107 protein-coding genes and 6 tRNA genes (1 of these 113 running past the window's edge) are annotated in these 115,343 nt (G+C 44.8%); 51 read left to right on the top strand and 62 right to left on the bottom strand.

Going from position 1 to position 115,343, the window contains the following annotated elements; genetic code table 11:
- Both LIX84_RS18220 and znuA read right to left on the bottom strand, forming a co-directional pair.
- Positions 1 to 2,310: the 5' portion of an AraC family transcriptional regulator gene (locus tag LIX84_RS18220; RefSeq protein ID WP_226421904.1), read on the bottom strand. Its footprint begins 1,068 nt before the window's first position; only the first 2,310 of its 3,378 coding nucleotides appear in the window; the start codon lies at positions 2,308 to 2,310; its stop codon lies beyond the left edge, outside the window.
- A 201-nt stretch (positions 2,311 to 2,511) separates the two neighbouring features.
- Positions 2,512 to 3,399 carry a zinc ABC transporter substrate-binding protein ZnuA gene (znuA, locus tag LIX84_RS18215; RefSeq protein WP_006742703.1) on the bottom strand — a complete coding sequence of 296 codons (888 nt, stop codon included), beginning with the start codon at positions 3,397 to 3,399 and terminating at the stop codon, positions 2,512 to 2,514.
- 78 nt (positions 3,400 to 3,477) lie between these two features.
- On the opposite strand from znuA, the gene znuC reads away from it, so the two are divergent.
- Positions 3,478 to 4,266 carry a zinc ABC transporter ATP-binding protein ZnuC gene (znuC, locus tag LIX84_RS18210; protein ID WP_006742704.1) on the top strand — a complete coding sequence of 263 codons (789 nt, stop codon included), beginning with the start codon at positions 3,478 to 3,480 and terminating at the stop codon, positions 4,264 to 4,266.
- A complete protein-coding gene (gene znuB, locus LIX84_RS18205; protein WP_104971396.1) occupies positions 4,259 to 5,044 on the top strand; it encodes a zinc ABC transporter permease subunit ZnuB in 786 nt (261 codons plus the stop codon). Before znuC ends, znuB begins: the two co-directional genes overlap by 8 nt.
- A gap of 71 nt (positions 5,045 to 5,115) precedes the next feature.
- On the opposite strand, the gene sucD is transcribed toward znuB, so the two are convergent.
- The 8 genes from sucD to sdhC form a co-directional block, all read right to left on the bottom strand.
- Positions 5,116 to 5,988 carry a succinate--CoA ligase subunit alpha gene (gene sucD / locus LIX84_RS18200; protein WP_005382181.1) on the bottom strand — a complete coding sequence of 291 codons (873 nt, stop codon included), beginning with the start codon at positions 5,986 to 5,988 and terminating at the stop codon, positions 5,116 to 5,118.
- Positions 5,988 to 7,154 carry an ADP-forming succinate--CoA ligase subunit beta gene (sucC, locus tag LIX84_RS18195; RefSeq protein ID WP_005393009.1) on the bottom strand — a complete coding sequence of 389 codons (1,167 nt, stop codon included), beginning with the start codon at positions 7,152 to 7,154 and terminating at the stop codon, positions 5,988 to 5,990. The genes sucD and sucC overlap by 1 nt, the downstream gene beginning before the upstream one ends.
- A gap of 213 nt (positions 7,155 to 7,367) precedes the next feature.
- Entirely contained in the window at positions 7,368 to 8,576 is a 1,209-nt protein-coding gene (gene odhB, locus LIX84_RS18190; RefSeq protein ID WP_047009527.1) for a 2-oxoglutarate dehydrogenase complex dihydrolipoyllysine-residue succinyltransferase, read from the bottom strand.
- 28 nt (positions 8,577 to 8,604) lie between these two features.
- Positions 8,605 to 11,430 (bottom strand): 2-oxoglutarate dehydrogenase E1 component, encoded by a 2,826-nt coding sequence (gene sucA / locus LIX84_RS18185; protein WP_005393014.1) that lies wholly within the window; start codon positions 11,428 to 11,430, stop codon positions 8,605 to 8,607.
- Between the two features lie 170 nt (positions 11,431 to 11,600).
- Complete coding sequence (locus LIX84_RS18180; protein ID WP_046874253.1) at positions 11,601 to 12,311, bottom strand: succinate dehydrogenase iron-sulfur subunit; 711 nt, start codon at positions 12,309 to 12,311, stop codon at positions 11,601 to 11,603.
- 15 nt (positions 12,312 to 12,326) lie between these two features.
- Positions 12,327 to 14,093, bottom strand: coding sequence for a succinate dehydrogenase flavoprotein subunit (sdhA, locus tag LIX84_RS18175; protein WP_005393016.1), 1,767 nt, complete (start codon positions 14,091 to 14,093; stop codon positions 12,327 to 12,329).
- Positions 14,094 to 14,438: a succinate dehydrogenase, hydrophobic membrane anchor protein gene (gene sdhD / locus LIX84_RS18170; protein WP_005382169.1), complete on the bottom strand. Its 345-nt coding sequence runs from the start codon at positions 14,436 to 14,438 to the stop codon at positions 14,094 to 14,096.
- A complete protein-coding gene (sdhC, locus tag LIX84_RS18165; protein WP_017634811.1) occupies positions 14,432 to 14,824 on the bottom strand; it encodes a succinate dehydrogenase cytochrome b556 subunit in 393 nt (130 codons plus the stop codon). Before sdhC ends, sdhD begins: the two co-directional genes overlap by 7 nt.
- A 396-nt stretch (positions 14,825 to 15,220) precedes the next feature.
- Between sdhC and LIX84_RS18160 the strand changes: the two genes are divergently transcribed.
- Positions 15,221 to 16,510: a citrate synthase gene (locus LIX84_RS18160; protein ID WP_005382163.1), complete on the top strand. Its 1,290-nt coding sequence runs from the start codon at positions 15,221 to 15,223 to the stop codon at positions 16,508 to 16,510.
- A gap of 88 nt (positions 16,511 to 16,598) precedes the next feature.
- On the opposite strand, the gene LIX84_RS18155 is transcribed toward LIX84_RS18160, so the two are convergent.
- Positions 16,599 to 17,357: a Nif3-like dinuclear metal center hexameric protein gene (locus tag LIX84_RS18155; RefSeq protein WP_213876688.1), complete on the bottom strand. Its 759-nt coding sequence runs from the start codon at positions 17,355 to 17,357 to the stop codon at positions 16,599 to 16,601.
- 231 nt (positions 17,358 to 17,588) lie between these two features.
- Between LIX84_RS18155 and LIX84_RS18150 the strand changes: the two genes are divergently transcribed.
- Entirely contained in the window at positions 17,589 to 18,362 is a 774-nt protein-coding gene (locus LIX84_RS18150) for a DUF1853 family protein (RefSeq protein ID WP_226421903.1), read from the top strand.
- Between the two features lie 60 nt (positions 18,363 to 18,422).
- Here the strand turns inward: LIX84_RS18150 and pgm are convergent, their stop codons facing one another.
- Both pgm and seqA read right to left on the bottom strand, forming a co-directional pair.
- Positions 18,423 to 20,069 (bottom strand): phosphoglucomutase (alpha-D-glucose-1,6-bisphosphate-dependent), encoded by a 1,647-nt coding sequence (gene pgm, locus LIX84_RS18145; protein ID WP_226421902.1) that lies wholly within the window; start codon positions 20,067 to 20,069, stop codon positions 18,423 to 18,425.
- Between the two features lie 92 nt (positions 20,070 to 20,161).
- Positions 20,162 to 20,704: a replication initiation negative regulator SeqA gene (gene seqA / locus LIX84_RS18140; protein WP_005393026.1), complete on the bottom strand. Its 543-nt coding sequence runs from the start codon at positions 20,702 to 20,704 to the stop codon at positions 20,162 to 20,164.
- A 92-nt stretch (positions 20,705 to 20,796) separates the two neighbouring features.
- Between seqA and LIX84_RS18135 the strand changes: the two genes are divergently transcribed.
- The 3 genes from LIX84_RS18135 to fldA all read left to right on the top strand — a co-directional run bounded on the left by LIX84_RS18135 (position 20,797) and on the right by fldA (position 22,480).
- Complete coding sequence (locus LIX84_RS18135; protein ID WP_046874257.1) at positions 20,797 to 21,564, top strand: alpha/beta fold hydrolase; 768 nt, start codon at positions 20,797 to 20,799, stop codon at positions 21,562 to 21,564.
- A 112-nt stretch (positions 21,565 to 21,676) separates the two neighbouring features.
- Complete coding sequence (locus LIX84_RS18130) at positions 21,677 to 21,898, top strand: DUF2788 domain-containing protein (RefSeq protein ID WP_005393038.1); 222 nt, start codon at positions 21,677 to 21,679, stop codon at positions 21,896 to 21,898.
- A gap of 48 nt (positions 21,899 to 21,946) precedes the next feature.
- Complete coding sequence (gene fldA, locus LIX84_RS18125; RefSeq protein WP_005393040.1) at positions 21,947 to 22,480, top strand: flavodoxin FldA; 534 nt, start codon at positions 21,947 to 21,949, stop codon at positions 22,478 to 22,480.
- 50 nt (positions 22,481 to 22,530) lie between these two features.
- Here the strand turns inward: fldA and LIX84_RS18120 are convergent, their stop codons facing one another.
- Positions 22,531 to 23,034 (bottom strand): DUF4442 domain-containing protein, encoded by a 504-nt coding sequence (locus LIX84_RS18120; RefSeq protein ID WP_226421901.1) that lies wholly within the window; start codon positions 23,032 to 23,034, stop codon positions 22,531 to 22,533.
- Between the two features lie 200 nt (positions 23,035 to 23,234).
- Between LIX84_RS18120 and fcrX the strand changes: the two genes are divergently transcribed.
- Entirely contained in the window at positions 23,235 to 23,684 is a 450-nt protein-coding gene (gene fcrX / locus LIX84_RS18115) for a ferric iron uptake transcriptional regulator FcrX (protein ID WP_005382141.1), read from the top strand.
- 289 nt (positions 23,685 to 23,973) lie between these two features.
- Here fcrX and glnS read toward each other — a convergent pair whose 3' ends face one another.
- Both glnS and nagE read right to left on the bottom strand, forming a co-directional pair.
- A complete protein-coding gene (glnS, locus tag LIX84_RS18110) occupies positions 23,974 to 25,644 on the bottom strand; it encodes a glutamine--tRNA ligase (RefSeq protein ID WP_226421900.1) in 1,671 nt (556 codons plus the stop codon).
- A gap of 236 nt (positions 25,645 to 25,880) precedes the next feature.
- On the bottom strand, positions 25,881 to 27,452 hold the full coding sequence (nagE, locus tag LIX84_RS18105; RefSeq protein ID WP_006742711.1) for an N-acetylglucosamine-specific PTS transporter subunit IIBC: 1,572 nt from the start codon (positions 27,450 to 27,452) through the stop codon (positions 25,881 to 25,883).
- A gap of 489 nt (positions 27,453 to 27,941) precedes the next feature.
- On the opposite strand from nagE, the gene nagA reads away from it, so the two are divergent.
- The 4 genes from nagA (at position 27,942) to asnB (ending at position 33,861) form a co-directional block, all read left to right on the top strand.
- On the top strand, positions 27,942 to 29,078 hold the full coding sequence (gene nagA, locus LIX84_RS18100) for an N-acetylglucosamine-6-phosphate deacetylase (RefSeq protein WP_047009534.1): 1,137 nt from the start codon (positions 27,942 to 27,944) through the stop codon (positions 29,076 to 29,078).
- A 2-nt stretch (positions 29,079 to 29,080) separates the two neighbouring features.
- On the top strand, positions 29,081 to 30,295 hold the full coding sequence (gene nagC / locus LIX84_RS18095) for a DNA-binding transcriptional regulator NagC (protein WP_006742713.1): 1,215 nt from the start codon (positions 29,081 to 29,083) through the stop codon (positions 30,293 to 30,295).
- Between the two features lie 81 nt (positions 30,296 to 30,376).
- Positions 30,377 to 31,966 (top strand): cation:proton antiporter family protein, encoded by a 1,590-nt coding sequence (locus tag LIX84_RS18090; RefSeq protein WP_226421899.1) that lies wholly within the window; start codon positions 30,377 to 30,379, stop codon positions 31,964 to 31,966.
- Between the two features lie 230 nt (positions 31,967 to 32,196).
- Positions 32,197 to 33,861, top strand: coding sequence for an asparagine synthase B (gene asnB / locus LIX84_RS18085; protein ID WP_226421898.1), 1,665 nt, complete (start codon positions 32,197 to 32,199; stop codon positions 33,859 to 33,861).
- Positions 33,862 to 34,009: 148 nt separating this feature from the next.
- Here asnB and rfaH read toward each other — a convergent pair whose 3' ends face one another.
- Entirely contained in the window at positions 34,010 to 34,510 is a 501-nt protein-coding gene (rfaH, locus tag LIX84_RS18080; protein WP_053807091.1) for a transcription/translation regulatory transformer protein RfaH, read from the bottom strand.
- Positions 34,511 to 34,844: 334 nt separating this feature from the next.
- On the opposite strand from rfaH, the gene LIX84_RS18075 reads away from it, so the two are divergent.
- Positions 34,845 to 36,233, top strand: coding sequence for a peptide MFS transporter (locus tag LIX84_RS18075; protein WP_104971387.1), 1,389 nt, complete (start codon positions 34,845 to 34,847; stop codon positions 36,231 to 36,233).
- Between the two features lie 43 nt (positions 36,234 to 36,276).
- On the opposite strand, the gene hemH is transcribed toward LIX84_RS18075, so the two are convergent.
- The 3 genes from hemH to htpG form a co-directional block, all read right to left on the bottom strand.
- Positions 36,277 to 37,239: a ferrochelatase gene (gene hemH, locus LIX84_RS18070; protein ID WP_145532365.1), complete on the bottom strand. Its 963-nt coding sequence runs from the start codon at positions 37,237 to 37,239 to the stop codon at positions 36,277 to 36,279.
- A gap of 169 nt (positions 37,240 to 37,408) precedes the next feature.
- Entirely contained in the window at positions 37,409 to 38,053 is a 645-nt protein-coding gene (gene adk, locus LIX84_RS18065; protein WP_005393061.1) for an adenylate kinase, read from the bottom strand.
- A 321-nt stretch (positions 38,054 to 38,374) separates the two neighbouring features.
- On the bottom strand, positions 38,375 to 40,279 hold the full coding sequence (gene htpG / locus LIX84_RS18060; protein WP_005393063.1) for a molecular chaperone HtpG: 1,905 nt from the start codon (positions 40,277 to 40,279) through the stop codon (positions 38,375 to 38,377).
- Positions 40,280 to 40,550: 271 nt separating this feature from the next.
- On the opposite strand from htpG, the gene LIX84_RS18055 reads away from it, so the two are divergent.
- From LIX84_RS18055 to LIX84_RS18040, 4 genes are read left to right on the top strand one after another with little or no spacing between them, the layout of a single operon-like run.
- Positions 40,551 to 41,429, top strand: a complete 879-nt coding sequence (locus LIX84_RS18055; protein ID WP_005393065.1) for a transcriptional regulator — start codon at positions 40,551 to 40,553, stop codon at positions 41,427 to 41,429.
- A 10-nt stretch (positions 41,430 to 41,439) separates the two neighbouring features.
- A complete protein-coding gene (toxS, locus tag LIX84_RS18050; RefSeq protein WP_005393067.1) occupies positions 41,440 to 41,955 on the top strand; it encodes a transmembrane regulator ToxS in 516 nt (171 codons plus the stop codon).
- Positions 41,956 to 42,002: 47 nt separating this feature from the next.
- Positions 42,003 to 42,758, top strand: a complete 756-nt coding sequence (locus LIX84_RS18045; protein ID WP_226421897.1) for a sulfite exporter TauE/SafE family protein — start codon at positions 42,003 to 42,005, stop codon at positions 42,756 to 42,758.
- Between the two features lie 21 nt (positions 42,759 to 42,779).
- Positions 42,780 to 43,058: a SelT/SelW/SelH family protein gene (locus LIX84_RS18040; RefSeq protein ID WP_226421896.1), complete on the top strand. Its 279-nt coding sequence runs from the start codon at positions 42,780 to 42,782 to the stop codon at positions 43,056 to 43,058.
- 39 nt (positions 43,059 to 43,097) lie between these two features.
- On the opposite strand, the gene yfcE is transcribed toward LIX84_RS18040, so the two are convergent.
- The 6 genes from yfcE to LIX84_RS18010 all read right to left on the bottom strand — a co-directional run bounded on the left by yfcE (position 43,098) and on the right by LIX84_RS18010 (position 46,333).
- Positions 43,098 to 43,643 carry a phosphodiesterase gene (gene yfcE, locus LIX84_RS18035; protein WP_005393071.1) on the bottom strand — a complete coding sequence of 182 codons (546 nt, stop codon included), beginning with the start codon at positions 43,641 to 43,643 and terminating at the stop codon, positions 43,098 to 43,100.
- Positions 43,644 to 43,707: 64 nt separating this feature from the next.
- The gene (locus LIX84_RS18030) at positions 43,708 to 43,917 is read right to left on the bottom strand and encodes a hypothetical protein (protein ID WP_005393073.1); all 210 of its coding nucleotides are present in this window, start codon (positions 43,915 to 43,917) and stop codon (positions 43,708 to 43,710) included.
- 149 nt (positions 43,918 to 44,066) lie between these two features.
- The gene (locus tag LIX84_RS18025) at positions 44,067 to 44,474 is read right to left on the bottom strand and encodes a CBS domain-containing protein (protein ID WP_005393075.1); all 408 of its coding nucleotides are present in this window, start codon (positions 44,472 to 44,474) and stop codon (positions 44,067 to 44,069) included.
- Positions 44,471 to 44,821 carry a P-II family nitrogen regulator gene (locus tag LIX84_RS18020; protein WP_167426810.1) on the bottom strand — a complete coding sequence of 117 codons (351 nt, stop codon included), beginning with the start codon at positions 44,819 to 44,821 and terminating at the stop codon, positions 44,471 to 44,473. Before LIX84_RS18020 ends, LIX84_RS18025 begins: the two co-directional genes overlap by 4 nt.
- A complete protein-coding gene (locus LIX84_RS18015) occupies positions 44,811 to 45,602 on the bottom strand; it encodes a DUF1538 domain-containing protein (protein WP_046874269.1) in 792 nt (263 codons plus the stop codon). The genes LIX84_RS18020 and LIX84_RS18015 overlap by 11 nt, the downstream gene beginning before the upstream one ends.
- Positions 45,599 to 46,333 carry a DUF1538 domain-containing protein gene (locus LIX84_RS18010; RefSeq protein WP_046874270.1) on the bottom strand — a complete coding sequence of 245 codons (735 nt, stop codon included), beginning with the start codon at positions 46,331 to 46,333 and terminating at the stop codon, positions 45,599 to 45,601. The genes LIX84_RS18015 and LIX84_RS18010 overlap by 4 nt, the downstream gene beginning before the upstream one ends.
- 252 nt (positions 46,334 to 46,585) lie before the next feature.
- On the opposite strand from LIX84_RS18010, the gene LIX84_RS18005 reads away from it, so the two are divergent.
- From LIX84_RS18005 to LIX84_RS17980, 6 genes are all read left to right on the top strand, one after another.
- Positions 46,586 to 47,500 (top strand): TIGR01777 family oxidoreductase, encoded by a 915-nt coding sequence (locus LIX84_RS18005; RefSeq protein ID WP_226421895.1) that lies wholly within the window; start codon positions 46,586 to 46,588, stop codon positions 47,498 to 47,500.
- A gap of 40 nt (positions 47,501 to 47,540) precedes the next feature.
- A complete protein-coding gene (locus LIX84_RS18000) occupies positions 47,541 to 48,368 on the top strand; it encodes an SDR family oxidoreductase (protein ID WP_047009542.1) in 828 nt (275 codons plus the stop codon).
- A gap of 479 nt (positions 48,369 to 48,847) precedes the next feature.
- A complete protein-coding gene (locus tag LIX84_RS17995; RefSeq protein ID WP_048626123.1) occupies positions 48,848 to 49,702 on the top strand; it encodes a co-chaperone YbbN in 855 nt (284 codons plus the stop codon).
- Between the two features lie 154 nt (positions 49,703 to 49,856).
- The gene (locus LIX84_RS17990) at positions 49,857 to 50,774 is read left to right on the top strand and encodes an SPFH domain-containing protein (RefSeq protein WP_005393087.1); all 918 of its coding nucleotides are present in this window, start codon (positions 49,857 to 49,859) and stop codon (positions 50,772 to 50,774) included.
- A gap of 3 nt (positions 50,775 to 50,777) precedes the next feature.
- Complete coding sequence (locus LIX84_RS17985) at positions 50,778 to 51,239, top strand: NfeD family protein (RefSeq protein WP_226421894.1); 462 nt, start codon at positions 50,778 to 50,780, stop codon at positions 51,237 to 51,239.
- Between the two features lie 324 nt (positions 51,240 to 51,563).
- Positions 51,564 to 51,743, top strand: coding sequence for a hypothetical protein (locus LIX84_RS17980; RefSeq protein WP_203346560.1), 180 nt, complete (start codon positions 51,564 to 51,566; stop codon positions 51,741 to 51,743).
- Between the two features lie 338 nt (positions 51,744 to 52,081).
- Here LIX84_RS17980 and LIX84_RS17975 read toward each other — a convergent pair whose 3' ends face one another.
- The 3 genes from LIX84_RS17975 to zipA form a co-directional block, all read right to left on the bottom strand.
- Positions 52,082 to 53,491, bottom strand: a complete 1,410-nt coding sequence (locus LIX84_RS17975) for a hypothetical protein (RefSeq protein WP_006742721.1) — start codon at positions 53,489 to 53,491, stop codon at positions 52,082 to 52,084.
- Between the two features lie 510 nt (positions 53,492 to 54,001).
- Positions 54,002 to 56,014, bottom strand: coding sequence for an NAD-dependent DNA ligase LigA (gene ligA / locus LIX84_RS17970; protein WP_226421893.1), 2,013 nt, complete (start codon positions 56,012 to 56,014; stop codon positions 54,002 to 54,004).
- A 90-nt stretch (positions 56,015 to 56,104) separates the two neighbouring features.
- The gene (gene zipA / locus LIX84_RS17965; RefSeq protein ID WP_226421892.1) at positions 56,105 to 57,061 is read right to left on the bottom strand and encodes a cell division protein ZipA; all 957 of its coding nucleotides are present in this window, start codon (positions 57,059 to 57,061) and stop codon (positions 56,105 to 56,107) included.
- A 251-nt stretch (positions 57,062 to 57,312) separates the two neighbouring features.
- Here zipA and cysZ point away from each other — a divergent pair, with 251 nt between their 5' ends.
- From cysZ to crr, 5 genes are all read left to right on the top strand, one after another.
- Positions 57,313 to 58,056 (top strand): sulfate transporter CysZ, encoded by a 744-nt coding sequence (gene cysZ / locus LIX84_RS17960; RefSeq protein ID WP_025998633.1) that lies wholly within the window; start codon positions 57,313 to 57,315, stop codon positions 58,054 to 58,056.
- A 164-nt stretch (positions 58,057 to 58,220) separates the two neighbouring features.
- Positions 58,221 to 59,189: a cysteine synthase A gene (gene cysK / locus LIX84_RS17955; RefSeq protein ID WP_225461904.1), complete on the top strand. Its 969-nt coding sequence runs from the start codon at positions 58,221 to 58,223 to the stop codon at positions 59,187 to 59,189.
- A 300-nt stretch (positions 59,190 to 59,489) separates the two neighbouring features.
- Entirely contained in the window at positions 59,490 to 59,747 is a 258-nt protein-coding gene (locus LIX84_RS17950) for an HPr family phosphocarrier protein (protein WP_005382043.1), read from the top strand.
- A 140-nt stretch (positions 59,748 to 59,887) separates the two neighbouring features.
- A complete protein-coding gene (gene ptsI / locus LIX84_RS17945; protein ID WP_005393100.1) occupies positions 59,888 to 61,612 on the top strand; it encodes a phosphoenolpyruvate-protein phosphotransferase PtsI in 1,725 nt (574 codons plus the stop codon).
- Between the two features lie 121 nt (positions 61,613 to 61,733).
- The gene (gene crr, locus LIX84_RS17940; protein ID WP_005382041.1) at positions 61,734 to 62,243 is read left to right on the top strand and encodes a PTS glucose transporter subunit IIA; all 510 of its coding nucleotides are present in this window, start codon (positions 61,734 to 61,736) and stop codon (positions 62,241 to 62,243) included.
- An 80-nt stretch (positions 62,244 to 62,323) separates the two neighbouring features.
- On the opposite strand, the gene LIX84_RS17935 is transcribed toward crr, so the two are convergent.
- The 3 genes from LIX84_RS17935 to LIX84_RS17925 form a co-directional block, all read right to left on the bottom strand.
- Complete coding sequence (locus LIX84_RS17935) at positions 62,324 to 63,448, bottom strand: flagellin (protein WP_226421891.1); 1,125 nt, start codon at positions 63,446 to 63,448, stop codon at positions 62,324 to 62,326.
- A 117-nt stretch (positions 63,449 to 63,565) separates the two neighbouring features.
- Positions 63,566 to 64,699 (bottom strand): flagellin, encoded by a 1,134-nt coding sequence (locus LIX84_RS17930; RefSeq protein ID WP_005393103.1) that lies wholly within the window; start codon positions 64,697 to 64,699, stop codon positions 63,566 to 63,568.
- A 506-nt stretch (positions 64,700 to 65,205) separates the two neighbouring features.
- Entirely contained in the window at positions 65,206 to 66,360 is a 1,155-nt protein-coding gene (locus tag LIX84_RS17925) for a flagellin (RefSeq protein WP_006743025.1), read from the bottom strand.
- A gap of 258 nt (positions 66,361 to 66,618) precedes the next feature.
- On the opposite strand from LIX84_RS17925, the gene LIX84_RS17920 reads away from it, so the two are divergent.
- A complete protein-coding gene (locus LIX84_RS17920) occupies positions 66,619 to 66,777 on the top strand; it encodes a hypothetical protein (RefSeq protein WP_226421890.1) in 159 nt (52 codons plus the stop codon).
- Between the two features lie 6 nt (positions 66,778 to 66,783).
- On the opposite strand, the gene flgL is transcribed toward LIX84_RS17920, so the two are convergent.
- From flgL to LIX84_RS17855, 13 genes are all read right to left on the bottom strand, one after another.
- On the bottom strand, positions 66,784 to 67,977 hold the full coding sequence (gene flgL, locus LIX84_RS17915; RefSeq protein WP_226421889.1) for a flagellar hook-associated protein FlgL: 1,194 nt from the start codon (positions 67,975 to 67,977) through the stop codon (positions 66,784 to 66,786).
- A gap of 13 nt (positions 67,978 to 67,990) precedes the next feature.
- Positions 67,991 to 69,931, bottom strand: a complete 1,941-nt coding sequence (gene flgK, locus LIX84_RS17910; protein WP_226421888.1) for a flagellar hook-associated protein FlgK — start codon at positions 69,929 to 69,931, stop codon at positions 67,991 to 67,993.
- 159 nt (positions 69,932 to 70,090) lie between these two features.
- Positions 70,091 to 71,017 carry a flagellar assembly peptidoglycan hydrolase FlgJ gene (flgJ, locus tag LIX84_RS17905; RefSeq protein WP_226421945.1) on the bottom strand — a complete coding sequence of 309 codons (927 nt, stop codon included), beginning with the start codon at positions 71,015 to 71,017 and terminating at the stop codon, positions 70,091 to 70,093.
- Positions 71,018 to 71,033: 16 nt separating this feature from the next.
- The gene (locus tag LIX84_RS17900) at positions 71,034 to 72,125 is read right to left on the bottom strand and encodes a flagellar basal body P-ring protein FlgI (RefSeq protein ID WP_006743028.1); all 1,092 of its coding nucleotides are present in this window, start codon (positions 72,123 to 72,125) and stop codon (positions 71,034 to 71,036) included.
- Between the two features lie 43 nt (positions 72,126 to 72,168).
- Positions 72,169 to 72,948 carry a flagellar basal body L-ring protein FlgH gene (flgH, locus tag LIX84_RS17895; RefSeq protein WP_006743029.1) on the bottom strand — a complete coding sequence of 260 codons (780 nt, stop codon included), beginning with the start codon at positions 72,946 to 72,948 and terminating at the stop codon, positions 72,169 to 72,171.
- A 30-nt stretch (positions 72,949 to 72,978) separates the two neighbouring features.
- Positions 72,979 to 73,767, bottom strand: a complete 789-nt coding sequence (gene flgG / locus LIX84_RS17890) for a flagellar basal-body rod protein FlgG (protein ID WP_005382032.1) — start codon at positions 73,765 to 73,767, stop codon at positions 72,979 to 72,981.
- Positions 73,768 to 73,785: 18 nt separating this feature from the next.
- Positions 73,786 to 74,535 (bottom strand): flagellar basal-body rod protein FlgF, encoded by a 750-nt coding sequence (flgF, locus tag LIX84_RS17885; RefSeq protein ID WP_005382031.1) that lies wholly within the window; start codon positions 74,533 to 74,535, stop codon positions 73,786 to 73,788.
- 289 nt (positions 74,536 to 74,824) lie between these two features.
- Entirely contained in the window at positions 74,825 to 76,138 is a 1,314-nt protein-coding gene (flgE, locus tag LIX84_RS17880; RefSeq protein ID WP_005393123.1) for a flagellar hook protein FlgE, read from the bottom strand.
- A 30-nt stretch (positions 76,139 to 76,168) separates the two neighbouring features.
- On the bottom strand, positions 76,169 to 76,879 hold the full coding sequence (gene flgD, locus LIX84_RS17875) for a flagellar hook assembly protein FlgD (protein ID WP_005393125.1): 711 nt from the start codon (positions 76,877 to 76,879) through the stop codon (positions 76,169 to 76,171).
- Between the two features lie 17 nt (positions 76,880 to 76,896).
- Entirely contained in the window at positions 76,897 to 77,310 is a 414-nt protein-coding gene (flgC, locus tag LIX84_RS17870; protein WP_226421887.1) for a flagellar basal body rod protein FlgC, read from the bottom strand.
- Positions 77,311 to 77,315: 5 nt separating this feature from the next.
- Positions 77,316 to 77,711 carry a flagellar basal body rod protein FlgB gene (gene flgB / locus LIX84_RS17865; protein ID WP_226421886.1) on the bottom strand — a complete coding sequence of 132 codons (396 nt, stop codon included), beginning with the start codon at positions 77,709 to 77,711 and terminating at the stop codon, positions 77,316 to 77,318.
- Positions 77,712 to 78,018: 307 nt separating this feature from the next.
- Positions 78,019 to 78,846 carry a protein-glutamate O-methyltransferase gene (locus LIX84_RS17860; protein ID WP_005393137.1) on the bottom strand — a complete coding sequence of 276 codons (828 nt, stop codon included), beginning with the start codon at positions 78,844 to 78,846 and terminating at the stop codon, positions 78,019 to 78,021.
- An 11-nt stretch (positions 78,847 to 78,857) separates the two neighbouring features.
- The gene (locus LIX84_RS17855; protein WP_005382022.1) at positions 78,858 to 79,784 is read right to left on the bottom strand and encodes a chemotaxis protein CheV; all 927 of its coding nucleotides are present in this window, start codon (positions 79,782 to 79,784) and stop codon (positions 78,858 to 78,860) included.
- Positions 79,785 to 79,860: 76 nt separating this feature from the next.
- Here LIX84_RS17855 and flgA point away from each other — a divergent pair, with 76 nt between their 5' ends.
- The 3 genes from flgA (at position 79,861) to LIX84_RS17840 (ending at position 81,491) form a co-directional block, all read left to right on the top strand.
- Positions 79,861 to 80,607 carry a flagellar basal body P-ring formation chaperone FlgA gene (gene flgA / locus LIX84_RS17850; RefSeq protein WP_046874279.1) on the top strand — a complete coding sequence of 249 codons (747 nt, stop codon included), beginning with the start codon at positions 79,861 to 79,863 and terminating at the stop codon, positions 80,605 to 80,607.
- 116 nt (positions 80,608 to 80,723) lie between these two features.
- Positions 80,724 to 81,038 carry a flagellar biosynthesis anti-sigma factor FlgM gene (flgM, locus tag LIX84_RS17845; protein WP_005382018.1) on the top strand — a complete coding sequence of 105 codons (315 nt, stop codon included), beginning with the start codon at positions 80,724 to 80,726 and terminating at the stop codon, positions 81,036 to 81,038.
- Positions 81,039 to 81,065: 27 nt separating this feature from the next.
- On the top strand, positions 81,066 to 81,491 hold the full coding sequence (locus LIX84_RS17840) for a flagella synthesis protein FlgN (protein ID WP_046874280.1): 426 nt from the start codon (positions 81,066 to 81,068) through the stop codon (positions 81,489 to 81,491).
- Between the two features lie 114 nt (positions 81,492 to 81,605).
- Here the strand turns inward: LIX84_RS17840 and flgP are convergent, their stop codons facing one another.
- Both flgP and LIX84_RS17830 read right to left on the bottom strand, forming a co-directional pair.
- Positions 81,606 to 82,037, bottom strand: a complete 432-nt coding sequence (gene flgP / locus LIX84_RS17835) for a flagellar assembly lipoprotein FlgP (RefSeq protein ID WP_053807681.1) — start codon at positions 82,035 to 82,037, stop codon at positions 81,606 to 81,608.
- 9 nt (positions 82,038 to 82,046) lie between these two features.
- On the bottom strand, positions 82,047 to 82,685 hold the full coding sequence (locus tag LIX84_RS17830; protein WP_005382013.1) for a FlgO family outer membrane protein: 639 nt from the start codon (positions 82,683 to 82,685) through the stop codon (positions 82,047 to 82,049).
- 169 nt (positions 82,686 to 82,854) lie between these two features.
- Between LIX84_RS17830 and LIX84_RS17825 the strand changes: the two genes are divergently transcribed.
- From LIX84_RS17825 to LIX84_RS17815, 3 genes are all read left to right on the top strand, one after another.
- Positions 82,855 to 83,988, top strand: coding sequence for a flagellar assembly protein FlgT (locus LIX84_RS17825; protein WP_124008603.1), 1,134 nt, complete (start codon positions 82,855 to 82,857; stop codon positions 83,986 to 83,988).
- A 177-nt stretch (positions 83,989 to 84,165) separates the two neighbouring features.
- Positions 84,166 to 84,242, top strand: a tRNA-Arg gene (locus tag LIX84_RS17820).
- A gap of 277 nt (positions 84,243 to 84,519) precedes the next feature.
- Positions 84,520 to 85,026 carry a hypothetical protein gene (locus LIX84_RS17815; RefSeq protein WP_031780328.1) on the top strand — a complete coding sequence of 169 codons (507 nt, stop codon included), beginning with the start codon at positions 84,520 to 84,522 and terminating at the stop codon, positions 85,024 to 85,026.
- 113 nt (positions 85,027 to 85,139) lie between these two features.
- On the opposite strand, the gene LIX84_RS17810 is transcribed toward LIX84_RS17815, so the two are convergent.
- From LIX84_RS17810 to chiP, 4 genes are all read right to left on the bottom strand, one after another.
- On the bottom strand, positions 85,140 to 86,102 hold the full coding sequence (locus tag LIX84_RS17810; RefSeq protein WP_006743033.1) for an OmpA family protein: 963 nt from the start codon (positions 86,100 to 86,102) through the stop codon (positions 85,140 to 85,142).
- Between the two features lie 640 nt (positions 86,103 to 86,742).
- A complete protein-coding gene (gene gltX / locus LIX84_RS17805) occupies positions 86,743 to 88,170 on the bottom strand; it encodes a glutamate--tRNA ligase (protein ID WP_053807682.1) in 1,428 nt (475 codons plus the stop codon).
- Between the two features lie 178 nt (positions 88,171 to 88,348).
- Positions 88,349 to 88,942, bottom strand: coding sequence for a YccT family protein (locus LIX84_RS17800; protein WP_012842058.1), 594 nt, complete (start codon positions 88,940 to 88,942; stop codon positions 88,349 to 88,351).
- 125 nt (positions 88,943 to 89,067) lie between these two features.
- Entirely contained in the window at positions 89,068 to 90,189 is a 1,122-nt protein-coding gene (chiP, locus tag LIX84_RS17795) for a chitoporin (protein WP_006743034.1), read from the bottom strand.
- 479 nt (positions 90,190 to 90,668) lie between these two features.
- Here chiP and LIX84_RS17790 point away from each other — a divergent pair, with 479 nt between their 5' ends.
- Positions 90,669 to 93,398, top strand: coding sequence for a heavy metal translocating P-type ATPase (locus LIX84_RS17790; protein ID WP_226421885.1), 2,730 nt, complete (start codon positions 90,669 to 90,671; stop codon positions 93,396 to 93,398).
- A gap of 21 nt (positions 93,399 to 93,419) precedes the next feature.
- Positions 93,420 to 93,869 carry a DUF411 domain-containing protein gene (locus tag LIX84_RS17785; RefSeq protein ID WP_012842060.1) on the top strand — a complete coding sequence of 150 codons (450 nt, stop codon included), beginning with the start codon at positions 93,420 to 93,422 and terminating at the stop codon, positions 93,867 to 93,869.
- Between the two features lie 55 nt (positions 93,870 to 93,924).
- On the opposite strand, the gene LIX84_RS17780 is transcribed toward LIX84_RS17785, so the two are convergent.
- Both LIX84_RS17780 and LIX84_RS17775 read right to left on the bottom strand, forming a co-directional pair.
- Positions 93,925 to 94,617: an oligogalacturonate-specific porin KdgM family protein gene (locus LIX84_RS17780; RefSeq protein ID WP_005382004.1), complete on the bottom strand. Its 693-nt coding sequence runs from the start codon at positions 94,615 to 94,617 to the stop codon at positions 93,925 to 93,927.
- Between the two features lie 438 nt (positions 94,618 to 95,055).
- Entirely contained in the window at positions 95,056 to 97,707 is a 2,652-nt protein-coding gene (locus LIX84_RS17775) for a beta-N-acetylhexosaminidase (RefSeq protein ID WP_226421884.1), read from the bottom strand.
- Between the two features lie 495 nt (positions 97,708 to 98,202).
- Here LIX84_RS17775 and LIX84_RS17770 point away from each other — a divergent pair, with 495 nt between their 5' ends.
- On the top strand, positions 98,203 to 99,075 hold the full coding sequence (locus LIX84_RS17770) for a TraB/GumN family protein (RefSeq protein WP_226421883.1): 873 nt from the start codon (positions 98,203 to 98,205) through the stop codon (positions 99,073 to 99,075).
- A gap of 127 nt (positions 99,076 to 99,202) precedes the next feature.
- Complete coding sequence (locus LIX84_RS17765; RefSeq protein WP_046874287.1) at positions 99,203 to 99,625, top strand: hypothetical protein; 423 nt, start codon at positions 99,203 to 99,205, stop codon at positions 99,623 to 99,625.
- Between the two features lie 184 nt (positions 99,626 to 99,809).
- On the opposite strand, the gene LIX84_RS17760 is transcribed toward LIX84_RS17765, so the two are convergent.
- Positions 99,810 to 99,886 (bottom strand) — tRNA-Pro (locus LIX84_RS17760).
- Between the two features lie 260 nt (positions 99,887 to 100,146).
- Between LIX84_RS17760 and LIX84_RS17755 the strand changes: the two genes are divergently transcribed.
- From LIX84_RS17755 to rluF, 3 genes are all read left to right on the top strand, one after another.
- Complete coding sequence (locus LIX84_RS17755; protein ID WP_005382236.1) at positions 100,147 to 100,287, top strand: DUF3149 domain-containing protein; 141 nt, start codon at positions 100,147 to 100,149, stop codon at positions 100,285 to 100,287.
- A gap of 132 nt (positions 100,288 to 100,419) precedes the next feature.
- Complete coding sequence (smrA, locus tag LIX84_RS17750) at positions 100,420 to 101,001, top strand: DNA endonuclease SmrA (protein ID WP_226421882.1); 582 nt, start codon at positions 100,420 to 100,422, stop codon at positions 100,999 to 101,001.
- Positions 101,002 to 101,096: 95 nt separating this feature from the next.
- Positions 101,097 to 102,254 carry a 23S rRNA pseudouridine(2604) synthase RluF gene (gene rluF, locus LIX84_RS17745; protein ID WP_226421881.1) on the top strand — a complete coding sequence of 386 codons (1,158 nt, stop codon included), beginning with the start codon at positions 101,097 to 101,099 and terminating at the stop codon, positions 102,252 to 102,254.
- 68 nt (positions 102,255 to 102,322) lie between these two features.
- On the opposite strand, the gene ybaK is transcribed toward rluF, so the two are convergent.
- The 8 genes from ybaK to hemA form a co-directional block, all read right to left on the bottom strand.
- A complete protein-coding gene (gene ybaK, locus LIX84_RS17740) occupies positions 102,323 to 102,796 on the bottom strand; it encodes a Cys-tRNA(Pro) deacylase (protein ID WP_085342950.1) in 474 nt (157 codons plus the stop codon).
- Between the two features lie 102 nt (positions 102,797 to 102,898).
- A complete protein-coding gene (ushA, locus tag LIX84_RS17735; protein ID WP_226421880.1) occupies positions 102,899 to 104,581 on the bottom strand; it encodes a bifunctional UDP-sugar hydrolase/5'-nucleotidase UshA in 1,683 nt (560 codons plus the stop codon).
- 151 nt (positions 104,582 to 104,732) lie between these two features.
- A complete protein-coding gene (gene kdsA, locus LIX84_RS17730; protein ID WP_005384095.1) occupies positions 104,733 to 105,584 on the bottom strand; it encodes a 3-deoxy-8-phosphooctulonate synthase in 852 nt (283 codons plus the stop codon).
- 53 nt (positions 105,585 to 105,637) lie between these two features.
- Positions 105,638 to 106,447, bottom strand: a complete 810-nt coding sequence (locus LIX84_RS17725) for a SirB1 family protein (RefSeq protein ID WP_005384098.1) — start codon at positions 106,445 to 106,447, stop codon at positions 105,638 to 105,640.
- A gap of 6 nt (positions 106,448 to 106,453) precedes the next feature.
- Positions 106,454 to 106,837 carry a SirB2 family protein gene (locus tag LIX84_RS17720; RefSeq protein WP_005382225.1) on the bottom strand — a complete coding sequence of 128 codons (384 nt, stop codon included), beginning with the start codon at positions 106,835 to 106,837 and terminating at the stop codon, positions 106,454 to 106,456.
- Positions 106,838 to 106,877: 40 nt separating this feature from the next.
- The gene (gene prmC, locus LIX84_RS17715; protein ID WP_182037319.1) at positions 106,878 to 107,732 is read right to left on the bottom strand and encodes a peptide chain release factor N(5)-glutamine methyltransferase; all 855 of its coding nucleotides are present in this window, start codon (positions 107,730 to 107,732) and stop codon (positions 106,878 to 106,880) included.
- Positions 107,733 to 107,735: 3 nt separating this feature from the next.
- Entirely contained in the window at positions 107,736 to 108,824 is a 1,089-nt protein-coding gene (prfA, locus tag LIX84_RS17710; protein WP_226421879.1) for a peptide chain release factor 1, read from the bottom strand.
- Positions 108,825 to 108,853: 29 nt separating this feature from the next.
- A complete protein-coding gene (gene hemA, locus LIX84_RS17705; RefSeq protein ID WP_226421878.1) occupies positions 108,854 to 110,110 on the bottom strand; it encodes a glutamyl-tRNA reductase in 1,257 nt (418 codons plus the stop codon).
- 161 nt (positions 110,111 to 110,271) lie between these two features.
- Between hemA and lolB the strand changes: the two genes are divergently transcribed.
- The 9 genes from lolB (at position 110,272) to LIX84_RS17660 (ending at position 115,313) form a co-directional block, all read left to right on the top strand.
- Positions 110,272 to 110,883, top strand: coding sequence for a lipoprotein insertase outer membrane protein LolB (lolB, locus tag LIX84_RS17700; RefSeq protein WP_164666689.1), 612 nt, complete (start codon positions 110,272 to 110,274; stop codon positions 110,881 to 110,883).
- Complete coding sequence (gene ispE / locus LIX84_RS17695) at positions 110,880 to 111,752, top strand: 4-(cytidine 5'-diphospho)-2-C-methyl-D-erythritol kinase (protein ID WP_226421944.1); 873 nt, start codon at positions 110,880 to 110,882, stop codon at positions 111,750 to 111,752. The genes lolB and ispE overlap by 4 nt, the downstream gene beginning before the upstream one ends.
- Positions 111,753 to 111,779: 27 nt before the next feature.
- Positions 111,780 to 112,724: a ribose-phosphate pyrophosphokinase gene (locus tag LIX84_RS17690; RefSeq protein ID WP_005393176.1), complete on the top strand. Its 945-nt coding sequence runs from the start codon at positions 111,780 to 111,782 to the stop codon at positions 112,722 to 112,724.
- Positions 112,725 to 112,874: 150 nt separating this feature from the next.
- Positions 112,875 to 113,465 (top strand): aminoacyl-tRNA hydrolase, encoded by a 591-nt coding sequence (pth, locus tag LIX84_RS17685; RefSeq protein ID WP_005384112.1) that lies wholly within the window; start codon positions 112,875 to 112,877, stop codon positions 113,463 to 113,465.
- A gap of 10 nt (positions 113,466 to 113,475) precedes the next feature.
- Positions 113,476 to 114,567 carry a redox-regulated ATPase YchF gene (ychF, locus tag LIX84_RS17680; RefSeq protein WP_005393178.1) on the top strand — a complete coding sequence of 364 codons (1,092 nt, stop codon included), beginning with the start codon at positions 113,476 to 113,478 and terminating at the stop codon, positions 114,565 to 114,567.
- Positions 114,568 to 114,850: 283 nt separating this feature from the next.
- Positions 114,851 to 114,927 (top strand) — tRNA-Met (locus LIX84_RS17675).
- Positions 114,928 to 114,967: 40 nt separating this feature from the next.
- Positions 114,968 to 115,052 (top strand) — tRNA-Leu (locus tag LIX84_RS17670).
- Positions 115,053 to 115,084: 32 nt separating this feature from the next.
- Positions 115,085 to 115,159, top strand: a tRNA-Gln gene (locus LIX84_RS17665).
- Positions 115,160 to 115,236: 77 nt separating this feature from the next.
- Positions 115,237 to 115,313, top strand: a tRNA-Met gene (locus tag LIX84_RS17660).
- The last annotated feature ends 30 nt before the right edge of the window (positions 115,314 to 115,343 follow it).

Genomic DNA, 115,343 nt, shown 5'->3' with positions numbered 1-115,343 from the left:
TTTGAGTGTCACTTGCGCAGCTAAATCACGGTTAGCCTGTACAACATAGCGAGAACGCCAGTACATAAGTAGTGCAACCATGGCAATACTCGCGACCACAAAACCTAAAATTGCGAGTTGCGATAAATACCAAGGATTAAGCACAATAAAATATGACTCGAGCCCAACCAATCCAGCAGCGACTTGAGACTCATTACTTACCTGTAGATGGTATTCACCGGAATTGAGATGCTCTAGAGTCAGTTGGCCTCCCTCTAGCGCTTGCCAAGGATCATCGCTATTCAATCGATAATACAAATTTTGGCTGTCTGGTTTTGGCATCACGCCAAATAAGAAACTTAGAGAAGAGCCATACGGTAATTTTATGCCATTCAAATCGGCGCTACCAACTTGTAGAATCTCGTTTTCAAGCACAACTTGGCTCACGATAAACTTCGACTCTGGAGGGTTGGACACAAGCAGCTTGGATGCTTCAGCTTTTACCAACCCGTATTTCGACCCTAGGACGAGCTCTCGCTCACCACCTTCTTTTTGCTGTATAACACTGCAGATTCCTGGTAGAAACTCGTTGTTCATTAAGCCAGACGCCGATGAATAATGTTTCACTAATTCACCCGAAAGGTGGTAATAGCTTAATCCGACAGAAGAGGCTAACCACACACCTTGCCTGTCTCTGATCAAGCAAGCAGGTCGCGCGTTGGGCACACTCATTTCAACAACATGTTTCTCGTTACTTCCTTTAATCGTTTTAAAAACGCCGTAAGATGACGCAAACCACTGACTGCCATCAACCGCCGTGACCATGTCTAATGATTCACCAAATTTTTCGGAATAGCGGATGAACTGGATGTTTTCATTGCTGTATTGATAAATCCCATGATCGGTCCCTATCAATAGAGAATCTTCAGTGTCGTATAAACGCGTAACCTTAGCTGGTAAGTACTGACTTACTAGCCACTCACTTCCAAAATTTCTTACGCTTTGCTTGGTTATATCAACATTGTAAAGATGGTATCCGCTTGATACCCAGAGACGCTCATTACCATCTACAGTCACATGCTCCACTCCGTGTCCAGCCATAACCTGTAAATAAGGAAATGTCACTTTGTTAAGACCATTCAGCTCGAATATTTCGAGCCCTTTAGAGGTCGCAAGCCAAAGCATCCCACCTTGAAATGCAAATTCATTGATCTGCGAATCAAGCTCCAAGACTTTGATGTTGCCACTCTCACCTGTCCGATAAAGCTTTCGGTCATCCGCGAACCAAAGCGCATCATCAGGTCCTGTGGAGGTTTGTCGAATTCGCCCTGATAAGGTTTGCGAGTCGTAACTACTGAAGGTTACTCGTTCAAACTTTTTACTAAACAAGGAGTAATAGCGAATGCCTTGGTTAGTCGCGATCCACATCCCTCCCATGTTGTCACTCAGTAGCGAATAGATCTTTGTATTATCCAGCTCCAGTTCAAGAAAGCTTGCAGGCTCGACTTCTGTCACTTCGCCTGACAAGAATGAGTATAAATACAGACCATGCTCAGTCCCCACCCAGTACTCTTGATTTGTCTCAGCGAAAGTCAACACATGAGAGCCGCCAATCTTAATCACCTCTTTATCAGGTTGATAAATATTGAAAATTAATGCCCCACGCAACGTTCCTACCAGAATTTCTCTGCGCGTGTGTGAGTAGTAGATCTTTTCAATGTAGTTCTGACCTGAAGCGACTACATGGTCAAACTTATCTCCTTCTGAAAGATAAAAGCCAGAAGTTGTAGCAAGTGCCCACTTCTCTTCGAGCAGAACTGCATCGTTAATATAAACATAGCTATTGTTGCTATGTTGATAGAGCTGCAACAAAGAAAAGGACTTTAACTCGCTAGTATCGATGTTGTAAGTATAGAAATGTGCGCCATCACTAACCCAAATATAATCTTCAGAAGAACCGATTTTTCTTATTTGCGACCCGGGGTTTAAGCTAAAGACTAAACGTCTTTCTTGATTTGGATAAGTTTGATACACCTCATTCTCAACAAAGGTCCAGAACGAGCCTTCATGATAAGCCAGTTGCTTGGCAGACGTTTGTAAAAAACTGCCTGATTTAGGTAGGATATTTTGGCCATCATAAAACAACACCCGCCCATGCACGTCGTGAATCCACAAGCCCCCTTGCTCACCCAAGAACAATTTTTTAGCCGCAATAAAAGTACCCTTAACCTGAGTCGGCAAAGGGTAAAAGATGGCATTCGCATTATGAAGAGCAAATGCTTGGAAAGATAGGAAAAAGCCCAACAAGACAAGGGCTAATTGGCGTAGCAAGACGAAAACCTTTTATATCAATTTGTGCTCGGCGCTCACCGTCCATATCTTCTACAGCATGGACTTATACGGTTATTTTGAGCTGCTAATTATTGATAATGATATCTCAATTACTGTTTGAGAAAAGGCTCGCCTTGCCAAAGGTTGTAATTCTTACTACTGGATCACGTTAAAAGGACTATTCCTACACAACAACACTACTTAATCCGTCTTTTGGCTCAAGCACTGCTCAAAATTATTCGCCATATTGTTGAGAAAAGTAAAGTAACTGCCCGGTTTTGCTTCAATTGTGCTCCCTAATGGGTCAAGTTCACCTTTGGCAACTTTGCTACCTCGCATCACGCTCTGAACGACAGCTGGAGTAAACTGAGGTTCAGAAAACACGCAGGCTACATCTCCTGAACTTAACTTTTGACGAATTTGGATTAAGGTTTTTGCTCCCGGCTTACGATCCGGGCTCACGGTGAAGTGCCCCATTTGATTTAACTCATAACGCTCTTCGAAATAACCATAAGCATCGTGAAACACAAAGTAACCTTTGTCTTTCACTGGCGATAATTTCTTCTTGATCTCTAGGTCCGTCTGGCTGAGCTCAGTTTCAAATTTTTTAAGGTTTTCTTGGTACTGTGCTGCATTTTCCGGATCAAGTGATCCTAGTTGATTTACGACAGCCTTGGCAACTTGTTGTGCTTGACTTACACCTAACCAAAAGTGCGGATCATGTGAACCATGATCGTGGCCATCATGGTCATGGTTGTGCTCACTATCAAACTCACGCAAATCTAGATCTGGAATTTGACTAATAGTCAGAGTATTCGATCTGTCTGACACGACTTTTTCCAGAAACGGTTCGAGATCATGTCCGTACCAAATGACTAAATCAGCAGAAGCGATTTTCTTAACATCCGATGGGCGTAAAGCGTAATCATGGGGCGAAGTGTTAGACTGCAGTAATACATCTGGCGAAGTCACCCCTTGAGTAAGCTCTGTCACTAATAACTGAATAGGTTTGATACTCGTTAGTACCGTTACTGCGTGTGCTGGCAACGTTAGCATCGCTGACGCAGCAAGAATTAATGCTCTTTTCATAGTTTTACTTGGGATATGGTGTAGAAAGTGTGATAATGTTACATTATAACATTATTGATTTGCAAATGAGTTTCATTCATGTCTTCCTTAGTCCATCTTGAGCACTTATGCGTCGAGTTCGATGGCCGCAGAGTTCTCGATAACATTAGTATGGAATTACAAAAGGGCAAAATAACAACCCTAATTGGTCCCAATGGAGCGGGAAAATCAACGTTAGTCAAAGTCATTTTAGGCCTTCAAAAACCGACTAGCGGCAAATTAAACCGACAAAGAAAACTAAAAATTGGTTATGTTCCTCAAAAATTGAAACTCAATGACTCTCTTCCATTGAATGTCACCCGTTTTCTAAATTTAGCAGGAAAATACAGTAAACAAGAATGTATTGATGCATTAAGGCTTGTTGGCGCTGAGCATTTAATTAGTAGTAACATGCATCGCTTATCAGGTGGTGAAAACCAACGCGTATTACTTGCGCGTGCTTTACTTCAACGCCCAGAGCTGTTAGTGCTAGATGAACCTGCGCAGGGTGTGGATATTCAAGGTCAAATCGATCTCTACGATCTAATTGAAAGCATTCGTCACCGATTCGATTGCGGTGTATTTATGGTGTCACACGACTTACATTTAGTAATGGCCAAAACAGATGATGTCATTTGTCTGCATCACCATGTTTGCTGTTCTGGTTCACCTGCCACGATTACTCAGCACCCTTCTTACATCGCGCTATTTGGCAATGCAGCGAGAGAATCGCTCGCGTTTTATCATCACGACCACGAGCATCATCATCACGATTTATCCGGAACGCCAGTAACTGGCGATGCGACATCATGCTCCAACCATAAACACGGACATCATCACCATGATTGAGTTTCTTCTACCTTCTGTTCTTGCTGGTATTGGCATCGCGATCATTGCAGGTCCTCTTGGGTCATTTGTCGTTTGGCGCAAAATGGCTTACTTCGGTGATACCCTGGCACATGCTTCATTGATGGGTTTGGCATTAGGCTTTCTGCTCAACGTGAACCTTTATCTTGCCCTACTCGTTTGCTGTTTAGCACTCGCGGTATTGCTCGTGACACTACAGAAACAACAACTGGTCGCAACCGATACGCTTCTGGGTATACTCGCCCATAGCGCATTATCTGTTGGTCTAGTTTCTGTTAGTTTCTTGGATAATGTCCGTGTTGATCTGATGAGTTACTTGTTCGGTGACTTACTCGCAGTATCTCCGCAAGATCTGATGTTCATTTACGCAGGTGTCGTTGCTGTTAGTGTGTGTCTTTACGTTTTTTGGCGACCTTTATTGTCGAGCACAGTTAGTGAAGAGCTTGCTGCCGTCGAGGGCGTCAATACAGACTTGGTTAGATTGGTGTTAATGCTTATGGTAGGTGTTGTGATTGCCGTAGGTATGAAGTTCGTTGGCGCGTTGATCATGACTTCGCTCCTAATTATCCCAGCAGCAACAGCACGTAAAGTCTCTTCATCACCAGAGCAAATGGCATTGTTCGCATCCATTATTGGCTCTGTGGCAGTACTGATGGGGCTTAGCCTATCATGGCACTTCGATACGCCGGCTGGCCCATCAGTAGTAATCAGCGCAACATCTCTGTTTATGCTTAGCCAATTTATTCGCCAAAAATCGTAAAAAGTACCTTGATACAAAAAAGCCTAGCAATTATTGCTAGGCTTTTTTAGCTTTAAGCTTCGAGTTGGAAATTACCAGCCCGTTACTTCACGTAGACCTTGGCCGATCTCTGCTAGAGATTTCACAGTCTTAACGCCCGCCGCTTCTAGTGCTGCAAATTTGTCTTCAGCAGTACCTTTACCGCCAGAGATAATCGCACCAGCGTGGCCCATACGTTTACCAGGAGGAGCAGTTACACCAGCAATGTAGGAAACCACTGGCTTCGTTACGTTTTCTTTAATGTATGCTGCTGCTTCTTCTTCTGCAGTACCACCGATTTCACCGATCATAACAATCGCTTCTGTTTCAGGGTCTTCTTGGAACAGTTTTAGAATATCAATGAAGTTTGAACCTGGGATTGGGTCACCACCAATACCAACACAAGTAGACTGGCCGAAACCTTCGTCTGTTGTTTGCTTAACTGCTTCGTAAGTTAGAGTACCGCTGCGAGATACGATACCTACTTTACCTTTCTTGTGGATGTGACCAGGCATGATACCGATCTTACACTCGTCAGGAGTGATAACACCCGGACAGTTAGGACCGATCATACGAACGCCAGTTTCTTCTAGCTTCACTTTCACGTCGATCATATCTGTTGTAGGGATACCTTCAGTGATTGTTACGATTAGCTCGATGCCCGCATCAATCGCTTCTAGGATTGCATCTTTACAGAAAGGTGCTGGCACGTAGATGACTGTCGCTGTTGCGCCAGTTGCTTCTACTGCTTCGCGTACTGTGTTGAATACAGGTAGGCCTAGGTGAGTTTGGCCACCTTTACCTGGAGACACACCACCAACCATCTGAGTGCCGTATGCGATAGCTTGCTCTGAGTGGAACGTACCTTGACCACCAGTGAAACCCTGACAGATTACTTTAGTGTCTTTGTTAATTAATACAGACATTATTTAGCCTCCGCAGCAGCAACAACTTTCTGAGCAGCATCCGTTAGCGACTCAGCAGCAATGATATCAACATCAGAATTAGCAAGAACTTCGCGACCTAGGTCAGCGTTAGTACCTTCTAGACGAACAACAACAGGTACGCTTACACCTACTTCTTTAACCGCACCGATAATACCTTCTGCGATCATGTCACAACGTACGATACCACCGAAGATGTTAACAAGTACCGCTTTCACGTTGTCATCAGATAGGATGATCTTGAATGCTTCAGCAACACGCTCTTTCGTCGCGCCGCCACCTACATCTAAGAAGTTAGCTGGCTTGCCGCCGTGTAGGTTTACAATATCCATCGTACCCATTGCTAGGCCAGCACCGTTAACCATACAGCCAACGTTACCGTCTAGTGCTACGTAGTTCAGTTCCCACTGAGCTGCGTGTGCTTCGCGCTCATCTTCTTGTGATGGATCGTGCATTTCACGAAGCTTAGGCTGACGGTAAAGAGCGTTTGAATCGATATTGATCTTACCATCAAGACATAGCAGGTTACCTTCACCAGTAACCACAAGCGGGTTGATCTCAAGTAGAGCAAGATCGTACTGGGCGAACATCGTGCCAAGACCCATGAAGATCTTAACGAATTGTTTGATTTGGTCACCTTCAAGACCAAGTTTGAACGCAAGCTCGCGACCTTGGTAAGCTTGTGGGCCTACTAGCGGATCGATTGCTGCTTTGTGGATAAGCTCCGGCGTTTCTTCCGCAACTTTTTCGATTTCCACACCACCTTCTGTTGAAGCCATGAAAACGATCTTACGGCTTGCACGGTCAACAACCGCACCTAGGTATAATTCGTTTGCGATGTTTGAAGCTTCTTCAACAAGGATTTTTGTAACTGGCTGACCGTTAGCGTCAGTTTGGTAAGTCACTAGGTTTTTACCTAACCACTTTTGTGCAAACTCTTTAACACCTTCTTTTGTATCGTGCAGCTCTACACCGCCCGCTTTACCACGGCCACCAGCGTGAACCTGACATTTAACTACTTTCTTTTCTGTACTGATACGGCCTGCAGCTTCAAAAGCTTCTTGTGGTGTATCACACGCGTAGCCTTCTGGCACAGGCAAACCGAATTCTGCAAACAGCTGTTTGGCTTGGTATTCATGCAAATTCATTTCGATATTCCGTTTGTTTTTCCCTTAAGGGATTTATTATTTCCATAACGCTGCAGTCTTGGCTGCTTGTACGTCTGTAGGGTCTTCTCAAATCAATCCCTCATCACGAGTACTCATGGTGTGGGATTCAAATGAAGGCCAGACGTTGAGCTAGTCTAGCCATTGAAATTTTTAACGTCTAGCTACCTACGATAACTAGACGTTTTAGCGATATTAAACGTCTAATAGGAGACGTGCTGGATCTTCTAGCAACTCTTTAATCGTCACTAGGAAGCCAACAGACTCGCGACCATCAATTAGGCGGTGATCATAAGACAGCGCTAGGTACATCATCGGCAAGATTTCAACTTTGCCATCCACTGCCATCGGACGCTCTTGGATCTTATGCATACCAAGAATCGCTGATTGAGGTGGGTTGATGATTGGTGTAGACATTAGTGAACCGAACACACCACCGTTTGTGATAGTGAAGTTACCGCCCATTAGCTCGTCTACCGTGAGCTTGCCATCACGACCTTTGATAGCCAGTTCTTTGATGCCTTTTTCAACATCAGCGAAACCAAGCTTGTCACAGTCTTTTAGGACAGGTGTAACTAGACCACGTGGCGTTGATACCGCCATGCTAATGTCGAAGTAGTTGTGGTAAACAATATCATCGCCATCAATCGAAGCATTTACTTCTGGGTAACGCTTAAGCGCTTCTGTTACAGCTTTCACGTAGAAAGACATGAAGCCTAAACGAATACCGTGACGCTCTTCGAACTGATCTTTGTACTGCTTACGAAGGTCCATGATTGGTTTCATGTTCACTTCGTTAAACGTCGTTAGCATTGCCGTGTTGTTCTTCGCCTCTAGCAGACGGTTAGCGACTGTCTTACGCAGGCGAGTCATTGGAACACGTTTTTGGCTACGAGCCGCTGCCGGCACGTCGACCACTGCTGGTGCTTCTTCTTTTGGCGCAGTTTTAGCGTTCGCAAGATGCGCTTCAATATCTTCGCGCGTAATACGACCACCAACGCCAGTGCCTTTCACTTGGCTTGCTTCTAAGCCATGCTCAGCCAATAAACGACGTACTGCTGGGCTTAGTGCATCATTGCTTTCTTCGCTAAGCGCAGCTTTATGACGTTTATCAGGAGATGCTTCCGTACCTTCTGTTTTGTCTGCGGTAGGCTCACCTGCAACTGCACCTGGCTTCAATTTAGCAATGATTTGTTTAGAAAGTACTGTCGCACCTTCTTCTTCAACGATAGCTTCCAAAACGCCTGCTTCCGGAGCTGGCACTTCTAGCACGACTTTGTCTGTCTCGATGTCAACCAAAACCTCGTCACGCTCTACTGCGTCGCCTGGTTGTTTGTGCCATGTCGCTACGGTTGCATCAGCAACTGATTCAGGTAAATCTGGAACCAGAATTTCAATTGTCATATCTGTTTCTTCCTTTAACTTCTAGTTCTTAATTCGAAGTTTTTGAGTTCACGTTCAGAGCGTCTTCAACCAACGCTTTTTGTTGTTTCAAGTGCACCGACATGTAGCCAACTGCTGGCGAAGCAGAAGCTGGGCGACCTGCGTATTTAAGATCTGCACCTGCAGGAATAGCGGCACGGAAGTTGTGTTGGCTACAGTACCAAGCACCTTGGTTCTGAGGCTCTTCCTGACACCACACGAAGTCTTCAACGTTAGTGTATTGAGCAATCGCTGCTTGTACTTCTTCCATCGGGAATGGATAAAGCTGCTCGATACGCACGATAGCGACATCGTCTTGCTCGTTGTTACGGCGCTGCTCCAGTAGGTCAAAATAAACCTTACCTGAACAGAACACGACGCGTTTTACTTTGCTTGGGTCTAAATCATCTACTTCTGGAATTGCAGATTGGAATGTACCGTCCGCTAAGTCTTCAATTGTCGAAGTACATAGAGGATGGCGCAGCAAAGATTTTGGCGACATAACAATCAGAGGTCGACGCATTGGGCGTACAACTTGACGACGAATCATGTGGTATACCTGAGCCGGTGTTGAAGGAACTACAACCTGCATATTTTGCTCAGCACACAACTGAAGGTAACGCTCTAGACGTGCAGAGGAGTGCTCAGGGCCTTGACCTTCGTAACCGTGAGGTAGAAGCATTGTGAGACCACACAAGCGTGCCCATTTCTGCTCACCTGACGAAATGAATTGGTCAATCACAACCTGCGCGCCGTTGGCAAAGTCACCAAACTGCGCTTCCCAGATAGTCAAACCACCTGGCTCTGCTGTTGCGTAACCGTATTCAAATGCCAATACCGCTTCTTCTGACAGTACTGAGTCAAACACTTGGAATGGACCCTGATTGTCATGAATATTCGCTAATGGAATGTACGTACTTGCATCTGTTTGGTTATGAAGAACCGAGTGACGGTGGAAGAAAGTACCACGACCCGAATCCTGACCAGAAAGGCGAATACGCTTACCATCATCAACTAATGTTGCATACGCGAGAGTTTCTGCCATACCCCAGTCGATTGCTTTTTCACCGGTCATCATTGCTAGGCGATCGTTGTAAAGCTTATTAACACGGCTTTGCAGTTTATGGCTTTCTGGATACTGACAAAGACGATTACCCAACTCGATAAGACGCGTCTTGTCATATTTTGAATCCCACTCCATATCCCATTCATGCCCTAGGTAAGGAGACCAGTCTACAGAGTGCAACGCCATTGGACGCCATTCTTTAACCACCACTTCACCGCGGTCTAATGCGTCGCGGTACTCATTGACTAACTGAGTCGCTGTCTCGATATCTGATTCGTTTTTATCGATCAGAATATCCGCATACAATTTGCGTGGTGTAGGGTGTTTTTTGATTTTTTGGTACATCAAAGGCTGAGTCGCGTTTGGCTCATCGGCCTCGTTGTGACCGTGGCGACGGTAACACACCAAATCAATCACGACATCGCGCTTGAACTCGTTGCGGTAATCCAAAGCAATACGAGTAACAAAAGCAACTGCTTCTGGGTCATCGGCATTCACATGGAAGATTGGCGCCTGAACCATCTTCGCGATATCTGTACAGTACATCGTTGAACGCGTGTCACGAGGGTTAGACGTCGTAAAGCCAACTTGGTTGTTAATAACGATACGCACCGTACCACCGACTTGGAAACCACGAGCCAGTGACATGTTGAACGTTTCGGCAACCACACCCTGACCAGCGATTGCAGAGTCACCGTGGATAGTGATAGGAAGCACTTTGCTACCTTGATTATCACCCAAGCGATCTTGACGTGCTCGCACCGACCCCATGACTACTGGGTTGACGATTTCTAGATGCGATGGGTTAAATGCAAGAGCTAAGTGAACATCACCACCTGGGGTAGCAAAGTCGGCAGAGAAGCCTTGGTGATATTTCACATCACCGGTGCCCCAAGTTTCGTCGTGTTTACCGGCAAACTCATCGAATAGATCTTGAGGCTTCTTACCAAGCACGTTCACCAGCATGTTCAAACGACCACGGTGAGCCATACCGATAACCACTTCACGCATCCCACTTGTTCCCGCGTGACGGATCAACTCTTTCGTCATCGGAATCAGTGCGTCACCACCTTCTAGAGAGAAACGTTTTGCACCTGGGAATTTCGCTCCGAGGTAACGCTCCAAACCTTCAGCGGCTGTTAGCTCTTCTAGGAATGTGCGCTTCTCATCTTTGTTGAATGATGGCTGGCCTACGACAGACTCAAGACGTTGTTGGATCCAACGTTTTTGCTCTGTGTCAGTCATGTGCATGTATTCAGCACCGATGGAACCGCAGTAAGTTTTGTTGAGGGCTTCATAGATGTCTTTCAACTTCATGGTTTCTTGCCCAACAGCAAAAGAACCTACGTTGAAAGTTTCTTCGAAGTCATCTTCGGTAAGATTATGAAAAGCAGGGTCTAACTCCGCCACGGTTGGGCGTTGCCATAGACCTAGTGGGTCTAGTTCTGCAGCTTCATGTCCGCGGAAACGGTATGCGTTGATTAGCTGTAGAACTTTTACTTGTTTTGCATCGACATCTGGGTCACTAACTTGGACATTGTAATGCTTTGTTTCTCTAGCGAGTCGACGGAAGTAGTCACGGACACGTGAATGTGGTTGTTCTGCCACTTCTTCTGACGGCTTAGGTAAGCCTTCAAAAACACGTTTCCACTCCTCACTTACCAGATCGGGATCACTTAGATACAGTTCGTAGAGGTCCTCTACATACGTTGCATTGGCGCCAGCCAAGTGTGAAGACTCGAGCCATGCCTTCATCACGCCGTTGTGCATATTTTCCCTTAACCAGTAGTTTTCACGTTTGCTTCGGTCTTTGCCGAGCTATAAGAGCCGACCAGAACTAGTCGGCAATTTTTGTATTCTTTACTCGAAATATTCTTGAAGCAGTGAAGCGGTCATATCGGGTGATCCGCAACACTGCGACATTCCTAAGAGCGAGTAAATTAAACCGAGCGATTAACCAGCATCGACTTAATATGGCCGATGGCTTTCGTCGGATTTAATCCCTTAGGACAAACACTTACACAATTCATGATGCCATGGCAACGAAAAACGCTAAATGCATCATCAAGATCAGACAAACGTTCATCTGTTGCCGTATCACGGCTATCAATTAGCCAGCGGTACGCCGCAAGAAGACCTGCTGGACCGATGAATTTGTCAGGGTTCCACCAGAATGATGGGCAAGACGTTGTACAACATGCACACATAATACATTCGTACAATCCATCTAAATGCGCACGATCATCAGGCGATTGTAGGTTCTCGCGTGATGGTGGTAATGCACCATCATCAATCAAGAATGGTTTAACTTTCGCATAGTTATCATAGAACTGCGTCATGTCAACGATAAGATCGCGCACGACAGGTAACCCTGGCAATGGACGAATAACTATCTTTTCGCCTTGTAGAGCAGATAACGGTGTGATACACGCTAGACCATTTTTACCATTCATGTTCAAACCATCAGAACCACATACCCCTTCACGGCATGAGCGACGGAACGCGATGCTTGGATCTTGCTCTTTTAGCAGAATCAATGCATCAAGCACCATCATGTCTGAGCCTTCGTCTACCTCAAGGGTATACTCTTTCATGTAAGGCTTGGTATCCACGTCCGGATTGTAACGGTATAAAGAGAAGTTCAATTTCATAGTCGTATCCTCCCTTTAGTATGTACGTACTTTCGGTGGGAAAGCTTCACGATGCGTTGGCGTCATGTTCACATCACGCTTAGTCATCGCTTCTGTTTCCGGGTTGTAGATAGAGTGACATAGCCAGTTCTCATCATCACGCTCAGGGAAATCGAAACGAGCATGTGCGCCACGGCTTTCAGTACGGTAGTTCGCCGCTACGGCTGTAGAGAATGCTGTTTCCATCAAGTTGTCTAGCTCTAGACACTCAATACGTTGCGTGTTGAATTCTGAAGACTTGTCCGCTAGATGTGCATCTTTCAGACGTTCGCGAATCACTTTCAACTCTTCTAGGCCCGTTGCCATTGCATCGCCTTCACGGAATACCGAGAAGCTGTTTTGCATGCAAGCTTGTAGGTCTTTACGGATTTGAACTGGATCTTCACCGCCAGTACTATTTTCCCAACGCATTGTACGCGCTAGAGATGCTTCAATATCAGATTCAGTTGCAGGACGTGCCTCAGCTTGCGCTGCGAGCGTTTCGCCAAGGTGCAAGCCAGTCGCGCGACCAAATACAACTAAGTCTAGTAATGAGTTACCGCCTAGACGGTTTGCTCCGTGTACTGATACAGAAGCAATCTCACCACATGCATATAGACCTTGTACTTCCATCTCGCTGCCGTCAGCCTTTTGCTTGATTGCTTGGCCAGACACTTGAGTCGGTACACCACCCATCATGTAGTGACAGGTTGGAATCACTGGAATTGGCTCTTTCACTGGATCAACGTGCGCGAAAGTACGAGACAGCTCACAAATACCAGGCAGACGTGACTCAAGCACTTCTTTACCAAGGTGATCCAACTTCAGCTTAATGTGTGGACCCCAAGGGCCATCACAACCGCGGCCTTCGCGGATTTCGATCATCATTGAACGTGCAACTACGTCACGACCAGCAAGGTCTTTCGCGTTTGGAGCATAACGTTCCATGAAGCGTTCACCATCTTTATTTAGAAGGTAACCACCTTCACCACGACAACCTTCTGTTACAAGAACACCTGCACCAGCGATACCCGTTGGGTGGAACTGCCACATTTCCATGTCTTGCATAGGTACACCCGCACGCAATGCCATACCTACACCGTCACCAGTGTTGATGTGTGCGTTAGTGGTCGACGCGTAAATACGACCTGCACCACCTGTTGCTAGAATCGTTGCTTTTGATTTGAAGTAACAGATTTCGCCTGTTTCCATACAAATCGCAGTACAGCCCATTACGGCGCCGTCTTGGTTTTTCACCAAGTCTAGTGCATACCATTCCGAGAAAATGGTGGTTTTGTGTTTCACATTTTGTTGGTAAAGCGTATGAAGAAGCGCGTGACCTGTACGGTCCGCAGCTGCTGCTGTACGCGCAGCTTGCTCACCACCAAATTCTTTTGACTGACCACCGAATGGACGTTGGTAGATAGTACCGTTATCAAAACGAGAGAATGGAAGACCCATTTTTTCTAGTTCGATAACGGACTCAGGGCCATTCTTACACATGTATTCAATCGCGTTCTGGTCACCGATGTAATCGGAACCTTTAACAGTATCGTACATGTGCCATTGCCAATCGTCTTTGTGCGAGTTACCCAGAGCAACGGTAATACCGCCCTGTGCAGACACAGTATGAGAACGTGTTGGAAATACTTTTGATAACAAAGCACATGATAGGCCTTGTTCTGAAATTTGTAGTGCAGCGCGCATACCTGCACCACCAGCGCCGATTACTACGGCATCAAACTCACGAACTGGAATAGACACTTACGCACCCCACAGAATAAATAGACCAGAGAAGACATAGCCGAATAGCACGGCAATAACACCAAGTTGCAGTGCGCCACGCAGTTTCGCGCACTTAATGTAATCCGTTAATACCTGCCACAAACCGACCCATGCGTGGATCAGGATCGAGACAAGTGCCAACATGGTGAATACTTTAGTGAAGGTACCACCAAAGAATTGGGTCCAAGATGCGTAAGAGATATCTGAAAATGCACAGAAGCTAATCAGATAAATCGTGTATAGCGTCATAATGATTGCAGTTGCACGAATTAGTAGGAAATCGTGTACACCATTACGACCAAATGAAGATACGTGTTTTACCATACCAAGATCCCCGCCAATAATGATAATACTGCTGTTGCACCAAACGCGACTTTAGCGCTCATCGTGCCAGAATCTAGCTCTTCAAAGTGACCTAGATCCATCAACAAGTGACGGATACCACCTGCAATGTGGTAGGCAAGTGCAGTAAGAATTCCCCACAGGATGAATTTTACGAAGAAGCTATCGACGATGTCAGCGGCTTCCATAAAACCCATTGGGGATGACAGAGAAATGGACAGTAACCACAGTAGTATACCCACCGCAACAAACGTAATTACCCCAGACACACGGTGTAGGATGGATGCGATTGCTGTGATAGGAAAGTGGATGGTCTGTAAATCTAAATTAACAGGTCTTGACTTTCTTTCTTTCACGGGCTTGCTCACTCAGCTCCATTGAGCATTTATTGTTATAACCAATTTCAGCTTCCAAACGTACAAAAGTTAACATCTATTTAACAAATATCGCGAGTAACCACCCAGATAATTGTAAACAACTTGTTAACAATCGGAGTCCAGCAACAAACCTCACTCTTTGTTTCTAGCCCCGAATTTATAAGGATTTAACTAAAATTTTCTTAGCCAATATACGGCGAGCAACATTCTAATACAATTGGTGTAACAAATTATGCTACATAGAACAGATTTTTAACGATTTTCATGAGAAAAATCATAACAAGTGCACACAAAGATGGAGAAAAATTGACTTTAAGCTTTAACAACAGTACAAAAATGGCACATAAACATCCTGGACGGATTAAATAATAAACAAAGGAGATTGTTATGGCGGATAAGAAAGCGACCCTTCATGTTGAAGGTCAAGCGCCAATCGAACTGCCAATTATGGACGGTACGCTAGGTACACCTGTAATTGACGTTCGTAAGCTGGGAGCCAATGGTTACTTTACTTTTGACCCAGGTTTTCTTGCCACTGCATCTTGTGAATCATCAATCACGTACATCGATGGCGGCAAAGGTATTCTTTTGCACCGCGGTTTCCCGATTGATCAATTAGCCAATAACGCAGATTACTTAGAAGTATGTTACATCCTTCTTTATGGTGAAGCCCCTACCCGAGAGCAATACGAGCAATTCAAAACGACCGTTACTCGCCATACTATGGTCCACGAACAAATCGCAAGCTTTTTCCATGGCTTCCGACGTGATGCTCACCCAATGGCAGTAATGTGTGGTGTAGTCGGTGCACTTGCAGCCTTCTACCACGACTCTCTTGACATCAACAACGACGAGCACCGTGAGATCGCGGCGTACCGTCTGCTATCGAAGATGCCGACACTGGCTGCAATGTGTTACAAATACTCTATCGGTCAGCCATTTATCTACCCACGCAACGATTTGAGCTACGCAGAAAACTTCCTACACATGATGTTCGCAAACCCTTGCGAAGAGTATGAAGTAAATCCTGTCGTTGCGCGTGCGATGGATAAAATCTTCACGCTACACGCGGATCACGAACAGAATGCGTCGACGTCAACTGTACGTCTAGCTGGCTCTTCTGGTGCTAACCCATTTGCATGTATTGCCGCTGGTATTGCATCACTTTGGGGACCAGCTCACGGTGGTGCAAACGAAGCGTGCTTGAGAATGCTAGAAGAGATTGGCAGCGTCGATAACATCCCTGAGTATGTAGACCGCGCGAAAGACAAAGATGACCCATTCCGCTTAATGGGCTTTGGTCACCGCGTTTATAAAAACTACGATCCACGTGCGACAGTAATGCGCGAAACGTGTCATGAAGTTCTCAAAGAGCTAAACATTCAAGACCCTCTACTAGATGTAGCAATGGAACTTGAGCGCATTGCGCTTTCTGATGAGTACTTCGTTTCTAAGAAGCTGTACCCGAACGTAGACTTCTACTCAGGTATCATTCTTAAAGCGATTGGTATTCCAGTTTCTATGTTTACGGTTATCTTCGCGATTTCTCGTACCATCGGCTGGATTGCTCACTGGAACGAAATGCACAGCGATCCACTGAACCGCATCGGTCGTCCTCGTCAACTATACACTGGTGAGACACAGCGTGAGTTTTCTCCACTTCACGAACGTGAATGATCTTTTTAGTTAGAAGATAAACAAAAGGGTTGAGATTTTGTCTCAACCCTTTTTTCTTTTCAGCTTCTCACGTTATGAATAGCGAACACTAAACCGGATTATCAATATCGATAAACTCCACATGTAGGCCGTATTCATCCGCTAGCCATTTTCCTAAAGCCTGAACACCATAACGCTCAGTAGCATGATGACCTGCAGCAAAGTAATGAATGTCCATTTCACGAGCGGTATAAGTGGTACGCTCTGAAATTTCGCCAGAGATAAATGCATCCAGCCCGTGTTGTACAGCAAGTTCAATGAAATCCTGCCCTCCACCAGTGCACCAGCCGACTGTCTCAATCATCTTATCGGTATTCTCTGGAGCGATATGCAGAGGCTCTCTATCAAGAACTTGGTTGATCTTACTCGCAAATTCAACACCAGACATCGGCTTTTTCAAGCGCCCAAACATAGCAACTGACTGAGGGTGCCCTTCAAGCCCACCTTCTACTTCGATTTCAAGTAAGCGAGCTAATTCAGCGTTGTTGCCTAGCTCTGGATGAATATCTAGAGGAAGGTGATAACCATATAAGTTGATATCATTTTTGATCAGGCTACGAATTCGTTTACCTTTCATGCCACGAATTGGCTCAGGCTCACCTTTCCAAAAATAGCCATGATGAACAAGCAATGCGTCTGCATTAAGCTCAATCGCTTTATCGATTAAGGCTTGAGAGGCGGTTACGCCAGTGATAACACGCTTTACCGCTGATTTCCCTTCTACCTGTAACCCATTTGGTGCGTAATCTTTAATTAACTGCGGTGACAGTTTGTCATTAAGAATCTGTTCTAGCTTTAAGTTATTCATTATTACTTCCAATTTCTAGCGCATGTAAACCTAAATAACCTCTCGATGGAATCAGACGAAAGAGTGCAACCTAGTTGATACAACAACGTTTTGACATCTGGCACCTTGATATCATTTAGGTCTTTGAAGTGTATATCGAACCCTAATATCGATGCTAGCCACCCTACCCTCAAAAGCAAATTTAGTTACAATAACAAAGCTTGTCGCCTCACCATAAATTTAGGGATACGGATGAACCAACTGCAACGCTTTTACCAATGGATCGCCACTTCACCTCCGCTTTTCAAGTTACGCCCTCCGTTTGCAACCTTAGAAGATGTCTCGGTCAAACCTTTGAATAGCTCAGAACAATACAATGGTAATCCGAGATTGGGTTTTTTATATCAGCATCTATGCACTACGGCTCTTTCTAATTCAGAACGATATCAGATTATTGCCGAAGAAATTCAGTTAAACGACGCGGAAGGTAAGACCATTGGTGCTGTCGATTTGGTATTGAGGAATACAGAATCCAATCGGATAGAACATTGGGAAGTGGCGATTAAGTTTTATCTTCTTTACAACGGCATTTGGTATGGCCCGAATGCTCACGACCAGTTACATACAAAATTGGATAGAATGCTCACGCATCAGCTGAAAATGAGCGATCGCCCGGAATTTCAAAAAATAATTCCTTTAAACGACGCTCCAGAAGAGCGCCTAATGATGCAAGGACGACTCTATATTAATCCGTTTACTCCAGAGCCAACTCCTAAGGAGTGCTTGGGTTATGAATTAAATCCAAGTCAGATTAGTGGTTACTGGTGCTATCAAAGTCAATGGGATTTAATTGGTAAACCACTTTATCATTTACATAAACCATGTTGGGCGATCGGTACAGACGATTTCTCTCAACCTATTGAAAAGCCTTTAGATCGATTCATACACGCACAAACGGAAGACGGTCAATTCTGGTTTGTGGTACCAGATTCATGGCCCGGAGATAAAGCTGTTCGGGGCACTTAAACATGAAAGGGTTGATGTTTTCAATCAACCCTTTGCTAGATACATTGACCATTGGATGTTTTACAAACCAGCGGCTGCAAATACTTGATTAACTATTTCTTGTGCTTCAGCTTCGATTTGTTTCAGATGTTCTTCACCTTTGAAGCTTTCACAGTAAATCTTGTAGATATCTTCTGTACCTGATGGACGAGCAGCGAACCAACCGTTAGCTGTCGTTACTTTAAGGCCACCAATCGCAGCACCATTGCCTGGTGCATGCGTTAGACGAGCAGTGATCGCATCACCTGCTAGAGTTTCAGCCGCAACCATTTCTGGTGACAACTTTTTCAATACGTCTTTTTGTGGGCCATTTGCTACAGCTTGAATACGGTTGTACTTCGACTCACCGTGCTTCGCCGCTAGCTCTTCATAGTAATCTTGAGGGTTCTTACCCGTTACCGCAGTGATCTCTGCTGCTAGAAGGCATAGCAAGATGCCATCTTTGTCTGTTGACCAAGGCGTGCCATCTTTACGAAGGAATGACGCACCAGCACTTTCTTCGCCGCCGAAACCAAACTTACCAGTGTACAGACCGTCTACAAACCATTTGAAACCAACAGGCACTTCACATAGCTCACGACCTAGATCCGCAACAACACGGTCAATCAGCGCACTTGAAACTAGTGTTTTACCAACAGCGACATCTTTACCCCACTCGTCACGATGACGGTACAAGTAGTCAATACAAACGGCTAAGAAGTGGTTCGGGTTCATCAAACCTTTTGGCGTAACGATACCGTGACGGTCGTAGTCAGGATCGTTACCAAATGCTAAATCGTATTCGTCTTTCAGTGCCAATAGACCCGCCATTGCGTAAGGAGAAGAACAGTCCATACGTACAACGCCGTCTTTATCGAGAGACATGAATTGGAAAGAAGGATCAATCGCTTCACTTACTAGCGTTAGGTCTAGGTTGTATGCCTGACCAATTTGACGCCAGTAATCGATGCCGCTGCCACCCAATGGATCTACACCAATCTTCAGATTTGCTTTTTGGATTGCTTCCATATCGATAACGTTCACCAGATCATCGATATAGGGTTTAACCAAGTCCATCTCCACAAACAGATCCGATGCTTTTGCTTCTGCTAGTGGTAAGCGTTTAACACTTTGTAAACCTTCGGCAATCAGTGCGTTCGCACGATCTTCGATAGCTTGAGTCAACTCAGCTTCTGCTGGACCACCGTGAGTCGGATTGTATTTGATACCGCCGTCTTGTGGTGGGTTATGAGATGGTGTAATCACAATACCGTCTGCTTTTTCATCGTGCTTGATGTTGTAAGTCAGAATTGCGTGCGAGATACCTGGTGTTGGCGTGTAGCCGTTATCCTGCTGTACGATGACTTTTACGCCATTCGCAATCAAAACTTCAATCACGCTAGAAAATGCAGGTTCAGACAAAGCATGCGTGTCTTTACCGACAAACAAAGGACCTGTGGTCCCTTGCTGGGCACGAACTTCTGCAACCGCTTGAGCAATAGCCAAAATGTGGTTTTCGTTAAATGTATGCTTATCAGCGGTACCACGGTGACCTGATGTGCCGAATTGAACCTTGTGATCGGGGTTCTTAGCATCAGGTTGAAGCAAGAAGTAATTGGCAACAAGTGCCGGAATATTATGAAGATCTTCCTGCTGCGCTTTTTGCCCAGCACGAGGGTGCATAGCCATGTTTGACATCCTTTCTTTAAATACAAATAAAATTAAAAAAGCCTCATAATATCCGCTAACTGCGACACATTATGAGGCTTCTATCAGGTTTCTTAGATTGAACCTGTTACTTTTTCTATTAAGTCAGGTTGGTACCCCATGTGTGTCATCACTTGTTCAACCATCTGTCTTTTACGACTGGTATTGTTGTTCGTGATAACCCAAAACGGTGTGCCAGGTATGGCTTTTGGCTTGGTCGTGTTGCCATTTGCCAACAAGGTTTCTTCATTATCTGCAAAGTACACGCGTTTGCGTCCCTTTACATTCGTAGCCTGCGCGAAACCTTCTGGATTTAATTTATGTAAGGTCGATAGTACTAACATAAAGCGATCAATCGCTTTTTTTAGACCGGCAAACTCATCAGAAATAAGCAGCGAACGCATTTCTTTCACTACATCAACAGATTCCGTTTTACCCGCATCTTTACTTACTACAATCCCTTGTGGCTTCTCTACTACAGGCGCGGCTTCAGCTTCCTGCAACTGACCATCAAGGTTTAAAAGGCGTCGCAAAATATCCGAGGCGCTTTCACCGATATGCTTAGTTTGGCTAGCAATGTAACGGTATAGATCCTCATCAACCTCAATTGTTTTCATTCGCTTTTCACATTCTCAATGTTTAAACTCTGGGGGATTATAACGAGATCCTCTCGGATACTCCACGTTAAACCCATCACGAATAAGATAAAATGTCAGCATTACTCAACTATAAGCAGGAAGGCCAAGGCCAAACAGTTGTTTTGATTCACGGATTGTTTGGTAGTTTAAGTAATCTGGGTCTACTAGCCCGCGATCTTATTAAAGATCACACGGTGATCAGTATTGATCTGAGAAATCACGGCCTCTCTTTTCACTCAAACATTCATAATTACGCCGACATGGCAAAAGATGTGGCACAACTCCTACAACACTTAAATGTTGATCCATCTATTATTATTGGGCATTCAATGGGTGGAAAGGTCGCGATGACACTGGTGGACATTGCTCCAGAGCTCGTCAAACAGTTGGTTGTGCTCGACATGGCACCTGTCGCCTACACAGCAAACCGTCACGACAATGTGTTTAATGGTTTACACGCCGTAATTAACGAAAAGCCAGCAAGCCGTCAACAAGCGATGGATATCCTAGCTCAACATGTTGAGATCGACGGTGTAAGACAATTTCTCTCTAAGTCACTATACAAAAATGGCGATAAAATGGACTGGAGGTTTAACGTACCGAGCCTTTTTGAGAATTACGCACAAATTATCGGTTGGCAGGAAATAGCCCCAACAGACATACCCACTCTGTTTATTAAAGGTGGTGATTCCGATTACTTAATGCCAGAGCACCAACCTGCGGTGCAAAAACAGTTCAAACAAGCAAAAGCACATATTATCGCTAATACTGGCCACTGGCTGCACGCCGAAAAACCCGCTGAAGTAATGAGAGTCATTCGGAAATACATTTCGAGTTAACAAATTCGAAAAGCAACAATAGATTATTGAAATAACCCTTCTTGTAGTGCATTAACTTTACCGTTTAACAGTGGTATAGTGCGCCCAAGATTTTTCGGCATGAAGGACTAAAATGCTTTACGACTATATGGATATGCTCGAGTCTATTGGGCTCGATCTTCTTTTTGCTGCTATCTTCTTTTTCATCGGGATGGCGATAAAAGATGTGCTAAAGCAAGGCAATGTACCTGTTTTTGGTCGTCGTATTGTATGGTTAGTCCTTTTCCTAGGCTGTGCTGGCTTTATTGCAAAAGGTGTAATTCAGCTAACTTGGGAAGGCTCTGGGTTAGGTTAAACCCTTAGTACCATCGCCAATAACAAACAATGTAAAGGTATAGACTCTATGGCAAGTGTAGGTATCTTCTTCGGTAGCGACACAGGTAATACTGAAGCCGTTGCAAAGATGATTCAAAAGCAACTAGGTAAGCATCTAGTTCACGTTCAAGACATCGCGAAAAGCAGCAAAGAAGACATTGATAACTTCGATCTTCTTCTTCTAGGTATCCCAACTTGGTACTACGGTGAAGCACAATGTGATTGGGATGATTTCTTCCCTGAACTTGAGCAAATCGACTTCTCTACTAAGCTAGTGGCTATCTTTGGCTGTGGCGACCAAGAGGACTACGCAGAATACTTCTGTGACGCGATGGGCACAGTACGTGATATCGTTGAGTCTAAAGGCGGCACAATTCTTGGCCATACTTCAACAGAAGGCTACGAATTTGAAGCGTCTAAAGCACTTGTTGAAGGTGACGACAGCCAATTCGTAGGTCTATGTATCGATGAAGACCGTCAACCGGAACTGACTGACGAACGTGTTGAGAACTGGGTTAAACAGATTTACGAAGAAATGTGTTTAGCTGAGCTTGAAGGCTAAATAAATCGAATTATACAAAGACCTCCGATTGGAGGTCTTTTTGTATATTTTCACAAAGCATCGGTGAGCACTTCCTCTTCGCGATACTGAGGTTTCTTTCTTACATAAAGCTTGCGTTGAACCTCTGAAACCACGTTCCCTTGTTTGTCTTTTACATGGGTAATAAATTCAGGAAAACACTTTTCTCCATTCCGTGTCATTTGATAAATGTTTTCTAGCATTCCTTCAGTGACCTTGAATTCTGCAAATAAATCACTTTGCCCTGGCTTAATAAAGTTAATACTCGCCTCTTTATCCCACACGTAATACTCCTCGCGTAGAATCCCCATCAGCATCAACGAGTAAATGGGATCAGTTAAAGAGAAAATACTGCCACCATACTGAGTACGATTGGCGTTTTTATTCCACCAGCGAAGTTTCAAACGCACCTTCACAGTACGAAAGTCTTCAGAAATATGTAAGATTTTAATACCAGCGCCCCAAAAAGGTGGCCAAATATTGAGTGCGAATTTTACAATTCCTGATTTGTATATCTTCGCAAGTCGCTTATTCATCGCAGTCCGTGCCCTCTCCAAGCTCAATGTTACATAATTGTAACTGGTCAGATCTGTAATATAATCGACCTGTTTCTAATTTACAAAAAGATTCTATTAACCCTTTGAAGTTCGTGGTTTAATGTTCTGAGCGCTTATCCTATAATGGTAGGAAGATTGAATTCTGTTAAATCGCTGCAGATGATCCAACGGGAAAGTATATGTCAGATAATAATCAGGCGCTGAAGGATGCGGGTTTAAAAGTAACCCTTCCAAGGCTAAAAATTCTAGAAGTACTTCAGCAGCCAGACTGCCAGCACATCAGTGCTGAAGATTTGTACAAAAAGTTGATTGATCTAGGTGAAGAGATTGGCCTAGCAACTGTTTACCGAGTTCTAAACCAATTCGATGATGCTGGTATTGTAACTCGTCACCACTTTGAAGGTGGTAAGTCAGTCTTCGAATTATCGACTCAACATCACCACGACCATCTAGTGTGCCTAGACTGTGGTGAGGTAATTGAATTTTCTGACGATCTTATTGAAGAACGTCAAAAAGAGATTGCAGCTAAGTACAATGTCACGCTAACAAACCACAGCTTATACTTGTACGGCAAGTGCAGTGATGGTGGTTGTAAAGACAATCCAGATGCACACAAACCAAAAAAATAACGGTTTGTTGATTTAAAATAAACGTCAGCTCATGCTGGCGTTTTTTGTTTCTGAGGGCGATATCTTTCAATAGCTGAATTGCCGTACCAACTTTTGTAAAGCGTCGATTAGACTTACCAATTCAAACCTTAATAAACATCATTGTTTTGCTTCCAAACCGAACATTTATCAAACGTCCCTCGTTCTTAAGCAACTCCCTACAGTACCTATAACCGCCGTATTACGATAATGAGAATAAAAAAATGCCAGCATTTGCTGGCATTTTTATCGGTTTTTGCATTAATCGAGATTATTGGTTCTCAATTTTTGCCCAAGTATCACGTAGACCAACCGTGCGGTTGAATACTAGTTTATCTACTGAAGAGTCTTTCGAGTCTGCGCAGAAGTAACCCATACGCTCAAACTGGTAGCCTTTTTCTGCTTCTGCTGATGCTAAGCTAGGCTCTACAAAACCATTGTTCACAACTAATGATTCAGGGTTGATTGTAGAAGCAAAGTCTTCTGCTGCACCCGGGTTTGGAACCGTAAATAGACGATCGTACAGACGGATTTCCGCTGGTAATGCTTTATCAGCTGATACCCAATGAATAACACCTTTTACTTTACGGCCATCAGCCGGGTTCTTACCTAGTGTGTCTGCATCGTAAGAACAGAAGATAGTCGTGATGTTGCCTTCGGCATCTTTTTCAACGCGCTCTGCTTTGATCACGTAAGCACCACGTAAGCGAACTTCTTTACCTAGCACTAAACGCTTGTACTTTTTGTTCGCCTCTTCACGGAAGTCTTCACGCTCAATCCACAACTCACGAGTGAATGGTACTTCACGCACACCCATCTCTGGTTTGTTTGGGTGATTAGCAACCGTCAAGTTTTCTACTGCACCTTCTTCAAAGTTTTCGATAACAACTTTAACAGGATCCAGCACAGCCATTGCACGCGGAGCGTTCTCGTTTAGGTCATCACGAATACAAGATTCTAATGAGCTAAACTCGATCATATTTTCTTGCTTCGTTACACCAATACGCTTACAGAATTCACGGATAGATGCTGGCGTGAAGCCACGACGACGCAGACCAGAGACTGTTGGCATACGTGGGTCATCCCAACCGTTAACCAGTTTTTCAGTGACGAGTTGATTAAGCTTACGCTTAGACATCACTGTGTACTCAAGGTTTAAGCGACTGAACTCGTATTGATGCGGACGGCTTTCGATCGTGATGTTGTCCAGAACCCAATCGTACAGACGACGGTTATCCATAAACTCAAGCGTACAGATAGAGTGTGTAATGCCTTCTAATGCATCAGAGATACAGTGCGTGAAGTCGTACATTGGGTAAATGCACCACTTATCACCAGTTTGGTGGTGCGTAGCAAAACGCACACGGTATAAAACTGGATCGCGCATAACCATGAATGAAGAACCCATGTCAATCTTGGCACGAAGACACGCTTTACCTTCTTCAAATTCACCAGCGCGCATTTTTTCAAATAACGCTAAGTTCTCTTCAACAGAACGGTCACGGTATGGGCTTGGTTTACCTGGCGCCTTTAGCGTGCCACGGTATTCACGAATCTGCTCAGGACTTAGCTCATCTACGTACGCTAAGCCTTTGTTAATCAATTCAATTGCATATTCGTAAAGCTTATCGAAGTAGTTTGATGAGTAACATACTTCACCACTCCACTCAAAGCCCAACCAGTTTACATCTTTCTTGATAGACTCAACGTATTCGATGTCTTCTTTTTCAGGGTTCGTATCGTCGAAACGTAGATTACATTGACCCTGGTAGTCCTGAGCAATACCGAAGTTCAAACAGATAGACTTAGCATGACCGATATGCAGGTAGCCATTTGGCTCCGGCGGGAATCGAGTATGCACGCTAGTGTGTTTACCATCCGCTAGATCTTTATCAATGATCTGGCGAATAAAGTTTGATGGACGAGCATCAGCTTCACTCATCTATAGCACCTCAAAAATATTAGTATTGTCAGAGAAAACGGAACTCTGCATCCAAGTATGGTTTTGCAGAGTACATTGTTTCTAATGATCCACAATTCTAAGCAATTAGACAACAAGAACTCGCGCTAAAACGACAATATTTATCGAGTTAGTGCGAAAGCACAGCAGATTCAAAGTGCCAAAACAAAAAAAGACCTCCCGAGGGAGGTCTTTAGTCAGATATCAGTTCGATGTAGTTAAGGCAATTTTACATTCGATAGGTCTTCATTAGCACCGATTGCTTTCATTTCGCCAGCAACGATTTCAGCTAGAGGGCCAAGGATAACTTGAAGGTTGTTTTCACCAAGTTTAACCACACCTTTCGCACCTAGTTTCTTCAGTACTTCCTCATCAGCGACTGAACGATCTTTTAGCGTCAAGCGTAGTCGAGTGATACATGCGTCGATTGAAGTTAGGTTGTCATGACCGCCAAGTGCTTTTAAGTATTGGCGAGCTAGGTCACCACTTTTCTTCTCACCAGCAGGCGCTGCTGCTTCGCTGTCGTCATCTTCACGACCAGGCGATTTCAAGTTGAATGCGCGAATTGCGAAGCTGAATGTGAAGAAGTATAGAGCACCAAAGCCAAGACCAACTGCACCAAGTAGTAGCGGTTTAGTTGCTAGACCGTAGTTCAACAAGTAGTCAATTAGACCAGCTGAGAATGTGAAGCCGTGTAGCGTACCAAGCATGTTAGCAACAACTAGCGACAGACCAGTGAACACTGCGTGAATAGCGTATAGTGCAGGCGCTAGGAATACGAACATGAACTCTAGAGGCTCTGTGATACCAGTTAGGAATGAACAGAATGCAACAGAGAACAATGCACCACCAACTTGGCTGCGTTTCTCAGCAGGAGCCGCTAGGTACATAGCAAGCGCCGCACCAGGTAGACCGAACATCATTACTGGGAAGAAACCGTTCATGAACACACCAGCGCTCTTATCGCCGCCGAAGAAACGGTGTAGGTCACCAGATTTAACTGTTTCAGTTACTTCCTTCACTGTTGCAGTGATTTCAGGAGTGACAGAGTTAGCGAATTCAAATGTATGAGTTTGACCAGCCACAAGCGTTTTCGCTAGCGCAGGATCCACACACAGTTGTTGTAGAGCAGGAAGCGCTTGACCCGCAGCATTTGCACCAGTTACTAGCACTTCTTGACAAGACCCCATACCAAACCAGAAGAATGAGTTAAGTACGTGGTGTAGACCTACAGGAATAAGGGCTCGGTTCAGTGTACCGTAGATAAACTGACCAATAGCGCCAGAAGTTGAGATACCATGCGCAAGCGCATCTAGACCACCTTGAATTGTTGGCCATACAATGCCACCAACTGCACCAGCAACTAAAGCGAATAAACCTGCCATAATCGGCACTAAACGTTTACCAGAGAAGAAAGCAAGCCACTCAGGAAGACGTGTAGCATGGAAAGCGTTGTAAGAGTGGCCAGCAATAATACCTGCGATGATACCACCAAAGAACGACATGTTTACTGATGCATCAATTGTTGACGCTGTCGCTGTCAGTACAAAGTACGCAACTGCACCAGCAAGGCCAGCTGCACCTTGACCGTCTTTAGATAGACCGATCGCAATACCAAGGCCAAATAACAATGGAAGGTTAGAAAAGATTGAGTTACCTGCTTGTGCCATAAATGCGATGTCAAAAACATCCGGCTGGCCCAAGCGCAGTAACAAGCCTGCGATTGGCAAAGTCGCAATAGGAAGCATAAGAGCTTTACCTAACTTCTGCGCGTATCCGAGAATATTCACCTTAAGTTCCCCCTATAGGATTAGATGTTATGTTGAATGACTTATTTCAGTCGTCCAATTTAGTCATCCTCAGTTTATGACATTAATTTTGCTCCGCAAATTAAAAGCTCACCGTTTGTGATCATAATCACCACAATTTGCCCTTTCGGAAGGTTTTTGCTAGCGAGATCATAAAACTTATTTTATTATACGAAAAAATGGCGTTTTAAAGATAATATTCTCGCACTTTATGCAAGGCAGAATCAGTGTTATTTTGGTATCTAGGCGGGTAAATCACTGTAACTTTGCTCTGAAAAAGAATCATAAAAAACCATACAATTATTACTTTTCAGTTAGTTACTATGACAATAACATCGATAAAACGCGACTTGCTGTATGTGACTCGTTATCTAATTCAGTGATACAAACTAAGTACCGATATGACTAAAGCAGTCTCCACTTAGGTAACGATATAGAAATTGAATTCTCATCTATAAGGACTAGCTGACTATGTACGCGCTAAGTAACTGTAAAATTTATACCGGTAGTGATGTTCTTACCGATCATGCGGTCATCATCGAAAACGACCTTATTCAATCTATTGTGCCGGTTGCAGAGCTACCTCAGGGCATCGAAGTAAAAGACCTCGCAGGCGCAAACCTAAGTCCGGGCTTTATCGACCTACAACTGAATGGCTGTGGCGGTGTAATGCTAAACGATGCAATCACACCGGAAACCATGCAAATCATGCACGAAGCAAACCTCAAGTCCGGCTGTACTAGCTTCTTACCAACGCTCATTACTTCATCAGACGAAGATATGCGAACTGCAATTTCTGCCGCTCGTGAATATCATAACCAATATCAAAACCAATCACTTGGTCTACACCTAGAAGGTCCTTATCTTAACGTCGCGAAAAAAGGTATCCACAACGTCGATTTTATTCGCCCGTCAGATGAAAGCATGATTGATCTTATCTGCGCAAACGCCGATATCATCGCTAAAGTAACGCTTGCACCAGAGCAAAACGATCCAGAGCATATTGCACGATTAAAAGCAGCCGGCATCGTAGTTTCTATTGGTCATACGAATGCGACCTACGCCGAAGCGCGTAAAGGCTTTGAAGCAGGTATTACTTTTGCCACACACCTATTTAATGCGATGACACCAATGGTTGGTCGTGAACCTGGAGTTGTTGGTGCAATTTACGATACTCCTGACGTTTATGCTGGCATTATTGCTGATGGTTTCCACGTAGACTACGCAAACATCCGAATTGCTCATAAAATCAAAGGTGAAAAGCTTGTTTTGGTGACGGATGCCACAGCTCCAGCAGGTGCTAACATTGATCACTTTATTTTTGTCGGTAAGAAAGTATATTACCGAGATGGTAAGTGTGTTGATGAAAACGGCACACTAGGCGGCTCAGCTTTGACAATGATAGAAGCAGTTCAGAATTCAGTTGAGCACGCGGGGATCGCTTTAGACGAAGCTCTACGAATGGCCACGCTATACCCAGCAACTGCAATTGGTGTTGAGGATCGCCTTGGCCGAGTTCGAAAAGGGATGGTTGCAAACCTAACCATTTTCGATCGTGACTTCAAAGTAAAAGCGACGGTTGTTAACGGACAATACGAGCAAAATTAAGCATGAATGGCGGACAGATTGGTAATGTAGATTTAGTAAAACAGCTTAACAGCGCTGCGGTATATAGGCTGATTGATCAGCAAGGTCCTATCTCCCGTATTCAAGTCGCAGATGTGAGCCAGCTCGCACCTGCTAGTGTTACCAAAATAACCCGCCAACTTTTAGAGCGCGGCCTTATTAAAGAGGTCGCCCAGCAAGCTTCAACTGGTGGTCGTCGTGCAATCTCTCTGACCACCGAAGTCAAACCCTTCCACTCTATTGCGGTTCGTTTAGGTCGAGATTACGTACAATTTTGTTTGTACGATTTAGGTGGCACTGCACTTGCGGAAGATCAGCACGAACTGCATTACACCAACCAAGCTGACTTGATCGCTGGGCTTATCGATTTACTTAAAGACTTCGTAAACCGTTGCGAAGACAAAATTGATCAGCTCATCGCAATTGGTATTACGCTACCGGGCCTTGTTAACCCAACAACAGGCGTAGTTGAGTACATGCCGAATACCGATATCGATAATCTAGCGTTGGGTGAAATTGTTGGAGAGAAGTTTAATACCGCATGCTTTGTTGGGAATGACGTACGTGGCATGGCGTTAGCGGAGCACTACTTTGGGGCAAGCCAAGACTGTCAGGACTCCATTTTAGTTAGCGTTCACCGCGGTACCGGCGCAGGTATTATCGTTAACGGCCAGGTTTTTCTGGGCTTTAACCGCAACGTCGGTGAAATTGGTCATATCCAAATCGATCCGCTTGGTGAACAGTGCCAATGTGGGAACTTTGGTTGCTTAGAAACCGTAGCAGCGAACCCAGCTATTATCCAACGAGTAAAACAATTGATTGCTCAAGGCTATGAGTCAAGCTTGACTGACCTTGAAAACATCACGATTGAAGCTGTGTGTCAGCATGCAATGGATGGTGACGAACTTGCAAAGCAGAGTTTAGTGCGAGTGGGTAACCAGTTAGGTAAAGCGATTGCAATTACCGTTAACTTGTTTAACCCTCAGAAAATTGTCATTGCGGGCGACATTACTGCCGCACAAGATATTGTCTTCCCTGCAATTCAACGTAATGTCGAAAATCAATCTCTCAAAACTTTCCATAACGACCTGCCTATCGTGGCTTCACACATTGATAAGCAGCCAACGATGGGCGCATTTGCGATGATTAAACGCGCAATGCTAAACGGAGTTTTGTTACAAAAGTTACTTGAAGACTAAGTTTATACAACTAATTGAGTTACAATCTCGGGCTGTGTTTTCACAGCCCGTTTTTGTATATCAGGAATACAGCTCAACAGTATGGAAATTATTCTAATTACAACAGCTTTTTTAGCTGGCTTTATTGCGCTTAAATGTAGCCTCCCTCCCCTCGTTGGTTTTCTACTGACAGGATTTGGTTTGCATGCATTTGGCTATCAAAGCAATGACGTTATCGTCACTCTTGCAGATCTTGGTGTCACTCTTCTTCTATTCACGATCGGACTCAAGCTTGATGTCAAAACGCTACTGTCCAAAGAAATATGGGGAGGAGCGACCGCCCACAACATACTGTCTACCGCTTTTTTTGCACTAGCGCTATCAGGTTTAAAACTACTAGGCTTAACTTCGCTCGCCAGTATGGATAGCGGTCAAATCCTACTTTTAGCTTTTGCACTATCGTTCTCCAGTACCGTGTTTGCCGTAAAAGCATTGCAAGAAAAAGGGGAAATGAACGCGACCTACGGCACACTCGCGATCGGTATCTTGGTTATGCAAGATATTTTTGCCGTGGTATTCCTGACTGCTTCAACCGGCAAAGTCCCAGAATGGTATGCCATTGGTTTGTTCGCATTGCCTTTCCTTCGTCCACTATTCTATAAGCTGTTAGATAAAGTTGGCCACGGCGAAATGCTGGTGCTGTTCGGTATTTTCTTCGCGCTTGTTGTAGGTGCAGGACTATTCGAACTGGTCGGTATGAAACCAGATTTGGGCGCACTGATTTTAGGCATGTTACTCGCAGGCCACCCTAAAGCTTCAGAGCTATCCAAATCGCTATTCAATATGAAGGAGCTGTTCTTAGTCTGCTTCTTTTTAAACATTGGCTTGTCCGCTTCATTGAGCATCAATGGCGTCGTACTCGCCCTACTATTTATCTTACTGCTGCCAATAAAAGGGCTCTTGTACTTCGTCACGATTAATCACTTTAAGTTTCGAGTACGTACCTCTTTGCTCGCCTCTTTATCGCTGTTCAACTACAGTGAGTTTGGCCTTATAGTCGCAGGGCTGGCCTATAAAATGGGCTGGATGCCAAGCGATATGCTCGCTGCGATTGCGGTTGCGGTGTCTGTGTCCTTTATTATTTCTGCGCCACTTAACCGCCTTAGCCACAAAATTTATCAACACTCCGGCAAGTGGCTGCAAGAGACAGCCGCAGAAAAGCTTAACCAGCGTGACCAACTCATTAACCCTGGGCATGCCCAGGTATTGATCTTAGGCATGGGTCGCATCGGGACTGGGGCCTATGATGAATTACGTGCGCGCTATGGCAAAATTTCACTAGGCATAGAAATTCGTGAAGATGCAGCACATCAGCACCGTTCAGAGGGAAGAAACGTGATCGCTGGCGATGCCACAGACCCAGATTTTTGGGAACGAATTTTAGATACAGGTCATGTAAAACTAGTGCTGCTTGCCATGCCTCATCATCAAGGTAACCAAACCGCACTTGAGCAGCTTAAACGCAGAAAATATAAAGGGCAAATAGCTGCTATCGCCGAGTACCCAGATCAGTTGGAAGGTTTGCTGGAAAGCGGAGTTGACGCCGCATTCAATATATACAGTGAGGCTGGTAGCGGTTTTGCTCGACATGTGTGTAAACAACTTGAACCTCAGTTCACACCAATAAAATAAGCAACCATACTAATATTTTTTAAAAGCCTTTCTATCAATAGAAAGGCTTTTTTGTATGGTTTTTATACCAAACCTTGATTCCATTCACCAAACGAGCCATTAAATTAAATAATATTTACACAACAAGGCTTTTTATCATTTTTATAATCACAAAACGTTGCTTTTTTTACTAGTAATGGCAAATTGAAGCCATACCGATTAGAAATTATTTAGTTTAGTAAGGATGTAGTATGTGTTCAGTATTTGGCATTTTAGACATTAAAAGCGATGCAGCCGCATTGCGCCCTATCGCATTAGAAATGTCGAAAAAACTTCGTCATCGTGGCCCTGACTGGTCTGGGATTTACTCTTCAGAGCGCGCTATTTTAGCGCATGAGCGCTTGGCGATTGTTGGTCTAAATAGTGGTGCACAACCGCTATACAGCCCTGATAAAAAGCTCATCCTTGCAGTCAATGGTGAAATCTACAACCATAAAGAAATTCGTGCTCGTTACGAAGGAAAATACGAGTTTCAAACCGATTCAGACTGTGAAGTCATTCTTGCACTGTACCAAGATATGGGTGCAGATCTCCTTGAAGAACTAAACGGTATTTTCGCTTTTGTTCTGTACGATGAAGAAAAAGACGAATACTTAGTCGGTCGCGACCACGTTGGCATTATCCCTCTTTATCAAGGTCATGATGAGCATGGCAACTACTATGTTGCATCAGAGATGAAGGCACTTGTTCCAGTATGTAAAACAGTGAGCGAGTTCCCTCCTGGTAGCTACTACAGTTCAAAAGATGCCGAGCCAACGCGTTACTATGTTCGTGACTGGAACGAATACGCTGCCGTTCAAGGTAACACCACCAGCAAAGAAGAACTGACTGAAGCACTAGAAGCAGCGGTTAAACGCCAACTAATGACGGATGTTCCATATGGTGTTTTACTATCAGGTGGTTTAGATTCATCCATCACCTCTGCTGTGGCTAAACGTTTTGCTGCAATGCGAATTGAAGACGATGAAAAGTCAGAAGCTTGGTGGCCACAACTGCACTCTTTTGCTGTGGGTCTAGAAGGCGCGCCTGACCTGAAAGCCGCTCGCGAAGTTGCCGACCAAATCGGTACCGTTCACCATGAAATGACTTATACAATTCAAGAAGGTCTCGACGCGATTCGCGACGTGATTTACCACATCGAAACGTACGATGTGACCACCATCCGCGCATCCACACCTATGTTCTTAATGGGTCGCAAGATCAAAGCGATGGGCATTAAGATGGTACTTTCTGGTGAAGGTGCAGATGAGATCTTTGGTGGTTACCTATATTTCCACAAAGCACCAAACGCGAAAGAGTTCCACGAAGAAACAGTACGTAAGCTGCTTGCTCTGAACATGTTTGACTGCGCGCGCGCAAACAAATCGCTAGCGGCATGGGGAGTTGAAGGCCGAGTACCGTTCCTTGATAAAGAGTTTATTGATGTTGCAATGCGCCTAAACCCAGCAGATAAGATGTGTGGCAACGGCAAAATGGAAAAACACATTCTACGCGAGTGTTTTGAGCATTACTTGCCAGAGTCGATCGCATGGCGTCAAAAAGAGCAGTTCTCTGATGGCGTAGGTTACAGCTGGATTGATACGTTGAAAGAAGTCGCAGAGCAAAAAGTGACGGATCAGCAGATGGAAACGGCTCAATACCGCTTCCCATACAACACGCCAACCACCAAAGAAGGTTACGTGTACCGAGAAATCTTTGAAGAGCTATTCCCACTACCTTCAGCGGCTGAGTGTGTGCCAGGTGGTCCTTCAGTAGCTTGTTCATCAGCGAAAGCGATTGAATGGGATGAGTCATTCCAAAACTGTGTAGACCCGTCAGGTCGTGCGGTGCAAACCGTCCATAACGACGCTTACTAAGCGACTAAGTAGGGTGTCATGCCCTACTCCTAATCGGTAACCATCGTTGTTTTGCTAAGCTCGCTAAACAGCGTTCCACTGCTGGTGATTACCAGCAAGATTAAAAAAGAGGTGCCAAAGCACCTCTTTTTTTGTTTGTACGTATTAGCTATTGCAAGTCTAAATCGCTGTTGTCAATGCTGACAGGCACTCGTTTAGTGATCATCTGCACTAACATGATTGAGCGTTTCTCACCATCTTGCTCTTGGAAGATAGCATCTATACCTGCAAACTGACCGCTCTTAACTCGGATTTGATCACCTGGTTTTGGCATACACTCAGAAGCAGCATTTTCATTACAGCATTTTTCTAGCTGCATCAATTCAAAGACTAAGTCACCTTGGACTTCTTTTGGTTGAGCACCAAAACGCACAAAATCAACAACCCCTCGAGTGGAGCGGACTGAGGTGAAGTTAGGTCCCTGTTCATAATCAAAGTAAGCAAACACATAACAAGGAAACAGCGGCTCTTCGACTTTTTGTCTTTTCCCGCGCAAAATCTTCTCAACTTCTACAGTTGGATAAAAGCACTCTACACCTTGGTTTTCAAGGTGCTGTTTCGCCCTAACCTGCTCCCCACGTTTACAATAAAGTAGATACCAACGTTTCATCTTTTTTACTAGCCAATTCTATTTTGTTTTTATCCTAGCATTAAGCCCAAGTTGAGTCATTGACATTCAGTTTATCTATAAAAGTATGATTATACATCGCTCGCATTAACAGTATCTTTTCAATAGCTTACGAGAAGAAGTCCATAGACAAAAATGGAAATTAAGTTTGTAGCACAGCCAACACGCCATCATATCATCTGCAAATCCACTCAAAAACAGTTACTTAACAAACAACTTTAGTCGTAAGGCAAAATTTTATTGTTTGTCACTCATTAAATTGCAATGTATACGTAGAAGTCGTTAAAAAATTTAATAACTATTATTAGAAGAGCTTATGTCAAACCAACATCAATATTTCGGCCATCCTCGTGGCTTGTTCTTATTGTTCGGTACTGAACTGTGGGAACGCTTTTCTTACTACGCAATGCGCGCCATTCTAGTACTTTACCTTACAGATACAACGATGAATGGCGGCCTTGGCTGGTCAACCAAAGACGCACTAGACCTATACGGTATTTATACTGGTCTTGTGTATATCACACCTCTTATCGGTGGTTACTTAGCGGATAACTATTTAGGTCAACGTCGTTCAATTTTGCTTGGTGGCGCGTTAATGGCTATCGGCCAGTTTACACTCGCACTTCCCGCTGACGCTCTGGGTATTGGTTCGCTACACAGTTTCTATTTAGGTCTTGGTCTGCTTATCACTGGTAACGGCCTCTTTAAACCGAATATCTCAACCATGGTTGGCGATTTATATAAAGAAGGTGACAACCGTCGTGACGGCGCATTCACTATCTTTTATATGGGTATCAACTTAGGTGCGTTACTTGCCGGCGTCGTTTCTGGCTCTGTGACAACCTCTTACGGTTGGAAAGCCGGTTTTGTGGCCGCAGGTGTAGGTATGATTATTAGCTTAGTGATGCAAATGGTGCTAGCTCAGTCTTGGCTTGGTGATATTGGCCGCGAACCGGCGGCGAAACGAGATCTAAACAACAAAAACGCCACCACGAAGCAGCCACTCACGAAAGAAGAAGTAAACCGACTAAAAGTAATTTTGGTCATGAGCTTATTCACTATCGTCTTCTGGGCTGGCTTTGAGCAGGCCGGTGGCCTAATGAACATCTACACTCAACAATATACTGATCGTATGATTGGTGGCTTTGAAGTACCTGCTGCGTGGTTCCAATCGCTAAACCCATTTTTCATTATTACCCTAGCACCGGTTCTAGCGGTCCTTTGGGTAAAACTGGGTAAACGCGAACCTACGTCACCAGTGAAATTTGCGATGGCACTATTTTTCTTGGCAATTGGCTTCCTATGTATGGTTGGCGCTGTGCTAGAACAAGGTGGAGACACAACGGTAAAAACATCAATGTTGTGGCTGGTGGGTGCTTTCTTCTTCCACACCTTGGGCGAACTGTGCTTATCTCCAATTGGTCTTTCACTGGTGACCAAGTTAGCACCGCTTCGCTTAGCTTCACTCATGATGGGTGCATGGTTTGGCTGTAATGCGATTGCAAACTACGTTGCGGGCTATGTGGGATCTCACGTAGGAGAATTGGGCGCAATGGCTATCTTTAGTGGCATTGCAGTCAGCGCTACCGTGAGTGGTGTCATCCTACTTCTGTTCTCGAATACGCTCGTTCGCTGGATGCATGGTGCAGAGAATACTCACAGCACAGCAGAACAAGTCGAAGAGCAGCAAGTACAAGTCGCTTAATCGCTCTACAAAAAAGGGTCGCTTTTGCGACCCTTTTTTGTACCTAAAGCTTAGAGTGAACTAACTCAGCCATCATTTCTATATGAAGCTCACTATCGTTCAAACAAGGAATGTAGGTAAAGCTTTCACCACCTGCTTCAAGGAAAATCTCTTTACACTCTTCCGAGATCTCTTCCAACGTTTCTAAACAATCCGAAGAAAATGCTGGTGTCACTACATTGATATTTTTTACCCCTTTTGCAGGAAGTGCCTCTAGGGTTTTATCGGTATAGGGCTGTAACCACTCTTCTCGGCCAAATCGAGACTGATACGTCATACCTATCTGTTGCTCGTTTAACCCTAACGCTTCAGCGAGTAAGCGAGTCGTCTCTTCACAGTGCCGAGGGTAAACATCCCCATTATCAGCGTAACGTTTTGGAATACCGTGATAAGAACATAGCAAGTAGTCTCCCTTACCATACTCTTGCCAATGTTCACGAACTGAATGCGCTAACGCTTCGATGTATTTCGGGTGATTGTAGTAATCCCGAATAAAGCTAAAGCCCGGCATCACGGGCAGGTTTTTAAACGCTTTAGTGATTCCGTCAGAAACCGCTGCCGTTGTTGTGCCCGAGTATTGCGGATACAAAGGTAAAACGATGACTTCTTCTACCCCTAGAGCCAACAGCGCTTCAAAACCTGATTGCAAACTTGGATTTCCATAAGTCATGCCAAGTTCGACTGGCATATCAAGCTTTTGAGCCAACTTTTCTGTTTGACGCTTAGAGTACACCATCAGTGGCGAGCCCTCTTCCATCCAAACTGATTGATAGAGTTTAGCAACCTTGGGAGCTCGGATTGGAAGGATAACGCCGTGCAATAGCGGACACCAAAGCCATCGAGTCATGTCTACCACTCGGTGATCATGAAGAAACTGACTTAAAAAGCGCTTTACGGCAGGAGCGGTTGGTGCGTCAGGAGTACCCAGGTTCACGAGGAGTACACCCTGTTTATTATTCTCTTTCATAACATCCTATTCATGGTAAACGGCTTGGTTCATATACTTAAATAGCCTCAAAGTGCTGCATCGCTGCAGCTTGAAGTTATTTAGATATATGTTTACGGGTAAACTAAAAAAAGCGACCACTTGGGTCGCTTTCAATATATCAAAATATTAAATTTTTGACTTCAGCAAATTAAGAAAGTGCTTTCTCGATATCTGCGCTAACTTCAGCTACTTGCTTAGTACCATCAAACTTAAGGTACTTAGTGTTGCCTGCTTCAGCTTCTTTACCGTAGTAGTTGATTAGTGGTGCAGTTTGCTCGTGGTAAACACCTAGACGTGCACGTACTGTTTCTTCTTTGTCGTCATCACGAACAACAAGATCTTCACCAGTTACGTCATCTTTACCTTCCACTTTAGGCGGATTGTAAACCACGTGGTAAGTGCGACCAGAAGGAAGGTGAGCACGACGACCAGCCATACGCTCAACAATCACATCGTCTGCAACGTCAAATTCGATAACGTAGTCTACGTCTACGCCCATTTCTTTTAGGCCGTCAGCTTGAGGGATAGTACGTGGGAAACCATCTAGTAGGAAACCGTTTGCACAGTCTTCTTGAGCGATGCGCTCTTTGATAAGACCAAGGATGATTTCATCAGAAACTAGCTGACCAGCGTCGATAACAGCTTTAGCTTGTTTACCAAGCTCTGTACCTGCTTTGATAGCAGCACGAAGCATATCACCAGTAGAGATTTGTGGAATACCGTATTTTTCCATGATGAAGTTTGCTTGTGTGCCTTTACCTGCACCTGGAGCACCTAGAAGAATGATGCGCATGATTTATCCTCTTTAATATTTAAGATTTATACCGAAGCTCACAATAGCTGGGCTTCTTAGACATCAAACCCGAGAAGCACTCGCAACGATAAGTTTCGGTATAACGTATATAGGCGAGCAAAAATACACGCCTTATTACTCACATTCAAGTCGCAGATTCTATCACAGGTTCGCCGCGCAAAGAGTGTATTAAGACTAAAGAATGTTAACGATACCCTCTTTCACGCCCTATTGATTATTAACTCAACACCTGAGATGCAAAATTTTACGACAACAAACAAAAAGCTCGCGAAATGCGAGCTTTTTGATGTACTGAGGTTATTACACCTTAGTCAAAAGTTTATTAACAGCTCCTAAGAACTCCGTTGGGTCCTCAATTGAGCCTCGCTCTGCAAGCATTGCTTGACCAAGCAGGACTTCTACCCAACGACCAAATGCCTCTTCATCCGCTTCGTCAGCCATGCGCTTAACCAGCTCGTGCTCAGGGTTTAGCTCAAAGATGTACTTCACTTCTGGCACTGCCTGACCCGCCGCTGCAAGAAGCTTCGCCATTTGAGTGCCCATTTCGTAATCGTCCGTTACCACAACAGCAGGTGTAGAAGCGAGTTTAAAGGTCGTACGAACTTCTTTCACACGATCGCCTAGGTAAGACTTCGTGCGTTCTACAACCGACTTAAACTCTTCTTCAGTTTCTTTCTGCTTCTCTTTTTCTGCTTCATCTTCAAACTGACTTAGATCGAGCCCAGCTTTTGTGATTGACTGGAACTGCTTGCCGTCAAACTCAGTTAAGTAGTTCATCAGCCACTCATCAATGCGGTCGTACATCAAGATAACTTCAATGCCTTTCGCTTTGAACTGCTCTAAGTGAGGGCTGTTTTTCGCAGCTGCATAGCTGTCTGCCGTCAAGTAGTAGATCTTATCTTGACCTTCTTTCATGCGCTCAACGTAAGCAGCTAGACCCACGGTTTGCTCCGCAGAATCCACTTCAGTTGAAGCAAAGCGCAATAGGCCTGCAACTTTCTCTTTGTTTGCGAAGTCTTCTGCCGGGCCCTCTTTCATCACAAGACCAAACTCTTTCCAGAATGATTGGTATTTCTCTTCATCATTCTTTGCCATGCGCTCTAGCATCGTTAGCACACGCTTAGTACAAGCATTACGTAGAGACTGAGTCACTTTGTTGTCTTGTAAGATCTCACGCGATACGTTGAGTGGCAGATCATTGGAGTCTATTAAACCTCGTACAAAACGTAGGTAAGACGGCATGAACTGCTCTGCATCGTCCATAATGAACACGCGTTGTACGTACAGTTTCAAGCCTGATTTGTGGTCGCGGTTCATCATATCCCATGGCGCTTTAGATGGGATGTAAAGCAAGCTCGTGTAATCGTTTTTACCTTCTACACGGTTATGGCTCCAAACCAATGGATCAGCAAAGTCATGTGATACGTGCTTGTAGAACTCTTGATACTCTTCATCTGAGATATCCGATTTATTACGCGTCCACAGTGCTTGAGCTTTGTTGATTTGCTCCCACTTCTTCTCATCCGTTTCTTTGCCTTCGTCATCGCGAACAACAGTTTGGATTGAAACTGGGATGCCAATGTGATCCGAGTACTTACTGATCACATCACGTAGACGCCATTCATTTAGGAACTCTTTACCTTCTTCACGCATATGAAGAATGATATCAGTACCACGCGATTCTTTAGTGATGTTTTCGATGGTGTACTCACCTTCACCGGCTGAGTGCCATTGTACTGCTTCATCAGCGGCTAGGCCCGCAGCACGAGTGCGTACGGTGACGGCATCAGCAACGATAAACGCAGAGTAGAAGCCAACACCAAACTGACCAATAAGCTGAGAGTCTTTGCTCTGCTCTTCAGACAGCTTTGAGAAAAACTCCGCGGTCCCGGATTTTGCGATCGTACCTAAGTGCTCGATCACATCATCGCGGCTCATACCGATACCGTTATCAGAAATGGTTAAGGTATTTGCGCTTTCATCAAACGACAGTTTCACGCAAAGGTCTGCATTACCTTCATATAAGTCTGGGTTAGATAGCGCTTGGAAGCGCAGCTTGTCCGATGCATCTGATGCGTTAGAAATCAGCTCGCGCAAAAAGATCTCTTTATTTGAATAAAGAGAATGGATCATTAAATGCAGTAGTTGTTTTACTTCTGATTGAAAACCACGAGTTTCTTTGTTTTGAGATACGGTTTCGCTCATGTGTGCTCCATAACATCTAAACTAATTGGCTTTTTCATGGAGATAAGTTTGTGACTTTCCCCTTGAAATTACCTTACTGAGATGTCATTTAACATGTGGCTGACAAATGTAAATTCAAGGTCAATATTGCTAAAAACGGTGTTTTTTTAGAAAAATTTAATTATCCTACCAGCCTAAAAGCATCTAAAATGTCGTGCGCACTCCATGCGCTTCGGTAATTTTGTGACATAAATCACTATAATTACAACATCATCCATCTAAGAAGAACTAAATGACTAACATCGGCACCAAATTTCTACTTGCTCAAAGGTTCACCTTTGATCCAAATAGTAATTCGCTCGCTGACCAACAAAACGGCAACGACGTTGTACGATTAGGAAGCAACGAAAGCCGTATACTTCTGATGTTGGCAGAGAGACCAAACGAAGTTTTAACCCGTAACGAGCTTCACGAGTTTGTTTGGCGTGAGCAAGGTTTTGAGGTGGATGACTCAAGCCTGACTCAAGCGATCTCTACTCTGCGTAAGATGTTGAAGGACTCAACAAAATCTCCAGAGTTTGTTAAAACGGTTCCTAAACGCGGTTATCAACTCATTTGTTCAGTGGAACGCTTAAGCCCATTATCTGCTGACTCTAATACTGACGTTGAAGAAGCCACTTCTGAAAATGAAGCGCACGCTGCGGAAATAGAAACAAGTGACGCGCCGTCAACAGAAGCGGCTGCAGACACTACGACTGAAGTAGAGCCTCAAGTAGAACTACCTAAGGCACAGCCAAAACCAGCAGCCAACACGAATAACTGGCTGCCGCGTATGATCGTTCTTTTGTCTCTGCTGCTTCCTATTTGTGTATTGCTCTTCACCAATCCTGCAGAATCCCAATTCCGTCAGATTGGTGAGTATCAAAATGTACCTGTGATGACGCCAGTGAACCACCCGCAAATCAATAGTTGGTTGCCGTCCATTGAGCAGTGCATTGAACGCTACGTAAAATACCATGCAGAAGATTCAATGCCGGTAGAAGTGATTGCTACAGGTGGCCAGAACAATCAGCTGATTCTGAACTACATTCATGACAGTCAACATTCATATGAGAACGTGACATTGCGTATTTTCGCTGGTCAAAATGACCCAACCGATATCTGTAAATAAGGAGGCCAGAATGAAGATAAAATTAGCATCTGCGGTTTTGGCCGTATCCGTTCTTTTCAGTGGTTGGTTATATTGGGGTAGCGACCTAAAAGTGGAGCAGGTCCTCACTGCCAATGAGTGGCAGTCAACCATGGTGACGGTCATTACAGACAGCTTGCCTGACGATCCTGTCGGCCCACTGCGTCGTGTTAATGTTGAATCAAATGTGAAATATCTCCCTAACGGAGACTATATTCGCGTAGCAAATATCAAACTATTCGCTCAAGGTTCAACGGCAGAATCCACGATTAATATCTCGGAAAAAGGGCGATGGGAAGTAAGTGACAACTATTTGCTGGTTTCGCCTTCTGAGTTTAAAGATATTTCATCTTCTCAATCAAAAGACTTCTCCGAAGCACAGCTACGTTTGATCACTCAAATCTTTAAGCTTGATGCTGAGCAAAGTCGCCGTATTGATGTCGTGAACGAAAAAACGCTATTGCTCACTAGCTTGAACCACGGTTCTTCGGTGCTGTTTAAAAACTAACTTTGATTTGATGATAAGGGGGCAAGACGCCCCCCTTTATTTTGCTTATGGATTGGCTAGATACCCTCACCCTCTTTTTCGGCTCACTTATCGCCAATACTCTGGCTTCGCTTTCTGGCGGCGGTGCAGGCTTACTTCAATTCCCTTTGCTCATCTTTCTCGGCTTGCCATTCTCGGTTGCGCTGGGGACACATAAAGTGGCTTCCGTCGCTTTAGGCTTAGGGGCAGCAAGCACACACTTAAAAGCAGGCACAATTAAATGGAAGGTCGCGCTCTACCTTATAGTCTCTGGCAGCATTGGCGTAGTCTTAGGGGCGAACTTAATTGTCCAAATACCTGATGGTATGGCGGAAAAAATGCTAGGGAGCATGATTCTCGCGCTCGGCATCTATTCACGATTTAAGAAATCGTTAGGCCAAGCTGAAGTAATGCGTAACCGTCACCCAATCGGTTGGGTCATCGGCGGTGTCGGACTAATGCTCATCGGTATCATCAACGGGTCGCTGACCGCAGGTTCTGGTCTGCTCGTGACATTATTTTTAGTTCGCTGGTTTGGGTATAACTATAAACAAGCCGTTGCTTACACCATGATTTGTGTCGGCCTGTTTTGGAATGGCATTGGAGGCATTGCCGTCGTCCAAGCCGGCGCTCCGATACATTGGGCTTGGTTGCCTGTTTTATTGTTAAGCTCATTTCTAGGCGGCAGTTTAGGCGCATGGGCCGCGACTCGATACAGCAACCGAGTGATTAAAATTGCATTCGAAATTCTCACGTTTGCCGTGGGTATCAAGTTGCTAGTTTAAACCGATTAAAAGGAAAGTTTCATGGATAAAGTAATCATTGATATTTATTACTGCCGCCAATGCAACTGGATGTTGCGTTCAACTTGGCTATCGCAAGAACTACTGCATACTTTTAGCGAAGAAATAGAAACGATCAGCTTACACCCAGATACGGGTGGTCGCTTCGAAATTTTCTGTAATGGCCAGCAAATTTGGGAACGGAAAAAAGACAGCGGCTTTCCTGAAGCAAAGGTGCTAAAACAGCGCGTAAGAGACATTATCGACCCAGAACGCGATTTAGGACATTCAGACACAAAATAGGGAGCAATTCGCTCCCTATTTTTTTACTTAGTAAAACCGTTAAATCATGGTTTGTGCTAAGACTTCGCCTTCTGGCGTTTTTACCGTTAGCGTATTGTCTTCTAAAGTACCAAAGCTTCTCGGTAAGCCATTACGTGGGAATGTCATCGAGCCTGGGTTAAATATAATGGCTCCATCTTGCATCTCTGCGACAGGAACATGCGTATGACCGTGGGCGATGATATCACCTTCACGCAGTGGCGGCCGTTTTTCAGAGTTATACAAGTGACCATGAGTCAAAAAGATTCTCTTGCCAGATTCAAGTAGCACCCACGAGTAATCCATCATCATTGGAAACTTCAATAGCATTTGGTCTACTTCACTATCGCAGTTACCACGCACAGAAATAATTTGATCACTGTATTGGTTCAATAGCTCCGCCACCTGCGGTGGGTTGTAACCTTCTGGAATCGGGTTTCTTGGCCCGTGGTTTAGCGTATCCCCCAACAAAATCAGGTGCTCCGCACCAGAGGCTAAAAATAGCTCAATAGTTTCTTTAGTTGCTGGCAAAGAGCCATGCAGATCTGAGGCAAAAAATAGTTTCACGACATCGTCTCCTCACAAAGTACGAGGTCATTCTACGGCATTTTTATGACAGCTCAACCAACGACTACTGATAACGCAATGATTCAATGACCATAGGCAAAATATAGAACCATGCGGCATACGCAGTTCCAACCAACACCAGTATCCAAAACACCATCGACATAAATTTTGACTTAGCTAGGTGGTGCAGCGGGTCTGGCTCTCCGCATCCTGGACATGCGTGAGCGCGCTTTGAGATTTGTTTCTCACACACAGGGCAAGAGACTAAAGGCATGATACAAATTCCTCGACAATAGACTTAGGGCGCAAAGAATAATGGTGAATTAACACATATGCAACCTAACATATATTAAATATTTTAGTTCTTTGTAACAGTCGCTGACTTGAGAAAAAATGCGTTGATTTTTCATTTATATCAACCTATTACACTTCTTCTCGCACCATGCCATTGATGACAATATTGTTATAACTCACCATGCCAATGACCTCCCCATCTTCAATGACCGGAGCTCGGCTAATGCCAAATCGTTCAAATAGGCGCGCACAATATTTCACATTCATATCAGGGTCGACACACAAAGCGGGCTTGGTCATGATCTCATAAATATTCGTGCGCTGTGGAGAGCGATTATTCGCCAGCACCTTTTTGGCGATATCATTCATCAAGACGATGCCATATTCATCGTTGTCATCTCGCTTTTTCACCACCAGCGCTTTGACTTGGTATTTTTTAGCCAACGTTATGCCTTCATAAACTGTCATTAGCCCATCAACCATGACATAAGTAGCCGCCATTACATCTCGAACTCTAATTATCGTTTGACTGCTCATAACTCATCCTCGACCACTTTGGTCAACGTCTCTACTTGATGCGCGACACCGACTGCATCCTCAATATCGATCTGAATAGCAATGCCCTGCCCCGACTCTCGGTCGAACTCACCAACTTCATTGATGGTTTCTAATATGTGTCGAGAAAGGTGCTCCTCAACGACAAACAGCAGCACATCTTTTTGTACTTCCAGCGTTAAGCCAAAAAACGTTCGCTTTTGATTTAAACCTTGTCCACGAGCGTTATTAATCACCGTCGCACCAGTCGCGCCAGATTCGCGAGCAGCGTCCAGTACCTTGTCTGTTTTGCTGTCTTCAACAAACGCAAGTATCAATTTAAAGCGCATTTTCTTCGTCCTCCGAGACATCTTTATTCAGCCATTGGGTTATTTGCGCATAGCCCATCACAGAGATCATAGGAAACAGACTGGCAAAAGCGATCAAGCCAAAGCCATCAATCATTGGGTTTCTTCCTGGGACGGTAGAAGCAAGCCCCAGTCCTAGTGCGGTTACAAGCGGAACAGTGACAGTAGAAGTCGTGACGCCTCCAGAATCGTAGGCGAGTGGAACAATAAGCTTTGGCGCATAAAACGTTTGAATCACAACCACGATGTAACCCGCAATGATGTAATAGTGAATAGGGTCACCGACAACAATCCGATAGCTCCCTAGCGCGATGCCAATGGCTACCCCAAATGCAACGGCCACGCGTAAGCCGTTAATACTGATGCTGCCACCAGAAACTTGGTTTGCTTTTATCGCTACGGCTATGAGAGAAGGCTCAGCAATCGTGGTACTAAAACCGATAAAAAAGGCGAAGGTATACACCCAATAGTAGTCGACCCACACTAAGGCTTTTCCCACAGAGACTTTAAACTCTTGTAAAAATTCCGGTGCCGTCAGTTGCACGGCCATGGTCTCTCCGAGCGGAAACAGAGCCATTTCTAATCCGAGCAAAAAAAGAGCGAGCCCAAGAATCACATAAACAAACCCAAGCAAAACCTTCTTAAGGTTGTTAACTGGACGCCTTAACACCGCTAACTGAAAACCAAAAATAATGCTGGCGATGGGAATGACATCTCGAACGGTCGATAATAAAGTGTCTAGGAAATGTTCAATTGAAATCATGTTACGACCATTCCGTAAACCATCACAAACATCATCGGTAGCAGCGAGGCAAAAGCGATCAAACCAAAACCATCCACCATGGGGTTGCGCCCTTTAATCGCCGATGCTAAACCAACCCCTAGTGCAGTGACCAAAGGCACGGTGATAGTCGACGTCGTCACACCTCCAGAATCATAAGCAACGCCAATAATGGCTTCCGGTGCAAACCACGTCAGGACTACAACGCCGACGTAGCCGCCGATGATCATGTAATGAATTGGCCACCCTTTTAAGATGCGCAGAACGCCAATAACGATGGCGATCCCCACCGAAAGTGCCACCGTTACTCGTAGCCCTTGTCCATAATCCTGCATCGATTGCTCTGAGTTTGTGATCATCCCTCCTTCTGCCGCAACTTCTGATGCTTCTTCTGCTACGGCCGTTAATGCAGGCTCGGCGATCGTGGTGCCAAAGCCTAGACAAAACGCAAAAACTAACAACCAGAATACGCTGCCTTTTTTTGCAAAGGCTTGAGCCATACTCTCTCCGATAGGAAAAAGACCAAGCTCTAGACCAAAAATAAAAAACGTTAACCCTAAAACCACAAGCAATAAGCCAAAAAGAATGGAGATGAGATTAGGAAGTGGCTCTTGCAAAACAACTAATTGAAAAAAAGTGATAACAACAACGATGGGTAGCAGATCGCGAGCACTATTAAGGAGCGCTCGAAAAAGAGCAACAAATGCTTCCATACCTATCCTCCTTGATGGTGCAAACTGATTACGCTTGTTCCGTTAGCGATGTTTTTAGTCTGGCATAGATTTAGTTCTCCTACCGTGAACGAATTAGCGCCATGCATAACATTTAGTTACATTTTTTCAATATGTGAAGTCAGTAGCCTCGCTACAGGCTTGCCACTATCCTAGAAATAATAGTCGTGAGATGATCAAGCTCAGCACAAAACGACTATAATGTTCTAATACGTGTACATTCAAAGAGATAACATGAAGATATTACTCACAGGTGGCACTGGGTTTATTGGTTCGGAGTTGCTCAAGCTGCTATCCACTCACCAAGTTATGCTACTTACACGCTCTCCAGAGCATGCAAAACAACGCCTCCAACACGCTGATTTGGGTAATATCGAATACCTTAACTCGCTTGAGTCATTCGCCGATCTCAATCACATTGATGCCATAATTAATCTTGCGGGTGAGCCTATCGCAGATAAAAGATGGACCAGTGAGCAGAAAGAAAAAATCTGCAAAAGTCGCTGGAAAATTACCGAACAAATCGTTGAGCTGATCCACGCCAGCACAGAACCTCCCGCTGTTTTTATTAGTGGCTCGGCCGTTGGTTACTATGGCGATCAACAAGACCACCCGTTTGATGAGTGCCTGCATGTTAACAGTGAAGACTTTCCTCACGAGGTTTGTGCAAAGTGGGAGCAAATAGCCAAACGCGCAGAGTCTGAACAAACACGTGTTTGTCTATTGCGAACTGGCGTGGTGCTCGGCCTTAATGGCGGTGCGTTGGCGAAAATGCTCTTACCTTACAAACTTGGCGTAGGCGGCCCGCTCGGGAACGGTAACCAGTACATGCCTTGGATTCACATTCTGGATATGGTCCGCGCCATCATGTACTTGCTTGAAACACCACATGCCCACGGTGCGTTCAATATGTGCGCACCTCACCCTGTGACTAACCGTATCTTTAGCGGCACGTTGGCAAAAACGCTCAAACGACCACATATCTTGTTCACGCCTAAATGGGCAATGGAACTCCTAATGGGTGAATCTTCCTGCTTATTGTTCGATAGCATGAGAGCAAAACCCAAAAAGCTCACCGAACTTGGCTTCAAATTTAGCTACTCCAGAATAGAGCCAGCACTCAAGCACTTGCTTCATGACCGGAACTGATGAATGATGACCTCATTCAATGTTTCTTGAGGCTTAATTTATGAAAAAGTCGATTCTTATTACGGGTTGCTCAACCGGTATCGGTTACGTGTGCGCTCACGCCCTGCAAAACGAGGGATTTCATGTCATAGCATCTTGTAGGAAAGAGCAAGATGTCCAACGTCTAATTAATGAAGGGCTAACCTGCATCAAGCTAGACCTAAACAGCCCTGAAAGTATTTCTTCGGGCGTGAAGCAAGCATTAGAGCTAGCAGAGGGTAAGCTTTATGCCGTGTTCAATAATGGTGCCTATGGCCAGCCCGGTGCATTGGAAGACTTGCCCACCGAGGCTCTTCAAGCTCAATTTCAGACCAACTTTTTTGGTTGGCACCAGTTAGTCAGAGAAGTGCTTCCTCACATGCGCATACAAGGCGAAGGACGCATAATACAAAACAGTTCTGTTCTTGGCTTTGCTGCAATGAAGTACCGCGGCGCCTACAATGCGTCAAAGTTTGCCCTAGAAGGCTGGACTGACACACTACGGCTAGAGCTTGCGGATACGAATATCAAAGTGGCATTGATAGAACCTGGGCCTATCGAAACTCAATTTAGAAATAATGCATTAAAAGCCTTCGAGAAGTGGATTGATATTGAATCCAGCCCTCACCGCCTCGCCTATGAAGGACAAAGAGAGCGACTCAACAAAGACAAATCTAATAATCGATTTGTTTTACCTGCAGAGTCCTGCGTCGCACCTGTTCTTCATGCATTAACTAGCGCTTCACCTAAAATTCGCTATCGAATTACTACGCCGACTAAATTATTCGCAATCTTGAAAAGGTTATTACCAACCCGTGTACTTGATAAAATTTTGCGACAGGCTGCATAAAAAAGTTTTGTCGAAATGTAATTTCACCGTAACAATGTGATGTCATTATGAACATGTAGGTTAAAAAAACCTCAACCAAACGAATCAATTTCTACGCAATTCAGCGGGGATTCTTTCGCCTAAAGTGATTGAGTTGCTTAGATTTGGTATCGCCACCCATTACGTTTTGTAGCAATGTTTTTACTACTGCGAGGCAACAATGACATTAAATCAGCTTAACTGGCTTAGTGTGGGTGTAGTGTTGACCATGTTCATCCTATTTTGATACCGCACTAACAAATAGCATTAGAACTGCGCTGCTTCGGCAGCGTTTTCTTTTTGCCTTACACCTATTCAGCAGTAACACTATTCTCTTACCGCATCCTTTCACAAAATAGAATGATTCATTATTGATGACGATTAGCAACCATCGCTTGAATTTCCCTTAAATCAACTCCATATCTATTATCAACGACAAGACACAAAGCAAGGATACTCTGATGCAATCCCCATTTATCGTTGAGATAACAGAACAGAACTTTCGCGAAACTCTTGAAGGATCAATGAACACGCCCGTTCTGATCCACTTTTGGGCCAATGCTCAACCAGAAAGCGCACAGATACTCCCTGAGTTGCAATCTCTTGCTCAACAGTACAACGGTGCATTTACGCTTGCTTTATTAAATTGTGAAGATCAGCCGGCTTTAGCGTCTCAATTTGGTGTGCAAGTATTGCCAACTATCGCGCTGTTTATAAATGGTCAAGCCGTCGATGGATTGGGTGGCCCTCAGCCAATTGATGCCATTGCAACCATGCTACAAAAGCATTTGCCAAGCCCAGATGAACAGCTATTAAAGCAAGTCAGTGAACTTCTTCAGCAAGGTGAACATGCTCAGGCTTTAAGCATCATCCACACTTTGCCGCCAGAACTGCAAGAGCGTGGCGATGTGAAACTCGCGATGGCTGATTGTTTATTAGAAACCAAACAATTTGATGTCGCCCAAGAGCTACTGAACGCTATCCCTCTTGAGTATCAAGATAACTACTACAAGAGTCTAATAGCCAAGCTCGAGCTGCATTTGCAGGCTGCAGATAGCCCTGAGTTACAACGACTAGAACAAGCATACGCAGCAGACATGGCAAACTTCGAACTTGCTTGTGAATTGGCGGTACAGTACAACCAAGTGGGTCGTGATGAAGAAGCTCTGGAACTGCTGTGGAATATTCTTAAAAAAGACTTGGGCGCCCAAGACGGTGAAGTGAAGAAGACTTTTATGGATATTCTCAGCGCGCTAGGTCAAGGCAACGCATTAGCAAGCAAATATCGCCGTCAGCTGTATTCGATTCTGTACTAACTCGCTGAAAGCGAAACTTCAACTAAAGGCCGGATATTCCGGCCTTTGTTATATAAAAAACCAATAACCTCTTAAGGTTCTCAGAACTTCAATTGTCTATTGTCTATAAATAGGTAAAAATGAATCGGACATTATGCACTTAAGGGAATAACTCATGCCAATTGATTCACTGATTACCATCGGTATTTTCGTCGTTCTTGCTGTAGTTATCTTATCTTCAGCCATTAAGACGGTGCCACAAGGAAATAACTGGACAGTCGAACGCTTCGGACGCTACACCCATACGCTAAAACCCGGCTTAAACTTGATCATCCCATTTGTTGATAAGATAGGGCAAAAAGTCAACATGATGGAGCGCGTTCTTGATATTCCAGCGCAAGAAGTTATTTCAAAAGACAACGCTAACGTAGTTATTGATGCCGTCGGATTTGTTCAAGTCATCGATGCTGCCAAAGCCGCTTATGAAGTCAACGATTTGGAACATGCCATTAGAAATTTAACTCTCACCAATATCCGCACCGTTTTAGGCTCAATGGAGTTGGACGAAATGCTGAGTCAGCGTGACATGATCAACTCCAAGCTGCTGGCAATTGTTGACCAAGCCACCAACCCATGGGGTGTAAAAGTCACGCGAATTGAAATAAAAGATGTACAGCCACCATCCGATCTAACGGCGGCGATGAATGCTCAAATGAAAGCCGAGCGAAATAAACGTGCGGAGATTCTTGAAGCAGAAGGGGTACGCCAAGCTGAAATTTTAAAGGCTGAAGGTCATAAGCAATCGGAGATATTAAAAGCTGAGGGCGAAAAGCAGTCTGCTATTCTCCATGCTGAAGCTCGTGAACGCGCCGCACAAGCAGAAGCAAAAGCGACTTATATGGTTTCTGAAGCGATTGCCAAAGGCGATATGCAAGCCGTCAATTACTTCATTGCTCAGGGCTATACCGAAGCGATCAAAAGCATTGGTCAAGCTGAAAACGGCAAAATCATTATGCTTCCATTAGAAGCGACCGGACTAATGGGCTCGGTTGCAGGGATAGCAGAGATGTTTAAACAACAAGATAAAGAATAACTTATGGACTTTTTCAGTTTGCTGGAAGGTATCTCTTTCTGGCATTGGCTAGCCTTCGGTTTTGCACTTCTAGCGGTAGAGCTACTTGGGACTGCGGGATATTTTCTCTGGCTCGGAGTTTCTGCACTTATCGTTGGGGCACTAATGACCGTTTTGCCAATGAGCTGGCAATTACAATGGCTTTGCTTTGCAAGTTTCAGCTTAATCACCACTTGGTTATGGTGGCGACGACAATGGTCTAAAGACAAGAAAGAAGACCAAGAAAGAGATCTGAACCAAAAGTATAAGCAGTTAATCGGACGCACACTTACCATTGAAGAGGACTTTTCTGTTGGGCTCAATCGTATCAAGGTTGCCGATACCACGTGGTCGGCACAGTCGGATCAAGCACTTCCAGCAGGAACGCGCGTTAAAATAAAAGATATCGATGGTATTATTTTAATCATTGAGCCTGATTCTAAGTAATTTATGCCAAAGTAATGGGGCAAACTATGCTCCATTACTTTAATCTAAACAACCGCTTTCATTTCATTGATTTAATTAAAATCGAACAAAAAATAAGTAGCAGCAATATTATTAATATCCTACCCTATCCTTCCAATAATTTAATTATTCATCATACGATAATCAATAAGATAGAAATATATCGATATAAATTATCTTTATAAATTTATTTTAAAAAATAAAACTTTATTGAATTATTTTTTGATCTTTTTGCTCCCCCATACATACTTAACGCATAAGCATTTAAGTTGAATGCTTTTTATTTGGTAAGTAAGAGGATGTACTATGAAGAAACTTCTCTTTTTAATGTTATGCGGTATTTTTTCTTTTTCTTCCTTTGCCTACACCAACGGAAATGGTGGTACAACTAATTTAGGACCGATAGTCGAATGTAAATTGCAAAGTGGTGATGTCACTAATATTCCAAGTGAAATGTGTCGATTTAGAGGCGGAGAATGGAACTAATATAGAAGTCAGTAGTTAGTTCGATATAAGTAAACTATTGATACCTTACTTTTCAGTAAAGTCATTATTTACCCAAGCAAGTAGATACTCAATGTCTACATTAAGGTGATGATTATGAGATTTTTAGCTGGTCTATTGTTAGCATGTTTTGCCCTAGCTCCATTAACTACTCATGCCAATGGTGCTTCAGGTGGACGTACGCTAGCCCCAGAGATAAAGTGTGAGTTACCAAACGGTAACGTGCATATGTTACCGCCGTTATATTGCAAAATATATGATGGTCGAGAAGTAAAATAAAAAAGGAGCCTAGCGGCTCCTTTTTATCATCTCACTAAGTATTAGTGGAAGCTGTAAGGGATAAGAACTTGTAGACGTAGGTCTGTTTCATCCGCATCACCAGCACCAGCGTACTCATCGCGCTCTAGGATTGTACCGTGTAGACGGATCGTAGAACCTTTCAGTGCGCCACTCTGTAGAGAGTAAGATACTGTCGCGTTAACTGCGTATTCACTTTCGTAATCCCAGTCACCTGATGCACCGCTTGCTGCAGAATCAGCACCAGTACCGTAACCAAAGCCTAGGTAGTAGTTCCAGCCGTTACCTTGGTTGTAAGATAGACGGTTGTACCACGCTAGCTCACCCGCTTTGTTCCAGTCAGACAGTGCATCCCACCACTGAGACCAAGTACCGTTGTTCATACCGTAAGTATGAATTGTACGAGGAACGAAGTCAGCACGGTTGTCTGTGTCTGTGTAGCGTAGCTCAGACATCCAAGCTAGCTTGCCGAAAGATTGATTCAAAGATAGACCAGTGTGGAAACCTAGACCATCGTATTTCACATCATCGTCAACACCGTAGAAATCAAATGCTAGAGTTGTACGGTCACTCACAGTGTACTTCAAGTAAGCCTTGTAAGAAGTGTTGTCAGTTTCGTTATGGTAGCTAGTTACTTGACCTGCACCCCAGTCGATACCATTTGCATATTGAACGCCAGTAGCTTGACCCAAACCAAGTTGCATAAACAAGCTGTCAGTTAGGTTGCCGTTTAGACCTAGAGAGTGTAGGTAGCTCCATGACGTGTCAGACCAAAGCGCTGGCGCGTAGTCATCTTCGTGAAGTAGCCAAGGTGCTGTAAATTGGTCTGCACCAAAGTAGCTTAGGTTGAAATCACCTAGTTTAGCGTTCAGTTCGAAACCACGGTAAGTACCAGGTACGAAACTCCAAACGTTACCAATAGTACCGTTACCACCCGCTTGTAGCATACCAAAGCGCGCGTTGAAGCTTTCGTTTGCTTTGAACTTCAGTGCTGCTTTGTAAACTTTAAGCTGTTGACCATCACCTGCACCCCAGTCTAGGTTGTTACAAGTTGAAATTTCGTTACATAGGTAGCCTTCGTTTGAATTGTAAAGGCTATCGTTGTAAAGGTCGCCAGAATAGTAAGCCGCAACATCTGCACCAACCCAACCATCGTGGTAGCCAGAAGTAAAGTCTAAAATTGCGTTGTAAGAAGAGTAGTTTAGACGACTCCAACGGTCACCGTTTTCACCGCCAGGCTTACCTGTTGTACGAGTACGAGAACGAGTATCAACTAGAAATAATGCATTAAGACTAGAGTCTTGCATAAATTCGTTCACTTTCTCTACGTACTCGCCACCTGCTGCACTTTCAGTAGACGCTGTAGCTGGAGCAACAGCAACAACACCAAACATTGCTGCGGTTAACGCTGAAACCTTAAAAAATTTGTCCATGGAAAAACTCCTAAAAATGGATATAGCTGTATTTTTCTATCTCACCTTTAGTTGGCCGCCGAAGGAGAGAAGTAAATTCCTGATCAAACCTCATTATTTCTAATTTGGCTTTTTTTAGTTCCTGCATACACACCGTGTATCCACGTGATTAAGACTAACTTCGCAGCTAAAAACATCCAAACGGAACTTATTTTTTTTCTAAAAAAATATGAGCCAGTCCAAAGTTCCATATAAGTTGTTGATCCAGATCTTACTTTTAACAACACCAACACAAAAAGACAGTTAAACATTAAATATCAATAACTTAAACCACACCCTAGAATTCCAACTTGAAGTCACTCGCAGACTAAAGAAGTAAAAAACCTTAATAATTCAATGGGAGATCTTGATCACTGAAAAGATAAAAAGCACAAATAACTCAATCAAAAAGCACTTAATTATGAGCAAGAAAAAGCCCCACATGCTTACCATGTGGGGCTTTTAGTTATTTTTTAGCTTTTTTGATAAGACTTAATTTATCAACTCGAGTAAGTCTTGTTCTGTTTTGATCTCGATACCCAGTTCTTGTGCCTTTGCCAACTTCGAGCCTGCATTTTCACCAGCAAACAAAATATCTGTTTTCTTAGAAACACTACCTGTCACTTTTGCACCTAGTGATTGAAGGGCTTCTTTAGCCTCTGTGCGACCTAATTGAGAAAGTGTTCCTGTCAATACAACTGTCTTACCTTCTAACGGTAGCTCTCCTACCTGCTCAGTAGTATTAATCTCTGGCCAGTGGATCCCTTGTTCAAGCAAATCTTTAACCACTGCTTGGTTCTGCTCTTCACTGAAGAAAGTCGTAATATGTTGAGCAACCACAGCACCGATGTCTTGCACTTCAATTAACTGCTCTTCGTTAGCATTTTGGATGGCTTCCAACGTTTTAAAGTGCATTGCTAGGTTTGCGGCGGTTGCCTCGCCAACTTCACGAATCCCAAGCGAATACAAAAAGCGAGGTAACGTTGTTTCTTTGGATTTTTCTAACGCATTCACAATATTCTGCGCAGACTTTGGCCCCATGCGATCTAATACCGTTAAAATCCCCGCAGATAACTTAAATAAGTCAGCAGGGGTTTTTACCATCTCACGATCAACAAGTTGCTCGATCACTTTATCGCCTAGACCGTCAACGTCTAACGCTTTACGAGACACAAAGTGTTTTAGCGCTTGTTTACGTTGGGCTTGGCAAACTAAGCCACCCGTACAACGTGTTACCGCCTCTCCTTCGATCCGCTCAACATGCGAACCACAAACAGGACACTGAGTTGGGAAAATAATATCTCGCGCCGTTTCTGGTCGACGCTCTTTGATGACAGAAACGACTTGAGGAATAACGTCACCCGCTCGACGAATCACAACGTGATCACCGATCTTAACTTGCAGACGTTCTATCTCATCTGCGTTATGAAGCGTCGCATTACTTACCGTTACCCCGCCAACAAATACAGGCTCTAGTTTAGCAACAGGTGTAATCGCACCAGTACGACCGACTTGGAATTCCACCTCATTCAACGTCGTCATTTCTTCCTGAGCCGGGAATTTGTAGGCAATCGCCCAACGTGGAGCGCGAGCAACAAATCCAAGACGCTCTTGAACGGCAATATCGTCAATTTTAATGACGACACCATCGATCTCATAAGGAAGGGCATCACGACGCTGCAAGATATCTTGGTAGTAAGCTTTTACATCCGCCAAGCTTTCAACTCGCTTGGTCTCCGGGCACATTGGTAATCCCCAAGATTTAATTTGCAAGAAGCGTTCGTAGTGACTTGCCGCCAATTCAGCGCCTTGCACCACGCCCACACTGTATGCATAGAAGCTAAGCGGACGAGAAGCCGTAATGCGTGAATCCAATTGTCGTAAGCTACCTGCCGCAGCATTGCGTGGATTAACAAAGATTTTCTCGCCTTTCTTCCTTGCTAATTCATTGAGCTTTTCAAACCCAGCTTTCGGCATAAAGACTTCACCACGAACTTCAAGACGATTTGGCCAGTCATTACCCCTGAGTTTTAAAGGAATGGCTTTAATCGTACGTACATTTTCTGTGATGTTCTCGCCAGTAGTGCCATCACCTCGTGTTGCCGCCTGAACTAACACACCGTTCTCATACAGTAAACTAACTGCGAGTCCATCCAGTTTCGGCTCACAACAGTATTCTTTCACACTCTGACTGCCCACCCGCTCTTGTGCTCGCTTATGGAAACTATCAAGTTCGCTGTCATCAAACGCATTATCAAGCGAAAGCATCGGTACTTCATGTGTCACTTGGCTAAACGCAGAGAGAGGTTGTCCACCGACACGTTGACTTGGTGAATCTACGGTAATTAAATCAGGGTTCTCAGCTTCAATATCCAGGAGCTCTCGCATTAAGCGGTCGTACTCGGCATCAGGGATCTCTGGGTTATCTTCCACGTAGTAACGCACAGCGTGGTAATGCAACGACTCTTTTAGTTCTTCTAATCGCTGAAGTACTGATTCAGACATAGTAAAGCCCCGTGTATTTTCAATCGGTGAGGTTGGGAAATCCAAGAAAAAGGGCTCCATCCGGAGCCCTATTATTATTTGCTGTTAAGATTATGCGTTAGCGGCATTAAACTCAACTATTTGACGTCGATAAGACGCTAAACGGTCTGGCGTCATTAAGTTACGCTGGTCATCAAGCACGTTGCCACCTAAATCATCAGCAATTTGCTGCGCAGTTCGGAGCATTAAGTTGAAGTTCTGTTCAGCCTCGCCATAACAAGGCAATGTCATGAAGAATGAAATACCCTTCGTTGTAAACTCAGCAGGATCAGCATGCTCAAACGTACCAGGGTGCATCATATTAGCGACGCTAAACAGCACTTTGCCGTTACCGGACAAGTCGACATGACGGTGGAAAATATCCATCTCGCCGTAAATTAAGCCGTTTTGTTGCATACTTTCAAATAAAGCAGTACCAACAAATGGCTCTTCACCCGCGCAGTGCACATTCAATACAATCACTTGCATTTCAGGTTCTGGCTTTGGCTCTTCCTTAGGCTCTGCAACGACAGGCTCACTAACCGTTTCGACTTGCTGTTCTTTCTCAGTAATATCAAACGCGGCGGGAATAGCTTCTTCTTCCACAGCAAGCTGGAATGGCTCTTCAGCTACTGGTGCTTGAACAACAGGCTCAACGTCCTCTTCTTTATCTTTTTCTGCAACAAATGAAGGGATGTCATTCGGCTCCTGCTGCGTCTGTTTTACTTCAGATGGACCACCGAATAACGGGTCAGATTCAAACTTGTTGTCGAAAGAACTCGCCATCCCAAAATCTGGTTCTTTGCGATCTTTGCGAATGATCTCAAAGTCATCTTCAGGAGCGGGAGCGAAGTCTCGTTCTTTCTCAACAAGATCATTTTTGTCTTCTTGGTCAACATCCAGCTTACCAAGCGGCTTGTTACCAAACTTTGCTTTGCCTTCTTTTTTACTGCTCCATAAACCATGAAACAGTAATGCCGCGATGGCTAATGCGCCAACAACAATGAGTACGAATCGCAATTCCTGCATTATTTACTCTCAATATACTTGTTTTTACTACTCGCAGTTCCTTGAGCAGCAACCCAAGTGCAATAAATCTGAATGATACGTTTACTTTACCAAAACTATATGTAGATTTAGAACAACTTAATGCAAGAAGTTCCGTTTTTTGTTGTGATTCTTGCCACGATTCCACTTAACAAGACGTCATTTGTCAGGGCATTGAAAGAAAAGTCCTCACAGGTACAATGAGTTTTCATTTACACGAAGCCAAAATAGACATGAAGCAAAACAATCAGCAGAGAACCGGGTTCGGTTATTTTCTATACGGGATACAATTGGCACTTGCCCCTAAAATCAGGCGCTTTGTCATCTTACCTCTACTTGCAAATATCTTGCTTGTAGGTGGTGCCATCTTCTATCTATTTTCAAACCTTAATATATGGATAGAAGGTTGGATTGGGCAGCTGCCTGAGTTTTTATCCTGGTTAACTTACATTCTTTGGCCTTTACTCGCTCTGACGATACTCGCTACCTTCTCCTATTTTTTCAGCACGCTCGCGAACTTTATCGCCGCGCCATTCAATGGCCTCTTAGCTGAAAAAGTGGAAGAGTACTTAACGGGACAAAAAGTAAATGATGATGGATTCACTGCCGTTCTGAAAGATGTTCCTCGCGTTTTAGCTCGTGAATGGAGAAAGCTGCTTTACATCTTACCTAAAGCAATAGGCCTATTCCTGTTATTGCTCATCCCTGCCCTTGGGCAAACAGTAGGCCCATTTTTATGGTTTATTTTTACCGCTTGGATGCTCGCGATTCAATATTGTGACTACCCGTTTGATAACCATAAAATCCCATTTAACGACATGCGTTACAAATTGAAACAAAAGCAAGGTAAGGCCTATGGCTTTGGGGTATTGGTGTCTGTGTTTACGACGATCCCAATTTTGAACCTCATTGTCATGCCTGTAGCAATATGTGGCGCAACCGCTATGTGGGTCGCGGAGTTTAAGCACCAACGATAGTCGATTAGAGATTAAGGAAAGGGATCTGCGCCAGCTTTTCCCTTTTCTTTTATCGAGTCCTGGGCCAACCTAATAAGATATAACTTTTTAATCCTTTTCCCTTTTTTTCATACCGCATATTCTTCTATCCATATTCACACAACGTGTAATGAAGGAACATCACTATGAGCAAAATCTACGAAGATAACTCTCTTACTATCGGTAATACACCTATCGTTCGTCTAAACAAAGTAAGCAAAGGCAAAGTTCTCGCGAAAATTGAAGCGCGTAACCCTAGCTTCAGTGTTAAGTGCCGTATCGGTGCAAACATGATTTGGGAAGCAGAAAAAGCGGGGCTTCTTAAGCCAGGTGTAGAGCTTGTAGAACCTACCAGTGGTAACACAGGTGTTGCTCTAGCATTCGTAGCGGCCGCTCGCGGTTACAAGCTAACATTGACCATGCCTGAATCAATGAGCCTAGAACGCCGTAAGCTACTTAAAGCACTGGGCGCTAACCTTGAGCTGACTGAAGCGGCGAAAGGCATGAAAGGGGCGATTGCTAAAGCAGAAGAAATCGTAGCAAGCAACCCTGAGAAGTACCTACTTCTTCAACAATTTGACAACCCTGCGAACCCAGAGATCCACGAAAAGACTACGGGCCCTGAGATTTGGGAAGCGACAGACGGTGAAATCGACGTATTCGTTGCTGGTGTAGGTACGGGCGGTACTATCACAGGTACAAGCCGTTACATCAAAGGTGAAAAAGGCAAAGCCATCACTTCTGTCGCAGTTGAGCCAGCAGAGTCTCCAGTTATTGCCCAAGCACTTGCTGGCGAAGAAATCCAACCTGCTCCGCACAAAATCCAAGGTATCGGTGCTGGTTTCATCCCAGGTAACCTCGATTTAGACATTATTGACCGCGTTGAACAAGTCACCTCAGAAGAAGCGATTGAGATGGCTCGTCGCCTAATGGAAGAGGAAGGTATCCTAGCTGGCATCTCATCCGGCGCGGCTGTTGTTGCAGCTAACCGACTTGCAGAACTCCCTGAATTTGAAGGAAAAACAATTGTAACCGTTCTACCAAGTTCAGGTGAGCGTTACCTAAGCACAGCACTCTTTGCAGGTATCTTTACCGAAAAAGAGAACCAACAATAATATGTGTTCAAATCAATTTTTAGTTTAAAAAAGCCCCGTTTAGGGGCTTTTTTGTTGATCCCTGCCCTACCTTTGGTAATATCAGGGTGTTTTATTTCTAGCTTCAAAATAAAGAAGCAGAACACAAAAAGGTTTCAAAGTGATTACGCACGCAAACAGTTGCGTAGTTACCAAACTTTTGACTAGTATCAGAACTGACGCGCTTTGAACTCTTCCCGTGCTAGCGCACAAGATGTAAAGCAGTTAAGCTAAAATCTAGTCACAAACTAACAAAAAAATACATTTATTGGGGTATATCACATGTACGAGAAGCAAGTAGAAATCACAGCAGAAAACGGCCTTCACACTCGTCCAGCTGCACAGTTTGTTAAAGAAGCAAAAGCATTCGACGCAGACATCACTGTGACTTCTAACGGTAAAAGCGCTAGCGCTAAGAGCCTATTCAAACTACAAACACTAGGCCTAGTAAAAGGTACTCAAGTAACTATTTCTGCTGAAGGCCCACAAGCTCAGCAAGCAGTTGACCACCTAGTTGCTCTAATGGACCAACTACACTAATCCGGTCTCCTACTCCAGAAGCCATTTTGTGAAAGCAAAATGGCTTCGTTGGAAATAGGCTCAAAACTAAGCTAAAACTATTCGTTAGCGCACCCATTATTCTCCCGTTTTATAAAGTTGACCAAACTTAAGGTAAGGCTATGATTTCAGGCATCCTAGCATCTCCTGGTATTGCAATCGGTAAAGCACTACTACTTCAAGAAGATGAAATTGTCCTAAACACAAACACTATTTCTGACGATCAAGTAGAAGCTGAAGTTCAGCGTTTCTTCGACGCTCGTAACAAATCTGCAGCTCAACTAGAAACTATCAAGCAAAAAGCGCTTGAAACGTTTGGTGAAGAAAAAGAAGCGATCTTTGAAGGTCACATTATGCTTCTTGAAGACGAAGAGCTAGAAGAAGAGATCCTAGCACTTATCAAAAACGACAAGATGACTGCGGATCACGCTATCCACTCAGTTATCGAAGAGCAAGCATGTGCTCTTGAGTCACTAGATGACGAATACCTAAAAGAACGTGCAACTGACATCCGCGATATCGGTTCTCGTTTTGTGAAAAACGCACTGGGTATCAACATTGTTTCGCTTAGCGACATCAATGAAGAAGTTATCCTAGTTGCTTACGACCTAACGCCATCTGAAACGGCACAGATTAACCTAGACTACGTACTTGGTTTTGCTTGTGATATCGGCGGTCGTACATCTCACACTTCAATCATGGCTCGCTCTCTTGAGCTTCCAGCTATCGTTGGTACTAACGACATCACGAAAAAAGTTAAGAATGGCGATATGCTGATTCTTGACGCGATGAACAACAAGATTGTTGTTAACCCATCAGAAGCTGAACTAGAAGAAGCGAAAGCGGTTAAAGCGGCATTCCTAGCTGAAAAAGAAGAGCTAGCGAAACTGAAAGACCTGCACGCAGAAACGACTGACGGTCACCGTGTAGAAGTTTGCGGTAACATCGGTACAGTGAAAGACTGTGACGGTATCCTCCGTAACGGCGGTGAAGGTGTTGGTCTGTACCGTACTGAATTCCTATTTATGGACCGTACTGCGCTACCAACTGAAGAAGAACAGTACCAGGCGTACAAAGAAGTTGCGGAAGCAATGAACGGTCAAGCTGTGATCATCCGTACTATGGATATCGGCGGCGATAAAGATCTCCCATACATGGATCTTCCAAAAGAGATGAACCCATTCCTAGGCTGGCGTGCTGTACGTATCAGTCTGGATCGTCGTGAAATCCTTCGTGATCAGCTACGTGGCATCCTACGTGCTTCTGCACACGGCAAACTGCGTATCATGTTCCCAATGATCATCTCTGTTGAAGAAATCCGTGAGCTTAAGAAAGCGATCGAAGAGTACAAAGAAGAGCTACGCGCTGAAGGCCACGCGTTCGACGAAAACATCGAAATCGGTGTTATGGTTGAAACTCCTGCTGCTGCTGCGATCGCACACCACTTAGCGAAGGAAGTGTCTTTCTTCTCTATCGGTACAAACGACCTAACTCAGTACACGCTAGCGGTAGACCGTGGTAACGAGATGATCTCTCATCTTTACAACCCACTATCACCAGCAGTACTAACCGTGATCAAGCAAGTTATCGACGCTTCTCACGCAGAAGGTAAATGGACTGGTATGTGTGGTGAACTTGCAGGTGACGAGCGTGCAACGCTTCTACTTCTAGGTATGGGTCTGGACGAGTTCTCAATGAGCGGCATTTCAATCCCTAAAGTGAAGAAAGTAGTTCGTAACTCTAACTTCGCAGAAGTGAAAGCAATGGCTGAAGAAGCCCTTTCTTTACCAACAGCTGCAGAAATCGAAGCAGTGGTAGAAAAGTTTATTGCTGAGAAAGCTCAGTAATCGGTAGTACCAAGTAATTCAATACTTAATGGCCATTAGACGGCGAAAAAAGTCGTCTAATGCGCTATATTGGTATACTATAATTCGACAGAATAAAACCAAACCTTAGGAGCATGACACAATGGGTCTGTTTGACAAACTTAAGAAGCTTGTATCTGATGACAGCGCTGACGCTGGTGCTATCGAAATCATCGCGCCACTTTCTGGTGAGATTGTAAACATCGAAGACGTGCCAGATGTTGTTTTCGCTGAGAAAATCGTTGGTGACGGTATTGCTATCAAGCCAGCAGGCAACAAAATGGTAGCTCCTGTAAACGGTACTATCGGTAAGATCTTCGAAACTAACCACGCATTCTCTATCGAGTCTGACGACGGTGTTGAGCTTTTCGTTCACTTCGGTATCGACACAGTTGAACTAAAAGGCGAAGGCTTCACGCGTATCGCTGAAGAAGGTCAAACTGTTAAAGCTGGCGACACTGTAATTGAATTCGATCTAGCTCTTCTAGAAGAGAAAGCGAAGTCAACGCTAACTCCAGTTGTTATCTCTAACATGGACGAAATCAAAGAGCTGAACAAGCTTTCTGGTTCTGTGACTGTTGGTGAAACTCCAGTTCTACGTGTAACTAAGTAATTTTTACTTAGCCGAACACGAAAAAACGCTGCCATTGGCAGCGTTTTTTATTACCTGAAGTTTATGCTTTCTTACCAGATTCAACTGAGTAGACCAAGTGCCGAGCTCGGCCTTTGTTTTGCCTGAGCCAATAACGCAGTTGTCGCATCTTGGAGCACTTGAGAACGCACCATTTCCGTAGATTCTCTTGCAAAATCCGTATCTCTTATTCGACTCTTGGATTCCGTAACACTCCGATTCACGGTATTTAAGTTATCCACCGAACCATTTACACGATTCTGAAAGCTGCCAATTTCACTTCGGTGCGAATCAACGTACTTGATCGCTGCATCAATCACCCCAATTGAAAGCTGCGCCTTACCAGCCGTCGACATATCGATGTCATCCATTGTGACTAATTGACCAGTGCTTATATCAAGTTCATCCGCTAAACTGCCTTCTAACTCCACTCCTTCTGGCGTATTCATCGTAGAGGCAAAGAATTGCAGTTCATTGTTTTCCGTTACTGAGGCACTCACTACCGATTGTTGAGCATTGATGTAAGTGGCGACCTGTTCTATGCGATCACCCAATTTGAGCCCAATGGATTCCGTTTGGGTTTGCCCTTTACTGTCTTGGTATTCGACTTTGAGGGTTTGGTTACCTTGAGTGACTCGCCAATCTTTATCGACCGCATCACCAACATAATGCTGCCCTCCCATCTCTGGGATATGGCTACGCATATTACGTAACGTCAAAGAGATTGAGTTAGCGTTCGCGCCAATATGGAAACTTTGTGAACCGTAAGATCCATCAAACAGGTTTTTATCCGCAAATGACGTTGTGATCGCGACACGATCAAGCTCATCCTGCAGCGCTACGACCTCGTATTGGATGCTTTGTCGGTCACTGGTATCGTTACCACCATTTGCCGCTTTAAGCCCTAGAGAGCGTAAACGTTGCAAAATATCACTGCTCTCATGTAACGCGCCTTCCGCGGTTTGCGCGACCGAATAAGCATCGTGCGCATTTCTTAAGGCGACATCAAGCCCTCTCGTTTGTACATGGAGAGTATTCGATATCTGTAAACCTGCCGCATCATCACTCGCCGAATTAATTCGAAAACCAGAAGTGAGGTTCCGTTGTGACTCGACGTTTTGCGCTGCCGCTTGACTCAGGTGTCTCTGCGCCACCATCGCGGCAACATTGGTATTTAAAGAGACCATCTAATCGATACGAGTGCCTTGTCGAACATCCTGTTGGGACGCATCTAAATCGTTATAGCCGATAAGCAAAAAAGCCAGGGATGAGCCTGGCTTTTGTATCTTGTCTTATTAAGGTGATTAACCTAGCAGACTTAGCGCTGAGTTTGGCGCTTGTTTCGCTTGCGCAAGGATTGAGCTTGACGCTTGCGATAGAATTTGTGACTTGGTCATTTGAGTCGTTTCTTTCGCGAAGTCAGTATCTTTGATACGGCTCTTCGACGCGTTCACATTCTCGTTAATGTTGTCCAAGTTGCTGATTGCATGGTTGAAACGGTTCTGGAATGCACCCAGCTCTGCACGGTGGCTGTCTACGTATTTCAGTGCCGCATCGATGATAGCCACAGATTCTTGTGCGCCACCAACTGAGGTTACGTCGATAGTATCTACCGTTACTTTTTTACCTTCGCCCAAACCTAGCTCGCCAGATAGGCCGCCTGAAAACTCGACTTCGCCTTCGACTTTGTTGTTGCCAGCAAAGATTTGCAGTTTACCATCTTGGTCTACTGATGCTTTCACTAGGTCAGTTTGACCGTTAATGTAAGTCGCAAGCTCTTCGATATCGTCACCCGCTTTTGCACTGATGTTGATTTCTTGCTCTTGGCCGTAGCTGTCCGTTAAGTTAATTTTTAGGTCGTTCTTACCTTCAGCAACGTTCCAGTCTTTACCTTTACCACTTTCAGCTTGGTAGCTCACACCGCCCATCATTTTGTTGTCTGAACGCATGTCTTTTAGCTCAAGCATCACGGCTTCACCGTTATCCGCACCGATTTGGAACGATTTCGCACCGTGTGTGCCGTTTAGTAGCTTGTTACCACCGAAAGACGTGGTTTCTGCGATACGGTTTAGTTCGTCGTTTAGCGCGGTCACTTCTTCTTGAATCGCCACACGCTCTGATTTCGAGTTTGAGCCGTTTGCTGATTGTAGAGACAAATCACGCATACGTTGAAGAATGTTAGTGGTCTCGTTCATTGCACCTTCAGCGGTTTGTGCAATTGAGATACCGTCGTTCGCGTTGCGAACCGCTACATCCAAACCACGGCTTTGTACGTTCAAACGGTTCGAAATTTGAAGACCCGCAGCGTCATCTTTTGCGCTGTTGATTTTAAAACCTGAAGACAAACGCTCCATAGAAGTTTGTTGAGCTGAGTTTGCGTTGTTTAGGTAACGCTGAGCGGTCATCGCTGATACGTTAGTGTTTACATTCACTGCCATGGTGATTTCTCCAATTGATTTTCCGGTGTAGCGGTTTCCGACGTCTCGGAAAACCAAGTAGTTCTCTCAAAGTTACCTCTATTAACGACACCAAATTCAGAAGCTTTAGAAAAAAATTTAAAAAAATAACATTGCGAGATTTAGCTAATAAAATTGAAGAAAAGTAAGAAAAAGTGCTCAAGTTTCCACAAATCGAGCCGAGTGAGCCAAATTGTATAGAAAACCAGCAAAAGGAAACAATTGAAGGTAAGTTCGCAGACGATAGACGTGAGAATTAGAAAAGAAAAAGCCCCTTTTCCTTTGAGAGAACTGGGGCTAGGTTGGTCGCCAGAGCCTATGTGGAGATCAAGAGAAATGAACACATTTCCGGCATACCGAGTACAACTTTACATTGAAAATGATTGGCAGGTGAGAGATGAGAGAGCCGCTCATTCTATTATAAAGTTGCTTGCCAAAAGCCTGCATTCCCATCCACGTCTGAATGTATTGAGTACAGGCTAAGTAAACTACTGCAATAGTGACATTGCAGAGTTTGGCAACTGTTTCGCTTGAGCAAGAATCGATGTACCTGCTTGTTGCAAAATTTGTGCTTTGGTCATTTGCGTGGTTTCTTTCGCAAAGTCCGTGTCTTTAATTCGGCTGTTCGACGCGTCAACGTTTTCTTGGATGTTTGCCAAGTTGTTGATGCTGTGACTCAGACGGTTTTGCTTCGCACCCAGATCCGCACGTTGTGAATCCACGTATTTCAGTGCCGAATCCAGCACAGAGATAGCGTTTTGAGAACCTTGTACGGTTGTCATATCAATATCTTGTACTGATGTTCTAAGAGGTTCATCGCTCAAACCAAGCTCAGACGCCAATCCACCCGAAATTGAAATTTCACCCTGAACGTTTGGATGTGCAACAAAAACTTGTAACTTGCCATCTTCACTTACAGACGCGTTGATCATATCAGACTGACCATTAATGTACGTTGCAAGCTCTTCGATGTCGTCACCTGCTTTTGCATTAATGTTGATTTCTAGATCATCGACATTGCCGTCTTCGTCTTCACCCATACCTGGCAAAGTGATTTTTAGATCCGATTTAGCTGGGTCAACGCCCCAATCTTTATCTTTACCGTTTTCCGATAAGAAGGTCACACCGCCCATGCGAGTATCGTCCGCACGAATGCTGGTTAGCCCCATAATCATTGCTTCACCTGAGCTCGCACCAATCTGGAATGCCGCTTCACCGAATGAGCCGTTCAATAGACGACGGCCACCGAATGACGTGGTTTCTGCGATACGGTTTAGCTCGTCAATCAATGCCATTGACTCTTCGTTGATCGCCTGACGCTCAGCCGGAGAGTTAGTACCGTTCGATGATTGAATAGCAAGGTCACGCATACGTTGCATGACAGATGTTGCCTCATTCATCGCACCTTCAGCGGTTTGTGCAATCGAGATACCATCGTTCGCGTTACGCATTGCGACATCTAGACCACGAGACTGTGCAGTTAAGCGGTTAGAGATCTGGAGACCTGCCGCATCATCTTTTGCACTGTTAATCTTATGTCCTGAAGATAAGCGCTCCATCGACGTATTTAATTCGTCAGTCGCTTTGTTTAGGTAACGCTGCGCGGTCATCGCGGAGACGTTAGTACTAACTGTTACAGCCATTTTGCTCTCCTTTTGAGTTCGCAAGCTTTTGCGAAGCGGCCAGCTTTACTCTCATTTGGATAAGCACTGACCGTAAAAATTACTTGCTAAATCTGCCTTAAACGCAGGGTTTAGAATCTCGAAATCTGTTCTAATATTTTCAATACAATTTGTGTGCCAACTTACAAAATTTATTTCACTACTTTTAAAAGAAGTAAATAAACAATAAGTTAGCGTTAGCACCAAACCATTTCAGGATAATGAGGCTCATCTTGCTTCATGGATATTGACCGCGACTCTGTTGCCGCCCAACTTGCCTCTCGCGTCATTGCCGCTTTGGGTAAAATCGTGCCGCATAGCATGACTCTCAATTTACGTCGATTTATCGCACTTAAGGCTTTGCACATAAGGCATCAAAAATCAGACAGTGTGTCTTAAGTCAGACTAAATATAGTTAAACAGAGTTAGGTCTTTGGTCTTACCGAATGCTTGTTGCGATGCCTGTAACGCTCGCGAGTTTTCACTGAACTCGATAACGGCTTTAGAGTAATCCAAATCCTCAAAGTTGCTCTTCGCTTTCGCCAGAGACAAATTAAAGTCTTCGTGGTTTTGCTCTTGGATATCGAGCGTGCTCAATCGAGCGCCAGCATCAGTACGCGCTTTATTCAAATGGATAAAAGCAGCGTGAAATTCTTCTGTCATTTGGTGCAATTTGGCGGTCGCCGACGTATCCGACACCGATTTATCTGACCACGCCATTGTATCCTTGAAAGTATCGAAAATGCTGAACTCTGCCCGCTTTTCGATCTCGATGCTGTCGCCAGGCGTAATTTGACCTTTTACGTGCACTTTCAGGCCTTTGTACTCAATCCCTTTTTCCGGAGAAAACTCATCGGCATCCACGACTTTGCCGTTACGCTCTAGTTGGTAACCAAATTTGCCGTTGTTCATATCGACAAATGTCACGCGATACGCGGCATCATCCTTCGTATCAACATTAGTGGCTCTGTTTAATAGCAACTCAGAGCCATTTTGTAGATCGTAATTCGGCTGATAATCGCCAAATGGGTTTGGTATCTCCATAAACAGCTTGCTGCCAGGATCGTTCATTGGCATCTCAAGCATGCTGGAGACTTTCATTTTGCGCTGATAATCGTCCCCAGCGTATTGCACGCTACCATCTTTATCGCGATAGAATGGTTGGCTTTTTGGCTTAGTGCCCGCAAACACGTAGTTACCAGATTCATCTTGCGAGTTCACTAAGTTAAGGAAGTTGTTCGCAATCTCTTTTAGCTCACGCTTCTTTGCTTGTCGGTCTTCCGCAGAAAACGCACCGTTAATCATCTCCATCGTTAAGCGCTTCGACTCGTCGGCAAAGTTCTCTGCATTGGCGATATTAACTTCGTGGTTTTCTAGACGATTACGCACCAACACTATCGAGCTAAGATATTGTTGTAGCTGTTCTTGTTGCTGACTAATATTTTGAATGTAATGCGACGCAAGGGGATCGTCGCTAGGTTTCAGTAACTTTTTCCCTGAAGCAAGTTGCTCTTGGTTATGGTGAACCTTATTCTCTTGACGACGCAAATCATTTTGTACGGACTGATAGTTATGGAAACTAGAAATTCGGGTTAGCACTTATCTCTTCTCCTTACCTCAGTTGTAAAATGGTATTGAAGGTGTCATTCGCCGCTTGCATCACACGTGATGAAGCCATGTACGCTTGTTGAAACTTCATCATGTTGGCCGCTTCTTCATCGAGGTTAACGCCAGAGATAGAAGCAACGCGCTCTTGTGCCGCCTCATGCTCTAAGCGAGCGACAGAAGCTAATCGGTTTGCTGTAGAAGATTTCAATCCGACTTCGGTATTGAGGTTGTGATAAACATCAATCAAAGTACTGGATTTTCCGTCCATCATCTTGTCTGTTTGGATCTTCTGCATTTTTCTCAAGTTGCCATTACCACCTTCCGAAGGCACCAAGTTCGCGGTGAACTTGTCATTCATCAGCGCACCTTCGCTCAGCTCAAATACAGTCGCATCGCCATTTTTATACAGCGGATGACTTTTCGGCACTGAGATTTCAATCATCGGGTTATCTTTGTCTAGCGGGTATGAGTATTTGTCCGATAGCAAATTGCCTTTGTTGTCCGTGATCTTTAACCATGGCTTATCATGTTTCTCGTCGGCTGGTTGTACGGTGACCTCAAACTCTTTGACATCCCCCGCCTCACGAATTTTGAACTTGGCGTTACCTTGAGCAAAAGTGGTTGAAGCTTCATAACTTTGCGCGGCAATGGCTTTTGCATCATTGGTTTCCATCTTGATGATGGCTGCGCCACTTCGTGTTGGGCGCAATAATACTCGCTCACCAGCGGCAAGACCTTCACCGATTTGCACTTTCATACCATCCAGAACAAACGAAGAATCTGATTGATCAATGTTCAACGACATTTGCTCACCTTTCGGTGTTGTCACGCTATACTGGTCGCCATCATAACGTAGCGAATATTCACCACCTTTGAACACTGAGATATCATCAATGTAAACCGCAACATCAGCCTGAGAGTCAGGCGCAGCAAAAACTCGAGATTTTGCCACCAGCTCAGAGTTCACGTCGGTAAATACGTCTTTACCTATCTTACCGTTAAGATCCAGACCTTGAGATTGCAGCTGATTAATTTTGTAGGAAAAGCCCGTCGCTAAACGGCCCATTTCATCCTGAAGTTGTGGAATGTGTTTGTCGCGCATTTCAAGCAAGGCACCGATTTTGCCATCCATGTCGTCAGACTTGATCGCTTTAATGCCATCTCCTTCCACCATTGCTAATCGTCTTTGGTGAACATCAGGATAGCCGTCAATCATTTTGAGCTGGCTTGCTTCCGTGCCAGAAACTAGCGTGTGCCCATTGCCGATGTGAACATTAAACCCTTCGGCATTTTTGCGTGGGGTTACGGTTACTTTGGTGTACTCAGATAGCTCAGTAACCAGCTTTTCATGCTGGTCCATCAAATCATTGTGTGGACCGGGTGTGCGCATCATTAACCGATGCACATCGCGGATTTCCAACGCAAGTTGGTTCACGCGTTCAATGCCCATATCCAATTTTTTATTGGTCACATCAGATTGCAATCGCACGGTTTCATGGAAGTCATTTAATGTATCAGAGAAGATTTTCGCCTTTTCCAATACCACTTTCCGTGCCCCCAAATCGTTCGGGGTATCTGCCATGGTTTTGACCGCATCGAACCACTCGTTCAAGTTCTCTGGAATTTTCTTCGATGCAACTGAGCTCAACATGCTAGAGAGCATATCAAGATTGTCTTGGGTATCCGTTTTGTTGGCATTGTTGGTTGACGACAAGTTCAGTTCATTCACGGCAAACTGATCCCACGAGCGGCGAACATTTTCCACATGCACACCCATGCCGTAGGTAGAACCACCAAACATGCGCGGATCATTCGTACCTTGGATAACAGACTGGCGGCTATAACCCTCTGTATTAACATTAGAAATGTTATGACCAGTGGTGTTTAATTGTCTCTGAGCAGTAAGCACACTTTGAGTACCTACATTCAGAAGATCTGACGCCATACATGCCCCCAAAAACGAAATAAAATCGGCAAAACCGATCACCTAGACATATCAAAGCAAAAGGTGTGCCAAATAAAATAGAGGTGTGAATGTTCAGAAAAAGTAAAGGCTTGCACTGTGGCAAGCCTTCGAAAACAACATGAACTGGCGAAGAGTAAATTACATACTTTCGATTTTCTGCTTCACCTGCAGGACTTTGTCTGCGTAATTCGGATCGGTCGCGTAACCCGCGCTGTGAATGCCGCGAATGAAGGACTCTGAATTCCCTCGCTGTTGCAATGCTGTCTCGTAACGTGGGTTGTCATTTAAAAAGCGCACAAAGTCATTAAAGCTGTCTTCGTAATTTGAGTAGGCGCGAAACGCTGCCGTCTCTTTCACTGGCGTATTATGGTGGAACTCTAGCGTTTGAGTCGTCACTTTGTCACCCTGCCAGCTTCGATCTGCTTTGATGTTAAATAAGTTGTTGCTGCTGCCACGCGCGTTCTTCACTACCTTTTGTCCCCACCCGGTTTCCAAAGCCGCTTGCGCAAGTAGCAGAGATGGCTCGACACCTAGGGCTTTCGCGGCTTTCTCCGCGTATGGCTTCATCGAGTTAACAAAAGATTCTGGCGAATCGAATCGAGTTGGTTCATTGCTTGGTCGAGATAGCTGACCAGATTCAATCAAGCGCTGTTCAATCTCACGCGCTTTTTTCGGGTCAACACGACGATATTCCACGGCATTATTTGCCGCATCACGCATTGCCGTTTCACTCTTGTCGTTACCTTGTCCAGCCGTTAATTGCTTAACAATCATATCGGCCAAGCCCATTGAACCAGACGAACTGAGCTCACTCGCCATCTGCTCATCGAGCATTTGTCGATAGAACTTCTCGTTCTGGCTGTTCATCATGTTGGACTCAAAGCCCTCATTGGCTTCTCGCATGGATTTCAACATCATGGAGGTGAAAATAGATTCGAACTGACGAGCTGCTGCACGCAGTGCTTCTTGCTCGCCATCTTTACCTTCCTTCACTGCTTTTTGACGCAAGGTATCCAGCGAACTGATGTCATGAATAAAACCAATGTCGTTAGGATTGTTCATTATACCTACCTCCTAACCATTAAATGATGATCAACTGGCCTTCAATGGCACCAGCTTGTTTCAATGCTTGCAAGATAGCCATCAAATCCGACGGCGCTGCGCCGACTTGATTCACTGCACGGACCAAATCATCCAACGTTAAGCCTGGCTCGAACTTAAACATCTTGCCCTGCTCTTCGCTAACTTCGATATCCGAGTCTGGCACGACAACGGTTTGCCCACCAGAAAAGCCGTTAGGTTGGCTAACATTCAGGTTTTCTTTGATTGCGACCGTCATTCCGCCATGGGTTACCGCCGCAGGTTTAAGGCGAACATGTTTACCAACTACGATGGTACCCGTACGAGAGTTGACGATGATTTTGGCTGCGCCATCTGCTGGGTCAAACTCTAGGTTTTCAATTGCCGATAAGAACGCCACACGCTGGCTGACATCACGAGGGGCACGTACACGTACCGACGTCGCGTCTACCGCGCTCGCCATTTGTGGGCCAAGGAAGTTGTTTACCGCATCCGCCATACGTTGAGCCGTTGTGAAGTCTGACTCAAGCAAGTTGAACGTGATGTAATCGCCACGACCAAATGGGTTTGGAATTTCGCGCTCTACTGTCGCACCACTAGAGATAAGACCAACGGTTGGATTGTTACCTACGATTTTTGAACCGTCAGCACCTTCAGCACTGAAGCCGCTCACCACTAAGTTACCTTGAGCAACCGCGTAAACTTGACCATCGAGACCTTTGAGGAACGTTTGCAGTAGCGTACCACCACGCAAACTTTTGGCACTACCGATAGAAGAGACTGTCACGTCTACTTGCTGACCTGGTTTAGAGAATGGCGGCAACTCTGCCGTTACCATGACTGCGGCAACGTTTTTTATTTTCGGCTTTGTGCCCGGCGGCATCTGAATGCCGAAGTTTTGCAGCATAGCGGCGAAACTTTGCTCCGTAAACGGGTTCGCTTCGCCTGTGCCAGGTAAGCCTGAAACCAAACCATAACCCACGAGTTGGTTGCTTCGTACACCAGCCACTTGCGCGACGTCTTTGATACGTGCAGCTTGGGCAGCGGTAGAAAACAGAGCAACGCTCATCAGTATTAAAAGGAGTTTTTTCATGCTTACTTATCTCTTGCAGTCAAATTGCCGTCAGCACGGCGTGTTATAGCGCTACATTAAAGAATCGTGCCAAGAAACCCGGCTCTTGCATATCTTGTTGTACACCGGTGCCAGAATACTGAATTCTTGCGTTAGAAACGCGGTTTGATGCAATAGTATTGTCGAAACTAATGTCATCCGGACGAATAGTGCCGCTTAAACGTATGTACTCATCACCCGTATTAAGCGTCATCCATTTTTCTCCACGGATAACGAGGTTGCCATTTGCCAAAACTTCAATCACCTCAACAGTAATGTAACCACTGATGCTGTTACTCTGCTTAGCAGAAGAGTCACCCGCAAATGAGTTTGAGTTATTTAAGTCATAAGAGAAATTGTATTTGCCACCAATTTGCAGCTCTTCGCCACCCACTTGAAGCGGGTCCATTTGCGCTTCATTGGTTTTCGATAAATCGGCATTGGCGCTTTTCGTGGCGCTGGTAGTCTCATCCAGTGTCACGGTAATAATGTCGCCAATACCACGTGGCTTGGAGTCGTCGTAAAGATCGGTAATGTGCTCGGCGCTAAACAGTGAACCTGTTGCAGCAGCATAATGCTCAGGTTTCTTTTTCGGATGAATAGGAGCCCATGCAGGATCACCCGCAACCGGATCGCTTCTGCCACGCAGTGTATCCACGATACCGCTGCTCTCTTCTTTCGATTTATCGCCTTCTACCGCGTCAACCACCGTCGTTGCTTGTGTCACTTCATCCGTTTCAATCGGCTCTAACATGGCACAACCCGACATCGTGGCAATCAAAGCAAGTAGACAAATACGTTTCATCGTGAGCTCCTCAATTCTTGCTCTTAACCGTTATAACTGCTGGTTAACGAAGCTCATCATCTTATCGACTGACGAGATCACTTTTGAGTTCATTTCGTAAACGCGCTGGGCTTCGATCATGTTGACCAACTCCTCCGTTACATTCACGTTAGACGCTTCCAGCATGGATTGACGGATTTCACCCAAACCGTCCAAACCAGGAACACCTTCTTGTGGATCGCCACTGGCACCCGTTGGTAAGTAAAGGTTCTGGCCAATTGGCTCTAGGCCTCCTGGGTTAACAAAGTCTGTAATGGTTAGCTGACCAACGACTTGGTTGTCTTGCTGACCACGGACGCGAACCGATACTTCACCATCCGTACCGACAGTGATAGAAATCGCATCTTCTGGAATCACAATTTCAGGTTCTACAGGGTAGCCAGAACCCGACGTGACTAACGTGCCTTCACCATTTAACGTGAACTGACCGTTACGGGTGTAACCGATGTTGCCATCCGGCAACGTCACTTGGAAGAAGCCGTCGCCTTCAACCATCATGTCCAGTGCGTTGGTCGTTGTCTGCGCATTACCATGCGTGTGCACTTTTTGCGTCGCAACCACTTTAGAACCCGCACCTAGCATCAAGCCACTCGGAAGCTCAGTGTTCTGAGATGATTGGCCGCCAGGCTGGTTGATGTTCTGATAGAACAAATCTTCGAATACCGCACGGCTCTTTTTGTAGCCGACAGTAGAGGCGTTCGCCAAGTTGTTCGAAATCGTGGCAATGTTGGTTTGCTGGGCGTCTAGACCTGTTTTACTTACCCATAGTGCTGGATGCATAGTGAACCTCTAACTCAGTTAACTCATACGAAGCAGTGAATCTGAAGATTTATCCATTTCTTCAGCTGTGCTCATCATCTTGACTTGCATTTCAAACTGACGCTGTAAGTCAATCAATGCTGTCATTTCACCTACGGCATTCACGTTACTGCCTTCAATCGCTCCTGTCTGGAGGCTAACAGTAGCGTCTGCTTCGTAAGGTTGGTTTGGAGTTTTATGGCGAAATAAGCCATTGGTGTCTTTAAATAAGCTTTGATCATTAGGCTTAACAAGCTTAATGCGATCAACCGCTTGGAATTCTTCCGCCGGGGCACCTTGAGGAAGCACAGAGATGGTGCCATCACGACCGATTTCAATTTTGGAGAGAGGAATAGGCAAAGTAATCGGCGCATCGTTTTCACCCAGCACCAAATGGCCACTTGCGTTAGTAAGCATGCCATTTTGATCGACTTTTAGGTTACCGTTACGGGTCAACCCTTCTTTACCCGTGTGATCGAGTACCGATATCCAGCCGCTGCCTTCAATCGTCACATCCAGATCACGCCCTGTTGTAATCACACTACCTTGAGCAAAGTTATGCCCTGGACGCTCTGTCATGCTGAACACACGTGAAGGATGGCCTTCACCATAAGCCTGCATTGAGCGAGCCTGTGCTAAATCCGCACGAAACCCTGTCGTGCTTACGTTAGCCAAGTTATTAGCACGCAATTGTAGTGCCTGCATATTTTGCTTGGCCCCACTCATTGCGAGAAACAGTGCGCGATCCATAAATTACTCCAAAAACTTCTCTGTACACGGAGTAAAAGCAATAGTTATGCCAACATAAAATGAGCTTATTTATCAAATATTTAAATAAGAAACAAAAGATTAAGAGGGGTTTCAGTGGCAGAAAACTGCAACAAGGGGCAAGGTTTTGATCCACATGGCGGCAACGGCGGCAAATCAGAGATCAAAGCATGCTTAACCTGAACTGAGGTATTTTCAGGCTAAGCATCAGATGAATGTCATGATGTTATCAAGCCAAGCAGCGAAAGCACGCCTAGCTTGATGATGCAGATTATCGGATCTGCAGGATATTTTGTTGTAGCTGGTTGTGCACTTCTAGCGAACGTGAGTTTGCTTGGAAGTTACGCTGAGCAGAAATCAGGTCCACCAGCTCCTGCGTCATATCAATGTTTGACTGTTCCAGCATACCGTTGTTGATGGTGCCAAAAGAGCCTTTGTTTGATTCACCCCAAATCTTGTCACCAGAGAACTGAGTTGAATCCCATTGCGTACCGCCCTTCTTATCCAGACCTTGCTCGTTTGGAACACGTACTAGCGCGACACGACCCAATGTGACGTTTTCACCGTTTGAGTAAGTCCCCATTACGCTGCCGTTTTCATCGAAGTCAACTTTGGTTAGGAAACCCGTTGTTGCACCGTCTTCATCGAACTTAGTCAGTTCGAACGGAGCAGCAAACTGTGTTGCCGAGCCTAAACCGAAGTTAAGCGTCTGCGCAGGATCGGCACCATTCATATCGACTGGTGTCGTGTTCGTCGCCGGATCGCCTAATGCCACAGACGTAATTGGCTGACCATTGTTCAAGCTCGCCAACGTACCATCGTTGTTGAACTTCATGGTATGACCCACATGGCCTGTTGGCGTTTGTGCATCACCTGCCGCAACATTTAAAGGCTTTTCGCCTTCTTTATCTGTCACGGTGTAGTAAGTGTTCCAAGTGTTTGGCTGAGTCTGATCTTTCAAGTAGTACGTCGTTAGCTTGTAAGACTGACCCATCGAGTCATAAATAGTCGAAGAAGTTGAACGGTTGTATGTATCTGGGTCTGAAAAATCAAACTGAGTTGGATCTTTCAAATCGCCGTTTGCTGGCAAGTTCACGCCCACTTCAATGTTTGCTGTTTGCTTTGGCTTACCAAATTCAGCAGGAATATTGATAGGTTGTGGCTCGTATGAAGAAACCTCACCAGAGCTTGGATCCACTTGGTAACCTAATAAGAACTCATCGTTCGCGGTCACCATGTAGTTTTCTTTATTTAAATGGAATGCACCATTACGTGTCAGTTCATTCTGTTGTGGAGTCAGACGCTCCTTCGCCACGGCGAAGAAACCTGTACCCGAAACACGCAGATCCATTGGGTTGTTGGTGTAAATGCTTGAGCCTTCATGGAACTGCTGCGCCACTTGGCTTGCTTGCGCACCACCACCCGGTGTGGTTTTTGCGTTAGTAAATAAAGAGTTAGAGTAGACATCAGCAAACTCAGCACGGGACTCTTTAAAGCCGTACGTGTTGGCGTTCGCAATGTTGTTACTGGTGGTGTTCAAATCCAGTTGGGCGGCGGACAAACCGCTTAAAGATACATATGACATTCCAAAATCTCCTAATCTAGCGAGCTATAACTACGCTTTGCCGACTTCCAATACTTCTGCAAGTCGAACTGGCGATTCAAAACCAGCCAGATTGAGTAATACGTTTCCGTCACCTTTGCCGAGCAATACGCTGTTTACGTTGGCGTATGTCGATACTGGGAACTCTTGCGACTCCCCTTCAACCAAGCCAGACGCTTTCACTTTGTATTTGCCAGCAGGCAGTGGATTTCCGCTTTCATCTTTACCGTCCCAAAGCACACGCGTGTCGCCGGCTGGTTTCGCCCCTACCTCAAAAGTACGAACCAGTTGGCCAGCTTCATCCTCTACACGAACAAACAGATTATCGATAGATTGTGAAAGCTTAACCATTGCCGCCATTGGCGCGTCGTCCTGCTTCACACCTGCCGCTCCTGGGACCAATACGTCACGCCCTACCAAAGAGGAAGCTTGTAACGCTTGGTTTGATGTCATTGACGAGTTCAAACTCTCAAACTGAGTGTTCATCTTGCCAATGCCATCAACGGTCGCAAATGAAGCCATTTGCGCAATCATCTGGTCATTACTTACCGGCTTAAAAGGGTCCTGTTGAGACAATTGCTTCGTGAGCAATGATAAGAAGTCTTCCTGCTTTAGGTCCTGCTTACCCGTGCTCTCTTCCGTCTTCTTGTTACTCTCTTGTAGACTTTTAAGCTGGTCGATATAGGACAAGCCGCTTTGACCAACGTTGTTAATTCCGGCCATACGCTACCTCCTTATCCTTATTGACCCATCTGCAGCGTACGCAGCAGCATTTGTTTACTAGAATCCGCTACTTGCACATTCGTTTGGTATGCGCGAGAAGCCGAAATCATGTTGGCCATTTCTTCCATTACATTGACGTTTGGCTTGTAGATGTAGCCTTCGTCGTTTGCAAGGGGATGATCAGGGTTGTACTCCGCACTAAGCGGCTTATCACTTTCTACAATTCCCAGAACTTTCACTGGCACAGTATCACCGCCACGCTTGGCGTTACTTAACTCAGCACCAAATACAGCATGACGCGCTTTGTAGGTGTCTTTCGCAGAGCTGCTGACACTGTCGGCATTCGCCAAGTTGCTTGAGGTAGTGTTCAGACGAACGGATTCAGCGCTCATTGCGGAACCTGTCACATTGAAAACGTTAAATAAGCTCATCTAAATTATTCCCCTTTGATTGCTTTGGTTAAGTTCTTGAATTTGCTGCCTAGAAAGTCGAGTGATGCTTGGTGTCTGATTTGGTTTTGCATAAACAAGTTACGCTCTAAATCCAAATCTACCGTGTTGCCATCACCTGTATCAGGTTGCGTAGGAAGACGATATAGCTTGTCCCCGACCAACGTTGTAGTGGCAGGAATATGCCGACCATCCGTACGACTAAGACCAATGCTTGCCCCAGATGTTGCCGCTTGCAATTCCTTCGCAAAGTCTAAACCTCTTGCTTTGTAACCAGGCGTGTTGGCTTGTGCAATGTTGGTGGAAATCACCTCAGCATTGCGATCACGTACGCCCACCGTGTGCTGGTGGATGCCTAGTGCATTGTCAAAAGATATAGCCATGTTTGCCTCTACAATTAAGAACTGACCGTGATTGATAACCAAAAAGCAATTAGCATGCCAAAAACATAAAGCGCTCTATCTACTTAATAGCTATCACCCATTGGAATAGCAATAAGTGAGCCAAAGTGACTGGAATGTCATGTCGTTTCACTTTGTTCACTTAATAAAGATACACCGTGATGACGGAACAAAGCAAAATCGCGCTTCAATTTAGCAAGTGAAAACGTGGAAACACTCGAAGGCAGGAAACCAGCAAACAAAAAAAGCCTGACACGAGGTCAGGCTTTTTATCAATGAAGAGATACCGCTATTTAAGCTTGTAAATGATACCCGGATTACAGCGCACCATTTCAAATTTATCAGTCAGACCAGTTAGCGACTCTGATGCCCCTAACAGCAGATAACCACCTGGGTTTAAGCTGCTCGCCATTTGGTTAAGCACTTTTGATTTCATTTCCGGTGAGAAGTAAATCAGCACGTTGCGACAAAAAATAATGTCGAACTTACCCATCAGTGCATAACTGTCCATCAAGTTTTGTGGACGAAAGTTCACCAAACGTTTGACGTTGTCTTTGACTTTCATACGGCCACCGTCCGCATCCTCAAAGAAGGTGCGGCGACGTTCTGGTGAAAGTCCGCGCCCTAGAGCCAAATTGTCATACACACCTGCACGACACATTTCGAGCATACTTGCTGAAATGTCTGTTGCTGTAATAGACACGTTTGGTAACAAACCCGGCTTGCGCTGTTGCGTTTCCAGAATCGTCATTGCAATAGAATACGGCTCTTGGCCCGATGAACTGGCTGCAGACCAGATCTTGATTGGGCGCTTGCTTGCCGCTACTTCTGGCAATAATTTGTCAGCTAAAACTGTGAACGGATAAGTATCTCGAAACCACAAGGTTTCGTTAGTCGTCATCGCGTCCACAGCGGCCACTCGTAATTCACGATTGCGCCCTGTAACAACATCACGTAGCAAATCTGATAACGATGCGAGCTTAAACTTCGTCACTAAAGGACTCAGTCGGCTACGCACAAGGTATTGCTTGCTATCACCTAACACGATGCCACATTGCGATTCTAGAAAACGGCTAAAGTCACGATACTCTTGATCACTGATTGTAATAGCAGTCATTAATGTCTCTTTTATTGTGTTAATGCAGATTTAACCGCGTTACCCAATTCATCTGGGTTAAATTTCGCAATGAAGGTATTGGCACCTACACGCTCAACCATAGCCTGGTTGAATACACCACTTAATGAAGAATGGAGGATAACATAAAGGTCTTTCAAATCGGCATGTCTGCGAATTTCAGCCGTTAAGGTATAGCCGTCCATTTCTGGCATTTCAATATCGGAAATAACCAACGAAATTTGATCGTAGATATTGCCTTCTTGAGCCATTTCAATCAACTTATTGTACGCTTCTTTGCCATCTTTGACAGATACGACCTCGAAACCGATTGATGTAATCGCACGCTCTACCTGTTTACGCGCGACAGTCGAGTCATCAGCAATCAATATACGGCGTACAATAGGCTTTTCTTGTTCTGCTTGCGCGATTTCTTCACCGATAGCGGAATCCATCGTTTCATCAACCGGCGCAATCTCCGCCAGGATTTTTTCAACGTCAAGGATTTCAACCAGCTCGTTGTCGATGTTTGTCACTGCGGTCAAGTAGTGCGCTTTACCCGCACCGTCTGGCGGTGGCAAAATCGCTTCCCAATGCATATTGATAATACGCTCAACCGATGATACCAAAAATGCTTGGATCGTACGGTTAAATTCTGCGATAACAACAAAACATTTATCCAGATCAGTGGTTGGGCGGCCACCAATTGCCAGGCTCAAATCAATAACGGACACGGTATGGCCGCGGATATGAGCGATACCTTTTACCAGCGGGTGTAGATTTGGCATTGAAGTCAGCTTAGGGCACTGCAGTACTTCTTTCACTTTGAATACGTTAATGCCGTAGCGCTGTCGGCCCATCAGTCGAAAGGTCAATAATTCCAATCGGTTCTGACCGACGAGTTGCGTACGCTGATTCACCGAGTCAAGAATCCCCGTCATATGCTCATCTCCATCTCAAACTTTTTGTTTTTAAATGATACTCTACCACTGGCAAGCACGATACCAGGGAGACAGTATGGCGTATTTCACTTTCACTTCGACACCATTGACTATGACAATATGTAGAGCGCTAATTACAAAGTACGCTAAGTCTATCGGCATTTTGCTCAGTATGTTTAGCTTTTTTGTTCATTCAGCTTCAGATAATCAGATCGAGCAAATAAAAACGGCAGCAGAACAACATATTCTTGCTACAGTTGATCAGCCTGATGGTGGCGAGCTATCTGTTAATGCGGCAGATATCGACTCGAGAATAAAAGCAACGGATTGCCCAGTGCCCCTGGATACGTCAGCTTCTTCCACCAGCAGTACTCGAAGCAACATCAATGTTCTAGTGGAATGCCCACCGGATGACTGGAAAGTCTATGTGCCTGTAAGGATCTCTGTATCGGTGCCAATGATCGTCGCAACACGAACACTAGGGAGAGGAGAAATCGTCAGCGCGTCGGATGTCACCACTTCCATGATCGAGCTGCAGCGCTTTCGCAAAGATGGCTTTTCTAGCTACGATCAAGTGGTTGGCGCAAAGCTAAAACGCAACGTTCGCCTAGGTGATGTTGTTGAACGTAATGATGTCTGTGTCGTTTGCCGGAATGAAAAGGTCACAATTAAAGCGGTGAATTCTGGCATGACGATCACCACGCAAGGCACAGCATTGCAAGATGGTGCGGCTGGCGATCAAGTAAGAGTGAAAAATGATAAGTCACAGCGTATAATAGAAGGCATAGTGACTGGCATTGCGGAAATCACTGTTAATTTTTAATACCCACTGGTAGCGTGTTTAAACTGATCAATAAAAATGCAAAAAATGACTAAAGTTATTTTTGCACTGGTCGATAGTCTGGATACCAGTATTACGATACAAGGCAAAGGTTAAACATGGCAGGTATAGATAATATACGTTCAGGGCAAATGATGACGACGACAAGTCGTGCACCTGCGCGTAACGATTCCAATGCTACCAGCACGACTGAATCGAAAAAAGCACCCGCACAACAAGACGCTGTATCACTCAGCCAGCAAAGCAAAGCCGTTAGCAAACTCCAAAAAGATATGGCAGCTTCTCCGGCCTATGACAGCGCCAAAGTCGCGGCAATCAAAGAAGCAATCACAAACGGTTCATACAAAGTCGATCCTGAAAAATTGGCTGACAACATGATTAAGTTTGAAAACGAATTGCAAGGCAAAAGCTAACTGACTTAGGCCGAAGGTAAGTATTTTATGGCAGCATTAGTCGATCTCGTCAATTTCCAACTAGAAAATGCTAAGGCACTTTCTGCTGTTTTGCGTCAAGAAACACAAGCGATAACTGCGCGTGTCTCTACCGAGATTGAGAGTATTGCCAAACAGAAGATGACACTGATTGATCAGCTTAGAACAACTGATCAGCGAATCGCCTCTCACCCGCACGTCAATCAACTTACTGAAGATGAGCACCTAAGTCAGGTTGTTGCTCAAATCCAATCGATCGTCCTCGACTGTCAACAAGTCAACAAAGTAAATGGTGAATCGCTTAGTCGCGCACAGCTGAGTTTCAATAAACTCAATAACATGCTTCAGCGAACTCATGGCAAAGTGGGCATGACCTACAATGCTGGTGGCAAAACCCACACTATTTCGACACTTGGCACCAATATAAAAGCCTAAACGTCACTCCTACCCCACACCATCTCTAGAATGTAGATATAAAAAAGCGACTCATTGTTGCCAATCAGCCGCGGGAAAGATTATCTGGTCTTCTGAAGTAATGCGCTTAGTGCATTAGAACAAGGTTTGTTGACGCTTCTCAGGCACCTGTTGAACTTCTCCGTAATCACGCAACTTATCCATTTTACGAATATCCAGACGCAGCTCTGTCACGTAACTGTCTTCAACAAGATAACTACGCACAACTTCTGCACCGCGAATCACACCATCGACCGCACCAGTGGTACTTTCAATACCTAAACGCTGGTCTTGCAGTTCTGCACGTCCACTAACACGCATACCATACACTTGTTCTGCCAGCTCACGGTATGCATCAATTTTTGATGCGCGCATCGCTCGTACACGCTTCTCTTCAACAGTACGACCTGTTTGCTCACTGACACTCGCATAACCCACTGCCACTAAGATTTCATCTTGACGCATCTGTTGTAGTGGCTGACACCCCACCAATACCAGTGTGGTAATAATAAATAATAACTTCTTCATGCTTCTATCCTATGGACGCAGAATCACAGTGTACGGCTGACGAATGGTTGGGTCTGAGCGAATCAACACGCCATCTTGCGTACGGATACTGTTTAACGTATCTAAGTCACGACCAATACGGTCAGCCGGAAGGAAACCCTGCGCCGTTGCTACAACCACACGGCTCTGCATACCGACCACACGTGCATTGACCAGCACCCCGCCCTCTTGGCGCAGCATCGTGCCAGTCAGTACATACTGAATTTGTTGCTCTTGCGCCAGATCTTGCCAATCACGGCTTAAAGCAAAATCGCCCTGCTGCGTCACTTGGATAGAGCCCGTAGTTTTGAAATCAACCACTTTAAACCCTCGGCGCTGGAACTGATGGATAAAACCTTCCGAAACCGAGTTACCTAACCAGTTTGTTGCATCCATATTTTGTAGGTCAACAAACGAGGTAATTGCAATCGGTGTCCGCGCAGATACCGCCACATTAGAAACCATCAGGTCTTCGGTCATGCTTTCAATGAAAAAGTCCATCGTATGACGTGGACTATCCATCAGCATGAACTGGCTTCCCGAGTACGGTTCTTTACCATTGTAAATCGGTGAGTACGCGCACGATGTCAGAAGCGTCATCATCGATGCGGCGACAAGCCACTTTTTCATGGTTTGATTCTCCAGATAATCTTAGGTGATACCGTTCTTGATTAATTCCTTTCTAAGAAAGTGAATATTGGAACAGTCTTTGCTTTTCTTTGTTTGCCTAACGAAGAAAAATCCACCAAACTTCACTGAAATTGTTAAAGCAATATTTATACCCGAACGGTTGTAATCAATGAAAAAAATATTAAACAGTCTGTTTTCAATCACTTTAGTGATGCTTGTGCCTTTTAAAGTAATGGCATCTTGGTATGAAGTAACAGGCGTTGCCACTATCGTTTCTTCAGAAGAAACGGCAAGGCTCCATGCGTTGGAAGACGCGCTGTTCAAAGCCGTCAATTTTTCGGGCGCAGATATTGGCAGTATTAGCAATTTGATGCCGCTATTAGAGGAAAGCCGTAACGAGTACCAGTTTACCAACCATGAAGTCCGTTACATTTTGGTCGAGTCTGAGCGTAAACGTCGAGGTAAAGTCGAGGTAAAAATTCGCGTCGATATTTATCCATCGGCAACGGGTTGCCACACCGATCAATACAAAAAGACGATCCTTGTCGGCAATATTGAGGTTGCCTCACCACAACAAGCAGTAATGGGACAGATTTACCAAGTGGGTGACGATTTTAGCCGCGTGGTGAATCGCCAGCTAGATCAAACCTCTCGCAGCTTTGTATCTGTGGGTACAACGGACTATTCAATTAGCAGTAACTATCCCGCTCGTACTCAAATGATCGCGCAAGATAACGGCGCACAATACATCATTGGGGGAGTCATTACCGATCTCACTGCGACGGTCGAATCTCAACTACTGCAAGATGACATCATCAATCGTCAGTTTGCGTTAGAGATGAAAGTATTTGATGGTAAAACTGGCCATGAAGTCTTCAACAAAGCCTACCGTGAAGTGGCGCGTTGGCCATTTGCCAAAACGAGCCAAGTGGATACTCGCAGTGCGCGCTTTTGGGCGTCGACCTATGGCGAGATGATGCTACGCGTTAGTCGCAATATAATGCTGGATCTAGAGTCAGAGCTGTCTTGCAAAATTACGCTGCCAGAGGTCGTTGCTGTCTTCGGCAATACCGTAACGATAGATCTCGGCCGTATGCATGGCGTAAAAGAGGGAGACAAATTGCAGCTTTGGCACACCGCATCATTTATCGACCAAAACGGACTACCAAGAAATAAAGTATCGCAAAGTGAAATTACATTGACGGTATCACGTATATACGAACACGAAGCCGAGCTGACGATTGATCAGCCAAATTTAGCCTCTAGTGTTCAAATTGGCGACGTAATGAACAAGATCCTATAAAAGCAAACATTAAGTCTTGAGATATGCTCACTTTTGAATATCATAGGCAGCGCATCTTATTTGATTATACCAATGACCGTAGTAAGTCGTTCAAAGTGATACTGATAAAGACCTAAACAAAGTTGCTAGGTTTGCATTCAGTAAAACGGTTCAATGAACTGCAACTATTGGTATTACGCCCCCATGGCACAGCTGGATAGCGCAGTCCCCTCCTAAGGGACAGGTCGTAGGTTCGAATCCTACTGGGGGCGCCATATCATAGCCTTAGCTCCCACTTGAGCTAAGGCTTTTTTGTATCCACTATTTCGAGCTTCACAGAGCGTTTCCAAGTAACGTGTGAAACAATTTCCTCAGTAATCAATATGATTGCCTCGCTCCTTTACTCGACGAGATAAAACCTTTTACTGATCCGATCTCTTCCCCTTGAAATCATTTCAACAAGCCCTATTTACAGTTTTGTATTTTATTACTTTAATTATCTATGAGTTTTGCTTACCCTTTTAGCTATTAATAAAATTATTAGTTAGCACTATGTCTAAGAGCAATTTAATAACTAACACTGGACACCGCTTTATTTCTAAAGGCAAGACTGCCTTTAAGATTCATATCCATACCCCCGAGGACACGGTACTGCACCGCTCGGTTGGGTTTGTTCGTATTGGAGAAAAGAAAGGCTTACAAAAAGCCATTAAGCTGAGAAACGAATTAGGCCGGCAAATGTGGGGCAAATTTTGGCGACGTCTTTTGAAGGATCCTTACCTCATGACCAGACTCCCACACAGCGTTGAGCCAAAAATTGTTCACAAGCCTAACCCCACTCTTGAAAACCCAGATAACCGAGATACGTGTTACATCGCTAAGTGGCGAGAGTTCAATGATGACGGTGACTACAAATACAAAACGGTGGTTCGCTCTATTAGTAAATACGGCAAGCTTGCCGCCTACATGCAAACCAAAAAAGCGTTGTTAGAAGCACATAAAGACAACTTGGAAATCCTAACATTCATGGGGCGCTTAAACAGCATTGACCTCAAGTGATGTTTACCATTTTTAACTTTTCAGTCCGTTTCAAATAGAAATGAAAAAGCCCCAAAGAGCGAACTCTTTGGGGCTTTCAGCTTCAGTCTTCTATACTGCGGTCGGATAGGAGCTTATTGCTGAACTTGGTATTCAAATTCTGGAACAACGATTTCTACGCGACGGTTTTGCTGACGACCTTCACGAGTGTCGTTTGAAGCGATTGGGTTGTTTTCACCTTCGCCACGCGCTTGAATACGTGATGAATCAATGCCTTTTTCAACAAGTGCGTTAGCTACAGATTCAGCGCGTTTCTCAGAAACTTTTAGGTTGTAAGCTGCTGGGCCAGAAGTATCTGTGTAACCTACAACTTCAACGTTCGCTTGTGGGTGCTCGTTTAGGAAAGCAACTAGGTTATCAAGTTTTGCAGCGCTCTCTGGTTTTAGAGTTGTGCTGTTTAGATCGAAGCTACCAGTACCGATTGTTTGAGTTTCGAATGTTTTCGTTACAACTACTGGCTCTTCTACGACTTCTTCTACAACCACTTCTTCAACAACAACTGGCTCTTCTACGATTACTGGCTCATCGTTGCCACCGAATTTGAAAGAAACACCCAGTGTTGCTGTGTTACCTGTCGCACGAGTTACATCGTTGCTGATATCAGTCAGAGTTTGGTATTCCGCACGAGCAGTTACGTTTTGGCTTAGGTTGAACTCAAGGCCAGCTGCGCCTAGGTAAGAGTAATCATCTTTGCCATCAAACATTACGTAAGCGCCACCCACTTTACCGTAAAGTGCGATGTCTTCAGTGATTGGTAGGCTGAATTTAGGTGCAAGAGTGATTGCTTCTACATGGCCACCGAAAGAAGTTTGGTTAAAATCACCGATGTTGTCGAAACCTGCTTCTACTGCGAAGTATTTATTCATTTCGTAACCAACAAAAGCGCCAAGAGTAGAGTCGTCTTTGTCACAAGCCTGGCCCGCTACACACGCGTCTTCCATCCATGACTTACCCATCTTACCACCAACGTATACTTCTGCTTGTGCTGCTGAAGCCATAAGTAGAGACGCTGAAATTACCGCTGCTAATTTTTTCATTATTGATTCCTCTAAAGAAGTTCTTTTGTTAGATGCCGAAATGCGCCGTCTGACTGACGTTGTATTTCAATTCTTTTTATTCATTCCTTGAGTGAGATACTTAGTCAGCTTCTTTTTATGCACATGCATTTTTTTTATGGAAGCTACTTACGTACATTTCCTGTTCAGTGATACATATCGCCATCTCGGTATCACTGACGGGGTGAACTATAACGCTAAGAAATCGCGAGAAAAATCCCAATTCTGTCAATTTATTGTCATCAAAAATCTCAACAACATGTGATCTTAAGCAAAAAAATCCCCACACAATCACGACGCAAACGTTTGCTTTATTTTCTGGAATACTACAACTTAAGCAAAGTTTTTTCTTAAAAATGAGACAACAAAAAGGGAACTTTAAGGATCATGGATAAAAATCAGACATATATTTGATATATAACCGTTCGCTTTTTATTCATGATAAAGATATTTGGATTAAAAAATCTTATCCATACCTAGGTGAATTACGGTCCTAAATCCCACATCCTTCACCGACATATGAGAAGGTTTCTGATTATCTAAGGTTCAGATACAAAAAAGCCGCGGGTGTTTACCGCGGCTTTATGACTATTTATTCAAAAGAACGTTTAGTTCAAAGCAATTATGCGTTTGCTTCACGCTCAGCAATGAACTCAAGCGCCATCTTAATACGAGCAACACAACGCTCTTTGCCAACCAGTTCCATTACTGCATCGACAGAAGGAGACTGACCGCCGCCTGTTACAGCAACACGTAATGGCATACCGATTTTGCCCATGCCGATTTCTAGCTCTTCACAGACTGCTGCGATAACGCCATCTTTGATGTTTGCTGTTGTCCACTCGGTCAGTGCTTCAGCTTTCGCTAGAGCAAGCTCTAGAGGCTCTTTAGCCACACCGCGTAAGTGTTTCTTCGCTGCGCCCGCTTCAAACTCAGAGAAATCTTCGTAGAAGTAACGGATTTGCTCAGCTAGCTCAACCAGCGTGTTGCAACGCTCACCCACTAGCTTGATCACGTCAGTGATAGCAGGACCATTCGTTACGTCTAGTTTTTGTTGATCTAGGTGCCATTGTAGGTGCTCTGCAACGTACGCAGGATCTGAATTTTTGATGTAATGGTTGTTCAACCATTGCAGTTTGTCCGTGTTGAAGGCAGACGCTGACTTAGATACTGCGTTTAGGCTGAATAGGTTGATCATCTCTTCTTGAGAGAAGATTTCTTGGTCGCCATGAGACCAACCTAGACGCACTAGGTAGTTGTTTAGTGCTGCAGGCAAGTAACCCATATCGCGGTATTGCATGACCGATACAGCGCCGTGACGTTTCGACAGTTTCGCACCGTCATCACCTAAGATCATTGCACAGTGCGCAAACGTTGGTACTGGTGCACCTAGTGCCTCGTAGATGTTGATTTGACGAGGCGTATTGTTGATGTGGTCTTCACCACGAACAACGTGAGTGATACCCATGTCCCAGTCATCCACTACTACACAGAAGTTGTAAGTAGGTGAACCGTCAGTACGACGAATGATTAGGTCATCCATTTGATCGTTGCGGATTTCGATACGACCACGAATTTGGTCTTCGAATACTACGCTGCCCTCTTTTGGGTTACGGAAACGGATAACACATGGGTCGCCGTCTTTTGCCGCTTCGTTTGCCGCTTTGATTTTTGGATGGTTCGCATCGTAACGAGGCATTTCTTTGTTTGCTTCTTGCTCTGCACGGATTTCATCTAGCAGCTCTTTAGACGCGTAACATTTGTAAGCTTTGCCTTCTGCCAGCAGCTTATCAACCATTTCGTTGTAACGATCAAAACGTTGAGTTTGGTAGTAAGGACCTTCATCCCACTCCAAGCCTAGCCATTCCATGCCTTCAAGAATTGCATCAACCGCTTCCTGAGAGTTACGCTCAAGGTCTGTATCTTCGATACGTAGAACGAATTCACCACCTTGGTTTTTAGCGTATAGCCAAGAGTAAAGTGCAGTACGCGCACCACCAACGTGTAGATAGCCAGTTGGGCTAGGAGCAAAACGAGTTTTAACCGTCATTTGAGTTCCTTAGGGGTAATGAGCAACGAGAGATCTCTCGTTGTAATGTCAAGGATAAAAGTGGCGACATTTTACCACCGTAAGTCAATTCTACAATCGGTTTGACACCAGAAATACAAACAGGGCAGCACCAATAAAGGTACTGCCCTCCTATTTACTGTTAAAGTGCAGAACGAAATTACTTCAGGTTACGCATCGCCCATTGCATAAATTCTTGCTGCTCTTCACGGCTTAACTCATTAAACGATGCTTTGATTGTTTTGGTTTCCGCCGGAGAAGACGCAATGCTTGCCTTGGTCGATTCTTTGTTCATTGCATTGTTATAGTCAGCCACTTCTCGCTCGTAATCACGAAAACCTTGCAAACCACCTTTACGAAGTTGAACCATAGAGAATGCCACTTCTTTTCCGTGTTTGTCTTTCAATACCACTTTGGGATCGAGTTCGAAAGCTTTCGCTTCTTCGATGGTACGGAACGCTTTGTAAGTCAGCGATAGTTCGGCGTCTTTTTCTGCTTCAAACTCTAATACCAGTGGCTGCGAATCGAACTTACGGCGCTTGCCATCTTCAAAGACAATTTGTCCAACCGTCACCGCCAACTGATTTTCCCCGTCCTTCAGCTCGATGCTGTTATTTTTGGAAATCCACTCAGGGTACACGAACTCACCGTTGAGAACGCGAGGAACCAGTTCAGCTTGCAGAGTCAGTTGAGCAGCAAAAGCAGGCGCAGAAAGCATTGCGCAAAGTCCGAGAAGTGTCGTTGTTTTTTTCATCGTGGTTTCTCACTTTATACCAATTTAGATAAGCCTCTGAAACTTACAGGCCAGTCATTCCAAAGGCTTATTTGAATCAGTATCAAGACAAAAAGGGCGTTTCCGCCCTTTTAGCTGCTTCTTTATTAGAAGTAGTATTCAACACCCACAGAGAACTCATCGTAGTCCGCAGATTTCCAACGCGCTTCTGTTGGTTTATCCAGTTGATATGCACCGTCGCCAAAGTCTAGAGTACGAGCACGTACGTAAAGCACTGCCGATGGGTCTACGAAGTACATAACTTGTGCAGATAGTACATCGTCTGCTGTATCGTTAATTGTCTTACCATCACGCTCTAGATCAAAGTTCGCTGCGTAAGCCAGTTTGTATTGCCAATCACCTGTGGTGTACATGATAGCGGCAGACATTGCGTCTTGCTTCTCACTCACGCCGTTGCTTGCGTCAGCTTCCATGTATTTGTATTGCGCGAAGAAAGAAATACCGTTATCAAACCAGCCTTGAGCACCCACCAAGTATGTGTTGTTTTCCCACGTTTGGCCTTCCATCTTAATGTTACGGTTACCCTCGTATGCGGCATCTAACTGAATTGGACCAATTTTGTAGTGCGCTGCGATACCACCCCAGTAATCATCACCTTCACCCAGACCCGCTTTGTCACCTGCACCAGCCGCAATATCTAGAGAGAATTTGTCCGCATACATTGGCGAGTCCCAACGAATGGTGTTTGATTGACGGTCTTGATACTTAGCACCACCAATTGCACCACCCCAGTCGTAAACGTCACCGAGACCTGGGTTAGATGCAGGCCAGTCAACCAATTCGTACATCGGTGTTAATACACGACCTAAACGAACTTGACCCCAAGATGCACTTTCAAAACCGACGAATGTGTCACGTTCACCAAGACCTGCACCCTCGCCGCCAAAGCTAGGGTCAACGTAACCACCTTCGATTTGCCAAATAAAAGTAGGACCGAAGTTAGCAAATTGTTTTTTACCACGGAAACCGATGCGAGATTCGTTGTTTAGCTGCATGCCACCTAGATCATCGTCCGTTGCTTTGTTGCCAGAATCGTAATCGCGGTACGCGGCCTGCATCGCGATGATCCCGTAAACTTCATAAGAGAATGAATCTTTGGTTAGGAACTCTTTTGCTGCGTCACTGTTTGCACCATCAGCAAATGCAGCACCACTGAACATCATGCCTGTGATTGCCGTAGCAAGTAGGCTTTTCTTTAGGTAAGACATTTTTAACCCCTATATTTTTTAGTTTTTTCCATTTTCAAATTCGCTAACTAGGACATGGCAGGAACTTGAAACAATGTTTGGACGGGGCAAATATGACAAACTTTTTTCGCACTAAAAAACTTTCCCTACAGCAATCTGAGCGACTTCAAAATGAGAAGATCAAAAATAATATAATCAATTAAAAATCAAAAACTTAAGTTTAAATATAAAAAATAAAAAACGTTAAAAGCACTTTTTGACACTGAACTGACATTGAGAGCATCTCAAAAGCGTGAGCGACTTCATTCATCTTTTAGGTGTTTTAACGGAACTTTATATTCAGAGAGAAAAAACCTTGAGATCACTCGCAAGTAAAATGGCGGTGAACTTGTGTGATTCAAGCGATTTTGACGAAATTGTTGTGAGCCCAAAATGGGTATTGACCTTACCCTTGCAGGAAGGTTTAAGCTCAATGTATCACTATTATTGAGGTGCAGATTATGTATCAGTTTGTTATACCTTTATCAGGGCTCAACTGCATGGGCTGTGCGAGAAAAGTTGAGAAGGCTTTACATGCGAATCACGATGTAGAGATCCTCACTTTGTCCCCAACGCAAGTCGAGGTCAAAACCGAGTCCTCTCTCAAAGAGCTTGTCTCATCAATTGAATCTCTTGGTTACCAAGCAGGAAATCAGTACGAGTTAAACCTTTCAGGCTTAAGCTGTGGCGGCTGCGTGAAAAAACTCTCTTCTTTATTAGACTCTCATCAAGACGTTATTTCTTTCGAGGCTTCAACAACGCACTTAGAGATTCGTACCCTACTCTCCGAGCAACAAGTCATTGAGCTAGTTGCCAGCTTGGGCTATACGGCCAACAATAGCGCTGTTACTGATAACTCAGTTGCTGAAGAGCACAAGGCAATCACTCCCGATCAACACCAAAGCCAGACATATCAAAGCGAAAAAGGCGACCAAGCAAGGCCTGACGAGCAACCAGCAGGCACGGCTCAACTACAGATGTTGATTCAAGGTATGACCTGTGCAAGCTGTGTCGCATCAGTAGAAAAAGCCCTTACTAATGTACAAGGGGTTGAAAAAGCTCAGGTAAACCTCGCAGAACAAAGCGCACTGGTGTTTGTGACAGAAGACTCAGATTCGTTACATCAATCTATTTTGCAATCTGTCAAACAAGCGGGTTACCAAGGCGAGGTTTTACAAGACGCCGCGACACAGCAAGAAAAGCAAGCGCAGCAACAACGTCAACAGCAGAAACGCTTTAAGTTGGATGCAATTGCCGGCCTTGTTGTGGGTGCCCCTTTGATGATTTGGGGTGTTGCTGGTGGCAACATGATGATTCGCAACACCAATGACCAATTGGTTTGGGGCGCGATCGGTATTGTGTGTTTGCTGCTGCTTGCCACTGCCGGAAAACAGTTCTTTAGTAACGCTTGGTTAGCGGCCACTCACAAGCGCGCCACGATGGATACCTTAGTTGCGCTCGGTACTGGCGCAGCGTGGTTCTATTCTATGCTTGTGGTGATTTTCCCAGACTGGTTCCCAATGGCATCTCGTCATGTTTACTTCGAAGCCAGCGCGATGATCATTGGTTTGATTTCACTTGGTCATTATATAGAAGCCAAAGCGAAAGCAAACACAACTCGCTCGCTTCAGGCTTTGGTGAACTTACAGCCTCAACAAGCGACCGTCATCACTGAGAAAGGTGATAAACAAATCGCGGTAGAAGAAATCACTCTAGGAATGAAGTTACGTATCAAGCCGGGAGAGAAAGTGCCCGTCGACGGTACGGTAATCAATGGTGAATCGTATATCGATGAGTCCATGCTAACAGGTGAGCCCGTTCCTGTATTAAAAGCACAAGAGGCACATGTATCCGCAGGGACATTGAATACCGACGGCTCTCTCACTATAGAGGCTACCGGAATCGGCGCTAATACTATGCTCGCACGTATTATTCGTATGGTGCGCAGCGCTCAGAGCAGTAAGCCTGCCATCGCGAAATTGGCAGACCAGATTTCATCGGTGTTTGTCCCTGTCGTTGTAGGCATAGCAATACTGGCCGCGCTTGTTTGGTTTGCCGTTGGCCCAGAGCCAAAAGCGAGCTATATGCTGGTGGTCACCACAACCGTACTTATCATCGCCTGCCCTTGTGCTCTAGGCTTAGCAACCCCACTTTCTGTCACTGTGGGAGTGGGTAAAGCCGCAGAACTCGGCATTTTGATCAAAGATGCTGATGCCCTGCAGCTAGCGAGTAAAATAGATACGGTTGTGTTCGATAAAACAGGCACGCTTACCCAAGGTAAACCGAGTGTGCAGCAAGTGTTTACTCACACCACCAGCCAAGAACAGCTGTTGGGGTTAGCGTACGCCGCCGAGCGTCAGTCAGAGCACCCACTAGCAAAAGCGGTATGCGACTTTGCTAATCAGCACGACACGCAAGAAGTGACTCTCGATAAATTTGAAAACGTTCGTGGGCGCGGCATTTTGGCAACGTATCAAGGTAAACCGCTGCTTATTGGCTCGCTTCAATTTATGCAAGCGAAAAACGTTGCAACAGAGGCTCTTCAGGATGAAATTGACGAATGTGCTCAGAACGCATGGACTCCGGTTGCCGTTGCGCTCAATGGTGAGTTAGTCGGCCTGATCGCCATTGCTGACCCAATCAAATCGGATGCAAAACAAGCGCTCTCTGCATTAAAATCGCAAGGCATCAAAACGGTAATGCTGACGGGTGACAACCAACACGTAGCCAACGCTATCGGTCAAGAACTTGGTATTGATGAAGTAATCGCTCAAGTAATGCCAGATGAGAAAGCTCAGCACATTGAGCAACTTCAATCCCAAGGCCATGTCGTGGCAATGGTGGGAGATGGCATTAACGACGCCCCTGCTCTCGCGTTAGCCAACCTTGGTATTGCAATGGGTAGCGGCAGTGATGTCGCCATTGAAAGTTCGCAAATGACCATCCTGAACACGTCACCAATGGCGGTGGTACATGCGATTGAACTGTCGCGCGCTACACTTAAAAACATGAAGCAAAACCTATTTGGAGCCTTCGTTTATAACTCACTGGGGATCCCTGTTGCCGCAGGCGTACTTTATCCTGCATTTGGATTTTTGCTCAGCCCAGTTGTCGCAGGTGCGGCAATGGCGCTGTCATCTATTACTGTCGTTAGTAATGCAAATCGACTACGACTTTTTTCAGTAAAATAACCACTTATATTTGAGGCTATTATGAAGTTGAAATTATTGACCTTTGCAATGCTTGCGACCGCATCCGCCAACGTATTGGCAGCTGATGTCATTAACCACAAATCGCCATACTGCGGCTGCTGTGGTGAATGGACAAAACACATGGAAGAGAACGGATTTACGGTCGAAGAGAAATTGCACGATGACATGAACGCCATAAAACGCGATCTAGGCATCAAGAACGAACAGCTTTACTCTTGCCACACAGCAGAAATCAACGGCTATGTGTTCGAAGGTCACATTCCAGCCGAAGACATTAAAGCATTCTTAGAAAATCCACCACGTAACGCAAAAGGGCTCTCGGTACCGGGCATGCCAATGGGTTCCCCTGGTATGGAGTATGGCGATAAAAAAGACAGCTACACTGTTTACGCGTTTAACGAAAAAGGCCAAGTGTTCGAATATAGCCACCACGAAGGCAACGACAAATAACAAGAAAGCCCAGCAAATCAATTGCTGGGCTTTTTCTTAATAGACAAATATAAGATTAGAAGCCGTAAGAGGCACCAAATACAAACGCATTGTTAACTAGGCTATCACCACTTGCGTTTTCTGCTCCGTGTGCTTGGCTACGGAACTCAAAGTAAGGCTGAACACCTTTACGTGTCCACGTTGCGCGAAGTTCGTGGTCCATCGTTTCCGCTTCAATCATGTAGACGTTGTTGTAGCTTAGCGTCACATCTTCATTCATCACGTAACCAATACGGTTATCCATGCGGTAATCTGTATCCGCATCTGCGTCTGTCGCATCAATATGCGCACGAGTACGGTTACTTAGCGAGATACCGTTATCGAAGTTGTAACCGATCTTAACCAATGGACGGTACTGTACGTTTTCGCCAGCAGAGAACAAGTGTTGGTAACCCGCTGCAACCCATAAATGATCGGTAATGTTAAATGACTGCTCACCACCCACAGTGATTGCTGGTGTTGTGTTACCTGCGCCACCGTTTTCTGTTTCCAGTTTACCCAACTGAATACCATCAAACTCGGTGTAAACCGTAAAGCCGCCGAATTGGTTATCAAAAGTATGACCAGCTTCCAGTGTAGACGTAACGTCCGAACCATGGATTCGACCATCATCGTGGAATTGAACGTTACCTGTTACGTAAGAAGAACCAGCAAAAGCGCTAGAAGCGAAAGCGAGAGAAAGAGCACTCAGTGCAAAAATGTTTTTCATAATTACTGCCTTTATTTATTCACGTTATGCGACGGTTTTAAAGGGCTTCTCTTCCCTTTTATCGCAAACTTTGGAATGTGCCTCCTTGGCGATCGCAATATTGTCCCAATTAATTCGCGATGAAAAATAAAACATTTTAAAAAGTGATCTTGTTCAAACCGACGCTCAACAACCCTGATAAAAGTATGGTAAATACAGGCACTTACCGTATTTTTCTACAATGATTCAAAAAATAGAAGTGTGATCATAAACAGGTAATTTATTGATATTTAGCAAATTAAGTGGATCCAGTTCACAATAATCCTGACCATTACAAGCTAAAACTTATTTATCAATGAAAAATAATTAGACATTGGTCACACTTAATTTCCCATAAAAATAAAGAAACCCTCAACATAACATTGAGGGTTTGCTTAAATTTAGCTGAGAAGATTAAGGTTATTTCACGCTAGTTACTCGGCTTGCTCTTTCCCCTGTCGCCGATACAGAGCGGATAAACACTTCTCCTTTCACACTTGGACGAGCATTGTCTGCGTAAGTCAGCCAGTTTTGACCGTCTAACGAGTATTGCAGTTCAACGCCAGGGAACTGAACGTTCATAGCTAGCTTGCCGTTTTCTACTTTCGCACCAGGAATTGGAAGGCGATAGTCGATACCAGATTTTTCTAGCTTAGCCAGTTCACGTTGGCCAAGAACGTTCGCAAAGCGGTTGTAGTCTTGGTTTAGCGATGCTTTATCAACTAGGTTAGAGTTTTGCGAGTACTCAACACCGACTTTGTAGTCGTTCTCCCAAACTGCGCGGTGCCATGCACGCTCAGCGGCTGCGAGTACGCGAGGGAATACCATGTACTCGTATTGCTCATCGTTACGTACTGTCTCAGACCAAAGCTGTGCTGATAGACCGTAGAAAGGTTTCGCTTCGATTTCACCTTTACCAGTAAAGCCGTTGCCATCGCGGTCTACAGAGGTTTCTGCGTTCTGAGGCATGTTCTCTGGTGCAAAGCCAAACATCTTACGCGTATCGGTTGCACGTGTTGCCCAGTAGTAACCACGCTCTTTCGGGTCAACTTCGTATGGCATGTCCATGTACACGTAGTCTGGGTTAGAAACGATCACGTCGTAACCTTTCTCAGACCACTCGTACACTGATGATGTACCACCCCAGTAAAGAACGTCCCAGAAGTTAACACGCGTATTTTCTGTTGCGAATGCTTTCTCACCTTCGCTGTATTTCAAACCATCTTGCCATGCTTGGAAGTTTGGAATGCCTTTCTCAGCAACTAATTTTGATACTTCTTGTGCAAAATGACTCGGTAGGTGAGCAAAATCGCTCACTGTACCGTCTGCGATTAACGCCTGACACTGTGGAGATTGCGCGAATGGCTTGTCTTGTTTCGACAGATCAATCGTGCCCTTCCAGCTAACTTTGTCTTCTGCGTTAACGTCTTGGAAACCAGCGCCAAGCTTGATGTTCTTCGCTTCATCGCCACCAAAGTGCCATGTCGTTAGCGGTGCCCCAGCTTCAGCGTGCATTGCTGCCACTTCTGAAATCACTTTATCTACAAAGCGAGTGGAAGATTCCATACACGGGTTGATAAAGCTTTGCTTATCGTAGAACTGAACCGTAGTGACATTAGAAGCATCTTGAGGATCCATCAGGCGGTATTCGTTCGCTTCAGCTTCCTTACCTTCTTCCATCAGGCGGTCGTAACGTGCTTCCATTGATACTACCGCTGCACGCGCGTGTGCTGGCATATCGATTTCGGGAATGACTTCAATGTTACGCGCTTTCGCGTATTTCAAGATTTCCACGTAGTCTGTTTTACTGAAGTAGCCAGAGCCAAAGTTGTCTGTCGTTGGACCGGAACCAAGCTGAGGCAGTACACAGCTTTTCTCTTGTGTATCGAAACAACGATTAGCGCCAACCTCTGTCAACTCAGGTAGGCCTGGGATTTCCAAACGCCAGCCTTCATCATCGGTTAGGTGAAGGTGAAGTTTGTTCATCTTGTACGCTGCCATTTGGTCTAGCGTTGCAAGAATTGCGTCTTTAGAGTGGAAGTTACGAGCCACATCCACCATCACACCACGGTAATCAAAGCGCGGTGCATCTTGGATAGACAGTTGTGGTAGAGAATCAGCATTTTGGCTATCTACCAGGCCAAAGATAGATTGTACTGCGTAGAAAGCACCTGCTTGGTCAAACGCTTTAATCGCAATACCATCGCCCTTGATGCTCATCTCGTAAGCACCAGATTTTGCCAGTTGACCGGTGAAGTCTGCAGGAACAACAGTGATGCTTACAGGAAGATCACCACGAACATCCACACCTACCACTTCTGCACGATCTTGAATTGCTGCGTATTGAGTCGCATCGAATGCGTCTTTAGGCAGCGCAATACCCGCCGCGATATCTACTGTACCTTTGCCTGCTTCAACAGACATTGGCGTTGGTAGTAACGTGGTTGATACTTCTTGTTTTGCTAGGTCTTCGTTCTTCTCGAAGCGAGACACAGCGTTTGCAAATACGTTGTTGTCATCTGGCGTACGTTTTAGGTTGTTACCCTCAAGGCCAGTCACGAAAGACGCAACGTCTTCTGTGTTAAGAGAAGCGATCATCTTAGGTTCTGCGTTTGGTGCTGCAACGAAAGCGCCCGGCATAAAGTCGGTTTCAAATAACTGCCAATATTCGCCAATTAGTGGAAGTACCACTTCTTCGCCCGCCGCAAAGCCATCAAACTTATCTGTTGGTTCCAGTTTGTGTAGGTCACCCGTTACACGAGAAATTTTGAACTGATCATTATCTACATCCAAAATCAGACGAATGCTGTGGAAGTAGATAGCCCAATCTTTAGAGTTAACCGCTTCACCTTGGTTAACTAGCGTCATGTTCACCTTGTTACAAGAAGCCCACTCAGCCCCTAAATCCTGACAAGCAAGACCTTCGTTTGCACCGTGGTTAGTCAACACTTGGTATTGAATATCAAGGCTATTAGCCAGTGAATTTACAACTTGTTGCTCAGAGCTTTGCAGAGCAGAGCAACTTGCTAATGTGGTGATAACAGAAACAGCAATCAGACTAGGTTTAAACATCTTACTTCCCCAAAAAAGTCAGTGGTTCAAAACGACAACGATAAACATCGCGGCTCCTCAAATGCGAGGGGCCTAACAGTTGCATTCAACATACAACCAGTTATTTCTAAGCGTAAAATAAATAGAAATAGGAAGTGATCTAGTTCAAAAAATGATACTCAGCAAAAACCATAAAAACTTAACTTTCATGAGGTTACAAGCCACGTTAAAATCGAATAACTTGTTTTGACGAGTTTGCTGCGATCTAGGTCACTCATATTCATGAGTTACGACTGATTTTGTAAGATTTGGATCACGCCTAATTATTTTGTGAACCATTAGTAAGCGAATTACCTATTTATCTTTCGTGAAGTGACTCTCATTTATTCGTCGTCAAAACTCGTCAATATTTTTAGAAATGACGATTTTGTCGAATATCCCCACTAGAGAAATTGCACTTAACCTCAAGCATTTTTGCGTATAAAGTTTAAAGGTATCTTACCTGAGGACCATTCTATGTTTCGTCTCTTGGCACTCATATCATCCCTACTTGTTGCCTTTGCTCCCTTTTCTTCTTATGCAGAGCCGCAACATTGGTTAGCAAAAAAAGGGGAAACCGAGCTGATGATCATTGGCTCTGTCCATGTGGGCGATAAAACGATGTACCCACTCCCTAAAACTATTACTCAGCACTTAAGCCAAAGCGCTGGATTGATTATCGAAGCTGATGTCAGAAACTCTGAAGGCTTGGTTTACCCACAAGCAACCATCCTTTCTAAAGATGTTTTAGACAAGGCTCAACGTCGCCACTTAGTCGAGATAGCACAAGATTTAGGGTTGCCAGAAACTCAACTTTTGAATTCTCCACCATGGACGGCTGCATTAACCATCCAACTCGCTTTAGTCAACAAACTGGGGTATGTCTCTGATAAAGGGGTCGACATGCACTTAATAGGACTCGCTGATAAAAAACAAATCCCGGTCATTCCACTGGAGTCCGTGCAATTCCAAATCGATTTAATAGCAGGTCAATCAGAAGGCGGTAAAGAGATGCTCCTCTCGTCAATTGAAGAATATGACGGTGGGGAAGAATTGGTTCAGTGTTTGATAGAAAGCTGGAAGAGCGGTGATGGTAGCATGTTGGTCGAGGCATCATTAACCGATCAAGCAACAGAAGATTTTAATCAGGCTTTCTTATATGAGCGCAATCGAGATTGGGCAAAAAAACTTGATACTGGCAGTGTCCTACCTCAACGTTCGGGTCGCTATACCGTTGTTGTCGGCAGTTTGCATTTAGTTGGTAAAGATAATCTGATTGAGCTGCTTAAAAAAAGGGGCTTTGACATAAAACCACTCGGTAAAACCCGCCAAGCTAGGTGCCATATTTAGAAATTTATTTGAAGGCAGCCAGCCTCATCAATGATGAATAGCAAGGCATCACGCTAACACGATCACTGACAATGGTTTACTCCTCAGCTAAAACGACTCTAACCTATGTGGATACATAATAACTCATATGAAATTTAAAGCTTTATTCCTATGCGTGAGCAGTATGATGCTCACTTCATCGCTTGCTTATGCTAAACCGTCATGTAACGTAGAAAATTTTCAAGCTATTGATATAACCCCGGAAGCAAAAGGCGGGCTATTAGATAAAGAGAGTGGCCAGTTTCTTATTACCGAAAAACCAATGATGCGTTGTGCGAACATCACTTTTTCCACTAACCATACCCGAAATCGCGTCGCACATATGATGAATCAAGGCTTTGAAGCTGTTTACTTTGATGGAAGCTCGAGCAAATCTCACTCTGTCACGTTTGATGAAGACGAACTAAAAGCAGGTTACATCAAAGTTGGTCCAAACCACCCAAAGACCGCTTATGTTTGCTTCACAACTTCTGAAACCCCTATCAGCACTATCTCGTGTGACATCAAGTAATAAATTTACTCACTCTAAAAAATGAAAAGGCCCTACATCTCTGTAGAGCCTTCCTCTCAATACGTGTCGGTGAAGTGCCATATTCTAACGTCAGGTGAACCCATTTGGCTCGATACTATTGAAGTCTAAAATTACTAGCGCTAAAAACGACGAAAGCCTGCTCATTGAGCAGGCTTTCTAAAAGTGGTCGGTGAAGAGGGATTCGAACCCCCGACCCTCTGGTCCCAAACCAGATGCGCTACCAAACTGCGCTATTCACCGAGATGTTTAACTGAGGACTTGTCCCCGTCAACGAATGCGTATATTACGGATTCTGAACTGTGACGCAAGTGCTTTTTACAAAAAAACCTTAGGTCTTAATTCGTTTGATGAATAACTGAACACTAGCACGTAAAATGTGACTGATAACTCACAACAAAATACAGTTTATTAACCTTAGCAACATAATTGATCCAGATCAGTGTGCAACAAGGCACTGCCATTTAGTTTTATGCCTGTCGGGAACATCTTGGAGGAAACGTATGGACTTTTGGCTTGATCTCCTATTTGGTAATGCAGTGGGTCTATCGTCAATGATAGTAATCTTTGGGGCAATTGGTCTGATGTTATTTTACGGCGGTTTCTTCATATACAAGATCATGAACGACAAATCTCCTCACTAGATCTCGCTTAGCTCTAGAAACGCTTTGCACCGGAGTCGGTTACTTGCCTACTCCGGTTTTTTATTTGATCTCAATGCACCACTCATTGATATAATCCTATTATTCCTCCCTGTTCTTAATGAGATTACTACTATGTCTCACGATGACGATTTTGATCTGTTCCAACAGATGATGGGCGATGTAAAGCCGATCACTCAAGACACCGCCGAACACAAAAAAGTACACCAAGTAACCGAAGCACAGCTCGCCAAGAGAGAAGCAGCAATCTGGCTCACAGAAGATGACCCAGAATACCTGTCACTTGATCACGCAGAAATGCTGAAACCAGAGGACTTTGTTGAGTTTAAACGTGATGGCGTACAAGACGGGGTTTACCGCAAGCTTCGTCTTGGCAAATATCCAATCCAAGCACGCCTAGATCTGCATCGTAAAACATTGAAAGAAGCTCGTGATGAAGTCGTAAAGTTTTTAAAACAGTGCCTATCAATGGACATACGAACGGTCGTTATTGTCCACGGCCGAGGAGAACACTCAAATCCACCAGCACTAATGAAAAGCTTTGTTAGCAGCTGGCTACAACAAATCAGGGAAGTTCAGTGCGTGCATAGTGCGCAACGCTTTCACGGTGGGACCGGAGCCGTTTACGTTCTACTGAGAAAAAGTGCGGAAAAGAAATTAGAAACTCGCGAACGTCACCAAAAACGGTTGGGCTAAATTTCACCCTAATGCTAGAATGCCCGCCCTTATTCTTCCTTCCCTTTCATGGGAAGGAAACTTCATTCGCCGTTGTGAAACGTTAGGAGACAAAAATGTCACAAGACAACGCTAAACGATTAAATAAATTCATCAGTGAAACTGGCTTTTGTTCACGCCGTGAGGCAGACAGACTGATTGAACAAGGTCGTGTCACCATTAATGGAAACAAGCCTGAAATGGGAACAAAAGTACTACCTGGTGATGATGTTTGTGTGGATGGTAAGCCAGTTGCAGCAAAAGAGAAGCCGATTTATATCGCTCTCAATAAACCAACAGGCATCACCTGTACAACAGAACGAGATGTACCCGGGAACATCGTTGATTTTATCGGTCACAAAAAACGTATCTTTCCGATCGGCCGCTTGGATAAACCCTCTGATGGTCTGATTTTTTTGACCAACGATGGCGACATCGTCAACAAAATCCTCCGTGCTGGCAACAGCCACGAAAAAGAGTACGTTGTGCGCGTGGACAAACCGATTACAGGTGAGTTTCTTAAACAGATGTCGAGCGGCGTTAAGATTCTCGATACCGTCACTCTACCTTGTAAGGTAACGAAAGAGACTAAGTTCTCTTTCCGTATTGTGCTCACTCAAGGACTTAACCGCCAAATCCGTCGTATGTGTGAAGCACTAGGTTACGAAGTCTTTAAGCTTCGTCGTGTTCGAATCATGAATATCTCTCTTGACGGTATTCCGAACGGAAAATGGCGTTACTTAACTGACGATGAAGTCGCTGAGATTCTTGCTATGTGCGATGGTTCGGTGGGTACAGAAGAGGCATCAAAAACAGACTCTAGAGGTCGTAATATTCGTAAAGCGACCGACGCAAAGCTGTTTGATAGCCGTGAAGAAAACCAAGATTCTACTGCTCGTCGTAACCAGAAGACACGAACTTTCCGTGGTAACAATGCTGATGAATTCCGTCACGCACCAAACTCGAAAAAAGGCCAACAAAAGCGTCGTCAGCGTGATGATGAAGGCGGACGTCCAGCTAAAGAACATTACAAAGCGAAACCACAAGGTGAACGCAGCAGACCGCTAGGCGAGCATGGTAAATCGCACCGTAAACCAGACGCATCGAGCAACAAGCACTCAGCAAACAAGCCTCAATCACCGAGTAAGCCTAAGCAGCATTACATGAACCCAAATGCCACGAAGCCAAGCAAACCAGCTAAACGCACCGGTGGTACATTGAGTCTGAAGAAGTAAGTAACGCTTCACTGACAGGCAAGATCAAAAAAGGACGCTCATGAGCGTCCTTTTTATTTGTCATGAGTTTACAAACAAAGAGGTGCAAACTGACCACGAGTTAATCCAAGCAAATCTTTCGGGGCGAGTTCAATCTCTAAGCCTCTCTTCCCTGCGCTTACACAGATTGTGTCTTGCTCTGCTGCGCTTTCGTGCAAAAAAGTAGGTAAGGCTTTCTTCTGCCCCAGTGGGCTAATCCCACCAACAACATAACCTGTGGTCTTTTGCGCGATTTCCGGATCAGCCATATCGGCCTTTTTGCCCTTCGCTGCTTTCGCTGCCAGTTTTAGGTTCAGCTTTTGATCAACAGGGATAATCGCAACCGCAAGGTTCTTTGGCTCGCCGTTCAAGCAGAACAGCAAGGTTTTAAATACTGTTTTCGGATCCTGCCCCAATACTTCAGCAGCCTCCAAGCCATAACTATCGGCTCTAGGGTCGTGCTCATACTGATGAATCGTGTGTGGAATTTTTTTCTTTTTCGCAAGATTAATGGCCGGAGTCATCAAGATTCTCCTCATAAAAACAACAAGCGCAGATTGAATCGGATCTGCGCTTTTAGTTAATGATATCAGCGAGTTTGAGTCAATCGCTTTTTCTCTGTTAGGTTACTGATCAATCGCCGTATCAACTAAATACGTGATTTCACCTGAAGGGGCATACTCATTAACATCAATAGGGCTGTGTGTTTCTAAATAATCCTTCAAAACCTCAGCATCGGTAAAACCTGTATTTACATACCCTAGATGATCGTCGATTTTAGGGTAACCATCACCACCAGCAGCATTATAGCTTGGTACGGTAAAGCGGTAATTACCATCTAAGCGAAGTTGCTTATTACCAATGAACACATTGGCTACCTCACCATTATTGATACTCATCGCAATACCCGCAAACTGCGCGTAAGCTCCAGAGTCGACAGGCTTAGTTGCAACGACATTTAGGTAATCCAATACTTCTTTGCCCGTCATATCAACGTAAGAGACCATATTGCCAAATGGCTGAACAGTCAGCACATCTTTGTAGGTAATGTCACCTGCTGCAATCGAATCACGAACGCCGCCAGAATTCATTACGGCGAAATCTGCTTTTGCACGTTCCATATGAGCCGTTGCAATTAATCGACCTAAGTTTGTTTGCTGGTAACGAACCACACTGCGGTCACCCTCAAGCTTACCGTTAGATTCTGCAATCTTCACGTTTAGCTTGCCCTGACCTTTTTCTTGATAAGGACGAAGAAACTCAAGCATCGTTTCGTCTTGTTCAATCTCTTCTTGGAGCAAAACTCGTTGCGACTGACCATCAACTTTAATTTTCTTTTTCAAGTTTACTGGGATCAGATCGTAGCTCACCATCGAGAGTTCACCATTACGAAACTCGTAATCGGCGCGTCCCACATATTTCCCCCACTCATGTGCCTGAACAATATAAGCACCATTTTGTTGATCAGGCTGACATTCATCACCCGGTTTAAAACTCTTTTTGATGACGTTTGGACCTTCCATGCAAACCGGCTCTTGTGAGTGACCACCGACAATCATATCCAGATCACCTTCATTCAAATAACGAGCTAACGCTACATCACCAGGTGCATTGATGCCTCTATTGCCATTCTCATAGTGTCCCATATGTGTGACAGCAAAAATAAGGTCTGGGTACTCCGTTTCTTTCAGCTCAGCAATTAGATTCTTGGCTTCTTCTTTTGGGTCACGGAAGTCAATTTGTTCAATGAATTCAGGGTTGCCAAGTTTCGCTGTATCTTCGGTTGTAAGACCAATTACTGCAATCTTAATACCCTGTTTGTTAAACATCGCGTACGGTTGGAATAGGCGCTTGCCAGTATTTTTATCGTAAATATTGGCAGACAACATCGGAAAACTTGCCCACTCTTGCTGCTTGAAAAGCACATCCAATGGATTATCAAACTCATGATTACCTAGCGCCATCGCATCGTAACCAATTTTGCTCATGCCTTTAAAATCTGGCTCGGCATCTTGTAAATCAGACTCAGGTACTCCAGTGTTGATGTCACCACCAGAAAGCAGTAACACACTGCCCCCCTCTGCTTGTATTTCTTCACGCAAATCATCTATTAACGTTTTACGTGCCGCCATACCGTACTCGCCGTATCGATTTTGCCAAAAACGACCGTGATGATCGTTAGTGTGTAGCACGGTCAATTTATAGGTTGTATCGGTATTCCATTCTGGTGCAGGTTGCGTAGCACACCCAGCTAACGAGGCCAAAATAGCGGCACTCAACGCAGTTTTAATAATCAGACGCTGCTTCATTTATTTACCTTTTTTCTTATTGGGAGTCACTGATGCACATTCCCAGCGGCCTAGAGCCTTTACAGCAAGAAGCTGAGAATGATGCGCCACCTGATAAAAAAATAGCCAACACGAGGTTGGCTATTGCATTTGATCACCAGTCATCTGGCGTTTACTTGATATCGATATCTGCAAAGCTCTTGATCAGATCATCAAGAGATTTCATTTGCGCTAGGAACGGTTCTAACTTGTCTAGCGGCAGTGCAGATGGGCCATCACAGCGTGCTTGGTCTGGGTTTGGATGCGCCTCGATAAATAGACCTGCAATGCCTGTTGCTAGACCCGCTTTCGCAAGTTCAACTGTTTGCTCACGACGACCGCCAGATGCCGCACCTGACGGATCACGCATCTGTAGTGAGTGCGTTACGTCAAAGATGATTGGGCTGCCTTTCGACGCATTTTTCATCACACCAAAGCCAAGCATGTCTACGACTAGGTTATCGTAACCGTGGCAAGAGCCGCGCTCACATAGGATGATCTTGTCGTTACCGCATTCCGCGAACTTCTCAACGATGTTACCCACTTGACCTGGGCTCATAAATTGAGGTTTCTTCACGTTGATAACCGCACCTGTTTTTGCCATTGCTTCAACAAGGTCAGTTTGACGAGCTAGGAATGCAGGAAGCTGAATAACGTCTACCACGTCAGCGACAGGTTGAGCTTGCGCTTCAGTGTGAACGTCAGTGATGATCTTCACACCAAATGTGTCTTTTAGCTCTTGGAAGATTTTCATACCTTCTTCAAGGCCTGGGCCACGGTATGAATGAACAGAACTGCGGTTTGCTTTGTCAAACGACGCCTTAAATACGTAAGGAATGCCAAGTTTTTCCGTTACTTTTACGTAGTGCTCACAGATCTGCATCGCAAGATCACGAGACTCAAGAACGTTCATGCCTGCAAATAGGGTGAATGGCTTGTCGTTAGCAACCTGAATGTCGCCGATATTAACGATTTTCTGTTCCATTTTGATTCTCTTTTTCTGTCCACGATACGCCACAGTTCGGCACATCGATAAAATTAGTGAAGTGTGACGTGCGTTTCACTCATCACATTAACTTGTGATTTTAGTAGCTCAGAAGCCGGATCGTCAGGGCATTGGTCAATAAAGTACTGAAAATCTGACACCGCCACTTGAGGGCACTCTAGCTGTTGGAAGATAAAACCACGGTCACGAATCTCGTATGGGTCATCTGGCACAAAGGTTAACGCAAGGTTCGTACAACGCAACGCCAGCGTGTAGTGCTCTTCACGTAACATCGCGCTTTTGATCAACGCTAACCAGCGACCAATAATGGTTGGATTGTCAGCTTCTTCAAAGTGTTCTGGCTTTAACTGAGCCAACGGTCCTTCTTGGCCAATAAGCCAAGCTTGGAGGATTCTTTCCCCCACATACTCACCATTAAATGGGTTAATGTAGTCTGGCTTTTTATGCATCCAATCGACTTTTAGTAGGAACTGAGTAGGAAAAGTGACTCCCTTCAACGGGAAACCCAGCTTTTTACCTAGATATAATAAAATCGAACCTAAACTAACCGGGATACCTTTTCGACGCTCCAACACTTTATCGATAAAGCTGTTGTCCGAAATAAAGTATTCCTGCTCGTCGCCTTTGAACCCCCACTCATGGAAAAACAGTCGTAGGAATGCATCAAATCGTTGCTCTTCATCGGTTTCATGAACAAGCGTGGCTTCTGCATCTTTGTAAAGACGCTCTAACTCTTGTTTCGCCCAATGTACTTTGGTTTCTGGGTTGATCGCTTTGTTTAGCTCAAGCGCACCTTCCACCAACGGTATATTGTCAAAATCTTCGTCAAAAAACTCTAACATGACGTCTTATCCAAATAACGTAGGGCTCTTAGACACAGCAATATTCGCAGCCATGACCAACCAACCTAATGCGCCGAAAAAGCCAAATATCTTCAGTAGGTTGTTTTTCGCAAGCTTCAACGAGAAGAAACCGAGTGCAATGTACGCTAGTACGCAGGTGATTTTGTTTGTTAACCACGGTGCGGCATCAGTAAACGGGATGAAACCAGTAATGAAAATAAGAGCGATACCTGACACTAGCAATGCAGTATCAACGATGTGGGGAAACACTTTCAAAAAGCGATTATTTCGCTTCGGTGAGTTCATCATCATTAACACGAATCGGATCGATAATAGTGTCGCGCTGAGCGCAATCGTCACTAAGTGTATGTGTTTTAGAGCTACGTACATTTTTCTTCTCTTTTTAGTTAGTGTTTGCTGACTTCCGTGATTAACAGGCAAAACAACCGAGCGTTACTCGATCGTTACCGCCGTAATCTTTTTCCGTGGCAACTTGTTGGTAACCAAAACCACGCATTATCTCACGTACGGCATCACCCTGATCATAACCATGTTCGAATGCCAGCCAACCGCCCACTTCAAGATACTGACGAGCAAGATCCGAGATATGGCGGATATCGGCTAAACCATTCTCCTTAGCAACTAATGCAGATTTTGGCTCAAAGCGCACATCACCTTGGGATAAATGTGGATCTTTTTCATCAATATACGGCGGATTGGAGACAATTAAAGCAAACTTCGTACCCTCTGCAATAGGCTCGAACCAACTGCCTTGAGCAAAGGTCACATTTTTGATGTTTAGCTGCTCAGCATTGTACTCTGCAAGTGCTTTCGCTTCTTGCTTGAGATCTACGCCCATCACTTGACGTTTTGGCATTTCAGATGCGAGTGCGATAGCAATTGCCCCCGTCCCCGTTCCAAGATCTAAAATAGGTCCTGTTTGCTCATAGGTCTTATCGAGTGCAACTTCGACCAAACGTTCTGTATCCGGTCTTGGGATCAAGGTGGAGGGAGAAACTTTGAACGGTAGAGACCAAAACTCTCGCTCACCAATAATATAAGCGACGGGTTCACCAGCTAAACGTCGTTCAAGTAGAGCGTCGAATTTTGCTTGTTGCTCTGCTTCTAATGTTTTTTCTGGCCAGGTCAGTAGATAAGTTCGTGGTTTGCCAAGGACATGGCAGAGGAGTACAGCTGCATCGAGAGAAGGCGACTCTTTGCCGCCTTCTGCCAGTTTCGCCGTCGCACTTTTCAGTGCTTGCTCAATTGATTGAACTTGGCTCATCGATTAGCCGTTCTCTGCGAGCGCCGCAAGTTGGTCTGCTTGGTGCTCTTGAATCACAGGATCAATCAAGCTCTGCAGGTCACCTTCCATCACTTCGTTCAAACGATAGATGGTTAGGTTGATACGATGATCAGACACACGACCTTGTGGGTAGTTGTAGGTACGAATACGGTCACTACGGTCACCAGAACCTAGAAGGTTACGACGTGTATCAGACACTTCTGCGGCACGACGTTCTTCTTCCGCTTGAACGATACGAGCAGCAAGAACCGCCATCGCTTTCGCTTTGTTCTTGTGCTGTGAACGCTCGTCCTGACACTCTACTACCGTACCCGTTGGTAAGTGGGTAATACGGATTGCAGAATCCGTGGTGTTAACGTGCTGACCACCCGCGCCAGATGCACGGAACGTATCAATTTTCAGGTCTACTGCTTTGATTTCTGGCAGATCCGCCTCTGGGATTTCCGCCATCACCGCTACGGTACATGCAGAAGTATGCACACGGCCTTGGGATTCAGTTGCAGGAACACGTTGCACACGGTGACCGCCAGACTCAAACTTCAGTACGCCGTACGCACCGTCGCCGCTCACTTTTGCGATCATCTCTTTGTAACCACCGTGTTCAGCTTCGTTTGAAGACATCACTTCGATGCGCCAGCCACGCTTTTCTGCGTACTTGCTGTACATACGGAATAGATCACCCGCGAAGATACCCGCTTCGTCGCCACCCGCACCTGCACGAATTTCTAGGAAACAGTTACGATCATCGTTCGGATCTTTTGGCAGAAGAAGAATCTGTAACTCATCAGTAAGACGCTCAATCGTCGCTTTCGCTTCTTTGATTTCTTCTTGCGCCATTTCACGCATTTCTTCGTCGTCTTCGTTTGCCATCTCTTCAGCGGCGACAAGATCTTCTTGTGCTTGTTGATAAGCTTGGAAGCACTTGGTTACTTCTTCTAGCTGAGAGTACTCTCTTGATAGAGCACGGAATTTGTCCTGATTTCCAATTACATCAGGATCACCAAGAAGATGTTGAACTTCTTCGTAACGTTCTACTAGCGTTTCTAGCTTAGTCAGAATAGAGGCTTTCATAGTGTCGTTTTCTTAATAAAAAGCGTGAGTTATAGATCATCCAAGCCGAGTGTCTGGCGGATAATCGTTAATTTTGCTGGTTCGCCTTGCTCTGCCGCACTTTGCAATGCGCGAGTTGGAGCGTGAATCAGTTTGTTGGTGAGTTTATTACTCAGCTCGCGCAGCACTTTCTCCGGATCTGCGCCCGCCGCTAAAGATTGCAAACTTTTGCTCAGTAACTCTTCACGAATTTCGTTGGCTGATTTGCGATAGTCGCGAATACTATCTACGGCTTGCAGTGAACGCAACCATGTCATAAACGCAGCGCTTTCTTCACTAACAATCGCTTCGGCTTGAATCGCTTCGACTTTACGCTGCTCAATGTTGCTGTCGATGATAGATTGCAAGTCATCAACCGAATACAAATATGCGTCGCTCAGTTCACCGACTTCCGACTCTACATCTCGCGGCACCGCAATATCGACTAACAAAATAGGTTGATGTCGGCGCTGCTTCAGAGCAGTTTCGACCATACCTTTGCCAATAATAGGCAATGGGCTCGCCGTTGAGCTAATCACGATATCCGCTTTCGCCAAATGTTCAGGAATTTCGTTTAAACTGATGACTTCTGAGCCAAATTGATCCGCTAAGCCTTGCGCGCGCTCTTTGGTACGGTTTGCGACAATCATTTTTGTGCAGCCGTTGGATGCTAAATGCTTCGCGACCAGTTCAATCGTCTCACCCGCACCAACCAAAAGCACGGTTGAATCAGATAACGACTCAAAAATATGTTTTGCCAATGTACATGCGGCATAAGCCACGGACACAGCATTACCACCGATATCTGTTTCTGTTCTCACACGCTTTGCGACTGAGAACGTCTTTTGAAACAGTTTATCAATTGAAGCATCGACGGCTTGATGATCTCGCGAGTCAGAAAATGCTTGCTTTACCTGCCCCAAAATTTGAGGCTCACCCAACACCAGAGAATCTAGCCCACATGATACGCGCATCAAATGCTTAATTGCGGCTTGTTCTTCATGCACATACAAACTCGGCATTAAATCTTCGCGGCTCACTTGATGAAACTGAGCAAGCCAATCGATTAACTTATTTCGCGCTCCTTGCTTAACATCGCAGTACAACTCAGTTCGGTTACAGGTTGAAACAATCACACTGCCGTTAACCGCTTCGTGCTCTCTAAGTTGCTCGAGTGCAGGGCCGAGTTTATCCGGACCAAACGCCACCTTCTCTCGCAAGTCGACAGACGCTGTATTGTGATTGATTCCAATAGCAAGCAAGGACATCTAACGTGGTATCTCTGGGATAGGTTATAAAATAGGTCCAGAATTTTACTGTAAGCACGCATTTATTGAAAGGGTAAGCCGGATTTGTTTTCCTAACTGCGACTTTTCAATGCTATAGTTGTGAGCGATTCCCGACGAAACTGATTAATAAGCCATCAAACATGACGTTACGCTCCTTTATTCTTTTTTTCTTGTCGAGCTTACTGCTCGCTGGTTGTTCCTCCGTTCCTGAAAGTGTTACCAGCGTTGAATGGCAAGCTCATGAGCAACGACTCGAGACCATCCAAGATTTTCAAGCAACGGGAAAACTTGGTTATATTGGCCCAGACCAAAGACAAAATTTAAATTTCTACTGGAAACATTCTTCAGCACTCAGTCAACTACGTTTAACTACGATTCTCGGACAAACGGCATTAAAGCTCACCATCACCCCACAAGGTGCCACAGTAGAAACTTACGACGATCAGGTCCTTTCCTCTCGCAGTGCAAACCAGCTAATTTACCGTCTTACGGGGTTAATGATGCCCGTTGAACACATGCCTGACTGGCTATTAGGCCTACCGACCGATGCCGACAAATTCCAATTGTCCTCAACCAATACACTGCAAGCGTTAAACAAACAAATTGGTTTAAATGATTGGAGTATTGCTTATCAACGGTATGGCGACGTTCAATGGCATGAGCAGTCTCTACCACTGCCAAATAAGCTGAAACTCACCACTGCTGACGTAAAAATAAATCTAGTGATCACAAAATGGAACATCACCCAATGATTGAACTTTCAACACGCTGGCCATCACCAGCGAAATTGAATCTCTTTCTATATATCAACGGCCGTGCAGAGAATGGCTACCACGAGTTACAAACCTTATTCCAATTCGTCGATCACGGCGATGAGCTCACCATTCAAGCAAACCATTCTGGTGATATTACGATTTCTCCAGATATAGAAGGTGTGCCTCTTCAAGACAATTTAATTTGGAAAGCAGCAACCGCACTTCAAGCATACTCAGAGTGCCCTTTTGGCGCACATATTGAGCTACAGAAAGTGCTACCTATGGGTGGGGGCATTGGTGGGGGCTCATCGAACGCGGCTACAGCATTAGTGGCACTGAACTACTTATGGCAGCTGAATCTAACTGACGATGAACTGGCTGAAATTGGTTTAAAGTTGGGCGCAGACGTGCCCGTATTTGTGCGCGGATTTGCAGCTTTCGCTGAAGGTGTTGGCGAGAAACTCTCCCCCGCTTATCCAGAAGAAAAGTGGTATTTAGTCGTCAGACCGAATGTTTCTATCGCAACCGTCGACGTTTTTTGTCATCCAGATCTAACGCGAAACACCCCAAAACGAGATCTAGAAACACTTTTAAATACGCCAAGCGTAAACGATTGCGAAAAAATTGTACGAATGCTCTACCCAGAGGTTGATAAGCAACTTTCTTGGCTGCTACAATACGCGCCGTCAAGATTGACGGGGACAGGATCTTGCGTTTTTGCTGAATTTTCGAGCAAATCTGAAGCAGAAACTATCCTTGCACAACTCTCTGATAAAGTCTCGGCATTTGTCGCTCAAGGGCGCAATATTTCGCCATTAAAAGAGACTTTGGCTGAATACCAATCAGCCTCACACCGACCTATTTAAACTGGACGCAAACCCGAGGTTTCCACCGTGCCTGATATGAAGCTATTTGCTGGTAACGCAACACCTGAACTAGCCCAACGTATTGCTGATCGTCTTTACATCTCTCTTGGTGATGCATCTGTTTCTCGCTTTTCTGATGGCGAAGTTGCAGTTCAAATCAATGAGAATGTTCGTGGTAGCGATGTTTTCATCATTCAATCCACTTGTGCACCGACTAACGACAACCTAATGGAATTGGTTGTTATGATTGATGCAATGCGCCGTGCTTCAGCAGGCCGTATCACTGCAGTTATCCCTTACTTCGGCTACGCTCGCCAAGACCGTCGTGTACGTTCTGCGCGTGTGCCAATTACTGCAAAAGTTGTTGCTGATTTCCTATCTAACGTTGGTGTTGACCGCGTTCTAACTATCGACCTACACGCAGAGCAAATTCAAGGCTTCTTCGATGTACCTGTAGACAACATCTTCGGCACGCCAGTGCTACTTGAAGATATGCAGGCTCGCGGTTTAGATAACCCTGTTGTGGTATCTCCTGACCTAGGTGGCGTTGTTCGTGCTCGCGCAACAGCAAAAGCACTAGGCGACATCGACATCGCAATCGTAGATAAGCGTCGTCCACGTGCAAACGTTTCTGAAGTAATGAACCTAATCGGTGATGTTGAAGGTCGTGACTGTGTGATCGTTGATGACATGATCGACACAGGTGGCACACTATGTAAAGCAGCTGAAGCACTAAAAGAGCGCGGTGCTAAGCGTGTATTCGCTTACGCTACTCACGCTGTATTCTCAGGCAACGCTGCGGACAACATCAAGAACTCAGTTCTTGACCAAGTTATCGTAACTGACTCTATCTCTCTATCTAAAGAGATGGCTGCAACAGGCAAAGTGACAACACTAAGCCTATCTCGCATGCTAGCTGAAGCGATTCGTCGTATCAGCAACGAAGAGTCAATCTCTGCAATGTTCAACTAATCCGAACATTTCAGTTACACTGATTTCAAAAGCACCCCTCTTTGGGGTGTTTTTTATTTGTACTGATAACCAGAAAATCCCTTGGTCGCCCACTGCGAGAATTCTGTGCTATCATACTGCGCTTTTTGAGATTCCAGAGAGATCCTAACCTTGAGTCAACAAATCAAACTTCTTGTTGGTCTTGCTAATCCAGGACCAGAATACGCCAGAACTCGTCACAATGCGGGCGCTTGGGTTGTAGAAGAATTAGCACGCGTTCACAACGTTACACTGAAGAACGAACCAAAGTTTTTTGGTCTAACAGGACGCATTATGGTCAATGGCCAGGATCTCCGTTTGCTTATCCCAACCACCTTCATGAATCTATCAGGTAAATCGATCGCAGCGCTTGCGAAATTTTATCAAATTAAACCTGAAGAGATCATGGTCGCTCATGACGAGCTAGACTTACCGCCAGGTGTCGCTAAGTTTAAAAAAGGTGGTGGTCACGGTGGACATAACGGTCTGCGTGACACCATTAGCAAACTGGGCAATAACAAAGATTTTTATCGTCTTCGCATTGGCATTGGTCATCCGGGACACAAAGATAAAGTGGCGGGTTTTGTATTAGGTAAAGCGCCAGCTAAAGAGCAAGAGCTTTTAGATGCAGCAGCTGATGAGGCTGTTCGTTGTCTAGATATCCTGATTAAGGATGGCCTATCTAAAGCACAAAATCGCCTCCACACGTTCAAAGCTGAATAAGGTTACTATCATGGGTTTTAAATGTGGCATCGTTGGTCTACCTAACGTAGGTAAATCAACTCTGTTCAACGCACTAACTAAAGCGGGTATCGAAGCAGCAAACTTCCCGTTCTGTACCATTGAACCAAACACTGGTGTGGTTCCTGTGCCAGATCTACGTCTAGACGCACTAGCTAAGATCGTTAACCCACAGAGAGTTCTTCCAACGACGATGGAGTTCGTGGACATCGCTGGTCTTGTTGCTGGTGCATCACGTGGTGAAGGTTTAGGTAACAAATTCCTAGCTAACATCCGTGAAACAGACGCGATTGGCCACGTTGTACGTTGTTTTGAAAACGAAAACATTGTTCATGTTTCAGGTAAAGTTTCACCTATCGAAGATATCGAAGTGATCAACCTTGAACTTGCAATGGCTGACCTTGATTCTTGTGAGCGAGCGATTCAACGTAACGCGAAGAAGGCAAAAGGCGGCGATAAAGACGCAAAATTTGAACTAACCGTACTAGAAAAACTATTACCAGTACTAACTGAAGGCGGCATGGCACGCACAGTTGAGCTATCTAAAGAAGAGTTAGCAGCAATCGGCTACCTAAACTTCCTTACACTGAAGCCAACTATGTACATTGCAAACGTAAACGAAGATGGTTTCGAAAATAACCCATATCTAGATGCGGTTCGCGAGTTCGCAGAAAAAGAAAACAACGTCGTTGTACCTGTATGTGCAGCTATCGAATCTGAACTATCTGAACTAGAAGATGAAGATCGCGAAGAATTCCTAGCAGATATGGGGATCGAAGAACCGGGACTGAACCGTGTAATTCGCTCTGGTTACGAGCTACTAACTCTACACACTTACTTCACGGCAGGTGTTAAAGAAGTACGTGCGTGGACAATCCCTGTTGGTGCAACTGCGCCTCAGGCGGCAGGTAAGATCCACACTGACTTCGAGAAAGGCTTTATTCGTGCAGAAGTAGTCGGTTACGACGATTTCATCCAATTCAATGGTGAAAATGGCGCAAAAGACGCAGGTAAATGGCGTCTAGAAGGTAAAGACTATATCGTAAAAGATGGTGATGTTGTACACTTCCGCTTCAATGTTTAATTAAATGAATGAATTTTAAACACTTCATTCACACTAAAAGCCAGCTGCTAAGCTGGCTTTTTTAATACCTTAAGTAAATGAGCAAAAATAAATTACCTAACTGCAAGCTAATTTATTTCCAGTTTTAGATCATAAACACGCCTCTTTGTTTAAAAAGGAAGCGAACGAGGTTTTTTCCGAAATTTATTAAAAAAAACTGTTGACGGATCTCACTCAACTTCGCATAATGCGCGCCGTTCCCAACGACAAGGCAACAAAGCGTTGAGAGCAAAAATATGGTTTTGGCTACGTAGCTCAGCTGGTTAGAGCACATCACTCATAATGATGGGGTCACAGGTTCGAATCCCGTCGTAGCCACCATTCCTAAGTGTTCTTTTTATCAGAGCAATTAGGAATAGATGCGGAAGTGGCGGAATTGGTAGACGCACCAGATTTAGGTTCTGGCGCCGCAAGGTGTGAGAGTTCAAGTCTCTCCTTCCGCACCATATTTCAAATAGTCATTGTGACTATTGCCTGCAGGTCTATCGCCAAGCGGTAAGGCAGCGGCTTTTGATGCCGCCATTCCCTGGTTCGAATCCAGGTAGACCTGCCATTATTCAAGTGAGATTCCTTTATAAAAGGGGTTGTCACTGAGAGCGTGAAGGTTTATATTGTCTCGCTCCAAAAGATGGCTACGTAGCTCAGCTGGTTAGAGCACATCACTCATAATGATGGGGTCACAGGTTCGAATCCCGTCGTAGCCACCATGAACAACGTTATTTAGGTTTTTACCAATC

The organism is Vibrio sp. E14 (assembly GCF_020515785.1).
Lineage (GTDB): Bacteria > Pseudomonadota > Gammaproteobacteria > Enterobacterales > Vibrionaceae > Vibrio > Vibrio diabolicus.
This window is presented reverse-complemented; position numbering and strand designations above follow the sequence as displayed.

Excerpts from the sequence above, each read along its gene's own strand:
- znuA (WP_006742703.1), bottom strand. The coding sequence starts at position 3,399 with ATGAAAAGAGCATTAATTCTTGCTGCGTCAGCGATGCTAACGTTGCCA.
- znuC (WP_006742704.1), top strand. The coding sequence starts at position 3,478 with ATGTCTTCCTTAGTCCATCTTGAGCACTTATGCGTCGAGTTCGATGGC.
- znuB (WP_104971396.1), top strand. The coding sequence starts at position 4,259 with ATGATTGAGTTTCTTCTACCTTCTGTTCTTGCTGGTATTGGCATCGCG.
- sucD (WP_005382181.1), bottom strand. The coding sequence starts at position 5,988 with ATGTCTGTATTAATTAACAAAGACACTAAAGTAATCTGTCAGGGTTTC.
- sucC (WP_005393009.1), bottom strand. The coding sequence starts at position 7,154 with ATGAATTTGCATGAATACCAAGCCAAACAGCTGTTTGCAGAATTCGGT.
- odhB (WP_047009527.1), bottom strand. The coding sequence starts at position 8,576 with ATGACAATTGAAATTCTGGTTCCAGATTTACCTGAATCAGTTGCTGAT.
- sucA (WP_005393014.1), bottom strand. The coding sequence starts at position 11,430 with ATGCACAACGGCGTGATGAAGGCATGGCTCGAGTCTTCACACTTGGCT.
- LIX84_RS18180 (WP_046874253.1), bottom strand. The coding sequence starts at position 12,311 with ATGAAATTGAACTTCTCTTTATACCGTTACAATCCGGACGTGGATACC.
- sdhD (WP_005382169.1), bottom strand. The coding sequence starts at position 14,438 with ATGGTAAAACACGTATCTTCATTTGGTCGTAATGGTGTACACGATTTC.
- LIX84_RS18160 (WP_005382163.1), top strand. The coding sequence starts at position 15,221 with ATGGCGGATAAGAAAGCGACCCTTCATGTTGAAGGTCAAGCGCCAATC.
- LIX84_RS18155 (WP_213876688.1), bottom strand. The coding sequence starts at position 17,357 with ATGAATAACTTAAAGCTAGAACAGATTCTTAATGACAAACTGTCACCG.
- LIX84_RS18150 (WP_226421903.1), top strand. The coding sequence starts at position 17,589 with ATGAACCAACTGCAACGCTTTTACCAATGGATCGCCACTTCACCTCCG.
- pgm (WP_226421902.1), bottom strand. The coding sequence starts at position 20,069 with ATGGCTATGCACCCTCGTGCTGGGCAAAAAGCGCAGCAGGAAGATCTT.
- seqA (WP_005393026.1), bottom strand. The coding sequence starts at position 20,704 with ATGAAAACAATTGAGGTTGATGAGGATCTATACCGTTACATTGCTAGC.
- LIX84_RS18135 (WP_046874257.1), top strand. The coding sequence starts at position 20,797 with ATGTCAGCATTACTCAACTATAAGCAGGAAGGCCAAGGCCAAACAGTT.
- LIX84_RS18130 (WP_005393038.1), top strand. The coding sequence starts at position 21,677 with ATGCTTTACGACTATATGGATATGCTCGAGTCTATTGGGCTCGATCTT.
- fldA (WP_005393040.1), top strand. The coding sequence starts at position 21,947 with ATGGCAAGTGTAGGTATCTTCTTCGGTAGCGACACAGGTAATACTGAA.
- LIX84_RS18120 (WP_226421901.1), bottom strand. The coding sequence starts at position 23,034 with ATGAATAAGCGACTTGCGAAGATATACAAATCAGGAATTGTAAAATTC.
- fcrX (WP_005382141.1), top strand. The coding sequence starts at position 23,235 with ATGTCAGATAATAATCAGGCGCTGAAGGATGCGGGTTTAAAAGTAACC.
- glnS (WP_226421900.1), bottom strand. The coding sequence starts at position 25,644 with ATGAGTGAAGCTGATGCTCGTCCATCAAACTTTATTCGCCAGATCATT.
- nagA (WP_047009534.1), top strand. The coding sequence starts at position 27,942 with ATGTACGCGCTAAGTAACTGTAAAATTTATACCGGTAGTGATGTTCTT.
- nagC (WP_006742713.1), top strand. The coding sequence starts at position 29,081 with ATGAATGGCGGACAGATTGGTAATGTAGATTTAGTAAAACAGCTTAAC.
- LIX84_RS18090 (WP_226421899.1), top strand. The coding sequence starts at position 30,377 with ATGGAAATTATTCTAATTACAACAGCTTTTTTAGCTGGCTTTATTGCG.
- asnB (WP_226421898.1), top strand. The coding sequence starts at position 32,197 with ATGTGTTCAGTATTTGGCATTTTAGACATTAAAAGCGATGCAGCCGCA.
- rfaH (WP_053807091.1), bottom strand. The coding sequence starts at position 34,510 with ATGAAACGTTGGTATCTACTTTATTGTAAACGTGGGGAGCAGGTTAGG.
- LIX84_RS18075 (WP_104971387.1), top strand. The coding sequence starts at position 34,845 with ATGTCAAACCAACATCAATATTTCGGCCATCCTCGTGGCTTGTTCTTA.
- hemH (WP_145532365.1), bottom strand. The coding sequence starts at position 37,239 with ATGAAAGAGAATAATAAACAGGGTGTACTCCTCGTGAACCTGGGTACT.
- adk (WP_005393061.1), bottom strand. The coding sequence starts at position 38,053 with ATGCGCATCATTCTTCTAGGTGCTCCAGGTGCAGGTAAAGGCACACAA.
- htpG (WP_005393063.1), bottom strand. The coding sequence starts at position 40,279 with ATGAGCGAAACCGTATCTCAAAACAAAGAAACTCGTGGTTTTCAATCA.
- LIX84_RS18055 (WP_005393065.1), top strand. The coding sequence starts at position 40,551 with ATGACTAACATCGGCACCAAATTTCTACTTGCTCAAAGGTTCACCTTT.
- toxS (WP_005393067.1), top strand. The coding sequence starts at position 41,440 with ATGAAGATAAAATTAGCATCTGCGGTTTTGGCCGTATCCGTTCTTTTC.
- LIX84_RS18045 (WP_226421897.1), top strand. The coding sequence starts at position 42,003 with ATGGATTGGCTAGATACCCTCACCCTCTTTTTCGGCTCACTTATCGCC.
- LIX84_RS18040 (WP_226421896.1), top strand. The coding sequence starts at position 42,780 with ATGGATAAAGTAATCATTGATATTTATTACTGCCGCCAATGCAACTGG.
- LIX84_RS18030 (WP_005393073.1), bottom strand. The coding sequence starts at position 43,917 with ATGCCTTTAGTCTCTTGCCCTGTGTGTGAGAAACAAATCTCAAAGCGC.
- LIX84_RS18025 (WP_005393075.1), bottom strand. The coding sequence starts at position 44,474 with ATGAGCAGTCAAACGATAATTAGAGTTCGAGATGTAATGGCGGCTACT.
- LIX84_RS18020 (WP_167426810.1), bottom strand. The coding sequence starts at position 44,821 with ATGCGCTTTAAATTGATACTTGCGTTTGTTGAAGACAGCAAAACAGAC.
- LIX84_RS18015 (WP_046874269.1), bottom strand. The coding sequence starts at position 45,602 with ATGATTTCAATTGAACATTTCCTAGACACTTTATTATCGACCGTTCGA.
- LIX84_RS18010 (WP_046874270.1), bottom strand. The coding sequence starts at position 46,333 with ATGGAAGCATTTGTTGCTCTTTTTCGAGCGCTCCTTAATAGTGCTCGC.
- LIX84_RS18005 (WP_226421895.1), top strand. The coding sequence starts at position 46,586 with ATGAAGATATTACTCACAGGTGGCACTGGGTTTATTGGTTCGGAGTTG.
- LIX84_RS18000 (WP_047009542.1), top strand. The coding sequence starts at position 47,541 with ATGAAAAAGTCGATTCTTATTACGGGTTGCTCAACCGGTATCGGTTAC.
- LIX84_RS17995 (WP_048626123.1), top strand. The coding sequence starts at position 48,848 with ATGCAATCCCCATTTATCGTTGAGATAACAGAACAGAACTTTCGCGAA.
- LIX84_RS17990 (WP_005393087.1), top strand. The coding sequence starts at position 49,857 with ATGCCAATTGATTCACTGATTACCATCGGTATTTTCGTCGTTCTTGCT.
- LIX84_RS17985 (WP_226421894.1), top strand. The coding sequence starts at position 50,778 with ATGGACTTTTTCAGTTTGCTGGAAGGTATCTCTTTCTGGCATTGGCTA.
- LIX84_RS17980 (WP_203346560.1), top strand. The coding sequence starts at position 51,564 with ATGAAGAAACTTCTCTTTTTAATGTTATGCGGTATTTTTTCTTTTTCT.
- LIX84_RS17975 (WP_006742721.1), bottom strand. The coding sequence starts at position 53,491 with ATGGACAAATTTTTTAAGGTTTCAGCGTTAACCGCAGCAATGTTTGGT.
- ligA (WP_226421893.1), bottom strand. The coding sequence starts at position 56,014 with ATGTCTGAATCAGTACTTCAGCGATTAGAAGAACTAAAAGAGTCGTTG.
- zipA (WP_226421892.1), bottom strand. The coding sequence starts at position 57,061 with ATGCAGGAATTGCGATTCGTACTCATTGTTGTTGGCGCATTAGCCATC.
- cysZ (WP_025998633.1), top strand. The coding sequence starts at position 57,313 with ATGAAGCAAAACAATCAGCAGAGAACCGGGTTCGGTTATTTTCTATAC.
- cysK (WP_225461904.1), top strand. The coding sequence starts at position 58,221 with ATGAGCAAAATCTACGAAGATAACTCTCTTACTATCGGTAATACACCT.
- LIX84_RS17950 (WP_005382043.1), top strand. The coding sequence starts at position 59,490 with ATGTACGAGAAGCAAGTAGAAATCACAGCAGAAAACGGCCTTCACACT.
- ptsI (WP_005393100.1), top strand. The coding sequence starts at position 59,888 with ATGATTTCAGGCATCCTAGCATCTCCTGGTATTGCAATCGGTAAAGCA.
- crr (WP_005382041.1), top strand. The coding sequence starts at position 61,734 with ATGGGTCTGTTTGACAAACTTAAGAAGCTTGTATCTGATGACAGCGCT.
- LIX84_RS17935 (WP_226421891.1), bottom strand. The coding sequence starts at position 63,448 with ATGGTCTCTTTAAATACCAATGTTGCCGCGATGGTGGCGCAGAGACAC.
- LIX84_RS17930 (WP_005393103.1), bottom strand. The coding sequence starts at position 64,699 with ATGGCAGTGAATGTAAACACTAACGTATCAGCGATGACCGCTCAGCGT.
- LIX84_RS17925 (WP_006743025.1), bottom strand. The coding sequence starts at position 66,360 with ATGGCTGTAACAGTTAGTACTAACGTCTCCGCGATGACCGCGCAGCGT.
- LIX84_RS17920 (WP_226421890.1), top strand. The coding sequence starts at position 66,619 with ATGGATATTGACCGCGACTCTGTTGCCGCCCAACTTGCCTCTCGCGTC.
- flgK (WP_226421888.1), bottom strand. The coding sequence starts at position 69,931 with ATGGCGTCAGATCTTCTGAATGTAGGTACTCAAAGTGTGCTTACTGCT.
- LIX84_RS17900 (WP_006743028.1), bottom strand. The coding sequence starts at position 72,125 with ATGAAAAAACTCCTTTTAATACTGATGAGCGTTGCTCTGTTTTCTACC.
- flgH (WP_006743029.1), bottom strand. The coding sequence starts at position 72,948 with ATGAAACGTATTTGTCTACTTGCTTTGATTGCCACGATGTCGGGTTGT.
- flgG (WP_005382032.1), bottom strand. The coding sequence starts at position 73,767 with ATGCATCCAGCACTATGGGTAAGTAAAACAGGTCTAGACGCCCAGCAA.
- flgF (WP_005382031.1), bottom strand. The coding sequence starts at position 74,535 with ATGGATCGCGCACTGTTTCTCGCAATGAGTGGGGCCAAGCAAAATATG.
- flgE (WP_005393123.1), bottom strand. The coding sequence starts at position 76,138 with ATGTCATATGTATCTTTAAGCGGTTTGTCCGCCGCCCAACTGGATTTG.
- flgD (WP_005393125.1), bottom strand. The coding sequence starts at position 76,879 with ATGGCCGGAATTAACAACGTTGGTCAAAGCGGCTTGTCCTATATCGAC.
- flgC (WP_226421887.1), bottom strand. The coding sequence starts at position 77,310 with ATGAGCTTATTTAACGTTTTCAATGTGACAGGTTCCGCAATGAGCGCT.
- flgB (WP_226421886.1), bottom strand. The coding sequence starts at position 77,711 with ATGGCTATATCTTTTGACAATGCACTAGGCATCCACCAGCACACGGTG.
- LIX84_RS17860 (WP_005393137.1), bottom strand. The coding sequence starts at position 78,846 with ATGACTGCTATTACAATCAGTGATCAAGAGTATCGTGACTTTAGCCGT.
- LIX84_RS17855 (WP_005382022.1), bottom strand. The coding sequence starts at position 79,784 with ATGACGGGGATTCTTGACTCGGTGAATCAGCGTACGCAACTCGTCGGT.
- flgA (WP_046874279.1), top strand. The coding sequence starts at position 79,861 with ATGGCGTATTTCACTTTCACTTCGACACCATTGACTATGACAATATGT.
- flgM (WP_005382018.1), top strand. The coding sequence starts at position 80,724 with ATGGCAGGTATAGATAATATACGTTCAGGGCAAATGATGACGACGACA.
- LIX84_RS17840 (WP_046874280.1), top strand. The coding sequence starts at position 81,066 with ATGGCAGCATTAGTCGATCTCGTCAATTTCCAACTAGAAAATGCTAAG.
- flgP (WP_053807681.1), bottom strand. The coding sequence starts at position 82,037 with ATGAAGAAGTTATTATTTATTATTACCACACTGGTATTGGTGGGGTGT.
- LIX84_RS17830 (WP_005382013.1), bottom strand. The coding sequence starts at position 82,685 with ATGAAAAAGTGGCTTGTCGCCGCATCGATGATGACGCTTCTGACATCG.
- LIX84_RS17825 (WP_124008603.1), top strand. The coding sequence starts at position 82,855 with ATGAAAAAAATATTAAACAGTCTGTTTTCAATCACTTTAGTGATGCTT.
- LIX84_RS17815 (WP_031780328.1), top strand. The coding sequence starts at position 84,520 with ATGTCTAAGAGCAATTTAATAACTAACACTGGACACCGCTTTATTTCT.
- LIX84_RS17810 (WP_006743033.1), bottom strand. The coding sequence starts at position 86,102 with ATGAAAAAATTAGCAGCGGTAATTTCAGCGTCTCTACTTATGGCTTCA.
- gltX (WP_053807682.1), bottom strand. The coding sequence starts at position 88,170 with ATGACGGTTAAAACTCGTTTTGCTCCTAGCCCAACTGGCTATCTACAC.
- LIX84_RS17800 (WP_012842058.1), bottom strand. The coding sequence starts at position 88,942 with ATGAAAAAAACAACGACACTTCTCGGACTTTGCGCAATGCTTTCTGCG.
- chiP (WP_006743034.1), bottom strand. The coding sequence starts at position 90,189 with ATGTCTTACCTAAAGAAAAGCCTACTTGCTACGGCAATCACAGGCATG.
- LIX84_RS17790 (WP_226421885.1), top strand. The coding sequence starts at position 90,669 with ATGTATCAGTTTGTTATACCTTTATCAGGGCTCAACTGCATGGGCTGT.
- LIX84_RS17785 (WP_012842060.1), top strand. The coding sequence starts at position 93,420 with ATGAAGTTGAAATTATTGACCTTTGCAATGCTTGCGACCGCATCCGCC.
- LIX84_RS17780 (WP_005382004.1), bottom strand. The coding sequence starts at position 94,617 with ATGAAAAACATTTTTGCACTGAGTGCTCTTTCTCTCGCTTTCGCTTCT.
- LIX84_RS17775 (WP_226421884.1), bottom strand. The coding sequence starts at position 97,707 with ATGTTTAAACCTAGTCTGATTGCTGTTTCTGTTATCACCACATTAGCA.
- LIX84_RS17770 (WP_226421883.1), top strand. The coding sequence starts at position 98,203 with ATGTTTCGTCTCTTGGCACTCATATCATCCCTACTTGTTGCCTTTGCT.
- LIX84_RS17765 (WP_046874287.1), top strand. The coding sequence starts at position 99,203 with ATGAAATTTAAAGCTTTATTCCTATGCGTGAGCAGTATGATGCTCACT.
- LIX84_RS17755 (WP_005382236.1), top strand. The coding sequence starts at position 100,147 with ATGGACTTTTGGCTTGATCTCCTATTTGGTAATGCAGTGGGTCTATCG.
- smrA (WP_226421882.1), top strand. The coding sequence starts at position 100,420 with ATGTCTCACGATGACGATTTTGATCTGTTCCAACAGATGATGGGCGAT.
- rluF (WP_226421881.1), top strand. The coding sequence starts at position 101,097 with ATGTCACAAGACAACGCTAAACGATTAAATAAATTCATCAGTGAAACT.
- ybaK (WP_085342950.1), bottom strand. The coding sequence starts at position 102,796 with ATGACTCCGGCCATTAATCTTGCGAAAAAGAAAAAAATTCCACACACG.
- ushA (WP_226421880.1), bottom strand. The coding sequence starts at position 104,581 with ATGAAGCAGCGTCTGATTATTAAAACTGCGTTGAGTGCCGCTATTTTG.
- kdsA (WP_005384095.1), bottom strand. The coding sequence starts at position 105,584 with ATGGAACAGAAAATCGTTAATATCGGCGACATTCAGGTTGCTAACGAC.
- LIX84_RS17725 (WP_005384098.1), bottom strand. The coding sequence starts at position 106,447 with ATGTTAGAGTTTTTTGACGAAGATTTTGACAATATACCGTTGGTGGAA.
- LIX84_RS17720 (WP_005382225.1), bottom strand. The coding sequence starts at position 106,837 with ATGTACGTAGCTCTAAAACACATACACTTAGTGACGATTGCGCTCAGC.
- prmC (WP_182037319.1), bottom strand. The coding sequence starts at position 107,732 with ATGAGCCAAGTTCAATCAATTGAGCAAGCACTGAAAAGTGCGACGGCG.
- prfA (WP_226421879.1), bottom strand. The coding sequence starts at position 108,824 with ATGAAAGCCTCTATTCTGACTAAGCTAGAAACGCTAGTAGAACGTTAC.
- hemA (WP_226421878.1), bottom strand. The coding sequence starts at position 110,110 with ATGTCCTTGCTTGCTATTGGAATCAATCACAATACAGCGTCTGTCGAC.
- lolB (WP_164666689.1), top strand. The coding sequence starts at position 110,272 with ATGACGTTACGCTCCTTTATTCTTTTTTTCTTGTCGAGCTTACTGCTC.
- ispE (WP_226421944.1), top strand. The coding sequence starts at position 110,880 with ATGATTGAACTTTCAACACGCTGGCCATCACCAGCGAAATTGAATCTC.
- ychF (WP_005393178.1), top strand. The coding sequence starts at position 113,476 with ATGGGTTTTAAATGTGGCATCGTTGGTCTACCTAACGTAGGTAAATCA.